At 57.9% G+C, this 112,290-nt stretch carries 111 protein-coding genes and 5 pseudogenes (2 of these 116 running past the window's edge); 57 read left to right on the plus strand and 59 right to left on the minus strand.

Annotated elements, in window-relative coordinates; genetic code table 11:
• Positions 1–259, plus strand: the 3' portion of a protein-coding gene (locus ACI3K0_RS20115) for a DUF2249 domain-containing protein (protein ID WP_404946080.1). The gene continues 251 nt to the left of window position 1, outside the view; 259 of the gene's 510 nt are visible here — the last part of the coding sequence; its start codon lies off the left edge, out of view; the stop codon is at positions 257–259.
• 93 nt (positions 260–352) lie between these two features.
• On the opposite strand, the gene ACI3K0_RS20120 is transcribed toward ACI3K0_RS20115, so the two are convergent.
• Genes ACI3K0_RS20120 through napE form a run of 6 tightly spaced genes read right to left on the minus strand, consistent with a single transcriptional unit; the run spans position 353 to position 4,989 of the window.
• On the minus strand, positions 353–1,057 hold the full coding sequence (locus tag ACI3K0_RS20120; protein ID WP_404946081.1) for a NapC/NirT family cytochrome c: 705 nt from the start codon (positions 1,055–1,057) through the stop codon (positions 353–355).
• Complete coding sequence (locus ACI3K0_RS20125; protein WP_148144233.1) at positions 1,054–1,545, minus strand: nitrate reductase cytochrome c-type subunit; 492 nt, start codon at positions 1,543–1,545, stop codon at positions 1,054–1,056. The genes ACI3K0_RS20120 and ACI3K0_RS20125 overlap by 4 nt, the downstream gene beginning before the upstream one ends.
• On the minus strand, positions 1,515–4,019 hold the full coding sequence (gene napA / locus ACI3K0_RS20130; RefSeq protein ID WP_404946082.1) for a periplasmic nitrate reductase subunit alpha: 2,505 nt from the start codon (positions 4,017–4,019) through the stop codon (positions 1,515–1,517). The genes ACI3K0_RS20125 and napA overlap by 31 nt, the downstream gene beginning before the upstream one ends.
• On the minus strand, positions 3,994–4,275 hold the full coding sequence (locus ACI3K0_RS20135) for a chaperone NapD (RefSeq protein ID WP_148144231.1): 282 nt from the start codon (positions 4,273–4,275) through the stop codon (positions 3,994–3,996). The genes napA and ACI3K0_RS20135 overlap by 26 nt, the downstream gene beginning before the upstream one ends.
• The gene (napF, locus tag ACI3K0_RS20140; protein WP_404946083.1) at positions 4,268–4,768 is read right to left on the minus strand and encodes a ferredoxin-type protein NapF; all 501 of its coding nucleotides are present in this window, start codon (positions 4,766–4,768) and stop codon (positions 4,268–4,270) included. Before napF ends, ACI3K0_RS20135 begins: the two co-directional genes overlap by 8 nt.
• 5 nt (positions 4,769–4,773) lie before the next feature.
• The gene (gene napE / locus ACI3K0_RS20145; RefSeq protein WP_404946084.1) at positions 4,774–4,989 is read right to left on the minus strand and encodes a periplasmic nitrate reductase, NapE protein; all 216 of its coding nucleotides are present in this window, start codon (positions 4,987–4,989) and stop codon (positions 4,774–4,776) included.
• Between the two features lie 459 nt (positions 4,990–5,448).
• Between napE and nirK the strand changes: the two genes are divergently transcribed.
• From nirK to ACI3K0_RS20175, 6 genes are all read left to right on the plus strand, one after another.
• On the plus strand, positions 5,449–6,588 hold the full coding sequence (nirK, locus tag ACI3K0_RS20150; RefSeq protein WP_206827654.1) for a copper-containing nitrite reductase: 1,140 nt from the start codon (positions 5,449–5,451) through the stop codon (positions 6,586–6,588).
• Between the two features lie 82 nt (positions 6,589–6,670).
• A complete protein-coding gene (locus ACI3K0_RS20155; RefSeq protein WP_404946085.1) occupies positions 6,671–7,567 on the plus strand; it encodes a formylglycine-generating enzyme family protein in 897 nt (298 codons plus the stop codon).
• 91 nt (positions 7,568–7,658) lie between these two features.
• Positions 7,659–8,363: a Crp/Fnr family transcriptional regulator gene (locus ACI3K0_RS20160; RefSeq protein WP_183686745.1), complete on the plus strand. Its 705-nt coding sequence runs from the start codon at positions 7,659–7,661 to the stop codon at positions 8,361–8,363.
• Between the two features lie 591 nt (positions 8,364–8,954).
• Positions 8,955–10,772, plus strand: coding sequence for a PAS domain S-box protein (locus tag ACI3K0_RS20165; RefSeq protein ID WP_404946086.1), 1,818 nt, complete (start codon positions 8,955–8,957; stop codon positions 10,770–10,772).
• Positions 10,773–10,833: 61 nt separating this feature from the next.
• On the plus strand, positions 10,834–11,961 hold the full coding sequence (locus ACI3K0_RS20170) for a PAS domain-containing protein (RefSeq protein WP_148144224.1): 1,128 nt from the start codon (positions 10,834–10,836) through the stop codon (positions 11,959–11,961).
• Positions 11,958–12,383, plus strand: a complete 426-nt coding sequence (locus ACI3K0_RS20175; RefSeq protein ID WP_206827651.1) for a response regulator — start codon at positions 11,958–11,960, stop codon at positions 12,381–12,383. Before ACI3K0_RS20170 ends, ACI3K0_RS20175 begins: the two co-directional genes overlap by 4 nt.
• 147 nt (positions 12,384–12,530) lie before the next feature.
• On the opposite strand, the gene ACI3K0_RS20180 is transcribed toward ACI3K0_RS20175, so the two are convergent.
• The 3 genes and pseudogenes from ACI3K0_RS20180 to ACI3K0_RS20190 form a co-directional block, all read right to left on the minus strand.
• Positions 12,531–12,941 (minus strand): TIGR02588 family protein, encoded by a 411-nt coding sequence (locus ACI3K0_RS20180; protein WP_404946087.1) that lies wholly within the window; start codon positions 12,939–12,941, stop codon positions 12,531–12,533.
• Between the two features lie 7 nt (positions 12,942–12,948).
• The gene (locus ACI3K0_RS20185) at positions 12,949–13,818 is read right to left on the minus strand and encodes a TIGR02587 family membrane protein (RefSeq protein WP_404946088.1); all 870 of its coding nucleotides are present in this window, start codon (positions 13,816–13,818) and stop codon (positions 12,949–12,951) included.
• A 117-nt stretch (positions 13,819–13,935) separates the two neighbouring features.
• Positions 13,936–14,046, minus strand: a pseudogene (locus ACI3K0_RS20190) (exodeoxyribonuclease III); the annotation flags it as partial.
• A 70-nt stretch (positions 14,047–14,116) separates the two neighbouring features.
• Here ACI3K0_RS20190 and ACI3K0_RS20195 point away from each other — a divergent pair.
• A pseudogene (locus tag ACI3K0_RS20195) lies at positions 14,117–15,633 on the plus strand (IS3 family transposase).
• A 41-nt stretch (positions 15,634–15,674) separates the two neighbouring features.
• Here ACI3K0_RS20195 and ACI3K0_RS20200 read toward each other — a convergent pair.
• The 5 genes and pseudogenes from ACI3K0_RS20200 to ACI3K0_RS20220 all read right to left on the minus strand — a co-directional run.
• Positions 15,675–16,039, minus strand: a pseudogene (locus tag ACI3K0_RS20200) (endonuclease/exonuclease/phosphatase family protein); the annotation flags it as partial.
• A gap of 16 nt (positions 16,040–16,055) precedes the next feature.
• Positions 16,056–16,322, minus strand: a complete 267-nt coding sequence (locus tag ACI3K0_RS20205) for a hypothetical protein (protein ID WP_148144220.1) — start codon at positions 16,320–16,322, stop codon at positions 16,056–16,058.
• 63 nt (positions 16,323–16,385) lie between these two features.
• Positions 16,386–16,838 (minus strand): pyridoxamine 5'-phosphate oxidase family protein, encoded by a 453-nt coding sequence (locus ACI3K0_RS20210; RefSeq protein ID WP_148144219.1) that lies wholly within the window; start codon positions 16,836–16,838, stop codon positions 16,386–16,388.
• 93 nt (positions 16,839–16,931) lie between these two features.
• The gene (locus tag ACI3K0_RS20215; RefSeq protein WP_404946089.1) at positions 16,932–17,393 is read right to left on the minus strand and encodes a TspO/MBR family protein; all 462 of its coding nucleotides are present in this window, start codon (positions 17,391–17,393) and stop codon (positions 16,932–16,934) included.
• 74 nt (positions 17,394–17,467) lie between these two features.
• Positions 17,468–17,725: a DUF982 domain-containing protein gene (locus ACI3K0_RS20220; protein ID WP_148144217.1), complete on the minus strand. Its 258-nt coding sequence runs from the start codon at positions 17,723–17,725 to the stop codon at positions 17,468–17,470.
• A 443-nt stretch (positions 17,726–18,168) separates the two neighbouring features.
• On the opposite strand from ACI3K0_RS20220, the gene ACI3K0_RS20225 reads away from it, so the two are divergent.
• Positions 18,169–18,555 (plus strand): DUF4174 domain-containing protein, encoded by a 387-nt coding sequence (locus ACI3K0_RS20225; protein ID WP_404946090.1) that lies wholly within the window; start codon positions 18,169–18,171, stop codon positions 18,553–18,555.
• A gap of 18 nt (positions 18,556–18,573) precedes the next feature.
• On the opposite strand, the gene ACI3K0_RS20230 is transcribed toward ACI3K0_RS20225, so the two are convergent.
• The 3 genes from ACI3K0_RS20230 to ACI3K0_RS20240 all read right to left on the minus strand — a co-directional run bounded on the left by ACI3K0_RS20230 (position 18,574) and on the right by ACI3K0_RS20240 (position 22,409).
• Positions 18,574–20,532 (minus strand): ABC transporter ATP-binding protein/permease, encoded by a 1,959-nt coding sequence (locus ACI3K0_RS20230; protein WP_148144215.1) that lies wholly within the window; start codon positions 20,530–20,532, stop codon positions 18,574–18,576.
• Positions 20,533–20,784: 252 nt separating this feature from the next.
• The gene (locus ACI3K0_RS20235; protein WP_404946091.1) at positions 20,785–21,684 is read right to left on the minus strand and encodes a hypothetical protein; all 900 of its coding nucleotides are present in this window, start codon (positions 21,682–21,684) and stop codon (positions 20,785–20,787) included.
• Between the two features lie 284 nt (positions 21,685–21,968).
• Positions 21,969–22,409 carry a hypothetical protein gene (locus ACI3K0_RS20240; protein WP_404946092.1) on the minus strand — a complete coding sequence of 147 codons (441 nt, stop codon included), beginning with the start codon at positions 22,407–22,409 and terminating at the stop codon, positions 21,969–21,971.
• 287 nt (positions 22,410–22,696) lie between these two features.
• Between ACI3K0_RS20240 and ACI3K0_RS20245 the strand changes: the two genes are divergently transcribed.
• Entirely contained in the window at positions 22,697–23,968 is a 1,272-nt protein-coding gene (locus ACI3K0_RS20245; RefSeq protein WP_404946093.1) for an NAD(P)/FAD-dependent oxidoreductase, read from the plus strand.
• 67 nt (positions 23,969–24,035) lie between these two features.
• Here ACI3K0_RS20245 and ACI3K0_RS20250 read toward each other — a convergent pair whose 3' ends face one another.
• Positions 24,036–24,272 carry a DUF6894 family protein gene (locus ACI3K0_RS20250; protein ID WP_404946094.1) on the minus strand — a complete coding sequence of 79 codons (237 nt, stop codon included), beginning with the start codon at positions 24,270–24,272 and terminating at the stop codon, positions 24,036–24,038.
• 487 nt (positions 24,273–24,759) lie between these two features.
• Between ACI3K0_RS20250 and ACI3K0_RS20255 the strand changes: the two genes are divergently transcribed.
• Positions 24,760–25,584, plus strand: a complete 825-nt coding sequence (locus tag ACI3K0_RS20255; RefSeq protein ID WP_404946095.1) for an ATP-binding cassette domain-containing protein — start codon at positions 24,760–24,762, stop codon at positions 25,582–25,584.
• A 248-nt stretch (positions 25,585–25,832) separates the two neighbouring features.
• Here ACI3K0_RS20255 and ACI3K0_RS20260 read toward each other — a convergent pair whose 3' ends face one another.
• Together ACI3K0_RS20260 and ACI3K0_RS20265 are read right to left on the minus strand one after the other, a co-directional pair.
• Positions 25,833–26,486 carry a GDSL-type esterase/lipase family protein gene (locus tag ACI3K0_RS20260; protein ID WP_404946096.1) on the minus strand — a complete coding sequence of 218 codons (654 nt, stop codon included), beginning with the start codon at positions 26,484–26,486 and terminating at the stop codon, positions 25,833–25,835.
• Positions 26,487–26,550: 64 nt separating this feature from the next.
• Positions 26,551–27,462 carry a 2-dehydro-3-deoxygalactonokinase gene (locus tag ACI3K0_RS20265; protein WP_404946097.1) on the minus strand — a complete coding sequence of 304 codons (912 nt, stop codon included), beginning with the start codon at positions 27,460–27,462 and terminating at the stop codon, positions 26,551–26,553.
• A 117-nt stretch (positions 27,463–27,579) separates the two neighbouring features.
• Between ACI3K0_RS20265 and ACI3K0_RS20270 the strand changes: the two genes are divergently transcribed.
• From ACI3K0_RS20270 to ACI3K0_RS20310, 9 genes are all read left to right on the plus strand, one after another.
• Positions 27,580–28,488, plus strand: coding sequence for a dihydrodipicolinate synthase family protein (locus tag ACI3K0_RS20270; RefSeq protein WP_404946098.1), 909 nt, complete (start codon positions 27,580–27,582; stop codon positions 28,486–28,488).
• Positions 28,485–29,651, plus strand: coding sequence for a mandelate racemase/muconate lactonizing enzyme family protein (locus ACI3K0_RS20275; protein WP_404946099.1), 1,167 nt, complete (start codon positions 28,485–28,487; stop codon positions 29,649–29,651). The genes ACI3K0_RS20270 and ACI3K0_RS20275 overlap by 4 nt, the downstream gene beginning before the upstream one ends.
• Positions 29,652–29,675: 24 nt before the next feature.
• Positions 29,676–30,947 carry an ABC transporter substrate-binding protein gene (locus tag ACI3K0_RS20280; RefSeq protein ID WP_404946100.1) on the plus strand — a complete coding sequence of 424 codons (1,272 nt, stop codon included), beginning with the start codon at positions 29,676–29,678 and terminating at the stop codon, positions 30,945–30,947.
• A 66-nt stretch (positions 30,948–31,013) separates the two neighbouring features.
• Positions 31,014–31,940, plus strand: a complete 927-nt coding sequence (locus ACI3K0_RS20285; protein ID WP_404946101.1) for a carbohydrate ABC transporter permease — start codon at positions 31,014–31,016, stop codon at positions 31,938–31,940.
• 10 nt (positions 31,941–31,950) lie between these two features.
• Positions 31,951–32,781 (plus strand): carbohydrate ABC transporter permease, encoded by an 831-nt coding sequence (locus ACI3K0_RS20290; RefSeq protein WP_148144203.1) that lies wholly within the window; start codon positions 31,951–31,953, stop codon positions 32,779–32,781.
• 2 nt (positions 32,782–32,783) lie between these two features.
• A complete protein-coding gene (locus ACI3K0_RS20295; RefSeq protein WP_404946102.1) occupies positions 32,784–33,866 on the plus strand; it encodes an ABC transporter ATP-binding protein in 1,083 nt (360 codons plus the stop codon).
• Positions 33,863–34,846 carry an NAD-dependent epimerase/dehydratase family protein gene (locus ACI3K0_RS20300; protein ID WP_404946103.1) on the plus strand — a complete coding sequence of 328 codons (984 nt, stop codon included), beginning with the start codon at positions 33,863–33,865 and terminating at the stop codon, positions 34,844–34,846. The genes ACI3K0_RS20295 and ACI3K0_RS20300 overlap by 4 nt, the downstream gene beginning before the upstream one ends.
• Positions 34,843–36,537, plus strand: coding sequence for an SMP-30/gluconolactonase/LRE family protein (locus tag ACI3K0_RS20305; RefSeq protein ID WP_148144200.1), 1,695 nt, complete (start codon positions 34,843–34,845; stop codon positions 36,535–36,537). Before ACI3K0_RS20300 ends, ACI3K0_RS20305 begins: the two co-directional genes overlap by 4 nt.
• On the plus strand, positions 36,527–37,288 hold the full coding sequence (locus tag ACI3K0_RS20310; protein ID WP_206827532.1) for an SDR family NAD(P)-dependent oxidoreductase: 762 nt from the start codon (positions 36,527–36,529) through the stop codon (positions 37,286–37,288). The genes ACI3K0_RS20305 and ACI3K0_RS20310 overlap by 11 nt, the downstream gene beginning before the upstream one ends.
• A gap of 147 nt (positions 37,289–37,435) precedes the next feature.
• Here the strand turns inward: ACI3K0_RS20310 and ACI3K0_RS20315 are convergent, their stop codons facing one another.
• From ACI3K0_RS20315 to ACI3K0_RS20330, 4 genes are read right to left on the minus strand one after another with little or no spacing between them, the layout of a single operon-like run.
• Positions 37,436–37,963 carry a lipocalin family protein gene (locus tag ACI3K0_RS20315; protein ID WP_206827531.1) on the minus strand — a complete coding sequence of 176 codons (528 nt, stop codon included), beginning with the start codon at positions 37,961–37,963 and terminating at the stop codon, positions 37,436–37,438.
• 21 nt (positions 37,964–37,984) lie between these two features.
• Positions 37,985–38,536 carry a hypothetical protein gene (locus ACI3K0_RS20320; protein WP_404946104.1) on the minus strand — a complete coding sequence of 184 codons (552 nt, stop codon included), beginning with the start codon at positions 38,534–38,536 and terminating at the stop codon, positions 37,985–37,987.
• Positions 38,533–39,564 carry a cyclopropane-fatty-acyl-phospholipid synthase family protein gene (locus ACI3K0_RS20325; protein ID WP_148144196.1) on the minus strand — a complete coding sequence of 344 codons (1,032 nt, stop codon included), beginning with the start codon at positions 39,562–39,564 and terminating at the stop codon, positions 38,533–38,535. The genes ACI3K0_RS20320 and ACI3K0_RS20325 overlap by 4 nt, the downstream gene beginning before the upstream one ends.
• On the minus strand, positions 39,561–40,361 hold the full coding sequence (locus ACI3K0_RS20330; RefSeq protein ID WP_206827716.1) for a DUF1295 domain-containing protein: 801 nt from the start codon (positions 40,359–40,361) through the stop codon (positions 39,561–39,563). The genes ACI3K0_RS20325 and ACI3K0_RS20330 overlap by 4 nt, the downstream gene beginning before the upstream one ends.
• A gap of 192 nt (positions 40,362–40,553) precedes the next feature.
• On the opposite strand from ACI3K0_RS20330, the gene ACI3K0_RS20335 reads away from it, so the two are divergent.
• Genes ACI3K0_RS20335 through ACI3K0_RS20345 form a run of 3 tightly spaced genes read left to right on the plus strand, consistent with a single transcriptional unit; the run spans position 40,554 to position 42,636 of the window.
• Positions 40,554–41,813 (plus strand): cyclopropane-fatty-acyl-phospholipid synthase family protein, encoded by a 1,260-nt coding sequence (locus tag ACI3K0_RS20335; protein WP_206827528.1) that lies wholly within the window; start codon positions 40,554–40,556, stop codon positions 41,811–41,813.
• A gap of 5 nt (positions 41,814–41,818) precedes the next feature.
• On the plus strand, positions 41,819–42,181 hold the full coding sequence (locus tag ACI3K0_RS20340; protein WP_206827715.1) for a DUF2147 domain-containing protein: 363 nt from the start codon (positions 41,819–41,821) through the stop codon (positions 42,179–42,181).
• A 23-nt stretch (positions 42,182–42,204) separates the two neighbouring features.
• Positions 42,205–42,636, plus strand: a complete 432-nt coding sequence (locus ACI3K0_RS20345; RefSeq protein WP_206827527.1) for a DUF2177 family protein — start codon at positions 42,205–42,207, stop codon at positions 42,634–42,636.
• A 415-nt stretch (positions 42,637–43,051) separates the two neighbouring features.
• On the opposite strand, the gene ACI3K0_RS20350 is transcribed toward ACI3K0_RS20345, so the two are convergent.
• Genes ACI3K0_RS20350 through ACI3K0_RS20360 form a run of 3 tightly spaced genes read right to left on the minus strand, consistent with a single transcriptional unit; the run spans position 43,052 to position 45,906 of the window.
• A complete protein-coding gene (locus tag ACI3K0_RS20350; RefSeq protein ID WP_404946105.1) occupies positions 43,052–44,164 on the minus strand; it encodes an alpha/beta hydrolase in 1,113 nt (370 codons plus the stop codon).
• Between the two features lie 60 nt (positions 44,165–44,224).
• On the minus strand, positions 44,225–44,665 hold the full coding sequence (locus ACI3K0_RS20355; protein ID WP_286194963.1) for a cyclophilin-like fold protein: 441 nt from the start codon (positions 44,663–44,665) through the stop codon (positions 44,225–44,227).
• A complete protein-coding gene (locus ACI3K0_RS20360) occupies positions 44,662–45,906 on the minus strand; it encodes an MFS transporter (RefSeq protein ID WP_404946106.1) in 1,245 nt (414 codons plus the stop codon). Before ACI3K0_RS20360 ends, ACI3K0_RS20355 begins: the two co-directional genes overlap by 4 nt.
• 98 nt (positions 45,907–46,004) lie before the next feature.
• Between ACI3K0_RS20360 and ACI3K0_RS20365 the strand changes: the two genes are divergently transcribed.
• The 3 genes from ACI3K0_RS20365 (at position 46,005) to ACI3K0_RS20375 (ending at position 50,862) form a co-directional block, all read left to right on the plus strand.
• The gene (locus tag ACI3K0_RS20365) at positions 46,005–46,892 is read left to right on the plus strand and encodes a LysR family transcriptional regulator (RefSeq protein ID WP_404946107.1); all 888 of its coding nucleotides are present in this window, start codon (positions 46,005–46,007) and stop codon (positions 46,890–46,892) included.
• Between the two features lie 423 nt (positions 46,893–47,315).
• Positions 47,316–48,824: an ATPase domain-containing protein gene (locus ACI3K0_RS20370; protein ID WP_206827523.1), complete on the plus strand. Its 1,509-nt coding sequence runs from the start codon at positions 47,316–47,318 to the stop codon at positions 48,822–48,824.
• Positions 48,799–50,862, plus strand: a complete 2,064-nt coding sequence (locus ACI3K0_RS20375; protein ID WP_404946130.1) for an ATP-binding protein — start codon at positions 48,799–48,801, stop codon at positions 50,860–50,862. The genes ACI3K0_RS20370 and ACI3K0_RS20375 overlap by 26 nt, the downstream gene beginning before the upstream one ends.
• Positions 50,863–51,205: 343 nt before the next feature.
• Here ACI3K0_RS20375 and ACI3K0_RS20380 read toward each other — a convergent pair whose 3' ends face one another.
• Genes ACI3K0_RS20380 through ACI3K0_RS20400 form a run of 5 tightly spaced genes read right to left on the minus strand, consistent with a single transcriptional unit; the run spans position 51,206 to position 56,580 of the window.
• Entirely contained in the window at positions 51,206–52,165 is a 960-nt protein-coding gene (locus ACI3K0_RS20380) for a glycoside hydrolase family 26 protein (protein WP_404946108.1), read from the minus strand.
• A 16-nt stretch (positions 52,166–52,181) separates the two neighbouring features.
• On the minus strand, positions 52,182–52,682 hold the full coding sequence (locus tag ACI3K0_RS20385; protein WP_404946109.1) for a DUF995 domain-containing protein: 501 nt from the start codon (positions 52,680–52,682) through the stop codon (positions 52,182–52,184).
• A 46-nt stretch (positions 52,683–52,728) separates the two neighbouring features.
• Entirely contained in the window at positions 52,729–54,573 is a 1,845-nt protein-coding gene (locus ACI3K0_RS20390; protein ID WP_404946110.1) for a glycosyltransferase, read from the minus strand.
• Positions 54,570–55,553, minus strand: a complete 984-nt coding sequence (galE, locus tag ACI3K0_RS20395; protein WP_183829946.1) for a UDP-glucose 4-epimerase GalE — start codon at positions 55,551–55,553, stop codon at positions 54,570–54,572. The genes ACI3K0_RS20390 and galE overlap by 4 nt, the downstream gene beginning before the upstream one ends.
• Position 55,554: 1 nt before the next feature.
• Positions 55,555–56,580, minus strand: a complete 1,026-nt coding sequence (locus tag ACI3K0_RS20400; protein ID WP_404946111.1) for a UDP-glucuronic acid decarboxylase family protein — start codon at positions 56,578–56,580, stop codon at positions 55,555–55,557.
• Between the two features lie 423 nt (positions 56,581–57,003).
• On the opposite strand from ACI3K0_RS20400, the gene ACI3K0_RS20405 reads away from it, so the two are divergent.
• The gene (locus tag ACI3K0_RS20405) at positions 57,004–57,237 is read left to right on the plus strand and encodes a hypothetical protein (protein ID WP_183829940.1); all 234 of its coding nucleotides are present in this window, start codon (positions 57,004–57,006) and stop codon (positions 57,235–57,237) included.
• A 13-nt stretch (positions 57,238–57,250) separates the two neighbouring features.
• On the opposite strand, the gene ACI3K0_RS20410 is transcribed toward ACI3K0_RS20405, so the two are convergent.
• A complete protein-coding gene (locus ACI3K0_RS20410; RefSeq protein WP_394353699.1) occupies positions 57,251–57,463 on the minus strand; it encodes a response regulator transcription factor in 213 nt (70 codons plus the stop codon).
• An 86-nt stretch (positions 57,464–57,549) separates the two neighbouring features.
• Positions 57,550–57,667 (minus strand): annotated as a pseudogene (locus ACI3K0_RS20415) (DNA-binding response regulator); the annotation flags it as partial.
• Positions 57,668–58,436: 769 nt separating this feature from the next.
• Between ACI3K0_RS20415 and ACI3K0_RS20420 the strand changes: the two are divergent.
• The 4 genes and pseudogenes from ACI3K0_RS20420 to ACI3K0_RS20435 form a co-directional block, all read left to right on the plus strand.
• Positions 58,437–58,520 (plus strand): annotated as a pseudogene (locus ACI3K0_RS20420) (arsenical resistance protein ArsH); the annotation flags it as partial.
• A 709-nt stretch (positions 58,521–59,229) separates the two neighbouring features.
• On the plus strand, positions 59,230–59,706 hold the full coding sequence (locus ACI3K0_RS20425; protein ID WP_353654272.1) for a universal stress protein: 477 nt from the start codon (positions 59,230–59,232) through the stop codon (positions 59,704–59,706).
• A 34-nt stretch (positions 59,707–59,740) separates the two neighbouring features.
• A complete protein-coding gene (locus ACI3K0_RS20430) occupies positions 59,741–61,363 on the plus strand; it encodes an MBL fold metallo-hydrolase (RefSeq protein WP_404946112.1) in 1,623 nt (540 codons plus the stop codon).
• 42 nt (positions 61,364–61,405) lie between these two features.
• Positions 61,406–63,262: a heavy metal translocating P-type ATPase gene (locus tag ACI3K0_RS20435; protein WP_206829015.1), complete on the plus strand. Its 1,857-nt coding sequence runs from the start codon at positions 61,406–61,408 to the stop codon at positions 63,260–63,262.
• A gap of 182 nt (positions 63,263–63,444) precedes the next feature.
• Here the strand turns inward: ACI3K0_RS20435 and cysG are convergent, their stop codons facing one another.
• The 9 genes from cysG to ACI3K0_RS20480 form a co-directional block, all read right to left on the minus strand.
• Entirely contained in the window at positions 63,445–64,929 is a 1,485-nt protein-coding gene (gene cysG / locus ACI3K0_RS20440; protein ID WP_404946113.1) for a siroheme synthase CysG, read from the minus strand.
• Positions 64,901–67,600 (minus strand): molybdopterin-dependent oxidoreductase, encoded by a 2,700-nt coding sequence (locus tag ACI3K0_RS20445; RefSeq protein ID WP_404946114.1) that lies wholly within the window; start codon positions 67,598–67,600, stop codon positions 64,901–64,903. Before ACI3K0_RS20445 ends, cysG begins: the two co-directional genes overlap by 29 nt.
• Before the next feature lie 6 nt (positions 67,601–67,606).
• Entirely contained in the window at positions 67,607–67,945 is a 339-nt protein-coding gene (gene nirD, locus ACI3K0_RS20450; RefSeq protein ID WP_206829018.1) for a nitrite reductase small subunit NirD, read from the minus strand.
• Positions 67,946–67,950: 5 nt separating this feature from the next.
• Positions 67,951–70,413, minus strand: a complete 2,463-nt coding sequence (gene nirB, locus ACI3K0_RS20455) for a nitrite reductase large subunit NirB (protein ID WP_206829019.1) — start codon at positions 70,411–70,413, stop codon at positions 67,951–67,953.
• Between the two features lie 4 nt (positions 70,414–70,417).
• The gene (locus ACI3K0_RS20460) at positions 70,418–71,215 is read right to left on the minus strand and encodes an ABC transporter ATP-binding protein (RefSeq protein ID WP_148144176.1); all 798 of its coding nucleotides are present in this window, start codon (positions 71,213–71,215) and stop codon (positions 70,418–70,420) included.
• Positions 71,216–71,225: 10 nt separating this feature from the next.
• Positions 71,226–72,143 (minus strand): nitrate ABC transporter permease, encoded by a 918-nt coding sequence (gene ntrB / locus ACI3K0_RS20465; protein WP_148144175.1) that lies wholly within the window; start codon positions 72,141–72,143, stop codon positions 71,226–71,228.
• A 77-nt stretch (positions 72,144–72,220) separates the two neighbouring features.
• Complete coding sequence (locus tag ACI3K0_RS20470; protein ID WP_206829020.1) at positions 72,221–73,519, minus strand: CmpA/NrtA family ABC transporter substrate-binding protein; 1,299 nt, start codon at positions 73,517–73,519, stop codon at positions 72,221–72,223.
• 373 nt (positions 73,520–73,892) lie between these two features.
• Entirely contained in the window at positions 73,893–75,137 is a 1,245-nt protein-coding gene (locus tag ACI3K0_RS20475; protein ID WP_404946115.1) for a CmpA/NrtA family ABC transporter substrate-binding protein, read from the minus strand.
• Between the two features lie 30 nt (positions 75,138–75,167).
• A complete protein-coding gene (locus ACI3K0_RS20480; RefSeq protein WP_404946131.1) occupies positions 75,168–75,725 on the minus strand; it encodes an ANTAR domain-containing response regulator in 558 nt (185 codons plus the stop codon).
• On the opposite strand from ACI3K0_RS20480, the gene ACI3K0_RS20485 reads away from it, so the two are divergent.
• Positions 75,609–75,992, plus strand: coding sequence for a hypothetical protein (locus tag ACI3K0_RS20485; protein ID WP_404946132.1), 384 nt, complete (start codon positions 75,609–75,611; stop codon positions 75,990–75,992). The genes ACI3K0_RS20480 and ACI3K0_RS20485 overlap by 117 nt on opposite strands.
• A 101-nt stretch (positions 75,993–76,093) precedes the next feature.
• Here the strand turns inward: ACI3K0_RS20485 and ACI3K0_RS20490 are convergent, their stop codons facing one another.
• The 3 genes from ACI3K0_RS20490 to ACI3K0_RS20500 all read right to left on the minus strand — a co-directional run bounded on the left by ACI3K0_RS20490 (position 76,094) and on the right by ACI3K0_RS20500 (position 79,459).
• A complete protein-coding gene (locus ACI3K0_RS20490) occupies positions 76,094–76,798 on the minus strand; it encodes a GntR family transcriptional regulator (RefSeq protein ID WP_404946116.1) in 705 nt (234 codons plus the stop codon).
• Positions 76,799–76,800: 2 nt separating this feature from the next.
• Positions 76,801–77,475, minus strand: a complete 675-nt coding sequence (locus ACI3K0_RS20495; protein ID WP_183829897.1) for a GntR family transcriptional regulator — start codon at positions 77,473–77,475, stop codon at positions 76,801–76,803.
• Between the two features lie 94 nt (positions 77,476–77,569).
• Positions 77,570–79,459, minus strand: a complete 1,890-nt coding sequence (locus tag ACI3K0_RS20500) for a bifunctional sugar phosphate isomerase/epimerase/4-hydroxyphenylpyruvate dioxygenase family protein (protein WP_404946117.1) — start codon at positions 79,457–79,459, stop codon at positions 77,570–77,572.
• A 201-nt stretch (positions 79,460–79,660) separates the two neighbouring features.
• On the opposite strand from ACI3K0_RS20500, the gene ACI3K0_RS20505 reads away from it, so the two are divergent.
• The 7 genes from ACI3K0_RS20505 (at position 79,661) to ACI3K0_RS20535 (ending at position 85,111) form a co-directional block, all read left to right on the plus strand.
• Positions 79,661–80,491 (plus strand): transporter substrate-binding domain-containing protein, encoded by an 831-nt coding sequence (locus tag ACI3K0_RS20505; protein ID WP_404946118.1) that lies wholly within the window; start codon positions 79,661–79,663, stop codon positions 80,489–80,491.
• Between the two features lie 106 nt (positions 80,492–80,597).
• Positions 80,598–81,041 (plus strand): type II 3-dehydroquinate dehydratase, encoded by a 444-nt coding sequence (locus tag ACI3K0_RS20510; protein WP_183686522.1) that lies wholly within the window; start codon positions 80,598–80,600, stop codon positions 81,039–81,041.
• A 21-nt stretch (positions 81,042–81,062) separates the two neighbouring features.
• Entirely contained in the window at positions 81,063–81,731 is a 669-nt protein-coding gene (locus ACI3K0_RS20515; RefSeq protein WP_112502128.1) for an amino acid ABC transporter permease, read from the plus strand.
• 12 nt (positions 81,732–81,743) lie between these two features.
• The gene (locus ACI3K0_RS20520; RefSeq protein ID WP_404946119.1) at positions 81,744–82,385 is read left to right on the plus strand and encodes an amino acid ABC transporter permease; all 642 of its coding nucleotides are present in this window, start codon (positions 81,744–81,746) and stop codon (positions 82,383–82,385) included.
• 72 nt (positions 82,386–82,457) lie between these two features.
• Complete coding sequence (locus ACI3K0_RS20525) at positions 82,458–83,189, plus strand: amino acid ABC transporter ATP-binding protein (RefSeq protein ID WP_148144279.1); 732 nt, start codon at positions 82,458–82,460, stop codon at positions 83,187–83,189.
• A 34-nt stretch (positions 83,190–83,223) separates the two neighbouring features.
• Entirely contained in the window at positions 83,224–84,051 is an 828-nt protein-coding gene (locus ACI3K0_RS20530) for a shikimate dehydrogenase (RefSeq protein ID WP_206829039.1), read from the plus strand.
• A gap of 10 nt (positions 84,052–84,061) precedes the next feature.
• Entirely contained in the window at positions 84,062–85,111 is a 1,050-nt protein-coding gene (locus ACI3K0_RS20535) for a Gfo/Idh/MocA family protein (protein ID WP_404946120.1), read from the plus strand.
• Between the two features lie 40 nt (positions 85,112–85,151).
• Here the strand turns inward: ACI3K0_RS20535 and ACI3K0_RS20540 are convergent, their stop codons facing one another.
• From ACI3K0_RS20540 to pcaD, 5 genes are read right to left on the minus strand one after another with little or no spacing between them, the layout of a single operon-like run.
• Positions 85,152–86,216 (minus strand): 3-carboxy-cis,cis-muconate cycloisomerase, encoded by a 1,065-nt coding sequence (locus ACI3K0_RS20540; RefSeq protein ID WP_404946121.1) that lies wholly within the window; start codon positions 86,214–86,216, stop codon positions 85,152–85,154.
• A 40-nt stretch (positions 86,217–86,256) separates the two neighbouring features.
• Positions 86,257–86,868, minus strand: a complete 612-nt coding sequence (pcaG, locus tag ACI3K0_RS20545; protein ID WP_206829040.1) for a protocatechuate 3,4-dioxygenase subunit alpha — start codon at positions 86,866–86,868, stop codon at positions 86,257–86,259.
• Between the two features lie 2 nt (positions 86,869–86,870).
• Positions 86,871–87,620 (minus strand): protocatechuate 3,4-dioxygenase subunit beta, encoded by a 750-nt coding sequence (gene pcaH / locus ACI3K0_RS20550; RefSeq protein ID WP_148144161.1) that lies wholly within the window; start codon positions 87,618–87,620, stop codon positions 86,871–86,873.
• 24 nt (positions 87,621–87,644) lie between these two features.
• Entirely contained in the window at positions 87,645–88,034 is a 390-nt protein-coding gene (pcaC, locus tag ACI3K0_RS20555; protein ID WP_148144160.1) for a 4-carboxymuconolactone decarboxylase, read from the minus strand.
• Positions 88,031–88,840: a 3-oxoadipate enol-lactonase gene (gene pcaD / locus ACI3K0_RS20560; RefSeq protein ID WP_206829028.1), complete on the minus strand. Its 810-nt coding sequence runs from the start codon at positions 88,838–88,840 to the stop codon at positions 88,031–88,033. The genes pcaC and pcaD overlap by 4 nt, the downstream gene beginning before the upstream one ends.
• 93 nt (positions 88,841–88,933) lie before the next feature.
• Between pcaD and pcaQ the strand changes: the two genes are divergently transcribed.
• Complete coding sequence (gene pcaQ / locus ACI3K0_RS20565) at positions 88,934–89,848, plus strand: pca operon transcription factor PcaQ (protein ID WP_404946122.1); 915 nt, start codon at positions 88,934–88,936, stop codon at positions 89,846–89,848.
• Between the two features lie 30 nt (positions 89,849–89,878).
• On the opposite strand, the gene ACI3K0_RS20570 is transcribed toward pcaQ, so the two are convergent.
• Complete coding sequence (locus ACI3K0_RS20570) at positions 89,879–90,640, minus strand: IclR family transcriptional regulator C-terminal domain-containing protein (protein WP_404946123.1); 762 nt, start codon at positions 90,638–90,640, stop codon at positions 89,879–89,881.
• A gap of 137 nt (positions 90,641–90,777) precedes the next feature.
• Between ACI3K0_RS20570 and ACI3K0_RS20575 the strand changes: the two genes are divergently transcribed.
• From ACI3K0_RS20575 to pcaF, 3 genes are read left to right on the plus strand one after another with little or no spacing between them, the layout of a single operon-like run.
• Complete coding sequence (locus ACI3K0_RS20575; protein ID WP_404946124.1) at positions 90,778–91,485, plus strand: 3-oxoacid CoA-transferase subunit A; 708 nt, start codon at positions 90,778–90,780, stop codon at positions 91,483–91,485.
• Positions 91,482–92,171 (plus strand): CoA transferase subunit B, encoded by a 690-nt coding sequence (locus tag ACI3K0_RS20580; protein WP_404946125.1) that lies wholly within the window; start codon positions 91,482–91,484, stop codon positions 92,169–92,171. Before ACI3K0_RS20575 ends, ACI3K0_RS20580 begins: the two co-directional genes overlap by 4 nt.
• A gap of 10 nt (positions 92,172–92,181) precedes the next feature.
• The gene (gene pcaF, locus ACI3K0_RS20585) at positions 92,182–93,387 is read left to right on the plus strand and encodes a 3-oxoadipyl-CoA thiolase (protein WP_206829031.1); all 1,206 of its coding nucleotides are present in this window, start codon (positions 92,182–92,184) and stop codon (positions 93,385–93,387) included.
• A 39-nt stretch (positions 93,388–93,426) separates the two neighbouring features.
• Here the strand turns inward: pcaF and ACI3K0_RS20590 are convergent, their stop codons facing one another.
• From ACI3K0_RS20590 to pobA, 6 genes are all read right to left on the minus strand, one after another.
• Positions 93,427–94,143, minus strand: coding sequence for an ABC transporter ATP-binding protein (locus ACI3K0_RS20590; RefSeq protein WP_148144153.1), 717 nt, complete (start codon positions 94,141–94,143; stop codon positions 93,427–93,429).
• Positions 94,124–94,888, minus strand: coding sequence for an ABC transporter ATP-binding protein (locus ACI3K0_RS20595; RefSeq protein ID WP_148144152.1), 765 nt, complete (start codon positions 94,886–94,888; stop codon positions 94,124–94,126). The genes ACI3K0_RS20590 and ACI3K0_RS20595 overlap by 20 nt, the downstream gene beginning before the upstream one ends.
• Positions 94,885–95,919, minus strand: coding sequence for a branched-chain amino acid ABC transporter permease (locus ACI3K0_RS20600; RefSeq protein ID WP_148144151.1), 1,035 nt, complete (start codon positions 95,917–95,919; stop codon positions 94,885–94,887). Before ACI3K0_RS20600 ends, ACI3K0_RS20595 begins: the two co-directional genes overlap by 4 nt.
• A complete protein-coding gene (locus ACI3K0_RS20605) occupies positions 95,916–96,779 on the minus strand; it encodes a branched-chain amino acid ABC transporter permease (RefSeq protein ID WP_148144150.1) in 864 nt (287 codons plus the stop codon). Before ACI3K0_RS20605 ends, ACI3K0_RS20600 begins: the two co-directional genes overlap by 4 nt.
• Positions 96,780–96,843: 64 nt before the next feature.
• Positions 96,844–98,016 (minus strand): ABC transporter substrate-binding protein, encoded by a 1,173-nt coding sequence (locus tag ACI3K0_RS20610; RefSeq protein ID WP_206829032.1) that lies wholly within the window; start codon positions 98,014–98,016, stop codon positions 96,844–96,846.
• A gap of 85 nt (positions 98,017–98,101) precedes the next feature.
• Positions 98,102–99,274 carry a 4-hydroxybenzoate 3-monooxygenase gene (gene pobA, locus ACI3K0_RS20615; RefSeq protein ID WP_206829033.1) on the minus strand — a complete coding sequence of 391 codons (1,173 nt, stop codon included), beginning with the start codon at positions 99,272–99,274 and terminating at the stop codon, positions 98,102–98,104.
• A 112-nt stretch (positions 99,275–99,386) separates the two neighbouring features.
• On the opposite strand from pobA, the gene ACI3K0_RS20620 reads away from it, so the two are divergent.
• From ACI3K0_RS20620 to ACI3K0_RS20655, 8 genes are all read left to right on the plus strand, one after another.
• A complete protein-coding gene (locus ACI3K0_RS20620; protein WP_206829034.1) occupies positions 99,387–100,265 on the plus strand; it encodes a helix-turn-helix domain-containing protein in 879 nt (292 codons plus the stop codon).
• Between the two features lie 369 nt (positions 100,266–100,634).
• A complete protein-coding gene (locus tag ACI3K0_RS20625; protein WP_148144146.1) occupies positions 100,635–101,069 on the plus strand; it encodes a biotin/lipoyl-containing protein in 435 nt (144 codons plus the stop codon).
• Complete coding sequence (accC, locus tag ACI3K0_RS20630; protein WP_404946126.1) at positions 101,069–102,436, plus strand: acetyl-CoA carboxylase biotin carboxylase subunit; 1,368 nt, start codon at positions 101,069–101,071, stop codon at positions 102,434–102,436. Before ACI3K0_RS20625 ends, accC begins: the two co-directional genes overlap by 1 nt.
• Positions 102,433–102,846 carry an acetyl-CoA carboxylase gene (locus ACI3K0_RS20635; RefSeq protein ID WP_206829036.1) on the plus strand — a complete coding sequence of 138 codons (414 nt, stop codon included), beginning with the start codon at positions 102,433–102,435 and terminating at the stop codon, positions 102,844–102,846. The genes accC and ACI3K0_RS20635 overlap by 4 nt, the downstream gene beginning before the upstream one ends.
• Positions 102,843–103,550 (plus strand): 5-oxoprolinase subunit PxpB, encoded by a 708-nt coding sequence (gene pxpB / locus ACI3K0_RS20640; RefSeq protein WP_148144143.1) that lies wholly within the window; start codon positions 102,843–102,845, stop codon positions 103,548–103,550. The genes ACI3K0_RS20635 and pxpB overlap by 4 nt, the downstream gene beginning before the upstream one ends.
• Positions 103,547–104,542 carry a biotin-dependent carboxyltransferase family protein gene (locus tag ACI3K0_RS20645; RefSeq protein ID WP_206829037.1) on the plus strand — a complete coding sequence of 332 codons (996 nt, stop codon included), beginning with the start codon at positions 103,547–103,549 and terminating at the stop codon, positions 104,540–104,542. Before pxpB ends, ACI3K0_RS20645 begins: the two co-directional genes overlap by 4 nt.
• A gap of 11 nt (positions 104,543–104,553) precedes the next feature.
• Complete coding sequence (locus ACI3K0_RS20650; RefSeq protein WP_148144141.1) at positions 104,554–105,321, plus strand: LamB/YcsF family protein; 768 nt, start codon at positions 104,554–104,556, stop codon at positions 105,319–105,321.
• Positions 105,322–105,376: 55 nt separating this feature from the next.
• Positions 105,377–106,579 (plus strand): pyridoxal phosphate-dependent aminotransferase, encoded by a 1,203-nt coding sequence (locus ACI3K0_RS20655; protein ID WP_148144140.1) that lies wholly within the window; start codon positions 105,377–105,379, stop codon positions 106,577–106,579.
• Between the two features lie 24 nt (positions 106,580–106,603).
• Here the strand turns inward: ACI3K0_RS20655 and nac are convergent, their stop codons facing one another.
• Positions 106,604–107,509 carry a nitrogen assimilation transcriptional regulator NAC gene (nac, locus tag ACI3K0_RS20660; RefSeq protein ID WP_148144139.1) on the minus strand — a complete coding sequence of 302 codons (906 nt, stop codon included), beginning with the start codon at positions 107,507–107,509 and terminating at the stop codon, positions 106,604–106,606.
• A 230-nt stretch (positions 107,510–107,739) separates the two neighbouring features.
• Here nac and ACI3K0_RS20665 point away from each other — a divergent pair, with 230 nt between their 5' ends.
• The 6 genes from ACI3K0_RS20665 to ACI3K0_RS20690 form a co-directional block, all read left to right on the plus strand.
• Entirely contained in the window at positions 107,740–108,513 is a 774-nt protein-coding gene (locus ACI3K0_RS20665; RefSeq protein ID WP_148144138.1) for an SDR family oxidoreductase, read from the plus strand.
• Positions 108,510–109,217, plus strand: coding sequence for an amino acid ABC transporter permease (locus ACI3K0_RS20670; protein WP_148144137.1), 708 nt, complete (start codon positions 108,510–108,512; stop codon positions 109,215–109,217). The genes ACI3K0_RS20665 and ACI3K0_RS20670 overlap by 4 nt, the downstream gene beginning before the upstream one ends.
• The gene (locus tag ACI3K0_RS20675) at positions 109,214–109,972 is read left to right on the plus strand and encodes an amino acid ABC transporter permease (protein WP_148144136.1); all 759 of its coding nucleotides are present in this window, start codon (positions 109,214–109,216) and stop codon (positions 109,970–109,972) included. The genes ACI3K0_RS20670 and ACI3K0_RS20675 overlap by 4 nt, the downstream gene beginning before the upstream one ends.
• Positions 109,969–110,736, plus strand: coding sequence for an amino acid ABC transporter ATP-binding protein (locus tag ACI3K0_RS20680; protein ID WP_206829038.1), 768 nt, complete (start codon positions 109,969–109,971; stop codon positions 110,734–110,736). Before ACI3K0_RS20675 ends, ACI3K0_RS20680 begins: the two co-directional genes overlap by 4 nt.
• A 36-nt stretch (positions 110,737–110,772) precedes the next feature.
• The gene (locus ACI3K0_RS20685; RefSeq protein ID WP_148144134.1) at positions 110,773–111,609 is read left to right on the plus strand and encodes an ABC transporter substrate-binding protein; all 837 of its coding nucleotides are present in this window, start codon (positions 110,773–110,775) and stop codon (positions 111,607–111,609) included.
• 107 nt (positions 111,610–111,716) lie between these two features.
• Positions 111,717–112,290, plus strand: partial view of a 4-carboxy-4-hydroxy-2-oxoadipate aldolase/oxaloacetate decarboxylase gene (locus tag ACI3K0_RS20690; RefSeq protein ID WP_404946127.1) — the 5' portion only. The gene runs 101 nt beyond the window's last position; the window shows 574 of its 675 coding nt (coding positions 1–574); it begins with the start codon at positions 111,717–111,719; its stop codon lies beyond the right edge, outside the window.

The following is a 112,290-nucleotide window of genomic DNA, read 5'->3' on the forward strand; positions in this document are numbered from 1 at the left end:
CGTATCGAGCGGCGCCGAGGACGCTTCGGATTGGCCGGAGCCCTTATGGCAGCTCGACCTCGTCGGTGCGCAACCACCAGTCCCGATGGAAAAAGTGCTGTCGCGACTTTCGTTGATGGAGCCGGGCGAAGTCTTGTTTGTGCTTTTTGACCGCGAGCCAGCATTCCTGGCGACCGAGCTCGAAAACAGGGGGCACCGCTGGGTCGGTGCTTCGGATGGTTCAGGCAACGTCTATCGAATGCTTATCCGGGTCGGATAGCGGACTGGACCTATTTCCATCCTGATCGTATCGCGTGTCATCGCCACTATATAGTATAATCAGCCCCGTTTCGGGGCTGATTACATCTAGCGATCAGTCGATGATGTTACCTTCCCGGGCGGCCAGATAGGCTGCCAGCTGATCGGTGTCCTGAAGACCGTGCGAGGCGGCTTTACCCATCAGCTCGGCCGGAACCTTCCAGCCGGGATCGACACCATCCATGTTGGGAAGTTCATGCGCAATTCCCTTGTGGCAGTCGATGCAGGTCGCCTTGCCCGAGAGGAGATAACGTGTGTGAATGTCGGCGGCGCGTTTCGTCTGCTTGGTCAAATCCATAGCAATCGACGAGTGGCAATTCCGGCATTCCAGGCTGTCATTGGCCTTCAGACGCGCCCATTCGTGCTGGGCAAGCTCAAGCCGCTTGTCGAGAAACTTCTCGCGCGTGTCGATCGTGCCGAAGATCTTGCCCCAGACTTCTTTCGAAGCCTGCATCTTGCGGGCGATCTTATCGGTCCATTGATGCGGGACGTGGCAATCCGGACAAGATGCCCGAACACCCGAACGGTTGGAGAAATGCACCGTTTGCGTCAATTCCTCGTAGACGTTTGTCTTCATTTCGTGACAACCGGTGCAGAATTTTTCAGTATTGGTCACTTCCAGTGCCGTGTTGAACGCGCCCCAGAAAATCACCCCTCCAACAAAACCGCCGAGCGTGAGGAAGCCCAGGCCCAAGGTTCCCGCGGGCGTGGCGAGAATACGCCAGGCCCAAAGGATCACTGCTTTGATCATGCCGATCATTGTCCAGATCCCGCCGGTTTGAAGCCGAGTTCGCTCATATCCTTGAACGTGTTGTCGACCAAGGGCCGCGTATCTGCCTGCGGGACGTGGCACGCAGTGCAGAAATAACGGCGCGGCGAAACGTCGGCCAGCATCTGGCCCTCACGGTTCATATAATGGGTAACGCTGATCATCGGCGCACCGGAACCTTCTGTCAGTTCACGTCGGTGACAGGACATGCAGCGGTTGGTGTTGACCGACAGCTGGTATCCCTCGATCGAATGCGGGATGACCGGCGGCTGATCGGGATAGTTGCGCATCTTCTGGATGTCGTCGACGATCCATCTCGGCAGGGGATCCGCTCCGGTGTTTTGCATCGGGCTTGAACGGCCCGATAGTTGCGGCACGGTCTGTGCGAGAGCGACCGTGCCGGTGACCAGACACAGAGCAAGCGCGAAAAGCGTCCAGAGACGCCGACTCAGGCGACGGGAAGGATCTTGACTGCGCATTTTTTGAAATCCGTCTGTTTGGAAATGGGGTCGGTGGCATCGAGCGTGACCTTGTTGATCAGCTGGCTGGCGTCGAACCAAGGCACGAAGATCACGCCATGCGGCATGCGGTTACGGCCGCGGATATCCACCCGGCTGATGATCTCGCCGCGGCGGGACTGGATTTTAACCTGTCCACCCTGGTTGATGCCGAGCCGGCGCGCGTCGTCGCCGTTCATGAAGCAGCGGGCACCTGGGAACGCTCTGTAGAGTTCGGGAACGCGCATGGTCATAGAGCCGGAATGCCAGTGTTCGAGAACACGGCCGGTGACCAGCCAGAAGCCGAACTCGTCATCCGGTGATTCCGCCGGCGGCTCGTAAGGGGCGGCGAGGATGACGGCGCGACCGTCCTTCTGACCGTAAAATTTGACGCCTTCGCCTGCTTTCACGTAGGGATCATAACCTTCACGGTAACGCCATTTGGTTTCCTTGCCGTCGACCACCGGCCAGCGCAGACCGCGAACTTCATGATAGAGGTCGTATGGACCCAAGTCGTGGCCATGGCCACGTCCGAAGCTCGCATATTCCTCGAATATGCCTTTCTGGATGTAAAAGCCAAAAGCCTTGGCCTCGCGGTTTTCGTAGTCTGGCGAGATTTCGGTGACCGGGAACCGGTCGACCTGACCATTCTGGAAAAGGACTTGATAGAGGGTCTTGCCTTTATAGTCCGGGTTCTGGTCGAGAATGTCCTGCGGCCAGACTTCCTCGGTGGTGAATCGCTTGGAGAACTCAACCAACTGCCAGAGGTCGGAGCGGGCTTCGCCCGGCGCGTTTACCAACTGATGCCATACATGGGTGCGGCGTTCGGCATTGCCGTAAGCACCTTCCTTCTCCACCCACATCGCAGCGGGCAGGATAAGATCGGCACTTAGGGCCGTTACCGTCGGGTAGGCATCCGAAACAACGATGAAATTGTCCGGGTTGCGATAGCCGAGATAGGCCTCGTTGCTGTTGTTGGCGGCGGCCTGCATGTTGTTGTTCACCTGAACCCAGTAGAAGTTCAGCTTACCATCATGCAGCATGCGATCCTGCTGGACGGCATGGTAGCCGGGCTTTTCCGGGATGATGCCGTGCGGGATCTTCCAGAGTTCCTCTGCGTGTTTGCGATGCTCCGGATTAGTCACAGTCATGTCGGCCGGCAGGCGGTGGGCAAACGTGCCGACCTCGCGGGCGGTGCCGCAGGCCGAAGGCTGGCCGGTCAGCGAGAAGGGGCTGTTGCCCGGCTCGGAGATTTTACCGGTCAAGAGATGGATGTTGTAGACCATCTGGTTGGCCCAAACGCCGCGGACGTGCTGGTTGAAGCCCATAGTCCAGAGCGACATGACCTTGACCTTGGGGTCGGCATAAAGCTCGGCCAGCTGTTCAAGAAAGGCTTTGTCGACACCTGCAAGCTCGGCAACGTTGTCGAGCGTGTATTCGGAGACGTGCTTCTTGAAGGCTTCGAAATCGATCGGCGTCATCTCGGCCGCCTTAGCCGCACCGGTTGCCTTGACTTCCAGCGGGTGTTCGGCGCGCAGGCCATAACCGATGTCGGTCGTCGCCTGCATGAACTTGGTGTTCTTGTCGATGAATTCCTGGTTGACGCGACCGGTCTGGATGATGTGGTTGGCGATGTAGTTAAGGATCGCCAGATCCGTGCCGGGTTTGAAGACCAGCGGAATGTCGGCAAGGTCCATGCTGCGATGGGTGAAGGTCGATAGAACAGAGACCTTTACATGCTCGTGGCCCAGGCGACGGTCGGCAAGACGCGTCCACAGGATGGGATGCATCTCAGCCATGTTCGAGCCCCACAGCACGAAGGCGTCGGCATGCTCGAAGTCGTCATAACAGCCCATCGGCTCGTCCATGCCGAAGGTGCGCATGAAGCCATAAGCTGCCGACGCCATGCAGTGGCGGGCGTTGGGGTCGAGGTTGTTCGATCGGAAGCCAGCGCGCATCAGTTTTGTCGCGGCATACCCTTCGAAAATCGTCCATTGGCCGGAGCCGAACATTCCGAGCGCTGTCGGGCCCTTTTCCTTCAGGGTCTTCTTGGCCTTCTCGGCCATGATGTCGAAGGCTTCTTCCCAGGTGACGGGTTCGAATTCGCCTTCCTTGTCAAAGACGCCGTTGCGTTTGCGTAGGAGCGGTGTCGTCAGCCGGTCCTTGCCGTACATGATTTTCGACAGGAAGTAGCCCTTGACGCAGTTGAGGCCGCGATTGACCTCGGCCTCCATGTCGCCATGGGTGGCAACCACATGGTTTTCCTTAACACCGACCATGACGCCGCAACCGGTGCCGCAGAAGCGACAGGGGGCCTTGGACCACTTGATTTCCAGTGCCGCAACGCCACCGGGGACGGATTGGGCGGCTGCCGGCATGGCGATACCGGCTGTCGATGCTGCGATGGCAGCAGCTTGCGCTTTCAGCACGTCACGCCGCGTGAGTTCTGCCGTCATCCGACATCTCCTTCTCTGTAATTGTCTGTTCGAAGACCATGTGTGCGGCGATGACGTCATCCATCGCCGAAATTCCGATCAATGTTTCACCGAGAAAGCCGGAACTCGGGCCTTCGATGACGATGACGATCTTGCCGCCGCCGGTGGCATGCACCTCGACGCCTTCGATATCGGTGAGGGCGGCAGTCATACGCTCGACCGCTTCCGGCCGCACGACGACCACGGCGCTCGATATATGGTGCTGTGGTTCACGCATGCGCCACCTCCATCCTGTTTGCCGTCATGGTGATGGACTGGGTGGGACAGACTGAAACGCATGCACCGCAACCGGTACAAGGATCAGTATCGAGCACCGGTACGAAAGGCCCGCCCAGCCGGGGTTTGAACCGGATTGCCGTCGTCGGACAGGCATCGCGACACGCCTGGCAATCAACGAAGTTCAACGCGAGACAGCTATCTGCGATGACGGCATGATGCGCGAATGATGTGGCGGGTTCAGGCGGGAAAACCCGCTCAGGACATCGCGCGGAACATTCACCGCAGAACGTACATTCGCCGACTTGAAAATCGACGGTGGGAATACGATCACGCAGGCTGATTATTTTTGTCGGACAGGCATCAACGCAGTTACTGCAGCCCGTACAGTTGCCTACGGATTCATCTGTAACGCCGGGCGGATAATAACTGCTGTTTTCGCGCAAAACGCTGCCGGTCAAGAATGCGCGACGCGTGCTGGCCATCTGCCCCATGTCACTCACTCCGCCGAATTTGGCCGTGCCGGGGTTATGTCGTGCGGGCCAGGGGGGCCATAGACGATCTGGTAGGTCCAAACTGCGAAGCCATAGGTGGCAACAGTGCCGACCGCGACTATGGGCCAGATACCAAACGCGAGAACAACAAAAGTCAGCAGCTCGCGACGCCGCTTTTGACGGAACGATGTCTGTTCGAGAGTTGCGGTCGGCTCAACCATATTCGCTTCCGGTTCTTGCAAGATCTGAAATGCAAATATGCACCAAATGCCTTAATTATAACCAAATCCGACAATCGTTCACCTTGATAAAAATCAAATAAGCCGCAGTTCGCCAAAAAAATATGCGTAAAGATTAAAAAGAAGACGAACGAAGGCTGTGCCGCGGGCGACGCACAACATTCAAGACGATATTGCCAATGTACTGAAACCAAGTCCCATCATGGTTCGGATCGGCCACTGCCCCAGGGCTCGATGAGCAAAACTTTCTTCGCCCGGTACTTCAGTGTTCCCTAAAAATCAGCATTGATCAAGTGGACGAGTGTCTCTTCGCGTAATCTACCTATACGCGATAACTCTCGTTTTTATTTGTGTTGGAACAATAACGCGCATTCAAGTCGATCTAACTTCGAAGCTGCGGAACAGACATTGGTCCGCTTCTTGAAAAAGGGAGAGACTTTCATGAGTGAACAGTTTCGGTTGACCCGCCGGAGCATGCTGGCCGGCGCAGCTGTCGCGGGAGCATTGGCGCCGGTCGTCACCTCTGTTGCACATGCCGAAGGTGGAGATATCAAGACAAATCCCGCTGCAACAGCAGCAAACATCGCGACGCTGAAGCGCGTCAAGGTTGACTTGGTCAGGCCGCCGTTCGTACATGCCCACACCCAGAAGGGTGAGGGCGCGCCAAAGGTTATCGAGTTCAAGATGACCATCCAGGAAAAGAAGATTATCGTCGACGACAAAGGGACGGAAGTCCATGCGATGACATTCGATGGATCTGTTCCGGGGCCGATGATGGTCGTTCACCAGGACGACTACGTCGAACTGACGCTCGTCAACCCCGATACCAATGAGCTGCAGCACAATATAGATTTCCATTCGGCGACGGGTGCGCTGGGTGGCGGGGCGCTGACGGTGGTCAATCCCGGTGAGACGGCGGTGCTGCGCTTCAAGGCCACCAAGGCGGGTGTCTTTGTCTACCACTGTGCCCCCGCCGGCATGGTGCCATGGCATGTCACTTCGGGCATGAATGGCGCGATCATGGTTTTGCCGCGTGACGGACTCAAGGACCACAAGGGCCACGACCTCGTTTACGACAAGGTGTACTATGTCGGCGAGCAGGACTTCTATGTCCCTAAGGATGAGAACGGTCAGTTCAAGAAGTACGAAAGTGCTGGTGAAGCCTATCCGGATGTCCTGGAAGCAATGAAGACACTAACCCCGACACATGTCGTGTTTAACGGGGCGGTCGGCGCTTTGACGGGTGAGAACGCCTTGCAGGCAAAGGTTGGCGACCGCGTCCTGATCCTGCATTCGCAAGCCAACAGAGATACGCGTCCGCATCTCATCGGGGGCCATGGCGACTATGTCTGGGCTACCGGCAAGTTCGCCAATCCGCCAGAACTCGATCAGGAAACATGGTTCATCCCTGGAGGCGCTGCAGGTGCGGCTTACTACACGTTCCAGCAGCCTGGTATCTATGCATATGTAAACCACAATCTGATCGAGGCGTTCGAACTTGGCGCGGCCGGCCACTTCAAGGTGACGGGCGACTGGAACGATGACCTTATGACAGCCGTGGTCTCGCCGACCTCGGGTTGACGATGTTTGGCTCGGCCTCGGATCGAGTGCCGAGCCGCATCTCCGTGCCGGTCAGAGGAGGCCGGAGGGATCGGAGGATCCTATGACGTTTGTCAATGCCGCTCTTCTTCGTAATGCCTTTTCGTCAATCGCTCTTCCGTTCGCACTTGTTGTCGGCTTGACGGGCGCAATTGGCTTTCAGTCTGGATTACTACCGACGCGTGGAAACGGCGGCCCAGTTCCTGAAACCATCAGCATCCCTGCGGGTCGCTCAGAGTATCGTGAAAGTGGGGAGTTCTTTCGCAATGGCCTCGCCGTCGACGCGCCGATGACCAAAACTCTCCGACAGCCGTTGGAAATCATGAAGTATCAGGTAAGTGCCGAGAGCTACGATCAATGTGTTCTCGAAGGGGGCTGTACTCGCCGCGATTTGCCGACATCGTCAGGCGCGGATTTGCCCGTGACCGGGGTAAGCTTTGACGATGCGGCCATGTATGCCCGCTGGCTTTCTCATAAAACCGGAGAGATCTGGCGATTGCCGGCCATTGAAGAACTGGCGTTTGCTGCAGGCTCGAAATATCCGGATGATGCACTCGGCATCGATCCGGACAGCAAGAATCCCGCATTGCGTTGGCTGGCGGACTATGAACGCGAAACCGCGCGCAAAGCCTCGCGTCTTCCTCATCCTCAACCCTATGGGAGTTTTGGCGAGAACGAACACGGCCTTGCCGATTTCGGAGGAAATATATGGGAATGGACATCAACCTGCCTGCGCAGGGTCATGCTGGACAGGTACTCGAAGCCGATATCGGAAGCCGAAAGTTGCGGTATCTATATTACGGCCGGCAAACACAGCGCCCCGTTGAGCTCGTTTATTCGTGAACCTAAAGGTGGCGGTTGTTCGGTCGGCGCACCACCCGACAACGTAGGCTTTCGCCTCGTGCGTGACAGACGGTGGTATGCGCCGCTGCTTTTTGCCATTTCGGGTCGTCCGATGTAGCGTTACTCATGCCGATTCCTCAGGGAGGGAAGTGGGCTGCGTTTCACTATGAACGCGACCTGACCGGCTTCGCACCGAGGAACAAGCCACCTTGAAAATCGACCGCTCGCTTATTCGATCTATTTCGCTTTTCGACCTTATGCCGGACGATGAGTTGGATCGGTTGCTGCAACATGCGTCTGCACGGCGCTTTGCCCAAGGGGAGGCAGTTTTCGAACAAGGCGGATCCGCCGACAGTTTCTTTCTTCTTCTGCACGGCCGGCTCAAGGTGACGCAGGTGACGGAAGACGGCCAGCAGATCATTGTCAGGGTCGTGCATCCAGGTGATTTGTTCGGCTTTGCCAGGGCACTGCAGCGTACGGACTACCCAGGCACGGCAACGGCCGTAGCCGAAAGTGTCACGCTGGCTTGGCCAACGGAGCTTTGGCCGAGCTTTGTAGAGCACAATCCGCGCCTTGCCGTGACGGCCATGCAGACTATTGGGGAGAGACTGGAAGAAGCACATGTTCGCATCCGCGAAATGTCGACCGAGGAAGTGGAACGACGGGTTGCTCACACCGTTCTGCGCCTTGCCAAGAAGGCGGGGAAACAGGAGGAGCGTGGCATCCGCATCGATTTCCTGATTTCCCGGCAGGACATTGCGGAAATGACCGGCACTACCCTTCACACAGTTTCGCGCATTTTAAGCGCGTGGGAACAAATGGGGTTTGTGCTGGGCGGGCGACAAAAGCTCTTTGTAACAGATATGTCGGGGCTTGAGAGTATTGCCGCGGGCGAATTTCGACGGAGAAAATAAGACTCCGCTTTATTTTCCTACGAGGTACGGAGACGAAAGAGTTCTCGTGCCTGCGAAGAAATCCTCGAATTTTGGAAGACAATTCTTCTTGGGAAGGACACCAGGCACTGCCTGACTTCGTCCGAACTATGGATGACCACAAGGCACTTGCAGACAGTGCTAGCCGATGATTGCATGCCTATAATGGCATCAATTGTCTCTATGATTTGTTCTTCTCGATAAGGTCGAGAAGAAAACTGTTTCGGCTGGAATTAGATCGCCTGGCGTCGTCGACATGGTCAGACACAATGATCTTGATCGGTGGCGAGCGGTCGCGAATAATCGCGGCGAGCGGCATGCCATCCTATGCCAGGTGGCATGTCAACGTCGGTCATGGGCCGTGACCAGAGTTCAGAAATGAAAGCTTGGCAGAGCAGGCTTTGATTTGAAGAGGGCCTGCATTGGATGCCTCTAACCTCAAAGGTCGGTTACCTTCGCTTTCCGAATTCATTGCGGAATGGCCTTGCAGCAGTCATCTGCCGCCATAAATCTGCCAACAACCAATCGGGAACACGATGTGCAATATCGCAGCGGCAAGTAGAGCGGGTACCAATGCGAAGCGAGACTGGAAAAACCTTCAAAGGGACGGACGAGATCTCGCGATTGATCGAGAGCGGAAGATGGGACGGTTCTTTCCTCGGTCCGCCACCAGCATGGCCTCGCTGTCTGCAATCCGCTGTCGATATCATGCTGCCGGCAAAGGCCCAGATCGTCATGTTCTGGGGACCAGATCTGGTCGCGCTCTACAATGAGTCTTACGCTCCGACCATCGGCCATCGGCATCCTATAGCTTTTGGCCGACCCGCGCGAGAGAATTGGCCCGAGCTTTGGGACGATCTCGAGCCACTCTTGTGCCGTGTGATGGACACCGGTGAGACAGTCGCCGCGAAGGATCGCCCCTTCTACATCGAGCGTCATGGCTACCCCGAAACCGTCTATTTCGACATCTCGTATTCCGCTATCCATGACGAGGACGGGGTCGTGCGAGGCGTCTTCTGCATCGTGAATGAAACGACGGACCGCGTTCGCGCCGATCAGGCCCTGCAGGAAAGCGAGGAGCGGCTAAGAGCTGTCGTGTCGCAGTCGGCAGCCGGCATCGGCCAAGGCAGCCTGAAAGGGGAGATCCTGCACGTCAATCGGCGGTTTTGCGAAATCGTTGGTTATGAAGAACGGGAGCTCATCGGAAAGAGTATCGCCGACATCACCTACCTCGATGACATGCCCGAGCAAAACCGGCTGTTCAGCCAGCTTGCAGCCACCGGCGAAAGCTTCGACATGGAGAAGCGATATGTGAGGAAAGATGGCAGTCTCGTGTGGGTTAACAATACCGTTTCTGCGCTGCGCGATGCACAAGGGCGTATCCATCAGGTTGCTGTCGTTTCGATCGACATCAGTGAAAGAAAAAAGACTCAAGAGGCAGAGCGCCGGTTAGCCTCGATCATCGCGTCCTCAAACGATGCGATCCTTGCGATAGACCTGGACATGACTATCGCATCATGGAACGGCGGTGCTGAACGGCTTTATGGCTACAAAGCCGATGAGATCCTTGGTCAGTCTGTTCTGGCTTTGGTGCCAGAAGACAGGGCCGAAGAGGAGCCGGCTCTGCTCGAGCAGATCAAAGCCGGCTCCGTAATCGAGGCCTATGAGACCAAGCGTCGCCGCAAGGACGGCCATCTGGTCGACGTTCTGCTGAGCGTCTCACCCATTCATGACACTGCCGGCAAGATTGTCGGGGCATCGAAAATCGCCCATGATATTTCCACAAAAATGGAGGCCGATCGGCTTCAGGCGGTTTTGATCGGCGAGTTGCATCACCGGGTGAAGAATGTCTTCGCGACAGTGATCGCTATCGCGCGTCAGACCTTTGCGAAGACGACTTATACAACAGATGCGGTAGCCGCATTCGAAGCGCGGCTGTCGGCAATGGCGCACGCTCACGATCTGCTCGCAGAAGGTGACTGGCAAAGCGCGGATCTCGCTGCTGTGGTCGAGCGGGTGGCTGCACCTTACCCGCCGGAGCGTTTCGAAATCTCCGGTCCATCAGTTCTGCTGCCCCAAAAGGCCGTTGCAACATTGTCGCTCGCCCTCCATGAACTTGGAACGAACGCGGCCAAGTACGGTGCCCTTTCCGTACCGACGGGCAAAGTATCGATTACCTGGCTCTATGCCCCCCAAACCACTTCTCTTCGTCTCCGCTGGCAGGAAAGGGACGGGCCGAGCGTAGGTGCCCCGACCAGGACGGGCTTCGGATCTCGACTGGTCGAGCGTTTGCTGGCGGCCGAGCTCAATGGAACATCGACGATCATATATGATTCTGCCGGGGTCATCTGCGAAATCGAAGCGTTAATGCCGCCACACGGCAGGGCATGACCAGCAGGAACTATTTTCCCCGCCATGACTTCTCTCGTGACGCAACTCAATCAGGGCTAATATGCAGGAAAAGGATCAACACCAACGCGAAGCACGCAGCGCCGGGGACCGTTTGGTCGCCGGGCACGTGAGTGAGGACCCATTCGCGGCGGCGTTCAAAGCCACGCGTATGCCAATGATCGTCACGGATCCAAACCAAGCTGACAACCCGATTATCTTCTGCAACGAGGCTTTTAGAAAGCTAACGGGCTATAGTGACGATGAGGTCATCGGCCGTAATTGTCGTTTTCTGCAGGGGCCTGAGACTGATCGGGATACCATCGCGCTCATGCGCGAACGGATCGGAGCCGGTCAGGACGTGGCCGTGGACATCCTCAATTATCGCAAGGATGGCTCCACGTTCTGGAATGCCGTATTCATTAGCCCTGTGCGCGATGAAGCAAATAGGATCATCTATTTCTTTGCTTCCCAGCTCGACTTCACGCCGGTCAAGAGTCGGGAAGCGGATCTGGCCGCCGCGCGGCATCAGGCCGAGGCGGAGGTTGCAAAACACACGGCGAACCTGCGCTCTGCGCTGGACGCCCGCACGCTCCTCGTCCACGAGGTCGACCATCGGGTAAAGAATAATCTTTTGACGATGGCCTCGATCGTCAAAATTCAGGCGCGTGTCACCAAGGATGATCGACAAAAACGCACTCTAATGTCGGTGCTGAACCGGATCGAAGCGCTCAGCACGGTTCAGCGCAAGTTGTTCACCCTGGACGATGTCTCGAAGTTCGACATGTCGGAGTTCACACGAGAGCTTGTCACCGACCTTGTCGATGCAACGGGCCGCAAGGACATTCGCCTTTCGCTGGATCTGTCACCTCTGCTCGTGCCAGCCGTCAAGGCCACACCACTCTCGCTGATCGTCAACGAGCTCGTCGGGGATGCCGTCCGGCGCGGGCTAAGCGATGGCGGCGGCGATATCCATGTTGTCGTAAAACGCCTCAATGGCCACTTTCTGATCCGTGTCGAAGACACCTCGGAGCCGGTCGAGCCTGACAGCGAAAGTGCTGAGCTTGGACGGATGTTGCTTGAGGCCTCCGCCCTGCAGCTCGGCGCTGAAATCGAACGGAAGCGGGACGGGCAGAAGACGATTGTCGACGTCGTCCTTCTCGTCGGCGACCATCAGGAGAATACGCATTGAAAGTTATGATCGTAGAAGATGAGATGCTGCTTGCCATGGAGCTCGAAAGCGAGGTGGAAATGGCAGGACATATCGTGACCGGGCTTGCCATGAGCAGCACTCAGGCACGCCATCAGATTGGCAGTTCCAAACCGGATTTTGCGTTTGTGGACATCCATCTCATGGATGGTCCCACGGGCATCGATGTCGGGCGAGAGCTTGCTGCTGCAGGTATTCCCTACGTGTTCGTCAGTGGCAACATCAAGAAAATTCCCGATGATTTCGCTGGTGCTCTTGGCGCAATAGAGAAGCCTTACACGATGAACGGGATGAAGAACGCACTCGCTTATGTGTCGGCAATCATCCAAGGAGACGATAGCGGCTCGCCGCCGGTGAGCCTGGTTCTTGCCGAAGATGCGAATGCGGGACGGCGATCTACGTGAACACCGACAGTGCAATTGATTTCGGCCCTCAAGGGAAGATACAGAGCTGCCTTAACTCAGTTCGGTGTCTTCGCTTGTCGCTGCCTTCCTTCTGATCGTAATTTTTGGCCCGGCAGTTTCCGACTGAACGTCGCGTCAGCTTGACAATTACGGCTCACTGAAAGCCGTTGCTCTGACCTCGAGCTCCCTCCCCGTCGGATTTTGCCGAAAAATCAGTCCGCCGGCAGCCTTGGAATGTCCGGGAACGTAATCCAAGATGGTTTCCTTACTTTCCAGCACCGAGCCTTGCTCTCTTATTTCTCCTAGAATTTTCACTTGGGATGCGGTTGCACTGGAAGCGTTTTCGATTGAGAATAAGACCTGAAACCCATCGCTGCGCTCTTCTATCTGCACTACCTTCCCATGAAGGTTCGGCGAGGTATCGCGGTCCAGGAACCCGTCCTTTCCTATCCAGACGATCACGCCAACTACGATGATCCCGGAGACAGCACCTGTGATCCATTCGATCCAGTGAGGGGCGCCGGCCTCGATATTTTTACCGTTCGAGATTTTGGTCATCGCGGCCTCACAGGATCAGGCGAGCGGCCGCGGCGCCGATCGCGCCGGGGAAGCTCAGGATGACAATAGTCATCAGGATTTGGGTGGATCCGATGTCATCGGTTCTGTGGAACGTCCAAAGGCAATAGGCACTGATCAAACAAGCGATCAGATATCCAGGTAATGTGAAACGGACAAAAGCATGCCAGCTTGGCGTTCCCTCGGCGAGATCATGGCTCCCCCTAAAAGACAGTGCGTAGACGAAACCATGCATCACCGCCAGCGAGGCGGCGATGATGACGAGGGCGTGCCACGGCGTCATCTTATAAGACAGCAGGATCATTTCTTCGGTGGGCGCAACGTTGAGATTGAGGAACAAGGCACCGACAGCCATGAGAAACAACTCCCCAGCGTAGCCTGTCTCCCTTTCGTGAACGGGGTCGTCATCGTTTCCGCCCGCTTCGTCGTTTCTATTATCCGACTGCCCACCGAGTTGGCTTCGGCCCAGCATCGCACCTATACTCGCGGGCACGGCCTGAAGCGCGATCATGCCAATAATCTCGTGCGCTGACTGGTCTTGCTTGATGACTCCCATCGCAACCAAGATCAATGCGCAGGAAACGATACCAAGAGCATAGGCAATGCTTGCATCACGGATCGCTTGCCGCCACGTGGATGTCTCTTCGAAGCCGACCCTGTCGGAGAGAATGATCAGCAGGGGGATATTGACGAGGAGAAGGAGCAGCAGACGGCTGCGGTCCATGTAAACGCCGAGCTGCCACATTTCCATTGTCATAAGCATCGGCAGCGCGAAGAGAAGGGCCCCTGCAATACCGCGTGCAATCCCTGCGAAAAATTTGCGGTTTTCAAAATCCTCGCGCGTCGTCGCGATACTCATGCCAAGTTTTCCTTAAGCAAAAAATTCCTACCAGCCGAAGATAGAGGCAGTTGCGTTGGGGACCAGGGCGCTTGTAGCCGAAGCCCGGTTGGCTGGAGAAGAGCGAGCGCTGGGTGGATATTTCCAGAATGTGTAGATCCGCTCGTCTGGATGCAGATGGCGGATCGCATCCGTCCAGCCTTGTTCGATAAAGTCCGAATTGGCTTGACGGACCTCGGGGCGATAAAGCTGTCAGGCGAAGTGAGAAACTGACCCCCCGGAGGTACGGACGAAAACTTGGACTAACAGGAGATAGTTCATGTATTCGTACGAAGACCGCATGAGGGCCGTGAAGCTCTATATCAAGCTTGGCAAGCGGGCGAATGCCACCATCCGCCAGTTGGGGTATCCGACGAAGAATGCTCTGAAGCATTGAAATCGCGAATTCGCATCTGGCAACGACTTGTCGGCAAGATATGTGCTTATGAAACAGCGTTATTCGGATGAGCGAAGGAGGATTGCTGTTGAGCACTATCTGGAGCATGGCCGTTGCCTGGCATGGACCATTAAAGCGCTTGGCTACCCTTGCTGTCAAAAGCTTTCGGATTGGATCGATGAATATCAGCCCGGCGACAGGCGGCGAGTTCATACCGGCAACTCAAGCGGTACCATCAGATCGGAGCAGCAGAAGCGAACGGCCGTGATCGATCTGTGCTCCAGGCGTGACAGTGCCCGCGTGGTGGCTCAGAAGGTAGGCGTAAGCCGGCAGACGTTGTACGACTGGAAGAACCAGAAACTTGGTCGTGAGGTCCCTGCATCCATGACACGCCGTCGCAAATTATCACCAACCGCCAGCCGAGACGAACTCGAGCGTGAACTTGAAGCCCTGCGCAGTGATGTGTAGCGCCTTAAACTCGAACATGATTTGCTTACGAAGGCGAACGAACTCGTAAAAAAAGATCTGGGCATCGATCTGCGGCTCCTGGGAAACCGGGAAAAGACACTGCTGGTTGATGCCCTGCGAGACACATATCCATTAGCAGAACTTCTCATCCGGCTTGAGTTCGCCCGCAGCTCCTATTTTTATCACCGGTCTCTGCTTTCTCTCGAGGACCGATACGCAGATCTTCGCCAGACCATCGTCGTGCTTTTCGAAACCAACCGTAACTGCTACGGCTACAGACGCATTCATGCGGCACTGGCCAAAGGCGGAGAACAGGTCTCCGAAAAGGTGGTCCGCCGCTTGATGAAGCAAGAGCAGTTGGTCGTGACCATTGGTAGGCGGTGTAGACACTGCGCCGGAACATTTGGTCAATCGTGATTTCCATGCTGCAAGGCTCAACGAGAAGTGGCTTACCGATATCACCGAATTCCACCTGCCAGCAGGCAAAGTGTATCTGTCGCCCATGATCGATTGTTTCGATGGCCTTGTGGTCAGTTGGTCTGTAAGCACACGTCCAGATGCCCCAGCTCGTGAACACGATGCTTGATGCCGCGATCGAAACAATCACCGGCAGTCCCGACCGACCTATTGTGCACTCCGACCGGGGTGCCCATTATCGCTGGCCCGGCTGGTTGTCCCGTGTGCAGCGAGCTCAACTGATCCGGTCTATGTCACGTAAAGGGTGCTCGCCGGACAACTCGGCCTGCGAGGGGTTCTTTGGGCGGCTGAAAAACGAGATGTTCTATAATCGTACCTGGATCAATACGACCCTGTTCGACTTCATGCAGCAGCTGCATTCCTACATCCAGTGGTACAATGAGCATCGCATAAAGCTCTCACTCGGCGGCTTTGGCCCCGCCGAATACCGCCGAAACCTCGGAACTGCAGCATAAGCAGTCCAAGAATTTGTCCGCACCTCCAAGAGGGGGCAAATCTTCACTTCGCTTGACAAAAGCATGTCAGCGATCCAACGCTCCGGCTTGTAAACGCCCAATGCAGTCGGCATGACATTGAAATCGCCAACCAGCAGGGCGAGAATGTCCGGCTCCAGAATTTTCATTAGATATTCCTGGAGCCGCCGGAACTAGCGCAGTTTGTAGTCGAACTTGGGGCCTGGGGCAGAGTTGCCGTTCGGCAGGTAGAGGCACCCTATCCGGAGCGGTAGATTTGCGTTTGGGGAAAGGAAGTGGACTTCAGTTGCTGCAGACAAACAACATCCGGCTTGTCTTCCTTTAGCCAACGCAGAAGGATTTCAAGACGACCGTCGATTCCATTGACGTTGTAGGTATCGATCGTCATCGAAGCGCTCGCATCATCAATGCGTAGTTTTGAGCGCTACGTTGTCATCTTCGAGATCACCATTACTCAACGCGTCGTATCGGTTTAAAGTCGGTTTGCCGCCTCGGGTCCCGAAGCCTGTCAGCTCGATCATGACACGCTTGGCTTGCTCCACGATGCGGTCTTCGTCCGACAATTCGTGGTCGGTTACCTTCACTGATACGGCCTCCCCGTCATCTCCGACGAAATCGACGACCCAGTGACCGGCGCCTTCATGCTGGACGCGTGTATGTTTGAGGCTCATCGTCATCCTCTCACTCGATAAAATTGAAGCTCGCCCGGGTCCTGCCAGTCCATCACGCAAAACTCAGCAAGCTTCGCGCTTTGCGAGAGGGATGCGGCCGTTCTCCTCGCCGTCCCAGTATTGTATCTCGGTGGCCGAGACCTTGATCAGCACGATTCCAGCGGTATCGATCCCTTCCGGAAACCACCGCTCAAGGTCTTTGACCCAGTGAGCCTCAAACTGCGCCTTGTCACGGATCAGGCTTGCGGTACCGTCGATCGCCAGGAATATGCCGGGCTCACCGAGTAAGCTGGGTGGCGCGGTAAACGTCAGGCCGACGCGAGCGTCTTGCTCGATGTCGCTGACCTTACGGGTCTGATCGTATGAGAAGAAATAGGAGTCGCCGTCATAATCGACGTCACCATTGTTGCTCATCGGGCGAACGCTGAACACGCTAGGTTCGTTCTTCGTTTGGAGCATGCAGAAATCGATTTTCTGCAGCTGTTTTGATAGTTCTTCCAAGGTGTGCGCCGCCATGTGGCTCTCCAGAAGTCGAGGACGTGCCACTGAAACTCGCTGCCACAGCGTTCGTTCCGTGGATGCCGGGCCGGGAGCCTGTGCCAACCTCTTCTAGTTCAGAAAGAAGAAGGCGGCATTGAGCGACGTCGCGTAGGCAAGCCAGAGCGCATAGGGCACGAAAGACCATCGGGCCACTCGGTCTTGGGCCTTGATCAGAAAAGCCATGACCACCAGAAGTAAGCAAACGATGACGGCAAGGCCTAAGCCGACTTGGCGAAAACCAAAGAAGACTGGTGTCCAGGCCCAGTTCAAAAGCATCTGCAAGGTCCACAGGCGGAATAGTGTGGAACTCAAACCATGACCGATTGTGACCCGCCAACCGGCGATGGCAATGAGGATGTAAACTAATGTCCACGCCGGCGCGAACAACCAGTTCGGGGGCGTAAACCACGGTTTCACCAACGTCTCGTACCAATCGCCAGGTCGGATGGTTATCCCAAGGGTGAAGCCCGTGATGAGTACGAGCGTCAGGAAAATACCGAGAGTTCCATAGTGTTTACGTGTTGTATTCAATGCAAACGACCTTGCAGATTGAAGCGTTCGTTACTGGTCAGGTGTAGAGTGAGGTCGGCATGTCTGGCGCACGCTCAATGCCGGCGGAGATCGAATTGTTTGCGAGCTTCGGCCGCCGCCGCTTCAAAAGCTACTCGTGCCTCATCGATCGTCTTGTATCCAGCAATCGCGCCGCGGCAGGCGCTTCGCGCGCGGACGAAATCCAGCCCCTGTGAAGCAGGCCAGTTTTCCATCATGTGTGCAAGCGCTTCGAACGGGCCGCTCACCTTATGTGAGCCGTTTGGCAAGGCGATCTCAACAGGCTCTTTCCATCGTGCGTTTGGACCAGACATAATGCTCTACTCCCTACATATCTGCGGCGTGAGAACGTCGAGTGGCGGGACAAGTTCCGATCTCAGCGATAATATTAGGCAATGGATACAAAGGAAGTCAGGCCTCGATCGCGAGCTTGCTCGCTTTAAGGACTGCTGCCATCTGGCATGCCTGAGACGGACATCGCATTAATCAATCAGCCTTTCGCGCGATATCTGTTGGTTCGACCTCTTCGAATTTGTCGCTTGCGATGGAACAGTGAACGCCGCGGGCCTGCTTGATCAAACACCTTGGAAACTCCGCGCGGCGGGCGACGGGTTCAGGGCTGCGCGCGCCGGTTGCGGTTCACATAAATGAGCACTTGCACGCCCGCCTTCGCAGGAACCTTCTCTTTTGCTACCGGTTTTACGGTATCCGCGGTGTGGCCGTACGGGCTGCAAATCTCGCTGTGAAGGGTCAGCATATGTCTGCTTTGTTTGAGGCCAATTGCAAACCGGAATGGATTTTACTGGTCGCGGGAGACGATACCGGCTTGCGACGTCAGCAGCTGGATGAACTCCAGCTACACGTGCAAGAGCTACAGGAACGGGCAATCGTTGTTTTCGAGGTTTCACGAACCGAAGTTACGGCCCTCGAGCAAGGCTGTCGCTGCGTGGCAGGTCCGGCCGATGTTGCCAAGACTTACAGATTCACCTTCGACCGCTTCACGGCCTCCCTCGTTGATGGAAACGATTCCGTGAAATGGGTGGCACCAATCCCAGTATGTTTTGCAGACATAGTCGCGACTATCGAAGAATTACCGCATCGTGAAGCAGAGAACGCAGCGAGGGGGCCATCGTTATCTGGTTAACCTCTGGCTGGACTGCAGTCAATGTCGATCCTTTCTCTTCCCCCACATCCGAGAGATTGACATGCGGTTCCCTTTCTTCGGAATGAGGTCCACGTCGCTGACAAGCCTTGCCCCGCCATCCCGTTTTTCAAGAGTGATCTTTCGGCTGTGAAATGCCTCAAGTTCTGCTCGGTGACCAACACTCAGTATCGTAACATCCGGCAACTCATTAATGACCGTCTCCATGATCTTGTCCTGGCTTTTGTCATCCAGCGCCGAAGTTGCCTCATCCAGTACAACAATGTCGGGGGCATTCAGCAGAAGCCGGGCAAACGCCAGCCGTTGTTTTTCGCCGCCGGACAAGGTGTGGTCCCAAGGGGCTTCATCGGCGATCTTGCCCTTGAGATGTCCCAAGCCAACTTTCTCCAGCGCTGAACCGATTTCTTCGGTGCCCCAGCTATCAGCTTCTTGCGGATAAGCGACCGCCCGGCGAAGTGATCCAGTCGGAATATAAGGCTTCTGCGGAAGCATGAACAATCGAGCGTTGGCACGGAAATTGACACTTCCTTCGCCCCAAGGCCATAGCCCTGCGATTGCCCGCACCAATGTGCTTTTGCCAGAGCCGGACTCTCCGGCTACCAGCACACGCTCGCCCGGTTCAATCTCTACTTGGGTTTCCTTCACGACGGCTCTACCGTCACCGAGGGACACGGACAGATCGCGAAGACTGAGCATGGTATTGTCAGCAGCTTCGCCTCTGGCGATGCGGCCGAGGCTGTCGCTGGTTTCGGCGCGTTCGAGGCCGTCTAGCGACATCATCAGCGACGCGACGCGGCGAGCACAGGCGTTCCAGTCTGCAAGACGGGGATAGTTATCGACCAACCACCCAAAGGCAGTCTGGACTATGGTAAACGCCGATGCTGCCTGCATGACTTCACCAAGTGACATGCTTCCATCTAGAAATTTTGGCGCGCATAGCAAGACCGGCACCACGGGAGCAATCAGCATCGATCCGTGCGAGACGAGCGTAGTGCGCATATATTGATGAGCAAGCTGGCGCCATTGCTCACGCACCTTCTGAAACGTTCTGTCGAGATCGTTTCGCTCCTCTTCTTCACCTCCGAGCAGAGCAATGCTTTCGCCATTCTCCCTAACCCGAGTGAGTGTATAGCGAAACTCGGCCTCGACCTGGTTCTTGACCTCGGAGACCTGCACAAAATTGCGGGCGATGTAAGCGATCGAGCCTGACGTTACGAATGCGTAGATCACCGCGGCGACAACGAGGAACCCCGGGATCGTAACAAGCGATCCACCGACCGGCAGTGTTAAGGCGCCGCCGATCGTCCAGAGTACGAAGATGAAGGTCGAGGCAGAGAGAAAGGCAGAGATGACACCTGACACAAAATCCACTGGAGACTCGGTTGCGATCCGCATGTCTTCGGAAATTCGCGCTTCCGGGTTTTGATGGTCTCCACCGATCAGGTTCAGTTGGTAATATCTACCATTGGCAAGCCAGCGCGCGATCAATGCCTTTGTCAGCCAGGAACGCCAACGTCGCTGGATCAGCATCCTCACGAATACCTGAATGGTAACCAAGGCTACGCTGCCTAGTACCAGCGGCGGGAACAGAGCTCCCAGATAATAGACCGACGAGGCATTGCGTTGCTCGATTGCGTCGAAAATTTCTCTGTTCCAGACGTTAATTCCATATTGGAAACCGACGTTCAGACCAATCAACGCGAGGAGCCCAATGGAGACTGGCCATGCCAGACGGTCACCACGACGGCTCCAATAGCCGCGCGCACTGATCCAGAAGCGCTTTAAAAGATAGGATTTGCGGGCCTGCTCGGCTTCCTCGGGTGACATTGCATGATCGGGCTCAATGGCCTCAGGTACCGGCTCAGCCTCTGAGTGTTCTTCATCCTTCGGTGGAGAGACTTCAGCACCCTGGAATGTTGCAAGTTTTTCAGTGGTGGGGTCGATTTTGCGATCACTCATGAGCCCCTTAACGGCGCTTGAGATAAAAGGTTTCACGCTTTGATGATGGAATTTCAATACGCTGATTAATGGGCGAGCCCGGGCTCATCCCTCTCGTCATTCAAGGAGGAAACCAACGTCTGGACATCTCGTCGCTCTTACTCCGGCGGGCCTGAAGGCACTGAAGCTTTTTCGCGAATGCATCCGGGACTACGTGATGAAGATTGGCGAAGTCGCGTCGGCTGGATTGTCATCGCCGACGCGTAGAACGTGTCAGAACCTAGCGATAAGTGCGGCTTCTTCGTCGTCTCGCTGTCGTCCCCCAAGTGCCGCTGCCGCAGAAGCGATGAAGGCACCTACCAAGAGCGAGAGTGCGCCAAGCATCGCCGTTGTGGAGGCTGACTTACGAGCCTTTTCTGCTGCTTCCTGCGTTTCAACTTTCGCCTGTGCGATCCGCTGCAGCACGGCATCGACGCGCGCTTTTGCTTCCTCGGGCGTGAGCCCAGTGCGAGACGCCACGACGGCCGACAAGTAGGTCTTGTCTTCGTCGGGCATCGAACCAGCCGTTGCGGAATTGAGGAGGATACGGGAAACCTCCGCAACTGCGGCCGCATCGTCAGTCTGCACGCGACTGCGCAGATCCTGGGGACGAAGCAAGGCATCAGTGAAATATCCGGCCGCCCCGTTAGGACCTGTGTTGTCAGTGCTGCCGGATGTAGCGCCGGCAATCGTCGCAGTCGAGGTGGCAGATGCCAATGCTTGAACCCCGCCGCCTACAAGGCTTGTGAAAGCAGATCCGGCCAATCCTGCAACGACCACTGTTGCAAGCGCCCAACTGAGAAAGCCGTGCGCGGTGTCCCGAAAAAACACCTCGTCGGTATGCACGCCGGCCCATTTCGTGCGCAGCCGCCCCGTCAGATAGCCGCCGAGCGCGGAAGCGAGCCACTGGACCACCACAAACCAGATTGCTGCCGTGATACTTACTGTGGTGAATGAAGCGCTTTCTCCCGACCATGGCGAAACCATCGTCAGGCCAACGCCGGCCCCCAGCAGAAGCAGGATGAGCGCAGTGGCCGCTGCAGCGACCGCGCCACCTATTACCGGAGCCCAACTGAGAGCCGAGGCCGAGGATTCAACTCCGACATCTGATACACCAGATTGATAGAGAGGCATGTCATTCTCCTAGCGCATAAATAGAACAAGAAGGATGACGATCGGCAACGGCACGCCGAGAAGCCAAAGAAGAATACCGCGACCCATAATAACCTCCGATAAACGACTTGTTGTTGGTATCGCCTGAACGCTTCTGAAACTTCCCGGTTCCTCGTCATGTTGCTTTGTACGGTCTTCGAGAATTTCTGCCCATGAGAGCCGCCGTCACCGCGGCGTAGGTCACGGAGTTCCTCAGGCCGTCCTCAATTGCCCGAACACCTTACCCGCCATCGAAGACCACCGCATTACATGCTAAGCGGCTTGATAATGTCCATCCTGATATCGCCCTCAACTACTCCGCGAACCAAGTCGCACCGCCCGTGCTCGATTTCGACAACCGTGTAGAGCTTTTCATCCCTAAAAGCGCTTGCGGTCCGGGTTGATACATCGTCGGCGGGAGCCGCGTCGATTTCCATAAAATCCAGCTCTCGTTCCGCGGCCACTATTCGTGCGTCTCCGGATGTACGTGCCGCGACGACCACCACACCGTGTCCCGGCTTGTTAGCCCACGCGGGATCATCTGCAGAAGCTATCGGCTCAAGCCGGTAAATATTGAGAGCCTCCCCAACGAACTTCGACGGTGCAGAGTCCGCGATCTGACTTTTACTCTCCACGGATCGACCGAACGTCGTGCTGCTTGTTGAACTTCCGGTAAGCTCTGGATGAATGTCTTTCAACTGGGGCATTGCCGTTCCTCCGATTGAGACGAGAACACTCTCGGCCTATCAGTGTTCCATTAATTGTCTGGAACAGGCCACTGTGTACGTTCACCGCTCTTCCAGCGGAACACGCTGCTCCTATCTTCAATTCAAAACATGGGAGGAATGCATTTGAACGTCAGGATCGACGAAGTTGAGCTGTTTGGTTCACCCGGGCTAAATCGTATCAGCCGAAAGGCCGGGTTGAAGCCCGCCAGTTACCGAGAACGTCATCGTGGAGCCATTTACGGTCGTAATGCGAAAGTTCGCCAATAATGGTGTCATCGCAGATCCGAGCGAAATCGGGGTCCGGCAAGCTCGACGCCGCCGGTTCACTCACCCATCAGCAGCCGCTCCGCCACGCGCAACCCCTGTGGCTCGCCAAACCGCGTGCATCTATCGTGACAAGAAAGGTCCCGTCATCCGATCGCTTCGATGTCATTGTGGTGGGTGCGGGAATCGGCGGCGCCCTCATGGCCCACTCACTCTGCGGCAAAGGATTGCGCATCCTGACGATCGACCGCCGCCATCCGGTTCGTGGTAGCAGCGGTGCGAGCACTGCCATGATCCAGCATGAGATCGATGTCCCGCTTCATCGTCTCGCTCGAACGATCGGTCACGAGAAGGCTTCACGCGTCTGGCGCAGGTCGGCAGGTGCAGTCGAGGAGCTGAAGAGTCTCATTCGGGATCTCGGCATCAACTGCGACTTCCAGTCGCGGCACACGCTTTTTCTCTCCGGGCAAGAGCTTGGCACGCGAGCGTTGAAAAGAGAGGCGCAGGCTCGCCAAGAGGTGGGAATCCTGGCCGAATATCTCGATCGGGCGGCGCTCCTGGAGCGTTATGGCATCAACCGAAGTGGAGCGATCAATAGCGCGATCTCCGCATCGTCAAATCCTGTGCAGATGACAACGGGCATTTTTCGCGTTGCCAGGCGACAGGGGGTGGAAGTCAAAGGCGGGCTGGAGGTCACCGATGTTCGCGAGGGCGGCGATAACGTCATCGTTGCGACAGATCAGGGGAAGATGATTGAGGCGGCCCACGTCATATTCTGCAGTGGATACGAGTTTCTCGAATGCCTGAGAAATCCACGCCACAAGCTCATGTCGACATGGGCCTTGGCTAGCAAGCCAAGGCTGAAACGACCTGACTGGCTGGATAAATACCTCGTATGGGAGGCCTCGGACCCTTACCTCTACTTTCGTTCCACATCCGATGGACGCGTCATCGTCGGTGGGGAGGACGAGAAAGGTGAGGCTGCCTATCTCGACCCGACAAAGATCGAACACAAGACAGCGGTCCTTGTCGAAAAGCTGGCTGATCTGACCGGGATTTCGCTCGGCAAACCTGATTTTTCCTGGTCGGCCGCGTTCGGCGTCACACCTGACGGGCTTCCGATGATAGGGACTGCGCCAGGGATGAGCCGGATCTTTGTATCAATGGGATTTGGAGGGAATGGCATTACGTTTGCAAAAATTGCGGCAGACCTGATATCCGCCGCGGTTCTCGGCCACCAGGACGTCGATTGGGATCTGTTTCCCCTTCGGTAGCCTGGAACGGTTGCTAGGTGTGGCGATGCGCTAGCAGCGCACCGCGTCGAATTCTTCGGCATTTTGACTAATTGAATTTGAGCGCGGACTTGAGCGGGACAGTCAGCGCTACCGATCCATCTGGTCTGACGACCTCAAGAGAGTCACCATCGATGATCTTCCCATTTTTGACCTTGTCTGCAAGAATCTCTCGGGCCGAACTAACGGCGTAATCATGGGCTTCATCTAACGTCGTGAATTCCGAGCCGTCCGGATCCTCGGTGAGAACGCCATCCTGCCTGATATGAAAGAAATATTTCTGCATGAAACCTCCTTCGCGGCTGTCTTAACCATGGAAAGTGGTGAACGTTCCAGTCTTGTTTCACCGTTCATCTGAGTGGTGCAGCGTTGCCGAACGCGCGATAAGTGTCACGACTTTGGGGTCACCACCTCCGATGCCGGGGCGGTTTCAGTCTCTCCGGGAGCCGAATACGTAGTAACCAGCGAGCAAGAGCCCGATAACGAAGATTATACTGACGAACACATACATCCTTGATCGAGCTTTACCACCTGTACTCATGTTCTTCCTCATCTTCCATCCATATTGGTAACATGCGGATGCGCCATGAGATGCGCTGAGATATAGCCGCTAGAGGCAGCTCCCACTCCAGTAGGGACGGCCGGCTGCGTGTTTGCACCACGTTGCGACCGGCGCGAAGCGCGATGTCTGGTCGAACCGCCAGCTCTTTTGCCAATTGACGGAGAACGCGGCGCGGCCTGTTTCGTGGTGCAGGACGAAACAAGGCTGTTGGATGACAGACTTGCAGGGAACGACCGAAGCTCTCGTTTCAGTGCGCAACCTGACCCGTACCTTTGACGTTAAGGGAGGGCAATTCGGGCAGTCGCGATCACAGGTGCATGCGCTGCAGGATGTAAGTTTCGACGTCTTTCCCGGCGAGACGCTATCGATCGTCGGCGAGTCCGGTTCGGGAAGATCGACGCTCGGCATGAGCCTCCTGCAATTAACGCGCCCGACCTCCGGCTCCGTCTGGTATCGCGGCAAGGATATCATCAAGAACACTGCAGCAGAGAACCGGGCCATGCGGCGTCACCTGCAGATCGTTTTCCAAGACCCGTTCTCGACGCTCAATCCGCGCGCAACGGTCGGCTCCGCCATCGCGCTTCCGCTGCTGCATCATGGCCTTGCGACACGGGAAACAGTTCGCGACCGCGTCCATGCAATCCTGTCGGACGTGGGATTAGGCCCGTTATTCGAAAACCGTTATCCGCACGAATTGTCGGGCGGCCAAGCCCAATGGGCGGCGATCGGCCGGCCGATTGCCTGCGAACCGGAATTCATTGTCTGCGACGAGGCGATCTCGGCGCTGGACGTTTCCGTGCAGGCGCAGATCATCAACCTGCTTGTTGACCTGCAGGAAAAGCGTGGCCTGACATACCTGTTCATCGCCCATGACCTCAGCGTCGTGCGCCATATCAGCGACAGGGGCGCAGTGATGAAAGCTGGCAGGATCGTTGAAATCGATGTCCCGCAACGACTGTTTACGAATCCGCAGGATGCATACACACGGGCACTGATTGCGGCCACGCCGGTTTTCGAAGATCGGCGAAGCCGATAACCGTCTCGTGAAAGGAGGCAGCGATAGTTACGCCAAGATAGTCAACGAGGGAACGCCGTGCCTCGTGTATGATATCGCCGTAATGATGACGGTCTTTCGCTTTTGCCACATAGCGCCGAGGATGCCCGGATCTCATCGTATGAAGGATGGTACGTATGAAAACGGCAGAGGCTGCGCAGGCTGCGAACACGACCACCGATTTTGCGGCGCATGTCGCCTCGAAACTGGTGACCGCCAATCTTGCTGAATCAGGGCGTGGTCGAAGCGGGCATGGACGGGGTTAAGAGCCGCAATACTTTCTTAAGCGATGCTGACCAAACCGCATAACCCGCCGCATTCATGTGGACCAGATCGGGCAGATAGTATCGGAACATCGGCAAGCCGTTCTCGCCGATCAGGCCGGTACCGAGCTCAATCCACGAGGTGTCATCCCGGCCGCCGCACCAGTCGCTTGCCAGCCGGTTGAACAAATCGAACTCGTGCCGATAAATCCAGCGTGCCGGGCTGTGCTTGATCGATAAAACAAAAACCTCCGACTGCGGAATGACGCGCGAAATCCGCTCTCTAAGATCCTTCAGATGGCCAAGCGTCGTATGGGCGGTGAGGCCATCACTGGCGATATCGTTTTCACCAAAATAGAGCGCTATCCTGCTTGGTCTCAGCGGCGTCAAAAGCTGATCCATGTAGTGGATGCCTGAAAGAAATGTACCTCCTCCGAAACCCAGGTTAACGACGTCCAGCGAGCCTAGATCTTCTGTGATGGAACTCCAGATACGGAAGGAAGACGAGCCATAAAAGGCGATCGGATTGGCAGGAAGGCCGACGCGCTCAAGTCGCGTCAGCACCGTGATGATATCGTTTTCGTGTCGACCTGTGCCGATACTGACTGGAAAATCGTACATATTTACCCTCGGACATTTGGTTAGAAGCTTTTCACCGGCGAGCTGCCGCCTTGCTGCATCGCGTCTATGAAAGCGAGCGACGCATTACATCGAGCGCGCCACGGTTCAGGACGTCGTCGGCACCCAGGGTAATCTTGAGATCGAATACAGTCGCGGCGATCAAATAAAGGTCGGTGAGACCGTCATTCCCAACAATGGTGGCCTCGTCACCTTCCGAATACCAGCCAGCCTCGCGCGCCTGCCTGAACTCTTGGCCAATTACCATGCCGTGGACATAGGACCGCAATTGATCCGCGGTAAGCCTTCCCACCAGTCCGCCGGTCCGCGCCGAAAACAGCAGGGAGAGCATCGCCGAGGAGCTCTTCGCCTCTTCAAGCCCCCGGAGATAGGCTTCCGGATCATCCACCGGTGGCTGCGTTGCACCGCGGGCGATGAAGGAATTGTTCAAGAGTAGCGCAAAGATTTCGCCGGTCACAAAGGTTTGAAAGCTGTCTATACGGCCGGCTTTTACCTTGGTCCACTTGCTGTGGGTCCCGGGGATGATGATTGTTGCGTCGTCAGCCAGCCCGTGTCCGGCAACCTGAATTTCCTCACCGCGCATGACGTCGGGGAAGGGCCTGCGTGAGGGATCCGTCAGGCCCGGCAGAAACACCAGATCAGATCCGTTCGGCAAGGATTTCCGCAAGCTGCCTGCAGCAAGCTCAGCCGGACCTGCAGGGCAGGGCACGTAGGGAACTTCGATCCAGCCGTTGCGGCTGGTGATCATCCCGAGTGCGGCAATGGGCAAGGCTCCGTGAGTGGACAGCCATGGAGCAAGCGCCGTCATCAGGACCGCTTCATGGTCGCCCTTGCTGAGCTTCGAGATACCTTGGGGCGTCTCGATGTTCTCCATTTCGTTGCCGTCGTCATCGATCAGCGTTGCTCGAAAGGAAGTGGTTCCCCACTCGACGACGATTGCCGCTGTTTCTGCTGCCATGTCGTGAGCCTCCTCCGCTCATTTCATCTGGGGGCTTGTCATAGGGCGCAAGCATATGTAGTGTCAATTAGTGAATTCATGGTGTCACATTATGATACTTCATTGGGAGGTGAAGAGATGGCAACTGGTCTGAAGGGCATCTTGCCTGTCCTGCCAACGCCCTTTTTGGCGAATGGCGATGTTGATGAGGCGGGGATGTCGCGGCTGGTGCAGTTCGCCCTCGATCAGGGTGTGGATGGTGTCGTATTTCCTGGTTTCGCCAGCGAGGTGGAAAATCTCACCACAGAAGAACGTGCGGGACTTTTGAAGATCGTCGTTGCCAGCGTGGCGGGCCGGGTACCCGTGGTTGCCGGCGCAAGCGCCGCTGATTGGCGCGACGTGGTGGAGCATGGCCGGATCGCGGCAGGCCTCGGTATTCGCCATCTGATGGTACAGCCACCGAAGTCGGTAGGAACCGATGCAGCGGCCCTTATCGAATTTCTTGGCAAGGTGGTCGAGGCGCTGCCGGACGTGGAGATCATCCTCCAGAATGCGCCGGCCCCTCGCGGTTCAGATCTGTCGCCGCAGGCGATCGTCGAGATCATCCATGCCTTGCCACATGTTTCCTATGTGAAAGAAGAGACGCTGCCGGCAGGGCCGGCGATCAGCCACATCATCGCCCATGCGCCGGAAAGCCTGAAAGGCGTCATCGGTGGCGGTGGCGCGCGTTATATTCTCGACGAATATGCGCGCGGCGCGACTGCGGCCATGCCGGCCTTGGAGATTGCCGGCGAACATGTGGCGATTGACCGGGCGCTTGCCGCCGGCAGGCGCGATGAGGCCCGCCAAATCTATGTTCGCACTCTGCCGCTTCTCGTCCTGCAGGCGGTTTATCGCATGCGGTTGACCAAGTATGTATTGGCGCGTCGAGCCGTGATCGAGGGCGTCGGTGTGCGCGCTCCTACACCGGAACTCGACGCCGCGGCCATTGCGGACATTGATGCAAACCTGGTTGAACTCGGCCTTCTGGCTCCGGAGGCTGCATGAACAGCCCCGTCGAAACCATTGAGGTTTTTACTCTCACCCAGCCGCGCAAGGTGCCCTATCTCGGCGCATTGCGGGAAGGTGAGGTAGTTAACCCGAACGGTTATATCGTCCGCAAGGGTAACCGCACGGTCTATCCCACCTTCGACCGCAGCGTTCTCGTCCGCATGACGACGCGGGCCGGTACGGTTGGATGGGGTGAAACCTACGGTATCGTCGCGCCCGGTGCCGTTGCCGCTCTGATCAACGATCTTCTTGCCGGCTTCGTTATCGGTCGTGACGCGTCGGACCCGTCCGCGATCTACGACGATCTCTACGACATGATGCGGGTCCGCGGTTATACCGGTGGCTTCTACGTTGATGCACTGGCAGCCCTCGATATCGCGCTGTGGGACATTGCGGGTCAGGAAGCGGGAAAATCGGTTCGTGATCTGCTCGGCGGGGGCGTCGAAAGCTTTCCTGCCTATGTCTCCGGTCTGCCGGAGAAGACGCTCCAGGCCCGCGGCGAGCTGGCAAGATACTGGCAGGATCGGGGGTTCGATGCCTTCAAATTCGCAACGCCTGTGGCCGATGACGGCCCGGCTGCGGAAATGGAGAACCTGCGCAAGGTTCTCGGACCCGCGGCGAAGATTGCCGCCGACATGCATTGGAACCAGACGCCGGAGCAGGCGCTTGAACTGATCGCCGAGATGGCGCCGTACGATCCGTGGTTTGCCGAGGCACCTGTCTGGACCGAGGATATTGCCGGTTTGGAAAAAGTCTCCAAGGGTACGGATATTCCAATCGCAGTCGGCGAAGAATGGCGCACCCATTGGGACATGCGTGCCCGTATCGAGCGTTGCCGCATTGCTATCGTACAGCCGGAAATGGGGCATAAGGGCATTACCAATTTCATCCGCATTGGTGAACTTGCCACTGATCACGGTATCGACGTAATCCCGCATGCCACGGTCGGCGCCGGTATATTTCTGGCCGCGAGCCTGCAGGCGTCATCGACACTGCCGACGCTCAAGGGGCACGAATTCCAGCATTCGATCTTCGAGCCAAACCGTCGTCTTCTCTCAGGTGACATGGATAGCCGCGAAGGTCTCTATCATCTGCCATCCGGGCCTGGACTTGGGGTGAAGCCATCGGAGGTGGCGCTCGGTCTGCTTGAACGTATCTGAATTGGTTCTTTGGAGGAGGAAGCCATGAACAAGAGAGTGAAAAGACTGGCGCTCGGCGCCGCGACTGCAGCTTTGATGACGATGGGCGGCTTTGCACCGGCCATGGCCGATACGGTATTGAAATTCATTTCCTGGCAGACCGACGACGCCGGAACCGGTGATTGGTGGCATTCGGCCATCGCCGAGTTCGAGAAGCAGCATCCGGGCGTGAAGATAGAGTTCACCAAGGCTGAGCGCAGCTCCTATGCCGATACGATGACCACGCTGTTTGCCGCGAACCAGCCGCCGCAGATCGTCCATCTCGCCTCGTTCGAATTCCAGATGTTCGCAGACAGCGGCTGGCTGGAGCCACTCGACCCCTGGCTGAAGAAAGACGGCATCGACATGACCGGCTGGGCCGGCCAGAAGACGTGCGAATGGAACGGCGAAACCGTCTGCATCATGACGAACTATTTCGGTTTCGTCATGGCCTATAACAAGAAAATCCTCGATGAAGCCGGCATTGCCGTGCCGAAGACCTATGACGAATTCCTGGCCGCGGCAAAGGCGACGACCAAGGATCTTAACGGCGACGGTATCATCGACCAGTTCGGCACGGGACATGAGACGAAAGGTGGTCCGGGCCAGTATCTGACCGAGATGCTGAACTACATCATCGACGCGGGCGCCTATTGGACCGACAAGGAAGGCAATATCACAATTGATACGCCTGAGATGGTCGAGGGGCTGACGCGCTGGAAGACTGTGATGAAGAGTGGCATCAGTCCGGTCGACATGAGCGCCAGTGATGTGCGCAAGCTGTTTGCCGATGGCAAGATGGCCATGCGCCTGGACGGACCGTGGCTTTACGGCACAACTGAAAAGGGTTCGGCCAAGAGCGATATAGTCTATGCCGCGCCGCCGCTGACGCCGCCTCTTGGTGGATCATCGAATGTGCTGGCCATGCCGTCCGATATTCCCGATGACCAGAAGCAACTCGTCTGGGATTTCATCAAGCTGACGATGACGCCGGAATTCCAGCGCAGCTATGCGACGATGGGCGGAAACACGCCGCCAAGCCCGAAGGCCGATGTCTCCGGCGTGGAGAAGACCATTCCGCATTTCCCGGTGCTGCTCGCGACAATGAAGGCGGCATCCGAGAAGGGGATAGACCGCGTGCCGATCGGCCTTGAGCTCTATTACAACGAGTTCAGCAAGATGATCATGGAGGAGAGCCAGCGGATGATTATCCAGGATCTCGATCCGGCGGCAGTAGCCAAGACCATGCAGGCAAAGGCCGAAAGCATCAAGGGCTGACCCGCTATCAGGGCATGGTTCGCCCAGCGGGCCATGGGCAACTCAAAGCATTCGTAGGAGACCATCATGACCGATACCGTTCAGGCGGGGCGGCGCAAGTTCTTTGACCTTGCGCGTCCCAGCCGGCAGCATCTTCTCGGCTATATCCTGATCGCCCCGGCGGTGCTGATGGTCGCTGCCATCATCGTCTGGCCGCTGATCCTGGCGATTGACCTGTCCTTTCAACAGGTCAAAATCCCGAGGCTCGGCGGCGCCAGCCGGCCGTTCTCAGTGAGCAACTATGTGTGGCTGTTTTCGTCGCAGGAATTCTGGCTGGCCTGCTGGGTGACGGTCAAGCTTGTGGTCGTCGTGACCGCCGGTAGCGTTGCGGTTGGCTTGAGCACGGCGCTTCTCGTCAACAACCGTTTCGAGGGCCGCACGGTTGCCCGGCTCGGCATGGCGCTGCCCTGGGCTGTGCCGGAAATCATCGCGGTCGTCATCTTTGCCTGGATGTTCGACACCTCGTTCGGTCTGTTCGGCTGGCTGGCGATAAAGCTTGGCTCCACCGACCAGATGATCCCTTGGGTCAGTAGTTCGACAGCGGCTTTCTGGGCTGTTGCGATCACCATGGTATGGAAGGGTTTTCCCTTCGTCTCGATCATGTGCCTTGCGGGCCTGCAGTCGATCCCGTCCGATTATTACGCCGCCGCCAAGGTGGATGGTGCAAATACCTTTCAGCGGTTCCGCTGGATCACCATGCCGCTTCTGATGCCAGTTCTGGGCGTCACGCTGGTGCTCACGCTGCTCTGGGTGTTCCGGGACTTTTCCATCATCAAGGTCCTGACCGGCGGCGGCCCTCTGCGTTCAACGCAGACACTGTCGATCATGACCTACGATCAGGCCTTCCAGTATCACAATTTTGGCCGTGCCGCCGCTGTCGGTGTGCTGACGCTGGTCATCTGCATCATCGCCAGCGTGCTGATGCTCGGTCGACGTTCGAAATCTATCTATTGAGGAGGCCTTGATGAGACGCACACTGGCACAAAGCCTCGCACTTTATGCAACCGTGATCTTCACGCTGGTGATGATCCTCTTCCCGGTCTACTGGCTGCTGGTCACGGCGCTGTCCACCACCGACGAACTTTACCGTCTTCCACCGACTTTCTGGCCGGATAATCCGCAATGGGATGTATTCGCCCGCGTCTGGGCGGCAAAGCCGATCCTGCTCTGGCTGTGGAATTCGATGCTGGCGGCGGTGGGTTCCGTGGCGCTTTCCATGCTGGTTTCGGTCAGTGCCGGTTATGCGTTGTCGCGTTATTCGATGCGCGGTGGTGCAACGATGGGGCTTTTCGTCCTCACCGCAAAGATGCTGCCCGCCACGCTGCTGGTCATCCCCCTGTTCTCGATCTTTTCAAGCTTCGGCCTGATCGGAAGCCTCTGGACGCTGGTGCTCGCACATTCAACCATGATCATTCCCTTCGCGACATGGATGCTGAAAGGGTATTTCGACACGATCCCGAAAGAGCTTGAACAGGCGGCCATGGTTGATGGATGCTCGCCGATCGGTGCCATGGTGCGTGTCGTCCTGCCGATCGCAACCCCGGGTCTGGCTGCCACAGCACTTTATGCCTTCGTGCTCAGCTGGGCCGATTACGCCTATGCGCGGACATTCCTGGTCAATTCCCCCGACAACTGGACGGCCAATCTCGGCATCACCACGATGCAGGGCGAATATGTCACCTACTGGAACGACATCGCCGCCGCATCGGTGTTCATCGCTCTGCCGATCATCGCAATCTACCTGTTCCTTGAACGTTATTTGGTCGGCGGCCTTACCGCTGGCGCGGAGAAATAAGCATGGCCAATATTTCAATTCGCAATGTCAGCAAGTCTTATGGCGCGCTGAACGTGCTCAGACCCTTTTCGCTGGAAATCGAAAATGGAGAGTTTGTTGTACTGGTCGGCCCCTCCGGCTGCGGCAAGTCTACCATGTTGAAGATCCTGGCAGGTCTGGAGCCTGCCACCGACGGTCAGATCTTCATCGGCGACCGCGAAGTGACCGATCTGGCGCCCGGCGATCGCGATATCGCCATGGTGTTTCAGAACTACGCGCTTTATCCCCATCTGACGGTGCGCCAGAATATTGGCTTTGGCCTTAAAATGCGGGGCACCGACAAAACCGAGATCGACCGGCGTGTCGATGATGCGGCGCGTATCCTGGAAGTAACTCCCTATCTCGACCGTAAACCCAAGGACTTGTCGGGTGGTCAACGCCAGCGTGTGGCACTGGGGCGTGCCATCGTACGCCAACCGCAGGCATTTTTGATGGATGAGCCGCTGTCTAATCTCGACGCCAAACTGCGTGTCCATATGCGCGCTGAAATCGGCGCTCTGCATAAGCGTATCGGCGTCACCACCGTCTACGTGACCCATGATCAGGTCGAAGCGATGACAATGGCTGATCGCGTTGTCATCATGCAGGGAGGGATAATCCAGCAGATTGCCGCACCTGACGAGTTGTTCAATAATCCTGCCAATCTGTTTGTTGCCGGCTTCATAGGCTCGCCGGGCATGAACTTCCTGAATGCGGAACTGCGCGACGGCAAGCTTACCGCTTTTGGCCAGCAGATTTCACTTCCGCGAGCCACCAGCGGTCAGGGGCCGGTGGTGGTGGGCCTTAGACCGGAACATCTCGTTCTGGGCGATGCCCCCGTCACCTTTGGTGTAAGGCCAACACTCGTCGAAAGCTTGGGATCCGAAAAGTACGTCTATTTCGACGCCGAAGGCGCCCGGATCGCTGATGGTGAAGAGGGCAAATCCAAGGGGCTGATTGCTCGCGTATCGCATACGGGCAGCCTGCCGCGGGACGAGGAGATCAGGCTTGGCTTTGATCCTGCTCAACTCTACCTTTTTGATCAAAAGACGGGTGAACGGCTATGATCCTTGTTACCGGATCGTCCGGGCGTGTCGGCCGCGCCGTAGTTGCAGCCTTGCGCGACAAGGGCCGGATGGTGCGGGGGTTTGATTTGCGTCCATCGGGAACAGGTGGAGACGAAATTATTGGCTCGCTTGAGGATGCAGACAGACTGGCGGAGGCTACTCACGGCATCACCGATATCCTGCATCTCGGCGCATTCATGTCCTGGGCTCCGACGGACCGTGATCTCATGTTTGCTGTGAATGTCGAAGGTACGCGCCGCCTGCTGGATGCCGCCTCGGCTACTGGCGTACGTCGTTTCGTGTTTGCCTCTTCCGGTGAGGTATATCCTGAAAACCGCCCGGAATTCCTGCCGGTAACCGAAGACCATCCGCTCAAGCCGAATTCACCCTATGGACTGAGCAAGCTGCTCGGCGAAGAACTGGTGCGCTTTCACCAGCGGGCCGGCTCGATGGAAACGGTGATCCTGCGTTTTTCGCATACGCAGGACGCTTCCGAATTGCTGGATGAAGACAGTTTTTTCTCCGGTCCACGCTTCTTCCTGCGCCCACGCATCCGCCAGCAAGAGAGTTTCGGGAACACGGCTGTCGCCGATCTTCTGAAGGCGAAGGATATCGGAGTGCCGGCCCATGTGTTGGCGCGCAACGAAAATGGCCGGCCGTTTCGAATGCACCTAACCGACACCCGTGACATGGTGACCGGCATTCTTCTTGCGCTTGATCATCCCAATGCGGCCGGCGGCACATTCAACCTGGGTGGAAATGAACCGGCGGATTTCGCCGAACTTCTGCCGCGTATCGCGACGTTGACCGGTCTGCCCATCGTGCCAGTCGATTTTCCCGGTGAGGGCGTTTATTACCACACCTCGAACAAGCGTATCAGAAACACGTTGGGGTTTGAGGCGGAATGGACGATCGACCGGATGCTGGAAGAGGCCGCCGCAGCAAGGCAGCGACGCCTCGCCGGGGAGAAGAGGCAATGAAACCTGAGACACCGGGTGGCACAGCAGCACTGGCGAAAGGCCTGACCCTTCTGGACATGGTTGCCGATGCGCCCGAGCCTTTGCGTTTTGCTGAACTCCTGCGCGCGTCCGGCCTGCCAAAACCCACATTTGCCCGTATCCTGCGCACTTTGATCGCCTATGGGCTGGTGCGCCAGGACGAAGCCCGCGGCACCTATGTCCTTGGCCAGCGGTTTCTCGAAATGTCCCACAAGGTCTGGGAGAGTTTTGATCTGGTCTCCGCTGCTACACCGGAGCTCGAACGGCTGGCGGTCGAACTCGGCGAGACAGTCGCATTGTGCCGGCTGGATGGCGTTATGGCGCAATATCTGGCCGAACGCTCGCCCAATGGACTGTCAGTGCGTGTTGAAGTTGGCCGCCGCGTGCCGCTGCATTGTACCGCTCCCGGCAAGGCCCTTCTCGCATTCCAGGACCCCGCGGTGGGACGGTCACTTACGGAACGCCTGACGCTGGACCGCCAGACGCCGCAGACGATCACTACTCTTGAAAGTTTGCAAGCTGATCTGACCCTGACGAGGGCACGCGGTTATTCGATTTCCTATGAGGAGCATCTGCTGAGTGTGAATTCAGTCGCTGCCCCCGTGATGGGACGCGACAACACGCCGATCGGTGTGCTGGTGGCACTCGGCCCTTCATCGCGTCTTGAGGCATCCAATATTCACCCGGTGGGGCGCGAACTGATCGCGGCCGCCCGTCGCATAACCGGTGCTGCAGGCGCCGTTGCCATCAGCTCGCGGCCCCGGCCACGCTCCACGACCGGGAAGCCTACGGCCGAGCTGAGCTGCATTCTGCCTTGGGGAGCTCAGCTGGGCGAAAGTCCGGTCTGGCATGAGGCCGAGAATGCGCTCTACTGGGTTGATATCCTTCACCCCGCCGTTCACCGTTTTGATCCTGCAACGGGTCGCAACGACACCTGTGAAACGGGCAAGCTTGTCAGCGCTGTCATTCCGGTCTCCAAGGGACGCCTGTTGGTTGCATCTCAGGACGGACTGGAATGGCTTGATTTTGCCTCCGGCCGCCTTGCGCCTTTTGTCAATACGGAGGCCGACCTTGCCGGCAACCGGCTGAACGACGCAAAATGTGGGCCGGATGGAGCGATCTGGGTTGGTTCGATGCGTATCGATGCCTCCAAGCAGACCGGTGCGCTCTATCGCATCGATGAAACTGGTGCGTTTGAACGCAAGGAAGGTGGCATCATCGTTTCCAATGGCCTTGGCTGGAGCCCGGATGGCCGAACTTTCTATTTCGTCGATACGGTGCCAGGTCTGATCCACGCCTACGATTTCAATCCCGCGACCGGCACGCTCTCGGCGCGTCGGGAATTTGCCCGCATTCCGGTCGCCGATGGTCGGCCCGATGGTCTTGCCGTTGATGCGGAAGGCGGCGTCTGGTGCGCAATCTGGGATGGATGGTGTGTGCGACGTTACCTGCCCAATGGCAAGCTGGATCAGGTAATCGACATGCCCGTGCCGCGGCCGTCGAGCATCGCATTTGGCGGACCGGACCTTTCCACGCTGTTCATCACCAGCGCACGCACACGCCTGCCTGCGTCGACACTGGCCGATGCGCCACTATCCGGCGGCTTGTTTTCCTGCCGTCCCGGTGTTGCCGGTGCGCACATTTCATTGTTTGGGGGAAATAATGAATCTTGAAACCCTCTTTGGTTTGAAGGGGCGCACGGCACTCGTCACCGGTTCCAGCCGCGGCATTGGCGCGGCCATCGCGGAAGGACTGTCGGCTGCAGGAGCACATGTCATTCTGCATGGCACCAAAGCCGGCGGAGCGGCTCTCGTGCACCAACGCATTGTCGAAAACGGTGGCACGGCACACGAACTGGTGAGCGACCTGTCGGCACCTGGTGCCGGCCGCGATCTGATCGAGCAGGCCGAAGACATCGCTCCCGTCGATATCCTGGTCATCAACGCCAGTGCTCAGATCAACGCAACTTTGCCGGATCTGAAGCCGGAGGATTTTGCTTTTCAAGTGGCGGTGAACTTCGGTTCGACCGTGGACATGTTGCAGACGGCACTGCCACTCATGGCTGCCCGCAAATGGGGAAGGGTGGTCTCCATCGGTTCGATTAACCAGCTTCGTCCAAAAGGTGTCGTAACCGCGTATGCGGCAACGAAAGCTGCACAACACAACCTCATCCAGAGCCAGGCGCGGGACTATGCGATGGACAATGTTTTGCTCAACACGCTTGCTCCCGGCCTGATCGATACCGACAGAAATGCCCATCGACGCGACGATGATCCGGAAGGATGGGCTGAATATGCCCGCACGCTGAACTGGATGGGACGGGCTGGTCGGTCTGAAGAAATGGTCGGCGCGGCAATCTTCCTTTCATCGCAGGCCTGCAGTTTCATGACTGGCGAGGCCGTTTTCCTGACCGGCGGTTATTGATGGATCTGCAGGCAAACTAATCGACCTGCGCCAGCGCGGACCGGCGGTTCATATCCCATCAAGACCTAAGTGCGCGGCTCGATTGGCAGGACATGAGACTGAGAACTGGCTTACGCCAGTTCCAGCAGGTGCATAATGGAGTATCCGCTATTGCTCGGGAAACTCCAGCCTGCGAACATCATAACCAAGCTGACTTGCTTTACGGACCATTGTCTTGAGTTTGGCCTTTGATGGAACTGTGCGCGCATAAATCCATAGATTGGTCATGTCGGGATCAGCGCTGATAAACCAGTTCTTGTCCGGTGATTTATAGAGGACCCAATAGTTGAAGGTGATCAGCAATGGATAGCGGACACGCATCTTGGCCTTGTCGCTGTCAAAATCGAGTATGCGCCCTGTTCCACGGACAGTCTTCAATCGACCCTGCGGATTACCGACGCGACATCCGTCTTCGACAATTACCTGATCTGGTGATTTGCCGCGGTGATATGAGGAATAGCCGGCGACGCAACCATCGGTCAGCCACATCGGCCGGCGACCGATCTCAAGCCATGTCCCGCGATAATGGTCAGCACCAACCTTGACCACTTCAGGCTCGGCTGCCGTAGCGGTGTGCGGCGCGAGTGTTCCGGCGAGCCAGAAGACGCCGACGAGGCATTTCCAAAAGTCCTGCATGTCATCCTCCAGTATATTTACCTAGCATTTCTCCCGGTTCGCGGGTTCCGCAACCGTCGACAAACCTGCGTATCGTATAGCGATGAGCGTCATCAGGCATGCGGCCGCGAAAATGTTGAGATCGAGAAGCACGGCAAGATCAGTATCACTCCAGCCGTGGAATGGCGGTCCACCGATATAGCGCGACAAAAGGAAGATGGCGAAAGTGACAGCTGTCACACTGCGTTGAATCCATTTTTCTTTCGTTCGGAAAGAGACTGCCGCGAGCATGATACAGGCCCCGAAGAACAATTCCGTCCCGGAGCTTTCGCCAAATAACTTTGTCTCGAACAAGGTGTCGAATGCCCCCACGATGGGAAGCGAAATCCGCGCAATGATGGGCCAACGACGGGCGATGAACGGAATTGCCAAAAAGACCGGAGCCGCGAGCAGCGAACCAAGTGACGCAACGACGCCATCGCCGACGAGATACCAGACATAGACCGGATAAAATGGCTTGTTGAGACATATGACCCAAGCGATCGTAACCGTCGCCTGGGTAAGAGGATCGAGAGGAACTCGTTGCGCGCTCATAGCCTTGCCGGTTTCAGCAGATAATGGCCTACACCCCAGATATCGCCGTCATCGTGACCGAACAGGCCGGCGGTCGCGAGGAAGAACAGCCGCCAGCGGCGTAGCCAGAGGGGTGCGTCCTTGCCGTAAACCTCTGCGAAAATAGGTTCGATCTGATCGGACTCCCGGTCGAAATTGGCGAGCCAGTCGAGCGCCGTACGACGATAATGAGTTCCGGACCACCGCCATTCCTCCTCGACCGCGAACAGATCCTCGAAACGATGAGGCAGGTCATGTGCCGGCATGATACCGCCGGTAAAGAAATGATGGGCGATCCAGTCTGCAGGATCGTCGTGGTCGAAGCGGTAGGAGCGGTCCTTGTGAGTGAAGACATGCAGGAAAAGCCGACCTTCCGGCTTCACCCAGTCGCGGGCACGCTCAAAGAGTTTCCGCCAGTTGGACATGTGTTCGAACATTTCGATCGAGACGACACGATCAAAACGCTGTTCGATCGAAAATTCGTTCATATCGGCGGTTATCACCGACAGGTTGGAAAGTCCGCGCTGATTGGCCGTCGCCAGGATGAAGGCGCGTTGCGAGGAGGAGTTGGAAACGGAGACGATACGCGAGTTCGGAAACTGCGCCGCCAGATAAAGCGAAAGCGAGCCCCAGCCGCAGCCGAGTTCCAGGATCGTCATGCCATCCTCGATCGCGACATGCCTCACCGTTTCGGCGAGGGCATGAACCTCCGCTTCCTTCAGTGTCGTATATTCGGTCGGATAAAGGCAGCAGGAGTATTTTCGGCTCGGGCCGAGAACCCGCGAAAAGAAAGCCGCGGGCACTTCATAATGCTGGCGATTGGCCTCGTCCGCATGGATCGCCACCGGGTATTGGTTCATGGCATCGACAAACAGAGTTTCCTGGCTGGCCGCCGTGGCGGCGAGACGACGCTTGGTACGACCACAAAGGAAGTCGATACCCGCGAGCGTCATACCATCGGTCAGAGGCGCGCGTTCGGCGGTGTTGATAGCGAAGGCCAGCATGTTCATTTCAACTCTCCTTCTGGGTGGATATCCTGCCTTCTGGGGCCGGGGAAAAAAGCATTCACACGCCGCTGCAGGGCGCGAAATTTCTGGCCGCGCGAGCGCAGCATATGGTCTTCGAGCGGTGGGATGCCTGAGACATGCACGAGCAGCCAGTACATGAGGAGCGGCGCCAACAAGGACAGCCAGCTCGCAATGGATGGAGACGCGGCAAACAGAAACCAGCAACACCAGAACATCCACTCGAAGAAGTAGTTCGGGTGGCGCGAATACCTCCAGAGGCCCGTCTCGCAGATCTCGGTCTTTGCCTGCGGCGTCTTTCGAAAGCGGCTTAGTTGCAGATCCGAGATTGCTTCGCCTGCGAGCGCCAAGACGGCGATGACGATGCCGACAAGGTCGAGGATGCGAGGGAAGGGCGCTTCGTTCGTGGCTGCCATGTAGACCGCCAGAACAAGAATGAAGGCGGCGAGAGCCTGGATTTGCAGAAAGACGAAGAGCCGCCAAGAGGCGTTTTCGCCCCATTCTTCGATGAATTTTGCATAACGGGGATCCTCGCCTGCTCCCCTGGTTCGGGACCCGATATGGCTACCCAACCTCAGTGCCCAGGCCGCTACCATCACCAGAATTGCAACGCGCCGCTCGGAATCTCCATCGGCGAAGAGCGCCGAGAGGATCCCACCTACACCGACAGCAAATGACCAAATCGTATCGATCCATCCACTCAAGCCGGTCGCGCGCTGGATAGCCCATGCGCCAGCCATGGCCAATGACAGCCAGAATGCGATGACGATCAGCAGAAGCATGTCCATGGGCTCCTCCCAAGGCAAGGTCTCATTGCCTTCACTGAGATCTACGGAGAAAAAGCCCATCCAGTTTCATGACAATCAGAAAAAATCGAAAAATTCTTCTCCTCCGGGAAACTAAAAGCCGGAAGCGCTCGTAACCTCTTGCAGATGCATCGAAGCAATCCTCGCAACTGATGGAGGGAGAACTGCATGAGTTGGTCAGACGAGGTCACCGGGACGCAACTTGATCTTTCGCAGGCGCCCGCAGAATTCGGCTGGGCGGGCACCATGCTTGAGAGGTTCTTGGCGGGTGTGAGCTACGGCCATATCAAGATCGTGCTTCCATCCGGTCAGGTCATCAACAAGCAAGGTGTTCAGCCCGGTCCCGAGGCGATCATACTGATCCGAAATTGGCGGATGTTGCGTCGGGTGATTGCGGCAGGCGATATCGGATTTGCGGAAGGCTTCATCGAAGGTGACTGGACAACGCCCGATCTGACGGCGGTCATCCGTTTTGCGGCCAGGAATGGAAAGGCACTGACGCCGGCCATCGAAGGCGGCTTGCTGATGCGTGCCGTCAACCGCATGAAGCATCTGTTTCGCGCCAACACGAAGCGTGGCAGTCGCAAGAATATCGAAGCGCATTATGACCTCGGCAATGACTTCTATGCGCTGTGGCTTGATCCCTCCATGCTCTATTCTTCAGCGATCTTCGAAGAGACGACGCGAACTCTGGAGGAGGCGCAGAGCAGAAAACTGGACCGTATCGTCGAGAAACTCACGCTTGCGGGCGGAGAAAGCGTTCTCGAGATCGGCTGCGGCTGGGGCGCACTTGCCACTCATCTGGCAAAGGTGAACCGCTCTAAGGTAACCGGGATCACCTTGTCGCCCTCTCAGCTTTCATGGGCGAACGGTGTTGTCAGACAATCCGGCTTATCAAGCGACGTCACGCTCCTTCTCAAGGATTATCGCGACACCGACGGGCAGTTTGACCGTATCGTTTCCATCGAAATGTTCGAGGCCGTTGGCGAGGCCTATTGGCCGAGCTATTTCGATAGTTTGAAACGTTGTCTGAAGCCCGGCGGTCGTGCCGTTCTGCAGATAATCTCGATAGAAGAAGAGCGGTTCAGGACATATCGGGGAAGCACCGATTTTATCCAGCAATACGTTTTCCCCGGCGGTTTCCTGCCATCGGACAGTGCCTTGTCGGCGTCTGTCGCTCGATCGGGTCTGGCTGTCTGCGAGATCGAGCATTTCGGGGCTTCCTATGCCCGGACGCTGGCGGAATGGCGAATTCGTTTCGAGGAGCACTGGCCACAGATCGCCGCACAGGGTTTCGACGAGCGATTTCGGCGTCTGTGGCTCTACTACCTTTGTTACTGCGAGGCAGGTTTCGAGGAAGGGACGATCAATGTCGGTCTCTACACGATCGAGCATGCATCGATGCCGGGAGAAGGAGGTCTGTCGTGAAAAAGATGAGCATAGTGATGATTGGTGCTTGCCTCACATGGGGAGCGGCCGCCCATGCCGCCGATATAGACGGCCAATGGGCCCGTGGCGATGGAAACGCAAAGGTGACGATCGCGCCATGCGGATCCGACATCTGCGCGGTCAATACCTGGATAAAGCCGGGCACGCCGAAAGAGAAGGAAGGCGACAAGCTGGTCATGAGCATCAAGCCTGATGGTGACGGCATCTATTCCGGCAGCGCTTTCGATCCGCAGCGGGACCTGACCTACCGGCTCACCGTGACGGTCAAGGGAGACAGGATGACGACGAAAGGCTGTATCGTTGCCGGCCTGTTGTGCAAAGGCATTAACTGGACCCGGATCGATTGAGTGCACCTCAAGAGGAAATGCCTATGAAAAGGTATCTTGTCGCCTACCTGGTAACGTTGATCGCGATGGTTTTGATTGATGCCGTGTGGTTGAGCATCATGGCGGACCGCCTCTACCGCCCTGTGATGGGCGACATGCTGGCGCCGGAATTCCGGCTTATCCCGGCGATAGTGTTTTATCTGATCTATCCGGCTGGACTGGTGTTTCTGGCAGTTCGGCCCGCATTCAGGCAAGGAGCGCTTTCTAACGCGGTCCTCTCTGGTGCCGTCCTGGGCTTTACTGCCTATGCAACCTATGACCTGACCAATCAGGCAACATTGATACGCTGGTCGACAGCATTGACGCTCGCTGATCTTTGCTGGGGTACGTTCCTGTCTGCAATTGCGAGTGGTGCCGGTTATTGGATAACCACGCGCCTTTTCGGCGGCTTCACTTCGGAAGGGCGCGGCTTGTAATGTGATTTCCTTATCACGATGCTTCTTTGGCAATGCCAGGCGGGATTGTTGCCGAAAAAAGTTCGCCGGGCACTCTTGAGCAAGCCGACGACAGTCAAGCGAAATAAAAGGCTTCAGGCCCACGAGGCTTTTTTCTAGTCGTCGCCGGTGTCTGGAGCGTTACAATGATGGTGCACTTCAGGTCGTGCCGGCCTCGGAACAGGTGTCCGAACCAGACCCTGTTTATCACCAGATTACCGTCCCAAATAGTTCGTGGGCGAAATTGTCGAGCTACCAATCGGCGAGGCTGAGAACGAGAAAGGCTGGCATTGCAACCGGCAAGAGGGGCGCCTACAGACGATTGATGCAGCCGCATGCGCCGGCCGATCCCGTCCTGGGCTACGGGAATGGCCGGCCGGCGCATTATGAGATGACGTCAGGCGGTGAGGTGCTGGTCGAAGAAGCTGTTGAGCTTGTCGAACGGGATCAGATCGACGCGGTCGTAGAGATCGACATGGCCCGCTCCCTTGACCCATACCAGTTCCTTCGGCTCGGACGCGCGCTTGTAAGCGTCTTCGCTAAATTCCTTCGAATGGGCCTGGTCGCCGGAGATGAACAGCATCGGGCGAGGGGAGATCGTCTCGATGTCGTTGAACGGATAGAAGTTCGCGAATTTGACGATACTGCTCATCGTCGGCTTCGTTGTCGTCTGGGGCGTGGCGCCGGTGGGGGTAAACTCGCCCCGCGGCGTGCGATAGAAATCGTAGAATTCGCGCTGCACCGGATCTGTGTCTGCCGTAAGGGCGAGCGTCGTTCCGCCGACATACTCGATTGCTCCACCGTCGGCTTCAGCCCAGCGCTGCTCGGCCGCTGCTGCGATGAACTGCTTGCGCTGCTCGACCGTCTGCGACTTGTTCAGGGCGTCACGGAAGGCAGCTCCCATATCGTACATGCTGACGGTGGCAATTGCCTTGATGCGCGGATCGATCTTGGCGGCGCTGATGACAAAGCTACCACTGCCGCATACCCCGATCGCGCCGATCCTTTGGCGATCCACGAAGACATGCGAACCGAGGAAATCTATGCCGGCACTGAATGCCTCAGCATAGACTTCAGGGGACACAAGATTGCGAGATTGTCCTTCGCTCTCGCCCCAGAAAGGCAGATCGATCGACATGGCGACAAAACCCTGCTCGGCAATCTTGGTCGCATAGAGGTTGGCGCTCTGCTCTTTGACAGCACCCATCGGGTGGCCGACGATGATGGCCGGGTTCTTTGCCGCCTGGTTGAGATCCTTGGGGAGATAGAGGTTGCCCGCGACATGCGTCTGGTACTGGGTTTTGAAGGTGACCTTCTGAAGGGTCACCCTGTCGCTGGTGTAGAAATTGGCGGCGCCGTTGGACATGTCTTGTGCCTCTGCAAAACTGGTGTTGAAAATGGACATCATGCCGAGAGCGGCCGCGGCGGCGCTCGACATCTTCAGGAGATTGCGTCTGTCGATACTGGAGTTCAGGGGCTGCGCGTCATTGAGTGCTTGCTTGTTAGTCATTTGCTGTCTCCTTCATATGTTGAGTTTGAAACTGGGCCACGGTGGCATCGGCGGGAGCGTTCAGATCGGAATGATCCGAAGTGGAAACTCCCCTCGGGTAAGAAGCGGCTCGAAACCGAGATCGAAGCGGCCGAGACGGATCAGCCCTCTCGAATGCCGGTAGTCGGCGTGGTAGAAGACGAGATTGCCCCAAGGCGCGAAATAGGCGATGTCGCCTGGACGCCCGTCGCCAAAAGGGACATCCTGATGTTTGGTCAGCTTGCGCGGCAGATAGGCGATCTTTTCGTTGGTCGAGTAGTCCTCGATCTTGAGATCGAGCGGCAGCAATCCGAAAAGCTCCAGCGACGCCGGGCTTTCGTCGAGGGTTGCTGCCATCTGGTGATCGCTGAATGTCATCTTGAACTTCATGGCGCGTCCCATTTTATTCGACTGTGCGTGTGACCACGCCGGAGCTGAAGCCATGGCGACCATCGCTACGATCGCGGAACGGCGGTCGATCATGGCCAGACCCTTCGTGCCATCGGCCCGGCTGCGAATGCGAGGGTCGATGAAGCGGCAAGGAGCAAAGCGGCGAGCAGAAATGTCGTCCCCCAGCCGGCGCTGTCGAACAGTATCCCTCCGAATGAAGCGCCCAGTGTAATGGCCAACTGGATTGTCGCGACCTGCAGACCGCCGCCCGCCTCAGCATCGTCGGGCATCGTCCGGGTCAGCCAGGTGCCCCAGCCGACAGGCGCGGCTGTGGCGAACAATCCCCAAGCTAACAGCAGGAGAGCTGTGGCCGTGACCGATGAGCCGAAAGCGATCAATCCGAGTGCAATCACGGCCATGATGAGAGGGATCGCACCGAGGATACTGAACAGCCGCTTCTGGAGAAGGTGGCTCACCCCATATGTCCCAGCGACACCCGCGAGCCCCATCAACAGGAGCAAAAGCGAGAGTGTGGAGATGGTCACGTTCGTCACGGTTTCCAAAAAGGGGCGCAGGTAGGTGAACAGTGCGAACTGGCCCATGAAGAGCAGCATGATGGACGCCATGCCAATAGCGACCTGAGAATGGGTGAGCAGCCTGAAGACGTTGCTCGGGCCTTCGCTGCGTTTCGGCGGTAACGAGGGAAGGCTGACCCACTGCCAGACGAGAGACAACAGCGCCAGCGGCACGACCGCGAAGAATGCTCCACGCCAACCGACATAGTTCCCGAGAAAACTGCCGAGCGGCGCAGATATCGTCGCCGCAATGGCATTGCCTGCATTGAGCATCGCCAGTCCCTTAGGAACAGATTGTTCGGGTACCAGCCGCATGACGACCGCCGCCGACATCGACCAGAAGCCGCCGATCGCCACGCCGAGCAGAGCGCGGCCTATCATCAGCACCAGATAGTTCGGGGCGAAGGTTACGATAGTTCCGGAGACGATCAGGAACAGCGAAAACGACGTCACCACCACACGCCGGTCGATCCGCTGCGTCAGCCCTGCAACGAAGAGACTTGTCACCACCGCGAAGACGCCGGAAATCGAGATCGCCTGGCCCGCATGTCCTTCGGTCACATCGAGATCTGTGGCGATCGGCGACAGAAGGGCGACAGGCATGAATTCCGATGCGATCAGGACGGCGACGCAAAGCGCCAGCGAGAAGACAGCGCCCCAGGCAGCAACCGTTACTTTGGTGTCTGGCGCATTTTTGAGTATCGCGTCTGGCCCGAATGGGCCGATGTCGTCTGTTCTTTGCTGAGCTTTATAGGTCATGGCCAAAATATAGTCTGACGCGACTTTCATGATTAGCCATTGCAATCCTCTTGGACTTATCGATTCATGACATGAATGACTAAGCTTGAGGGCTGCTGATGAAGCGCGAAGACCTGAATGACATGCTTTGGTTTCTGGCGGTTGCCGAGGAGCGCAGCTTCACGAAACCCGCGGCCAAGCTCGGAACGTCTCAATCGACGATCAGCCACACGATCAAGCGGCTTGAGGCTCGCATGGGGTTGCGACTTTTAACCCGCACGACACGTAACGTTTCCCCGACAGAAGCCGGCGAAAGGTTGATACGTTCGCTGGCACCGAGGATCGAGGAGCTCGAAACCGAGATCGACGAACTGATGGAGATCCGGGACAAGCCGTCCGGGACCGTTCGGATCACCCTGTCGGACTATGCGCAGGAAAGCGTGGTATGGCCGAAACTTCGGTCCGTTCTGCGCCATTATCCCGACGTCAGGGTTGAGCTCAATATGGACAACGGGTTTCGAAACATTGTCGAAGAGAAGTTCGACGCAGGTGTTCGTCTTGGCGAGAGCGTCGACAAGGACATGATCGCCGTCCGAATTGGTCCCGACTGGCGCCTGGTCGCAGTCGCCTCTCCAGAATATCTGGCGGCGCATGCTACTCCCAGGACACCCCAGGATCTGGTTGGCCACGACTGTATCAACCACCGGCAAGCGAGCGCTGGTGGGCTCTATGCCTGGGAGTTCGGAAAGGATGGCCGGGAAGTCCGTGTTCGAGTCGACGGGCAGCTGATTTTCAACACGTCCTATGCGATGATAGGCGCCGCGGTCAGCGGCTATGGCATCGCTTACGTGCCGGAAAGCCTCGTCGTGGACGAGATCGCTTCCGGGCGGCTTGTCCAAATCCTGGATGATTGGTCCCCGATGTTTCCGGGCTACTATCTCTATTATCCGAGCCGCCGGCAGAACTCGCCGGCATTCAAGGTGATTGTCGATGCCTTGAAGGTTTGATTTTACGCTTTGTCACGCCCGCACCTTCCCAGTGCCATCGGCTTGGCGAGCCAAAGGGACATGTCACCATCAGCATCGGAGTGACAACAGTGTGAGGTGAACTTTCTCAGTCGGCCCTTTTCACAGTCCGCCGACCAAGCGCTATACATTGCAAGAGCTGGCGGGCTTGATCGCGTCGCTGCGTCCACCGTCGATATGAGACAGCGGGTTGTTGATAGTGAATGCTCATCGGCTTGATCTGCAGATCCCCTTACTTGAGCGCAACGTCACAGTTGGCCAGCCAATGAAACAAACACGGATTATCGCTCGTTTATGTGTCGCGAGCGCACGTAAATTCGAGCGCCCCGACAGGTAAAGGTTTATGGGGCACTGCCTTGTTTGGTTGGAGTAGCACACTAATTCACATGGTCTCAAGGAGAGCACATGACAGACCTTAAGACGGAAAAAGCACGGACAGGCGTTGAAGGTCTGGATGATATTCTTGCCGGAGGCCTGACCCGTCGTCATGTATTCCTGCTTGAAGGATCTCCTGGTGCCGGAAAGACGACTATTGCGTTGCAGTTTCTCCTTGAGGGCGCCTCACTCAAGGAGCGGTGTCTTTATATCAGTCTGTCCGAGACGGAAGACGAGCTTAGGGATAGTGCACTCTCACATGGCATCGACTTTGGCGACACGATCGAAATTTTTGAGCTGGTTCCACCCGAAAGCCTCCTCGACGAGGATCAGCAGCAGAGCTTGCTCTATTCGTCTGATCTGGAGCTTGGTGAAACAACTAAGCTGATTTTCGAGGCATTTGAGCGGGTGAAGCCGCATCGTGTCGTTATCGACAGCCTGTCCGAAATCCGCCTCCTTGCACAAAGCTCGCTTCGCTATCGCCGACAGATTTTGGCGCTCAAGCATTACTTCTCGCGCTCAGAAGCAACGGTTCTGTTGCTCGATGATATGACATCCGATCAGTTCGACAAGACGGTCCACAGCGTCGTTCATGGTGTTGTTCATCTGGAGCAGCTTGCTCCGGACTATGGGGCGGAACGCCGGCGGCTGAGGGTCATCAAATATCGTGGCCAAGCCTTTCGCGGTGGCTATCATGACTTTATTATCAGGACAGGCGGCGTAGCCGTCTTCCCTCGCTTGAGGGCAGTTGAGCACAGGGTCAACTTCGAGCGCACAACATTGAAGAGTGGTATTGCCGAATTCGACGACCTGCTTGGCGGTGGCATCGAGCGAGGTTCCAGCACGCTGCTGATAGGCCCGGCCGGCACGGGCAAGAGCTTCTTTTCTATGCAGTTTGTCGAGGCCGCGGTCAAGCGCGGAGAAAAAGCGGGGGTGTTTCTCTTCGACGAGGAGCTTGGCCTGCTGTTCGCGCGGACCAAGGCTATGGGCCTCGATCTCGAACAGATGCGAGACGAAGGTCTCCTCCACATCGAACAGCTCGATGCCGCAGAGCTTTCGCCCGGTGAATTCGCACAGCGCGTCCGTGATCGGGTCGCGGGTTTCGATGCCAAGACCGTCGTCATCGACAGTATCAACGGATATCAGGCATCCATGCCCGGCGAAAATGCTCTGATCCTGCACATGCACGAGCTGTTGCAGTATCTTAATCGACAGGGCGCCAACACATTCCTGACCGTGGCACAGCATGGTCTTGTCGGGGACATGAAGTCGCCGGTTGATGTGACCTACCTTGCCGACACGGTCATCTTGCTCCGCTATTTCGAAGCCATGGGTAAGGTCAGGCGTGCTATTTCGGTGATCAAGAAACGTACTGGCAGACATGAGGACACGATACGCGAATTCAAGATCAGCAATGCTGGCCTTACCGTCGGCGAGGCGCTTTCCGGCTTTCAGGGCGTGCTACGCGGCGTGCCGACCTTTGTCGGTGAACGCGGCCCCCTGATGGCGCTTTCTGACGAGGACCGCAACAATTCCTAATCGCAACGCCATTGGCCTGATTCATGCCCCGCGCGGCCGCGATGCTCAGATCGCTGCCTCCCTCCTTGCAGCGGCAGGCATCGAAAGTCGCGTCATCCCAGACCTTGTCGGGTTTGTCGAGGCGCTTGGTGACGACGTGTCTTTTGCCGTCGTCACGGAAGAGGCGGTGCGATCAAGCGACTTGCGCGGGCTTTCGGCTTGGATCGAGAGGCAGCCAAGCTGGTCCGATCTTCCTTTCATTATCCTGACAAATCGCGGCGGAGGGCCGGAGCGCAATCCGGCTGCATCTCGCCTGTCGGAAGTGCTCGGCAATGTCAGCTTCATCGAGCGGCCGTTTCACGCCACAACATTCGTCAGTGTCGCCCGTTCAGCATTGCGGGGACGACGTCGCCAATTCGAGGCGCGCCTCAGGATCGAGGCGCTCGACGAAGGTGAACGGCGCCTGCAGACTGCACTGGAAGCTGGCCACCTTGGTGCCTGGGAGCTTGACCTCGCCACAATGGTACTGACGACGTCGCCGACATGTCGGAGCGTTTTTGGTCGTGGCTCAGAGGAGCATTTCACTTACGAGGACCTGATTGCCAGTATCCATCCCCACGACATCGAGCGAATGAGAGCGTCGGTTGATCTGACGATCACAACAGGCCGAGACTATTCGATCGATTACCGCACGATCTGGCCGGATGGCTCACAACACTGGGCAGAGATTCGTGCGCAGCTCTATCGGGACCGTGCCGGCCAAGCCATCAAACTGGTCGGCGTATCGGCAGACATTACAGACCGCATTCGCCAAGAGGAGCAGCAGCGTCGTCTGAACGAAGTGCTGGAGGAAAGGGTTCTTGAACGAACGAAGGAGCTCGAAGACGCCCACGCCATCGTCATGGCAGAGATCTCGCAGCGCCAGCACGCAGAGGAGCAATTGCGCCAGGCCCAGAAGATGGAGGCGATTGGCCAGCTGACCGGCGGTGTTGCGCACGATTTCAACAATCTGCTGATGGCGGTGCTTGGTAATCTCGAGCTCTTGCGAAAGCATGATGCCGGAGATGCCAAGGCAGAACGGCTGATCGACGGAGCCATGCAGGGCGCTAGGCGCGGCGCATCGCTTACCCAAAGACTGCTGGCCTTTGCCCGCCGGCAAGATCTCCAGATCGGTCCGGTAGATCTGCGTGGACTTGTGTTTGGCCTGGAGGATTTGCTGAAGCGCTCGGTCGGCACCACCATTCTAATCCAAATTATCGTTCCGGACCATCTGCCATCGGTATCCGCGGATTCGAACCAGGTCGAACTCGCCCTGCTCAATCTTGCCGTCAATGCCCGAGACGCCATGCCGGGAGGCGGCTCCCTGCGCATCGAGCTCAGGCAAGCGGAACAGGTCACTCCCCAAGGGACACTTTCGGCTGGCCGCTATGTTGTTGTGTCCGTCACCGACCAGGGGGTGGGCATGGACGCAGCAACTTTGAAAAAATCCGTCGAACCGTTCTTTTCGACCAAGGAACTTGGCAAGGGCACAGGTCTTGGCCTTTCGATGATCCATGGGCTGGCACTGCAGCTCAAAGGCGATCTGAAGCTGACCAGCAAAGTGGGTGTAGGCACCACCGCCGAATTGTGGATCCCCGTGTCGAATGACGACGAAATCCGGCCGGATGTCGCTAAGATGGCTGTTGAGAAGGCCGCTGCCGCAGCAAGGCCCCTGCGGATCCTGCTTGTCGATGATGACGCGCTTATCGCCATGAGCTCGGCGGACATGCTAACCGATTTGGGACATGATGTCGTCGAGGCGCATTCCGGCCGCGAGGCGCTCGAGTGTCTCGGTGATGGCAACGGCTTCGACCTGATGATCACCGATTTCTCTATGCCAGGAATGAACGGCGGTGAGCTTGCAATGGCGGCGAGAGCCGTGCTGCCGAGCCTGCCAATCCTGATCGCTTCCGGCTATGCGGAGTTGCCGCCGGGCGTGGGGCTCGATTTTGCGCGCCTTGGAAAGCCGTACACCCAAGACCAGCTTTCAGCCGAAATCGGGAAGTTGACCACCCATTGAACAATAAGCCCTGTTGCTTCATTACAAAACAGAGCGGGATAAATGCTGATCATCGAATAGTGATGCACAGTCAATAGCCGGTTATTGTCGGTTAAAGCAGCCGAACTGTTTCAAACCGCAACCTGTGCCTAACTCGTCTATTGCATTGAATACCTGGCATGCTCCATCGGCATCCATCTCCCAGTTACTTGTTGCACGGCTCACGGCTCGTTGAGATGTACCCATTCGCCTTAGGGTTCGACAGTGCCGCTTTAGCAGCTACTTCTGGCGGCAAAGTGGATTTCAGCCGAGAAGATGCCCAGATCACCAACGCACAATCGGTTTTCATCGCAGTGTCTATCCGCTACCCCAAGCTACCGGTTCGTACGACCCTCCAATCCGGTTTGCCTAGGTTATAGGGCCAAGGATGAACCTCGCGGTCATTGAAATAGACGACCTCTTCAAGAAGCGGAAATTCTTCGCGATCTCGTGTGACGTCGCCCATCCAAGCAGTCAGATAGCCGTCGCCGCCTTCATAGCCCAGTTCGGCCACCCAGACGGGTTTGGAGAATTCTTCGACAAGACCGTATCCCTGAAGAAGATTGTCGCTGAAGCTGCGCGGATTTCCGTGGGCAATCCTGTCGAATGCCTCGAGCCCGAAAACCGACAGGCCGACATAATCGACGTAATTGCTGCCGGGATAATAGTCCCGCAAGCCGGGAACGCCCTTGGGCGACCACATCAACTGCGCTTTCGGCGCTTCCTTTCTGACGATATCCATCATTCTGCGGTAGGCGGTTATATAGGCGTCAGGCCTCCAGCCTGCCCAGGAGAAGCGACTTTCACGATCTTCCATTTCCTGCGCCCAGCGAACGACGGCCGGGCTCTTCAGCTGTCCGATCAGATGTGCGATTTCGCGCATGTTCCGATCGTATGTGCCATTGAGGATACGTGTCTGGAGCTCGCCGGAAGTGAGACGGAAATTTTCGTCCCATGACCACGGCTCCACGGTGATCAGCAGGTTACGCTTGCGTTGCAGGGCATAAGCGTCGGCTGCGGGTAATGACGATAGGTCTACATCCTCCCAGGGCATGAACAACGCCTCGGTCGTTACATTCGCCTGTTCGGCAAAATCTCCGTGCGGATCATAGGCGCCGAACCTCAGTCCCGGCGTATGCACTGTCGGACGTTTGTCCCGGATACGGCTACCGGCGGTCGCCGATAACAGGTTTTCCCCCTGTGCGAGGGCAAAATGACAGGCGCCAGCCACTGCAATGGTCGCTATGCCTGCTCCGACGAATTGTCGTCTGTCGATCGATTTCATAACGGGCCTCCTTCCGTCAATTTCCAGATGTTGATGCCTGCCACTTGCGAATATGCGATGCGACCGTGTCGGCGCTGACAATCTTGGCAGATTCATCGCCCTTACGCTCCGGCGCATGGCGGAACACATACCAGTGACCGAAGGGATGGCGCCGCTGGAAGATGGTATCGCCGATCCTGACATGGCCGAAACAGGTCGCAGCGCGCGCGTTGCTGTTGCTGGCATACCATTTTGCCAGAATGCAGAGCTTTCCATTGTCATCAACGACCCAGCGTCCCTGGCCCACCGACGGCTTGCCGCCTTCACGTGTATAGGCGGAGAAACGATTGTCACCGGTATCGAACCGTCCTCCGCCCGCGCTCCAAAGCCAAGTCCTGTCGCCGTATATCGCCTTCAGTTCCGAGGCCGGAACGGGGGCGGTCGGCGGCGGTGTAAACGTCTTCTCGGCCAGGGCAGGCAAAGGCCCCAGGACGGTGACGAGGAAGACGCCAGCCAGCCATAGATGTTTCTGTTTCATTGTCTCCTCCTTGTTCTCAACGCAAACATCCGGGTGAGAAACCGGTCTAGATATCCTGTTGCGCACCAAAGCCGTTCCAGTGGAAACGGAACGTCGTGATCTTGGTCCGGCTGCGATGACCGGCGCCTGCCACGGTGAAGCGTGTTTCGCTGAAGCTGACGATGTTCTGGCCGTAGGAAAGTGCCTCGACGGAGCCTACGGCGTGTTGGCCCAGTTGCCCGCCGCCGACGAGAACGGCAGCGACAGCACAAAGGGATGCCATCGTGATGCCTTTGGCCCGCGCCACTGTGAGCATGCCGTTTTCCCGGCCATGCCTGAAGGCGATCAATGTCGCAACTGTCGCATAGGCAAGCGTGTTGATCGCTGCGAAGATATAGAAACCACGCGTCTCGTTCACCTCCGGTGCGCCGACCATGGCCGCCGCGCTGCAGGCGGCCAGGGCGAGATAGGGAAGAATGATCCTTGTCGGTAGCATTCGCGACTGCTCGCCCTTGGGCGTAATGCGAAAGTCGACAAAGCGGCTGCCGAGGGTGTCACGAACCGCCATCAGGGTACCGGCCAGCGACCATGGCCAGCGGACCAAAAGGAAGAGCATGCCCTCCCAGCCGAACAGTTTGGCACCGCATGGACGATAAAGCCCCGTTGAACGCCAGAAGAATGCCAGCCCGACGAGCACGATCGAGAGGGGCATGAAATGCTGCAGAAACTGCGCATAGCTTACCTCCGCGAATGCACGGCCGGTCGCCAGCGAAAGGAGCGGCATGGCAAACATGACCGCCATAAAGAGGGAAAACAGCGGATACCACAGTTGCGAAAAGACGAACTGAAACCTCAGCCTTGAAGGCAGCCTGCCGATCAGATGCGGCGAATATTGCAGCAGCAGGCTCGTCAGGCTGCGTGACCACTGAAATTCCTGGACGGCAAGGTCTGCGAAGGTGGCAGGGCCGTCGCCGTGAGCGATCGCATCGACGGCATGAACACCACGCCATCCGCCGGCATTCATCATCAAAGTGGTGGAATGATCTTCGGCAAGTTCCGGACCCAGTCCGCCGATCTGTTTCAGCGCCTTCGTACGCACGGCATAGTGGGAGCCAATGCATAGTGGCGCCCATCCATTATTGTATCCGACCTGCAAGGCGCCGTGCAGGCTCGCTTCGACGTAAAGCCGGCCGCGCGCTGCCCAACTTTCTTTCGCATTGGCATCACATATGCTCGGCGCAGAGACATAACCGACTGCCGGATCGGAAAAGGGCTTCATCACCTCTCTGAGATAAGTGAGTTCCGGCACGTGATCCGCATCGAACTGTGCAACGAAGTCATATCGGTCATAACCGTACTGATCGTAGAAATAGGCGAGATTGCCCTCCTTGCAGCGCGTGCGGCGCGGCCATTCGGACCTATGATATGCTTCCACGCCCTTGCGCGTGGAAATGAACACGCCGCGCTCATTGCAGAATTTTCGCGTCTCTTCGGATGGGTCCTCGTCGGCCAGCCAGACATCATAGTCCATTTCGACCTGGTCAAGCATAGCAAGCAGGGTTCGGCGCACGACGCTGAAGGGTTCTGACGGGGCCTTGGTGACCACCATGGCAATCCGTCCATTCGGAGGCGGGACGGAGGCCTTCATGCGTCGTGCGCCGAAGAAGATTGCGATGAAATAGAACGGGATGAGTGTGATCCAAGCGAGAATGACGCTCATCGATATGAACAGCGGCCAGTTGCCGACATGTTCCGGCTGCAGCCACCAGCGCCAGAAATGGATGACCGCAGCAAGCCATATGAACGCACCAATACCGTAGAAAAGCTTTTGCCGCCCGCAGAAGATGGGTTCAAGCATCGACTGATCGACGACGTTCTGATGCCGGGCCGGGATGTTGATCTTTCTCATCATCGGACAATCTCCAGACCAAATGTCGGGCCGGCCGTGCGGATGATTGTGGCAAGGTCGGAGCGCCAGGGCACAAAGCCCAGCGTTGAATGTGCCATGGCCGTATCGGCAAACAGGATCGGCGGATCCCCCGCACGCCTTGGGTGAAAGGCGACCGGAACCTGCAGCCCCGTGAGGTGGGATATGGACTGCAGGATCTCCCGGATTGACGTCCCACGCCCCGAGCCGAGATTGACGCGAAGCGTATCGCCTCCGGCGAGAAGATGACGTACTGCGGCGACATGGGCATCAGCGAGATCGGACACGTGGACATAATCCCTGACACAGGTGCCGTCGGGGGTGTCGTAGTCAGTGCCGAATACTTCGAGCAGGTTCAGCCGCCCTGCGGCGGCCTGCAACGCGCGGGGGATCAGGTGTGTCTCGGGCTCGTGCCGTTCGGAAAGATCTCCTGCAGGATCTGCTCCGGCGGCATTGAAGTAACGCAGGGCCACGTAGCTAAGTCCGTAAGCGCTGCCGTAATCCTCGAGCGCATGCTCGAAAACGAGCTTGGTACGGCCATAGGGGTTAATCGGCTTCTGCTCACAGTTTTCGCGGATCGGAAGCTGATGCGGCACCCCATAAGTCGCACAACTGCTGGAGAAGACCATGTGACCTACGCCGGCCGCCAGGCATGCATTCAGCAGTGAAAGACCGCCGATGACGTTGTTGCTGTAATATTTGCGCGGATCGTTGACGGATTCGCCGACATAGGCATTGGCGGCACAGTGGATCACACAGCGCACATGGGAACGCTCAAGGTTTTGCCGAAGTCTTTCAAAATCTGCGATATCGAGCCGGATCAGCGGCCCCCAGCGAACTGCGTCGGCGTGACCGGTGGAGAGATTGTCGAGGGCAATTACCTGGAAACCAGCTTCCGCAAGCGCCTTGCAGACATGGCTGCCGATGAAACCTGCTCCTCCGGTCACGACGACGGTATCGGTCATGTCAGGCGACCTCCACCGGCTGGGCTGGTGTCGCTGAGCGAAGGACGCCGTCAAAATAGCCGATCGTGCGGGAAAGGCCCTCACGAAGCGGCACGCGAGGTTCCCAGCCGAGCTTTTCGCGCGCAAGGCCAATATCCGGGCGGCGTTGTTTGGGGTCATCGATCACTGCGGGCATGTGGATGATCCGTGAGCGCGAATTCGTTAGTTCCAGTACGAGTTCGGCGAGCTCAATGACGGGTATTTCGACCGGATTGCCGAGATTGATCGGCCCGATGACGTCGGGGCCGGCATTGGAGAAACGAATGAAGGCCTCGATCAGGTCGTCGACATAGCAGAGCGAGCGTGTCTGCATGCCGTCTCCATAGATCGTGATATCTTGGTTGGTCAGGGCCTGGACGATGAAGTTCGAAACGACCCGGCCGTCATCGAGGCGCATGCGCGGCCCATAGGTGTTGAATATTCGGCCAACCTTGACGTCGGTCCGGTATTTGCGGTGGTAGTCGAAAAGCAGTGTTTCGGCGCAGCGTTTGCCTTCGTCATAGCAGCCGCGCGGGCCGATCTGGTTGACGTTGCCGCAATAAGCTTCCTGCTGTGGGTGCTGCAGCGGATCGCCATAAACCTCGGATGTGGACGATTGTACGATGGTTGCACCGTGCAGCCGGGCCAGTTCGAGGCCATGAAGTGCTCCGAGCACGCCAGTCAATAGCGTGCCGACAGGATCACGTTGATAGTCCGGTGGCGAGGCAGGGGAGGCGAAATTGAAGATCAGAGAGACATCGGCATCATAGGCATCGCGGACATCCTGTTCGATGACACTGAAATCCGGGTTGGACATCAGGTGGCTGACGTTACTACGGCGCCCGGTCGAGAAATTGTCGAAACAGATGACGCGATGGCGATCCTGAAGAAGTCTTTCACATAGGTGCGATCCCAGAAAGCCCGCGCCGCCCGTCACGAGCACGTATCGTGGCAGAGGCCTTGTTGCAATATCCGCCAGACCTGGAGCCGTAATCCCGATTTTACGCATAAACCTACCTCCTCCGGCAGACGCGGCCTGCCGGTCGATATTTCCAGAGTTGAAAGGAGCAAGCGGGTTCGCTTGGATGCTATCTGCGTGGTTCGTTTGAAGAAAACGCTGGAAAACTTTAACGCTCTCTTAACCGAATTAGCTGCCTAAATTTTAATCTCGTCAAACAAAAAACTTCATCATTACACGAATTTAGGAGGGGATTAAGGTTAATTGCCGAGGCGGATTAACCCGTATGGGCTAGGCTTTCCGCCAGGTGTTTCATGCGTGCATGATTTGCTAATGTAAACGGATTAGCCTAGGCGGCGATTACAGTTGAACACCCCGGAGCCCATCGTGAGCAGGAACAGCAATTCAATTCGTCCAATGTTTTTTGCCGGATTGTGCGCGGTCATCTCATCCTGCTCGGTCGTGGATGGCGACGTGGCAGACAACAAAGCGGGCGCCAAGAAAGTGCCGGCTGTCAGTGCGGTCGCGGCAGGCTCGTTCAAGGCGAATAGCTACGCCTTCTCTTCCGCAAAGCCTGTTGCCATTGCTATGAGGGATGATACGGGTGAAGACGCAGATCCGCAGGGATCATCGTCCTATCTCGGGAGCGCGCCCTATATCTGCACGCCGAGCGGCTTTGGACGCAAAGCGCACTGCTTCCTGCGGTAGCGCATCGCGCGGATCAGCGTAGCGATGGCTCGAATCCGGTTCGTCCCTCGTAATCGAAATATCGTGAAGCGGCTTCGGTACGGTTACGTACATGCATCTTCTTGTAGATGTTTCGGATATGCACCTTGACCGTGTTTTCCGACAGTTTCAGCAGGCCGGCGATTATCTTGTTCTGGGTTCCCTTGCACACTAGGTCGAGAATTTCCACTTCACGTGTGGTCAGCATAAACGGCTCGCAATTGGCGTGGCCCGGATGATGGGGTGGTTCGACGCGAAATTTTGAGGGGCTTCCATAACCCGCCCCGTTAACACTCAGGTGCTGCAGCAAAGCGGAAGGAAAATGTTCCCCGCCTTTTATCAGCAAATCGATGGCCGCAAGAAAAACGTCCAGGCGCAAATTCAGTGGAAGAACACCGTCAATCTGCTGGGCGGCTGCCAGTTTCTGCAGATTGCGATCGCTTTCTTCGTGATCGTTTATGACGATACCGATGGATAGACTGTGGTCGATTTGCTTGAGGTGACGAATTAACTCGCCCAGTTGGGCCTTGTCCTGATAGTGAAAGAGAATGAGGCGCGTATCTGTACCAACGTCGACCGGGAAATAAGCCAGATTTGCATACGTCGCCACCTGCATTTCTGGAAATCGGCGGCGTAGTGTCTCTGCAAGACATTCCATCAACAATCCTGGTTCTGCAACGAGAACCATTGTTCGACGTCCAGTATCACCACGAATGATTGAGAGAGATTCGGGAGAGTTCGTATCGGCTATAAACACCACTAACTCCTGACACTTTAACGTGATGCTTGTTATCCGGACCAAGAGGAGATGGCGGATTAATTAGCACTTTCGAATTTCAATGTAATTCCAATTTAGAATAGTTCAACACTTCGCACTTGCGGGGATAAAGGCGTTTCGGGATATGGTAAATCTCATCGGAGCGCGGGGGGAACAAAACAACCCCAGCAGGACTATTTGCAGAGTAATTGCGATGTTTATCGACACTTGGAACTGACTACGTAACCGGATGTCCAGAATTCCATCGATTGACGTGTGCACCATGTCCATTAATTTGGATTTACTGAAGGTTCCGCCGCAATAACGGCGCTTGCCGCTTTGGCTCAAAACAACTCGCACCGCACGACGACCATCTTCAGCCAATCGAGCCAAAATCCCTGCGGCCTGTGTTCTCAACCCGTCGGACGAAGCACCTGTTAGTCACCCCAAGGTGCATCAACTCCGAGAGCTTTCCCAATGGTTGGAAGGTCAGGTCTGGATCAGACCTATGCAGGCGATCTTTCGAACATCAGCGGGTTTAGCAGTTTGAAACAAAGCACTCGATCTTGAGCGCTCTGCTGGTGAGGTGCAGTAAAGCGAGGATGTCAGAAAAATTGCCGTCAATGCTCTCATCTCTCAGCCCGTCAAAAACTCGAGGTTGACGCGCAACCAATAGGCCCCAACTAGCCGCTGCTGCTGCAAACGAAGCGGGTAACAGCGTCAAGTGCTCTGGATGTCTGCATTCAAAATTCGGATCAGAACCCATGCATAAATGGGGCTCCGACAACGTGATCTGCGTCATTTCGCAATTCTAATTTAGTCCTACAATGTTCGTGGCATGGACAAAAGAAAGCACGGGAGGGCTTGAGATGTCGAACACATGCATATTGAGCGTTGTTGGCGTGGATCACGGCGACAAAGATCTGGCCGCGGCAGTAAGGATGACGTGTGACGCCGGAGGGGAACTTCAGGCTATTCTCGTATCCTGTGTCCCGTATCCTCTGATCGGAGGCCCCGGATACGGAGGCGATAGCCCGTTTGCCTTGATCTGGGAGGAGCATCGACGCCTCGAAACGCAGGCGAATGAACTGACATCTGTGCTCACGGCTGGCGGGTTACGCGGCATGGTGACCCCTGTCTTTTGTTCTTCGGGGCAGGTATCCAGCCATGTCGCCCGTCATGCCAATTCCGCGGACATCACCGTGATCGGAGGAACCATGGCAAATGACCTCCATCTCGCCAGGCGGGTGGTCGACGGCGTTTTGTTCCACTCTTCATGTCCCCTATTGATCCTTCCAAAGCGGAGGGTCGCAACTCTTCGACCAAAACAGATCGTGGTCGCCTGGAACGGCCGGCGCGAAGCTTGGATTGCGGTGCGGTCATCTATAACTCTCCTTCAGAACGCCAATCGCGTTCACGTTGCTCTCGTCGACGTCGATAGTGAGGCTTCAGGAGAGGCGAATGGTGCCGATCTTGCGGGCTTTCTGTTGCGTCATGGAGTTGAGGTGGTGATTGATCACCTTCACGGAAGTGACGATCCGGCCATTGTCCTGCAGCGGCATGCCGAAAGCCTTGATGCTGATCTCATCGTCATGGGTGCCTACGGTCATTCGCGGCTTGGCGAGCGTATTCTGGGCGGTACGACCGAAACGATGCTTCAGCATCCTGCGATCCCGGTTTTGATGGCGCGCTAAATGCGTATCGCCTTATGGTGAGGGAGCTTTGTATATGACATCAGCAAAAGCTGGACGAAAGGATCTGCGCGATCCGGTTCTTCGCTTTTTCGGCGCAGCGAGAGGCGTTACGGGGTCGTGTTTTGCGATCGAGACCTCAGATACATTTGTGCTGATCGATTGCGGGCTTTTCCAGGGTTCCAAAACGGAAAAGCAACTTAATTATCGGGAATTTCCCTTCGATGTTGCTTCAGTTGATGCGGTCATTCTCACTCATGCTCACATCGATCATTCAGGCTTGCTGCCAAAACTTACAAAACGCGGCTTTGCCGGCCCTATCTATGCCACGCCAGCCACGGTAGATCTCTGTAGTGTCATGCTTCCCGATGCTGGCCACATCCAGGAAGTCGAAGTCGATCAGAGGAACAGGCGCTATCGTCAGCGAGGCGAGGAGGAGGTCGAACCGATCTACACTGCCGATGACGCCTATCAGATGTTACACCGCTTTCACGCGGTCGAATGTGAGCGCTGGCAGTCAGTTGTACCGGGCGTTCGGTTTCGCTTCTGGAATGCCGGTCATCTGCTCGGATCGGCTTCAATCGAAATGGAAGTCGGCCCGGATAATCCTATCCGCATCCTGTTTTCCGGAGACATCGGACCGGACAACAAGCTTTTTCAGGCTGGGCCAGTCGCGCCAAAACATTGGGACTATGTGGTCTGCGAAAGCACCTATGCGGACAAGGATCGCGTTGATGCCACGATTGAAGGTCGGCGTCAGCTCCTCGGTCGGGAGGTTCGCGCCGCCTCGCGCCATGAGAATGGCGCACTGATCATTCCTTCCTTCGCGGTGGAGCGGACTCAGGAGTTGATGACTGACCTGATCCTGTTGATGCAGCAATCGGAGATCAAGACTGTCCCGATTTACATCGATTCTCCACTTGCGACACGGGCGAGCGAGATTTTCCAAAAGCATAGGCATGACTTCAATCTGGGTGTCGCCCTTGATCGCGCCATGCATGCCAAGAACGTCCACTTTACCGAAAGCGTCGAACAGTCAAAGGCTCTCGATCGGGTCCGCGGTTTTCACATCGTGATCGCCGCAAGCGGTATGTGCGAAGCTGGCCGTATCCGGCATCGCTTGAAGAACTGGCTATGGAGAGAAGAGGCAACCGTGCTGTTTGTCGGCTATCAGGCGGCCGGCACACTTGGAAGACTACTCGCCGGTGGAACGACGCCCGTAAAGATCCAGGGCGAGGAGATCACGGTCAGAGCGCAAATCCGCCAGATCGATGCCTATAGTGGTCATGCCGACGGTCCCGAACTGGAGCGCTGGTTGCGAAGCCGCTTGCCAATCTCGCACGGGATCTTCCTCGTGCATGGGGAGGAAGCCGCCTTGACCGCGATGAGGCACCGCGCTGCCGACTGCACACCCGCGACCCCGGTATTCGTGCCGTTCATCGATAGCGCATTCACCCTTAACGATGGTGGCCCAACCGATATCTCCGTGTCCATGCCATCGCCGAGAATCGATCCCCTGACCATCGGGCACAGAGACTGGAATAATGACTATCAGGTGCTCTTGCAGGACATCAACGAGACGGTTCGCGCCGCGGCCGACGATCGCTCCAGAGCCATCCTTTTGCGCAAATTCCGGCGAGTCTTGCAGGACGAACGGTAAGCGTTGGCCACGGCTGTTTTTGCGCGACGGAGGTCGGATCAAATGAGTGCACTGTCCAATGTCAAACTAGAAAGATACCGCGTCGCTATCCTGGTGACGGTGGCGGCTGTGGGCCTGATCACCGGGCTGCTGGCTCAGCACTATCAGCTTTATTATGTTGCGCAAATCGCATGGTCGTCGGCGAGCTGCGTGGTCATCGCCGTGCTTGCGATTCAAGTGGTTCAGGCGCTGCGCGGCGGCGATTTCGGCCTTGATATCGTTGCTCTGATCTCCATGTCCGCTGCTCTTGTCTTTGGCGAGCATCTGGCGGCAAACGTTGTTGCCCTAATGTATGCTGGCGGGCAGTGGTTGGAAGACCTTGCTCGCCAAAGGGCCGGACGCGAAATGAGCGCGTTGTTGGGACGGGTAACGCGGACCGCCATGCGATATCGTGGTAATGCACTGGAAGAGGTGGCGCTCGGTACAGTCCGGCCGGCGGACAGACTGCTGATCCGAGAGGGTGAGGTGCTACCGGTCGACGGCCGTGTCGCAAGTGAATACGCCACTCTTGATCTGTCCACCCTTACGGGCGAATCCTTGCCCAGGACTTTTAGCAGGGGTGAGGAAGTGTTTAGTGGTTCGAGTTGTGTCGGGCCAGTCTTCGATCTGAGCGTAAGCCGGCCGGCATCCGAGAGTGCTTATGCCAATATTCTGCGCCTGGTAAAGGCGGCACAGGACAGCAAGGCTCCTCTGTCGCGCATGGCCGATAGATATGCGGCCGGCTTCCTATTGCTTACGCTCGCAATGGCCCTGGCGACGTGGGGGTATAGCGAGGATACCATGCGGGTCGTTGCCGTGCTTGTGGTTGCGACACCGTGTCCCCTTATCCTCGCAGTCCCGATCGCATTGATCGCAGGCATGTCGCGCGCTTCGCGCATCGGTGTGCTGATTAAAGGAAGCGAAGCGCTGGAGACGTTAGCAAACATTCGCACGGCAGTGCTGGACAAGACCGGCACCATAACGTCTGGACAGGCGAAACTCGTGGAGACAAGGGTGCTGGCACCCTACACAGACCAGGATCTGCTCACATATGCGGCGAGCCTAGATCAGGCTTCGGCCCATGTGACCGCGACAGCGCTGATCCGCGAAGCGGCCGAACGGAGCCTGACGCTCATTCCTCCAACGAATATCGACGAGACACCCGGCTCTGGGCTGGAGGGTGTGGTCGCCGGCCGGAAAGTTATCGTTGGTGGCATCGCTTTTGTCCGTGAACGCTGTACCGCCTCGGAGCGTGACAGTGTGACCGAGATCGGCGCATCCGACGGTCTTCCAAATGCTATGACCGTGGGCGTTGGCCTGGACGGCCGATTTGCCGGCATCCTTACATTCGCGGATCAGATGCGGCCAGATGCAACCACTGTCATAGAGAATTTGCGAGATTCAGGGATAGACAGGATCATATTGGCATCCGGCGACCGAGCTGCAATTGCGGAAAGCATGGGCAGGGCGGTGGGAGTTGACCTCGCACTCGGTGATCTGTCGCCCGAAGCCAAGGTGCGGATCATTCAGGACGAGCGGCATCGCGGCCCGGTCATGATGGTGGGCGATGGCGTCAATGATGCCCCGGCACTCGCTGCCGCAGATGTCGGTGTGGCCATGGGAGCCAGAGGCAGCGCGTCTTCCTCCCAGGTGGCAAGCATCGTCCTCATGGTCGACGAACTCAAGGCACTTGCAGCGGCAATGACAATTGCTCACGGTAGCAAAAAAATCGCAATGGAGAGCGCAATTGTAGGGCTTGGCCTCTCCGTTTCGGCCATGATCGCGGCGGCGTTCGGATATCTTTCTCCTGTTGAGGGCGCGGTAATACAGGAAGGCATCGACCTTGTGGTCATCCTGAATGCACTGCGAGCACTGCGCTAAAGATTATCGCGCGGCCCCTTGAAATCTGTTCAATAGGCATTGCCGAATCCCTTCCTGATTGATCCAGTTGATGGTCACGACGTGCTTAAACTATGGGGTGATTCATCCAAGTATGCCATTCCGGTCACCGTGCCTTTTTGTTCTAACGGGCTGGGTGCTATCGATACATGTCTGCGGTAGGCTCACGCGCGCGCTGTTATCAAACTTCCATGGCGACCCCTAACGTGCAAGGGATCCTGAAATACGGTGCCGATCCCGACAAGCACAGGCTGCTCGTATCCGAAATGTTCCATTGCTGCCGGGAGTGAACTCAAGCTGCCAGACCATCGCTTCTCGTTCCGCCGTGTGATGGATTGCATGATAGTTGCGGGTGTATCCTGGGAAAGCCCCGCAGCGATCAGCCTGCCCGAGAGTTCGCTGGCCGTGCGGCCCGCCATATAGTAGATCGTCGTGGTGTGCGGATCCGTGAGGCTCGTCCAGTCCAAGTTGTCAGGCAATGCACCCTTGCGGGAATGTCCGGTGACAAAACGAACGGATTGCGCGCAGTCGCGATGAGTCAGCGATATGCCGAGTTGCGAGGCCATGGCGCTGGCAGCCGTGATGCCCGGCACGACATCGACGGAAATGCCGGCCTGCTGCAGGCAGGCGATCTCCTCGCCGGCCCGCCCAAAGATCATTGGATCTCCGGATTTGAGGCGCACCACCCGTTTGCCGGCATTCGCAAGTGCCAGCATCATATCGTTGATGTCTTCCTGACGGCAGCTTTCCCGACCGCCGCGCTTGCCGACAAGCATGCGCTTTGCCTCGCGGCGTGACAGTTCGAGCACTTCGTCGGAAACCAGGTCGTCGAAGAGTATGACATCCGCCGCCTGCAGCGCTCGGACAGCTTTCAACGTCAGAAGCGCCGCATCGCCCGGACCGGCGCCGACGAGGGTGACATGGCCTTTGCCGGGCGGCAGATCGCCTGCCAGCCGGTCGGCATCGCGGATAAACTGACTTTCGGCTTGCGGCGAGGGCTCGTTCCTGAAGGCACGGTCGACGAAACGCTCCCAGAAGAGGCGACGTTGTGCACCGGGTTGAAGCCTCTCGTTCACCCGATCCCTCAGCCTCTGTGCCATCTCGGCCCAAGCTTTGAGTGACGCGGGAAGGAGCGTTTCTATCCGCCGGCGAATGGCCTGCGCGAGAATGGGCGCCGCACCATCTGTCGATATCGATACGACGACTGGCGAGCGGTTGACGATCGAACCGAACTGGAATTGGCAAAATGCCGGCTTGTCGATCACGTTGACCGGCACGCCGGCCTGCCGTGCTGCCTCGAAGAATGCGCGGGCTTCGTAATCTTCGTCACAATCGCCAATCGCAAGTGCTGCGTCCTCGAAGGCGGCTGCATGCCAGGCATGGTCATGGTGCGCGAAGCTGCCCAGCGGATGGTGGGAGCCTCTGGCAATCAGGGTCTTGAATGTGTCCGAGAGCCGTTCAGCATAGACATGCACGTCTGCGCCGCAGGCGGCGAGAAGCTCGGCCTTCCATGCCGCGGCCTCGCTTCCTCCTGCGACAATCACCCGTTTGCCCTCCAGGGCCCAGAAGACCGGCAACTTGGCAAGCAGCGTCATACGGGCGCCGCGTTCCGTCTCTTTCTCATTCCGCTGCTGTTGCAAGACAACCATCGATGATCCCCCTGATTTCGGCGCGGCATGAACCGCAATTTGTCCCGGCATTGGTCATGTGGCTCACTGCCTCAACGCTTGAGGCACCGCCGCGAATGGCAGCAATGATGTGGTTGATCCCGACCGAAAGGCAGGTGCAGACGGTGGCGCCCGGATCTGGCTGGTCTGCTCCGGGCCGACCGGCGATCACCGCGAATCTTCGCCGCACGTCCGCATGCGATGCCGTCAGCTGAGCGACGGCCCAATCTCGGGCAACGCCCACCGGCCCGCGGGAAAGGAAGAAGGCTGCAAGCAGCCTCTCGCCGTCAAAAAAGGCGAGGCGGACGTCCTCGTCCTGCCTGTCGATATAACCCAGAGGTTCGATACCGACCGGGATGTCGAAGGCGATGCGGCACCATTCTGCCAAATCCTCGACTGGTTCCGAGAACGCGATTTCGCTGCGCCAGCCGCCCGGTGCCCTGGCGCGTGCCCAATACAACGCGCCTCGGAAGTCGGGCATGGCGCTGGTCACAGCGAAACCGTAAAACGCTCCGTCGAGGCCACTGGCTGCGACAGGCACGTTTTTTGAGGCGGGCTGGCCCGAGACAGGGTCTGTCACGGGCGGCACAAGGGCATCGATCCGGGCTCGCGAGGCAAACTGGTCATTCCAGTGCATCGGCACGAAGATATTGCCGCGTGCCTGCCGCGGCGTAATCAGTGCGCGCAGAATGACCTTGCCGTGGGAGCTGGCAAGCTCGACCAGCGCGGCGTCCTGAATGCCGAGTGCGGCTGCGTCGCTCGGGTGAATTTCCGCAAAGGGTTCGGCGATGTGGGCCGACAGCCTGTCGCTCTTGCCCGTGCGGGTCATCGTATGCCAGTGGTCGCGAACGCGGCCGGTATTGAGTGTCAGGGGGTAGGCCGAGCAGGTGTGATCCGTGACGGCAGGAGCTTTTATCGCCACAAAACGGGCCTTGCGATCCGGATGATAAAAGTCGCCCTTGGCGAAAAACCTTTTGCTGTCCTCTCTGTAATCCTCTGTCAAACTGGCGGGCCACTGGAAGGGCAGAAGAGCCTGATAGGTCCGCTCGTCGATATTTTGGCACGCACCTATATCGAAGTCTCGCCGTCCCTCGTTCTCAAAGGCTGACAAGGCCGCATGCTCGGCAAAGATCTCGGATGGGTGACGATAGTCGAAGCCGGAAAAGCCCATCCGCCGGGCCACCTCCGCCATTTGCCACCAGTCTGCCTTTGCATCGCCGGGATGGTCGAGGAAATCGCGCTGGCGCGAGATGCGGCGTTCCGAATTGGTAACGGTGCCCGCCTTTTCTCCCCACCCCAGCGATGGCAGAAGCACATGCGCATGACGCGTCGTATCCGTGTCCCGCAGCACATCGGAGACGACGACGAACGGGCAGGCCCTGATCGCGGCCTCCACCGCATCGGCATCGGGCATGGAGACGACGGGGTTCGTTGCCATGATCCATAGCGCCTTGATCCTGCCGTCCGCCACGGCGCGGAACATGTCGACGGCCTTGAGGCCGGGCCTTGCTGCGATCATGGGGGATTGCCAGAAGCGCTGCACCCTGTCGCGATCCTCGGCGCTTTCGATCGCCATATGCGCTGCCAGCATGTTGGAAAGCCCGCCGACCTCACGTCCACCCATGGCATTGGGCTGGCCTGTCAACGAAAACGGTCCCATCCCCGGCCGGCCGATGCGGCCGGTCGCCAGATGGCAGTTGAGGATGGCATTCACCTTGTCTGTGCCCGAGGACGATTGGTTGACCCCTTGGCTATAGCAAGTGACGACCTTCCGCGTCGTCTCGAAGAGGCGGTAGAAAGCAACCAACTCCGACTCACTGAGGCCCGTGCGCTCCGCGATGTCGGGGAGGGGAAGCTGCGCAGCAGCCTGCAAGGCTTCCTCGTAACCCGCAGTATGAACCGACACATAGGCATGGTCGATCGAATTGCTTGCGGCAAGATGGGCCAGAAGCCCCATGAACAGCGCGACATCACCATCTGGGCGGATCGCCAGATGAAGGTCGGCGATGTCGCATGTCATGGTACGGCGCGGATCGATGACCACCACCTTCATCTGCGGTCGGGCCGCCTTGGCGGCTGCTAGGCGCTGATAGATGACCGGGTGGCACCATGCGAGATTGGACCCCGTCAGAACGACAAGATCGGCAAGCTCGATATCTTCATAGCTGCCCGGCACCGTGTCAGAGCCGAAGGCGCGGCGGTGGCCGGCCACCGATGACGACATGCAGAGCCGGGAATTCGTGTCGATATTGGCGGAGCCGATAAAACCCTTCATCAGCTTGTTGGCGACATAGTAATCCTCGGTCAGCAATTGGCCGGATACGTAGAAAGCCACCGCATCCGGTCCATGCTCTGCAATCACCGCCGAGAATGTCTGCGCAACGAGATCGAGTGCCTCGTCCCATCCGGTTTTTTGCCCGGCGATCTGCGGAAAAAGCACCCGCCCGTCGAGATCGATCGTCTCGGCCAGCGCCGACCCTTTGGAACAGAGCCGGCCAAGATTGGCCGGATGTTCCGGGTCTCCCTTGATGGTCACCACGCCATTGTCGGATACGGTGGCGATCACGCCGCAACCGACACCGCAATAGGGACAGGTGGTTTTCGTTTCCTTCGGTCCTGTGGGCGACAGTGTCGTCGACACGATGGGTGCCATGGCGGTCTACTCCGCCGCGACCATCATCGCGCCCTCAAGCGCGATGAAGAGCCGGCCGTTCTCATTGCGGACAGGGATTGTCCGCACCTCGCCGTCATCGGCACCAAGCGCCTTGCCGCTCTCGAGCGAGATGACCCAGTTGTGCAGCGGGCAGGTGACGGACGTGCCATGCACGATGCCTTCGGAGAGCGGGCCTCCCTTGTGAGGGCAGCGGTTTTCGATCGCATGGACCTCGTGTTCGTCGGTGCGAAACACGGCAATGGTCATGGACGGAGTTTTAACGCAGCGCGCGCCAAGCAACGGGATTTCGGTGATGTCGCCGATCGGATGCCAGTTCATGTCCATTGTTCTCACTCCGCAGCCTGGCCGAAGCCGATCGATGCCATCGGCCGGAACTCGTGCTTGTCCTTGCCGGATACGCGCTCCGACCACGGGTCGACCTGGGCGAATGTCTGGGAAAAGACGAAACGGTCGTAGTAGCCGCGCCGTCTGTCGTGATCCTCGATGATCTGACGGCGGATCTCCTCAAGGCCGATGCGCTTGGCCCATTTGTAGATCCGTTCTAGATAGCGCGCCTGCTCTCGGTACATCTGGGTCAGGGCCACGATATGTTCGAGCGCCTCGTCCTCGCTCTTCACGAGGCCCAGAACTTCCGTGCCCTTGATGTCGAGACCCGCAGCACCGGCGAAATGGATCTCGAAGCCGCTGTCGACGCAGATGACCCCTATATCCTTGCAGGTTGCCTCGGCGCAATTTCGCGGACAGCCGGAAACCGCCATCTTCAGCTTGGCCGGCGTCCAGGAGCCCCACATGAATTTCTCGATGCGGATGCCAAGCCCGGTCGAATCCTGCGTGCCGAACCGGCACCAGTCGGAGCCGACGCAGGTTTTGACGGTACGAAGGCCCTTGGCATAGGCCTGGCCAGAGATGAAGCCGGCTTTGCCCAGATCGGCCCAGACGGCCGGCAGGTCATGTTTCTCTATGCCGAGAAGATCGATGCGCTGGCCGCCAGTCACCTTGACCATCGGTATCTCGAACTTGTCGACAACGTCGGCAATCGCCCGCAATTCCTGCGAATTGGTGACGCCGCCCCACATGCGCGGCACGACGGAATAGGTGCCATCCTTCTGGATGTTGGCGTGGATGCGCTCGTTGATGAAACGCGACTGATAATCGTCGGCATATTCATCCGGCCAGTCGCAGACGAGGTAGTAGTTGAGCGCCGGCCGGCACTTGGCGCAGCCGCAGGAGGTATTCCACTCCAGTTCCTGCATCACGGCGGGAATGGATTTCAGCCCCTTGGCCTTGATGAGACGGCGCACATCGTCATGGCCGAGATCGGTGCAGGCACAGATGGGCTGGACCGCTTTCGGATTGTAGGCGTCGCCGAGCGTCAGCGTCATCAGTTGCTCGACAAGGCCAGTGCAGGTGCCGCAGGAAGCCGACGCCTTGGTATGGGCGCGCACCTCGTCCAGCGTCGTCAGCCCCTTGGCCGTGATCGTCGATGTGATCTTGCCCTTGCATACGCCGTTGCAGCCGCAGATTTCTGCATCATCCGGCAAGGCTGCAACGGCCGCCATAGGGTCCAGCGGGGCTCCTCCCTGATAGGCCTGGCCAAAGATCAGGGTGTCGCGCATCTCGGAAATGTCGACGGCCTTCTTTTTCAGGTCGTTGAACCAGGCACCATCGGCGGTTTCGCCGTAAAGGACGGTGCCAATGATCCGGTTGTCCTTAAGGACGAGGCGCTTGTAGATGCCGGCCGTCGCATCGCGAAGGACGATCTCCTGGCGATCGTCGCCATCGGCGAAATCGCCGAGCGAATAGAGGTCGATACCGGTTACCTTGAGCTTGGTCGGCGTGTCAGTGTGAACGAAGGCAGGCGTCGGGTCGTCGGCAAGGTGGGAGGCTGCAACGCGCGCCATCTCGTATAGCGGCGCGACGAGGCCATAGACCATGCCGCCGACCTCGGCACATTCGCCGAGCGAATAAATGTCGCCATCGGATGTCCGCATGCCGGTATCGACGACGATGCCGCGATTGACGGCAAGGCCGGCATCCCTGGCGAGATTGATGTTCGGACGGATGCCGACCGCCATGACGACCAGATTGGCCGCAATGACGGTGCCGTTATCCAGCTCCACGCCCTCGACCTTTCCGTCGCCGATGATCGCCTTGGTATTGGCCTTGCAGATCACCTTGATGCCGCGCTCCTCGACGGCCTTCTGCAGCAGGTAGCCGGCAGCGGGATCGAGCTGGCGCTCCATCAGCGTCGGCATGACATGCAGCACGGTAACGTCCATGCCGCGCAGCGCGAGGCCGGCTGCCGCTTCGAGGCCGAGAAGCCCGCCACCGATGACGACGGCCTTGGCGCGCGACTGTGCGGCAAGCAGCATGGCATCGACATCGTCGAGATCGCGATACGAGACGACGCCCGGCAGATCCTTGCCAGGAACGGGAATAATGAAGGGCACCGAGCCGGTGGCAATCACCAGCTTGTCGTAGCTCTCCGTCACACCGTGATCGGAGGTCACGGTCTTGGCATCGCGATCGATGGCGACGATCTTATGGCCCTTGTAGAGCGTAATGCCATGGTCGATGTACCAGCCGTCGCCATGAATGACGATCTGCTCGTAGGTCTTTTCGCCTGATAGGACAGGCGAGAGCATGATGCGGTCGTAATTGACGCGCGGTTCGGCGTTGAAGATCGTTACCGAATAGCGGCCGGGAGCGTGTTCGAAGAGATGTTCCAGCATGCGGCCAGGCGCCATGCCGTTGCCGATGACGACGAGTTTCTCAATTGCGGTTTCGGACATGGGTTTACTCCGCAGCTTCAACGAAGCGGTGACGTTCGTAGAGGAATTTCAGCACGGCCTCGCGGCACTTGAGGTAGGTGCGGTCACCCGCAAGCTCGATGCGGTTGCGCGGCCTCGGTATGGCGACATCGAGCACCTCACCGATGTGGGCGGCCGGCCCGTTGGTCATCATCACAATGCGATCCGACAGGAGCACTGCCTCGTCGACGTCATGGGTTATCATCACCATCGTGTTGCCGAGGCGGGCGTGGATTTCCATGACCGCATCCTGAAGATGGGCGCGGGTGAGGGCGTCCAGCGCGCCGAAAGGTTCATCGAGCAACAGGATCTTCGGCTCCATGGCAAGCGCACGGGCAATGCCGACGCGCTGTTTCATGCCGCCCGAAATCTCTGACGGGCGCTTGTCCTTGGCATGCGCCATCTGCACGAGGTCGAGATTGGCCATGACCCAGTCGTGCTTTTCGCTCTTGGTCTTGGTGGCTCTGAAGACCTTGGAGACAGCTAGATTGACATTCTCGTAGACGGTCAGCCATGGCAGCAGGGAATGGTTCTGGAACACCACGGCACGTTCCGGTCCGGGCGCGTTGACCTCTCTGTTCTCCAGGAGCACGGCGCCATTCGAAACCGGTGTCAGACCGGCGATCAGGTTGAGCAGGGTGGATTTCCCGCAGCCCGAGTGACCGATTATCGAGACGAATTCGCCCTTGTCGATGGTGAGGTTGATGTCTTTCAGCACTTCTGCGCGCGAGGCACCGCGATCGAAATACTTGTCGATGTGGTCGAGCTTGAGATAAGCGTTCATGAAAATCCCCTCAATTGGCCGAGGTGCCGCGGGTGACGAGCTTGCCGATCGCGGCTACGAGCTTGTCGAGGATGAAGCCGACGACGCCGATATAGGCGAGGGCGACGATGATGTCGGGCAGGCGCGACGAGTTCCACGCATCCCAGATGAAAAAGCCGATTCCGACACCGCCGGTCAGCATTTCGGCCGCCACGATTGCAAGCCAGGACAGGCCGACACCGATGCGAAGCCCGGTGAAGATATAAGGGGCGGCCGATGGCAGCATGATCTTGAAGAAGAATTCCAGCTGGTTGAGGCGCAGTACCTTGGCGACGTTTCGATAATCCTGAGGAATATTGCGCACGCCGACAGCCGTGTTGATGATGATCGGCCATATGGAGGTGATGAAGATCACGAAAATGGCCGAGGGATTGGCGTTCTGGAAGGCGGCAAGCGAAAGCGGTAGCCATGCGAGCGGCGGCACTGTGCGCAGGACTTGGAAGATAGGGTCGAGGCCGCGCATAGCCCAAACCGACTGGCCGATGACGGCGCCGACGACAATGCCGACCACTGCTGCCATGCCGAACCCGTAAGCGACACGCTGGAGCGAGACGAGAACCCGCCAGCCGAGGCCGATATCCTGCGAGCCGTAGTTGAAGAACGGATAGGCGATCAGGTCATAGCTTTCGGCCCATACCCGGCTCGGCGAGGGCAGGGAGGCATTGGGTGACGAACAGAGCGCTTCCCATGCCAGAAGAATGAGTAGGATCACGACCAGCGGGGGGACGACATTGCGAAGCAAGGCGCCACCAAGTTTGGCCGCATCGAACTTAGGCATAGTTCTGCCGGTGAAGTGGACGACATTTGCCTGCGGCTTGGCGCCATCGATCGGGCCAGCGGTCGGCTCGATGCTTGCGGTTGGCGTTTCCTGTTTTGCCAGGGCTGACATTACGTGCTCCATGGAAAGGCTTGAGGGAGAAGGGGGGCGGCACGCGTCTCTGCGCGCCGGAGCGGTCTGCCGGTCGTTCAGGAGACGGTCTTGATCGTCAGGCTGTCGAGATAGGCCGTCGGGTTGTCGGGATCGAAGATCTTGCCGTCGAAGAACGTCTCTTTGCCACGCGAGGCGGAGGCTGGAATGTCGCTTGCGGCAACGCCCAGTTCCTTGGCTGCATCGCGCCACAGGTCTTCGCGATTGACCTGATCGACCAGCTTCTTGACGTCGGTGCCGGGCGCAAACGTGCCCCAGCGGATGTTTTCCGTGACAAACCAGGCATCATGGCTCTTGAAGGGGAAGGACGCCTGATCGCGCCAGAACTTCATGTAGAGGTCGGTACCCTTGATATTCCGGCCGTTGCCGTAGTTGATGTCGCCCTTCAGGCGGCCTACCACATCCTTCGGTGGCACGTTAAACCATTGGCGGCGGCCCAGAATGTCTGCCATCTCTTCCTTATTTTCCATCTTGTCTGCCCATTGCTGAGCCTCCATGACGGCCATAAGCAGGGCCCTCGCCGCATTCGGATTCGTCTCGACCCAATCGGCGCGCAGGCCGAGCGCCTTTTCCGGATGATGCTTCCAGAGTTCGCCGGTGGTACAGGCCGTAAAGCCGATACCCTGATTGACCAACTGTTCGTTCCATGGCTCTCCCACACAGAACGCGTCCATGTTGCCAACCTTCATGTTGGCGACCATCTGCGGCGGCGGAACGACGATCGTGGATACGTCCTTGTTCGGGTCGATGCCGCCGGCTGCAAGCCAGTAACGGACCCAGAGATCGTGTGTGCCGCCTGGGAAGGTCATTGCCACCTTCACCTCATTACCGGCCGCCTTCTTCTTGGCGAATGCTTCTTTGAGCTTTGAGGCATCGAGTTCGACGCCCGTTCCCGCATAGTCCGCGGCAACCGAAATGCCCTGGCTGTCGAGATTGAGGCGGGCGAGGATCGCCATCGGCACTGGCTTGTTGTTCTGGGTCACCTTGCCGGTATGCATGAGATACGGGAGCGGCGAGAGGATATGCGCGCCGTCAATGCCGTTGGCTGCGCCGCCGAGCACGAGATTGTCGCGGGTCGCTCCCCAAGAGGCCTGTTTAGTAACCTCGGCGTCCGGCAGCCCGTGTTTGTCGAAAAGGCCCTTTTCCTTCGCCACGATCAGCGCTGCGGCGTCCGTGAGCGCTATGTAGCCGAGCTTGATGCCCTTAACCTCCGGCCCCGGCGCTGCGGCAAAGGCGCCGGACGGGAAGGCTGCCTTAACTGCGCTGACGAGAGCGGCGGTGGTTGTGGTCTTCAAAATGGTGCGGCGGGTGATGCCGGTCTTCACAAATCGGGTCATAGGCAGGTTCCCTCTGCTGGTTTTTTGGAAAAAGGGCATAAAAAAACGCCGCTCGGAGATCGCGCCTCAAGGATTGGAAATCCCGGGCAGCAAAAACCTTGCGACGTCGATGTCGTTTGAGAACGCTTTCGCGCGTTCATGAGCCCAGATCACCGTTGACCGGAGCAAATCCATAAAAGCAAGTAGTGTGCCAGATTGACGGCGTCAGACTATCGCGATGAAATTACTTGGATATTCTTCGGGCTCGATTTGCGCCGAACCGTGGGGCCACAGATGCTCTGCGAATATTTTGTGCTGATGCTGCCAAATATGCGCGCAAAGGATAAGCAGTACATGACACGCATCATCGCATTTATATGAGGTGTCTTCAGCCCTAAGAGGCGGCACCCGTTCCGAGCGTCGCGATATAGTCGGGTATGGCAGCAGGATCGAATACGTGCCCGTCCATGAACCGGTCGCCTTCCAGATTGCCTTCGACCGTTATATCCTGGCCCGTGGGTGCGGAACCGAGCGCGGCCTTATACAGGTCTGGTCGGTATGCGCTTGCGGCGGCAAGCAACCCTTCCTCGTTATAGGTCGTCTGGCCCCAACGGATCATCTGACTGTAAATCCAGAGCGCATGCCCCGGTTTGGGATAGTTGGCAAAACGCCGGTTGAAGGTGAAATAGTCAGGGATCAGGCGCCCGTTACCCTTCGCGTCCAGACTGAACTCGCCGGCAAGGACCTGACGGATGATGCCGATGGGTGCGGCGATGTAACGGGAATCAGCTAGTGCCTCGGAAAGTCCGTCGTGGTTTTCCGGCGTGTCGCACCAGCGCGCTGCCGCGTCGAGCGCAACGATCAGACGCGAGACGGTGTCCGAATGGCTGGCGGCCCATTCCGGCCGCATGGCAACCACCTTTTCAGGCGCGGAAGGCCAGATGTCCTGTTTGGCGGCGACGATTCGTCCAACGCCGCGCTCCGATGCAACCATGTTCCAGGGTGCTCCGACGCAGAAACCGTCGATGGCGCCGGCTGCGAGGGCATCGGATGTCATCGACGGCGGCACGACGACGAGCTTCACATCCCGATCGGGATCAATGCCGCCTGCGGCAAGCCAGTAGCGGAACTCGTAATTATGCGACGAGAACGGGTAGGTGACCCCGAGGCGCGGCACGGCTTCACCCTGTTCGCGCATTACCTTCAGTAGACTAGCCAATGCGCGAGCGTTTTCCAGCGCGCTCGCCGTTTCGGCAAGGTGGCCGACCTCCAGCATCCGTTCGAATAGGCGGAGCGACAGTGTGATTGCGTTGCCGCCACGACCGAGCGAAAACGGGGTAATGGTTGGGGAGGGATTTGAGCCGAGGCCAAGCATGGAGGCAACCGGCATGGGTGAAAGCATATGGGCGATATCGAATTGACGAAAGGCAAGCCGATCTCGGATGTTGGCCCAGGAGACATCTTTCACCATCTCGAGTGCCAGCCCTTCTTTTCTTGCAAAGCCGAACTCTGCGGCCGCAACCAGGACGGATGCATCGACGAGCGGGATGAAGCCGGCACGCAGGATCTTTTGTTCCGGAGCGCCAATGGTGGCGGGCGCACCGAGATCATTTCCAGCCCGATCTGTTCTCTTCATCATCTTAACTCTGCATCCTCCTGCCCATATCCATCACATCAGAAGACCTGCGGCAGTCACTAGGCTTTGCGCAATTTCAGCCATTTTCTTTTTTTCGTTCATTGCTGTCTGACGCAACAATGCAAAGGCCTCCTCCTCCGAAAGCCCGCGCATTTTCATGAGTATGCCTTTAGCTCGCTCCACGACCTTACGCTCCTCAAGCGCGGATCGAGCTTCGGCTAGTTCTTGCTGCAGTCGACTAAAGGCGTTGAAGCGGCTGACGGCCATGTCGAGAATGGATTTGACGCGTTCCTTCTTAAGGCCGTCGACAACATAAGCGGAAACGCCTGCCTCCATGGCAGACTCGATCAAGGCGGTGTCGGATCGATCCACGAACATCGCAATCGGGCGACTGACGGTGCGAGTCAGCTGGAAAAGATGTTCCATCATATCCCGGTTGGGGTTTTCGATGTCGATGATGATGACGTCCGGCTGTTGCGTCTCGATGATGCGGGCAACGCCATTGACCTCATGAATGACCGTGACATTGCTGTGACCGGCCTCGTTCAGGCCTTCCTCGATGATCGAGGCGCGGATGGCGTTTTCATCTATAACCAAAATTGTCAGATCGGATTTTGCCATTGCCACCCTCAGTCAATGGCGCTGGGCGAACAGGCGGCGAAATTTCCGGTGGCGATCAATGTCGTCCACGGCAATGAAGTGGGCCGGCCTGGCGAAATGGTTGTGGTCATTCCGCAGGCAGCCGGGATAATGCGAATGAAAGGCGGATACGGCGCCAAGGATATCCCCTTTTTGACTTTGAGAGGGAGAAGCAATCCGCATGCCATGCCTTCCAGCGCGCAGGTCTCGACCGATTGAGTGCCTTGCGTTGGAAGGGATATGTGTCCTGCCTGTTTTATGAGCAATTCCTGTAAGTCGATTGACAAAACTTACGGCACGGCAGGAGACTCAAGCATCTGTCAAATGTTCAGAAGAAACCCCGGTTCTTTCAAAATATGCTCAACGCCCCTCTGTACGTGGCTGGTGATGATCTGCCTTGCGCCATCTGCGTCTCTCGCAAGCGCCCGTTCAAATAGCAGCTTGTGATCGTCGACGACCGCATTGCCTCGAAAACTGCCAGCGAGCATATGATATCGAAGGAAACGATCGAAGACCGAGGACAGGTTTTGCAGAAGCGTTGTCGACTTGCTTGCCGCTACGATCGCCCGGTGAAACTCCCAGTCACATCTGACCCAGTCGATCGTGCGGGCAATATCTCCAGCGAGAAGCCTGCGCTCCACCGCAGCCAATCGATGATGCGCGGCCACGATCGAGCCTTCCCACTCAAGATCTCCGGTGGCGAATGAAAGGCCGATAGCATGGCATTCCAACACGATGCGAAGGTCGGCCAGCTCTGTCAGTTCTCGCCTGGATACTGGACTGACCTCAAATCCACGCTGCCCTTCTGCAAGCACAAGATTCTCTGCCGACAATCTGCAAAGGATCTCACGTAGTGACGAAATGCTGATCGAGTATCGCTCGCGAGCCTTTTCAAGCTTGATCTTGGAGCCTGGCGGCAAGGTCCCGAGTATGATGTCCTGTCGCAACCGGCGAAAGACCGCATCGCTGACGCTTTCGCTGAGGTCGTTCACCCGTTCGTGCTCAAATGATCGTTCTTCACGCATGATCAATCCTGAAGCGGCGACTTTCTCGCCAAAGCATGTTCCACGCCTCCCTCAATGTGCAGGCCGAGGATCTTTTTCGCCGTCTTCTGGTCTCGCTCGAGGGCAGCGTCCAGAAGACGCTTGTGTTCGTCTGCAGCGATCTTGCCGCGATAGGAGAGGGCAACCATTTGGTAGCGGAGATATTTATCGAAAATGGCGGCATGGGTTTCCATCAGCAATCTCGACCCACAAGCGGAAATCAGAGCCTGGTGAAATTCCCAGTCATAACGCTTCCAGTCTTCCGTCTGACTGGTATCGCCGCTGGCCATGACGCTCTCCATGCGGGCAAGTTTGTAATGCGCAGATACGAGCCGTGCTTCCCAGTCGACGTCACCCCTCTCGAAGGATTGCTCCAGCGCGTGTGTCTCCAATAGCAGGCGCAGTGCGGCGATCTCTTTCAAATCGGTCGATGACATCGGCGCCACATGAAAGCCGCGTTGGCCCTCCGCCACGACAAGTCCTTCGGAGGCAAGACGGTTGAGGATCTCCCTCAGCGTGCTGACGCTGGTGTCATAAGTCTCCTTGAGCTTCTCGAGCTTAAGCTTCTGACCGGGAGCGAGGCGCCCGAATATGATATCGGCTCGAATTCGCTTGTAGCTGTTTTCGGCAACGGTTTCGGTGGCTAGATCGGAAAGCATGTGCGCATCTCGGAGATTTTCTCAATCCTCATACATATTTTGTCTGCTCGTTTAAACCCACCCGGTCACGCTCAACAGATTGGCCCACCATCGATCAAAGCCTCGGCAAGCCTTCCGGCCTGAGAGCCTTCTTCAATGCAGCAATGCGGAAGATGGCGTTGGCCGCGCCATATCCGCGATAGCCGCTACGTTGCACGATCTCGAAAAAGAAGCCTTCACCGAACGTCGTGCTGTAAATCTGGAAATATTCGCCGTGGTCGTCTCTGTCGTAGAGAATATTGTCGGCCTTCAATCGCTCCGTCAGGGCCGGGTCCAGGCCGAATCGAGCTTCTATATCGCCGTAATAGTTCGGAGATATGGGCAGGGGTTCGAAGCCGTTTTTGCGCAACGCGGCAACTGTCTCGAAGATGTCCTCGGTGTGAAAAGCGAGGTGCTGTATGCCCGAGCCGAACCGTTCCGCGATGAAATGGCCAGCCAATGTGCGGCGGTTCTCCGCTCCATTCAGTGTCAAGCGCAGGCTGCCTGACTTATTTTCGACCACCTGGCTGCGCACCACCCCGGACGGGTCGATGATGTCGACCATCGGCGTCTTATCGGCTTCGAATATGGAGGTGTAGAACAACAGCCAGGTCAGCATCTCATCGTAAGCGACGGTCTGGGCAACGTGATCGATATGGGCAAGATGCGCTGCGGCGATGTCCGCGTCTTCGGAAGCCGGCGTGAAGTCGATCTCCGCGAAACGGCCAAGGTTGCCTTTCTCGTCGAGGAAATAGATCAGTCCGCCGCCGACACCGCGGATCGCCGCGATCTGCACTTCGCCTTGGCTGACCAACTGCTCGAATGGTTCGGCGCCGAGCGCGATTGCGCGCGCATAGGCCGCGCCCGCATCATCGACAATCAGTGCGACCGCATAGGCAGACGTGCCGTGTACTGCAAAGGAGGCGTTTGCAAAGCCCTTTTCGTCTGTGTTGAGCAAAAGGCGGATTTTGCCCTGCTCGAAAATCGCGACTTTCTTGGAGCGATGAACCGCAGTCTTTCTGAAGCCTAGCGTCTTGAGAATGGCGGCAAGGTTTTCGCTGTCTTTTTCATCGGCAGAGAACTCGACGAACCCTATGCCCTTCACGTCGGCGCGATCCGGCATTTCCGGGACGGTTAGTGTTGAGGCATCCGGATTTCGACGAACCTGATCGCCGAGATAGACAAGCGAACGGTGACCGTCGGCCGCAATCGTCTTTGGAGAGCCGCCGCGGAACTGGTCATTGAAGATTTCCAGCGACAGATAACCATCATAGCCCGTCGCGGCGATGGCTTCGGTGAACTCCCTTACCGGCAGGTCGCCTTCGCCCGGCATGTTGCGGAAATGGCGTGACCAGTAGAGCAGATCCATCTCGATCAGCGGCGCGTCAGCCATCTGCACGATGAAAATCTTGTCCTTTGGTATGGAGCGGATCGATCCGACGTCGATCTTTCGTGACAGGGTGTGAAAACTGTCGAGTATGAGGCCGATATTGGGATGATCGGCGCGCCGCACGATTTCCCAGGCATCGCGGTGGTCATTGATATGCCGGCCCCATGCGAGAGCCTCATAACCTACGCGAAGCCCGCGCTTCGCCGCCCGGTCGCCCAATTCGTGGAAATCTGCTGCAGCCCGATCGATACCGCCAAGCGATGCAGGCGAAACATTGGAGCAGACGAGGACGAGGTCGGTGCCGAGTTGCTGCATGATGTCGAACTTGCGCTCGGCGCGATCGAAAGTCCGGCTGCGCAACGGTTCCGGCATGCCCTCAAAATCCCGGAACGGTTGGAAAAGCGTGATTTCCAGTCCGTGGTCGCGAACCATTCGTCCGACATCGGCTGGACTGCCGTCGAAGGCCAGGAAATCATTTTCGAAAATCTCCACCCCGTCGAACCCGGCTGCTGCAATGGCCGCCAGTTTCTCGGGAAACTCTCCGCTGATCGACACCGTGGCAATCGATGTTTTCATTGTTTCCTCCTCCTGAAACAATCCGCTTTTTGCACTGCAAAAAAATCGTAATGCAATTTTCCACACAAATGTCGAAATGCATTTTGTCTGAGATTATAGAAAAACTCTGTTGATTTGAAAATGGGCTTATGTCAATTTTGATGTGTTACCAGCTGGAGGAGAGCTGGCAGGCCTTTTGGGCCATCAGAGGAGGAGCACCTAATGTTTGGATTCAAATTGAAACGGCGCCGCGCCTTGTTGGGCGCCGCGGCAATTATCGCCGCAGCATCGCTTTCGCAGCCGGCTGCAGCTATCACGCCGGCCGAGATCAAGGCCAAGGGTAAGCTGGTCGTGGGCATCCAGGGCGACAACCCGCCTTGGGGTTTTGTCACGAGCGCAGGCAAGCAGGACGGCTTTGATGCCGAAATGGGCGCCCTGTTCGCCAAGGAACTCGGCGTCGAGGTGGAATTCGTTCCGCTCGAAGTCAACAACCGCATTCCCGCACTCACATCAGGCCGCGTCGACATTCTGTTCGCGACAATGGCGATGTTGCCGGATCGCGCCAAGGCCGTGCAGTTCAGCCAACCTTACAATGCGAACGCCATCGTCCTGATCGGGCCGAAGGACAAGTCGATCAAGACGAATGATGACATGGCCGGCTTGACGATCAGCGTCGCCAAGGGTGCAGCCCAGGATACTCAGGTCACTAAGAATGCCCCGCCTACCGCGACCATTCGCCGGTATGACGGCGACGCAGCAAGCGTTCAGGCGTTGGCTTCCGGCCAGGTCGACGCGCTCGGCGGCAACATCTTCTATCTCGATCGCGTCGAGAAGGCTGTTCCGGGCAAATTCGAAAACAAGCTCGAATTCCAGAAGCTCTACAACGGCGCCTGCACGCGCTTGGGCGAGAAAGAGATCAATGTCGCGGTAAACGAGTTCATCGACAAGATCAAAGGCAATGGTGAACTGAAGAAGATCTACGACAAGTGGATGAAGGTTCCGGTGCCGGAATTCCCGAAGAGCCTTGAAGGTATTCCGTTCACCGCGAAGTGAGCTTCAGCTCTTCGTAAACTCTGAATTTCGCGTGGTGGCACCCGAATGAGGTGCCAGCGTCGGCGCATGGCAAATCCTTGCGCCGACGCTTCCCGGAGTTTTCTTCATGAACAAGACGATCTTTGTCCTTAACGGACCCAACCTCAATCTTCTGGGTGAGCGGGAGCCGTCCATATACGGCACGACAACCCTTGGCGACATTCGCGAGCGATGCGAGGCGAAAGCCGCGTCTCTGGGTTTCTCGGTCGATTTTCGCCAGACGAATTTCGAGGGCGAACTGGTGGAATCCGTCCATCAGGCGCGAAAGGATGCTTGTGGCATCATCATCAATCCGGCCGGATACACTTTCACGTCCATCGCCCTGCTGGACGCACTGAAGACTTTCGACGGCGCGAAGATAGAGCTGCACATATCCAACGTGCATGCCCGCGAGAGCATCTATCACAACTCCCTAATTTCACGCACCGCGACCGGCATCATGATCGGCTTCGGAGCCCGCGGTTACGAACTGGCGATCGAAGCCATGGCCGACATGGTCGAGCCGTCCTGAGAACGCGCCGCAGGAGATTTCATGAACTATACCCTTGATTTCACTCCGGTCATCGACGGTCTGCCAAACCTTCTATGGGCCTGTCTCGGAACATTCACGCTGGCCATTTGCGGCATGCTTCTGGCGATCGTGATCGGCATCGGCGGCGTCATTTTGCGCCAGTCGCCATTCAAGCCTTTGCGCTGGCTCGTGATCGGCTTCGTCGAACTGATCCGCAACACGCCGTTTCTGGTGCAGATCTTCTTCATCTATTTTGCGCTGCCGCTGGCCGGCATCCGGCTCGATCCGACGCCGACCGCGATCATCGCGCTTGGCATCAATGGCGGCGCCTATGCCATCGAAATCATTCGTGGTGGCGTGCAGTCCATTTCGAAGGGGCAGATGGAGGCGGGACTGGCGCTCGGGCTGCACAAGGCTCAGGTCTTCCGCCTGATCATCCTCAAGCCGGCACTGAGGGCGATCTATCCCTCCCTGACGAGCCAGTTCATCCTGCTGACGCTGACGACCAGCATCGCATCCGCCATCTCGGCCTACGAACTGACCTCGGTATCGCAACGGATCGAGTCCGACAGCTTCCGCAGCTTCGAGGTCTATTTCACAGTGACGGCGTTCTACCTCGTCATCTCCTGGGTGATGATGCGCATCTTCGCGCTCTTCTCCTCCCGCTATTTCAGCTACCCGGTCAGATAAGGAGGAAATCGAATGGGACGCGAAGAATTCCTTTTCCTTCTGGCAGGCCTGAAATGGACAGTCGCGCTGTCCGTGGTCGCCTTCATATGTGGCAGTATTGCGGGGCTGATAGTCGCTTTGGCGCGCACCTCCAGCATCTTCATCGTCGAGCGCCTGACGGCCGGCTATATCGCGGTATTCCAGGGCACGCCGCTTTTGATGCAGCTTTTCGTCGTCTATTACGGACTAGCCCTGATCGGCATCCAGATGGATGCGTGGGCTGCGGTGTCGGTCGGCTTGACCCTCCATGCAAGTGCCTTTCTGGGGGAAATCTGGCGAGGATCGATTGAAGCGGTGCCGCGTGGGCAGACGGAGGCCGCCAAGGCGTTGAGCCTGGGTTACGTCTCGCGGATGAAGGATGTCGTCCTTCCCCAGGCGATACGGATCTCGCTTCCGGCCACGATTGGCTTCCTGGTGCAGCTCATCAAGGGAACATCGCTCGCTTCGATCGTCGGTTTCACCGAACTGACCCGCGCCGGCAACATCATCTCAAACCAGATCTTCCAGCCATTGACCGTCTTCGGCGTGGTTGGAGCCCTCTACTTCCTGATGTGCTGCCCGCTGACCATCTACGGCGCCCATCTCGAACGCAAATTCCTGACCGCCAGCCGCTAGGCCGTGCCGGTCGAGAAATCCGGAGTTTTATGGATGAACCAGACAATGAATAGCGCAACGACCACGGAGCCGATGATCTCCCTGTCGGGCGTGGAAAAATGGTACGGCGCCTTTAAGGCTCTCGACAATATCAACATGTCTGTCGCGAAGGGCGAGAAGATCGTGCTTTGCGGCCCCTCGGGAAGCGGCAAGTCCACGCTTATCCGCTGCATCAATCACCTGGAGGCCTATCAGAAGGGTGACATCCATGTCGGCGGCATCATGCTCGGACATGGATCGAAGACGATCGATGCGGTTCGCCGCGAGGTCGGCATGGTCTTCCAGCAGTTCAATCTCTTCCCGCATTTGACCGTGTTGCAGAACTGCATGCTGGCACCGATGAGATCGCTCGGTATCGACAAGGCGCAAGCCGAGGATCGTGCCCGCACCTTGCTGGAGCGCGTCAAGATCTCCGAGCAGGCCGAAAAATACCCCGCTCAGCTTTCCGGCGGTCAACAGCAGCGCGTCGCCATTGCGCGTGCCCTCTGCATGCGGCCCAAGGCGATGCTGTTCGACGAGCCGACATCCGCACTTGACCCGGAAATGGTCAAGGAAGTGCTCGATACGATGATCGCATTGGCCGAAGAGGGAATGACGATGATCTGCGTGACCCATGAAATGGGTTTCGCACGTCAGGTTGCCGATCGCGTCATCTTCATGGCAAGCGGCGCGATCGTCGAGGAGGCGCCTCCGGCCGAATTCTTCTCCAATCCGAAACATGAACGCACCCGGAAGTTCCTTGGCGAAATCCTCGGGCGGCATTGATGCGATACAGTTTCATAGCCGGAAGGTAAAGCCGATGATAAGCGGCAACACAAAACTCATCGCACATCTCGGTTTCCCGACGCATTCCTTCAAGGCGCCGTTGATCTACAATCCCTATTTCGAGAAAAACGGTATCGATGCGGTCGTGGTGCCGATGGGATGCCGGCCGGATGACTACAAGGCATTTCTGAAACTGGTCTTCCGCCTTTCCAATATCCATGGCGCGCTGATCACCATGCCGCACAAGATCACCACCATGGGATTGCTGGACGAAATTTCCACCAATGCGCAGGTTGCTGGAGCCTGCAACGCAGTGAAAATCGGATCGGACGGCGGCCTTGTCGGCGATATGTTCGACGGGGAAGGTTTCGTCCGCGGGATGCTGCGCAGAGGGCGGGAGATCGAGGGCAAGAGAGCGATCATGGCCGGTGCCGGAGGTGTCGGCTCGGCGATCGCCGCGTCGCTTGCCAAAGCGGGATTGGCAGAACTGGCGCTTTCCGATGCCTCCATCCCCATGATGCAGGGCCTCGTGGACCGGTTGCGTCGTCATTATCCGGGGTTGCGTGTGGAAGCCGGCAAGACCGATCCAAACGGCTACGATATCGTCATCAACGCCACGCCCCTCGGTATGAATGACAATGATCCGCTGCCTTTCGATGTATCCCGGATCGCGCCTTCAGCCTTCGTTGGAGAGGTGGTGCTGAGCCGTGAGATAACGCCGTTCCTGGCTGCGGCGCGCGCTCGCGGCTGCGAATATCAGGTCGGAACAGACATGCTGTTCGAGCAGATACCGGCCTATCTCGAATTCTTCGATCTTCCCATCACGACAGCGGAGGAACTTCGCGCCGTTGCCAGATTGTGAGGGAACTGGGATGCCAGATGATGCAATCAGATTTGCGATCATGGGAGGTGGCCTGATCGGGCGTGAACATGCCGCGCTAATTGCAGCAACGCCCGGTGCAGAGCTTGTCGCAATCTCAGACCCAGCGCCTGCCGCGGAACTGGTTACAAGTGAGTTCGGGGCCAGACACTATCTCGATTATCGGACCATGCTGGACGAGATGCGGCCAGATGGCGTGATCATTGCTCTGCCAAATGCTCTTCATGCTCAAGCGGCAATCGCCTGTGTTGAACGCGACATCCCGTGTCTGGTGGAAAAGCCTGTGGCGGATACGCTCGAAGCTGCAAGGGATCTGGTGGCGGCGGCAGAACGAGCCGATGTGCCAATTCTAGTGGGACACCAGCGCCGTCATAGCCCCGACATCGCCAAGGCCAAGCAATTGATCGAAGAGGGGCATCTCGGTCGCCTTGTCGGGGTCCACGCCATGTGGCTGGCCGACAAGCCGGAGGCTTATTTCGATGCCGCCTGGCGCCGGCAAGCCGGTGGCGGGCCATTGCTCATCAACCTTATTCACGACATCGATTGCCTGCGGTTTGTCTGTGGTGATATCGCAGAAGTCATGGCCTTCACCTCAAATTTGGTGCGAGGCTTCGAGGTGGAGGATAGCGCCAGCGTCAGCCTGCGCTTTTCATCTGGTGCGGTTGGCACGGTCCTCATGAGCGACACGGCCGTTTCGCCCTACAATTGGGATACGGCCGCCGGGCAGGCGCTGTATTTCCCGCATCAGCCGGAAAACGCCTATTTCTTCTCCGGCACCAGAGCTGCATTGGCATTGCCGTCAATGGATCTTTGGAAGCATGAGGCGGAAGAGGGGCATTGGCAGGATCCGCTGGTCAAGCGGCACGTCACGCTGGATGGCAGCCGGGCCTATGTCAATCAGCTTGCCCATTTCATGAAAGTGGTAACGGGTGACGCCAAACCCCTGGTCTCTGCCCATGATGGAATGATGACCCTGGCGACGATACTGGCGATTGCGCGGTCGGGCCGGGAGAGGCGACCGGTCAGTCCTGCCGATCTATGACACGCGTCGCTGGGGCTTCCTGGTCGATGGGGCCATAGGATCAATTGGACGAGTCGGAGTCCAACATTCCGATTCGTTCGATTTTGCTGAGCGTTTCTCTCGCCAGCCGCAGTGAGGCAGCAGTCGCCATGGCCATCTGTGGCATGATCAGCCATTCGAGTGTCCAGGCTGCTCCTGAACGCTCCTGCTCATGCACCATGGCCTGATGCAATCCTGAAAGCTGGACGGCGTTGAAGCGAGCAAGCGCCACCAGTGTTTCTGCCCCGACCGGATTCTGTTTATGCGCCATGGCGGAGGATTTTCCGCCACCGCTCATGGAAATTTCGCGGCCCGACTGGGCCATCAGCGCGAGATCCTGCCCAATCTTGCCGAGTGCGCCCGTAACCGATGACAGGTGATGGCCGATATCCGCAATTCCGTCTCGCTGGCTCTGCCATTGCCGTATGTCCGCCAACCCCAGTTCTTCAGCAAGCGCGGCACGCACCGCGGCCCCATCTAGTCCCAGCTTGTCGAGAGAACCGGCCGCACCGCCGAGCTGGACCGGAAACACTAGGTTGTTCAGCGCTGTGAGTTGTCGCGCGAGCGGGCCACGCCAGCTTTCCACTCGATCAGAAACGCGGATCGGAATGGCCGCCTGCATACGGGTAAAGCCCATCAGCGGGTTTGATCCGAAGCGTTCATCGAGACCATCCAGAAGCGCAACTATCTGCCTTATTCGCTCAGTGAAGATCGCATGGATCGCCTTCATCCGAAGCATCAGGCTCGTGTCGATGGCATCCTGGCTGGTTGCGCCGAAATGGACATGGTTGGCCGCATCGCCGCCGACCGCCTGCCTAAGCTGTTTGACGAGTTCGGGGATGACGACGGAATCCGTCCCGACGGCTGCCTTCAGCCGTGCGAGATCGGGTTCGAATGTACCGCATGCCGCCGCAATCTGTTCCGCAGCAGCTGCGGGGATAAGTCCCAGCCCCGCCTGTGCCCGCGCCAAAGCGGCTTCGAAACGAAGCATGGTCTTGATGTCCGCATCGGCTGAAAGGTGGCGAGCGATTTCCTCATCGCCGAGGAGACCCGACAGGAAGGGATGCTCGAAGGGAGAGAAGGCCATCATGTCTCCATGTCGGGTAGGCAGCCGGTTGGGCGCAGCGTCAGATATCGAGGAATACGGTTTCTTTCGGTCCCTGGAGATGGATATCGAGCGTATAGATGCTGCCGTCCTTCTGTGCGACCATTGTCTCGACCCGCTGGCGATGTTCGATGCGTAACAGCAGCGGATCGATGGCGTTCGCTTCCGCCTCGTCGGAAAAGTAGATGCGTGTATGCAGACCGATATTGATGCCGCGAGCAACGATCCAGAGCGTGATATGCGGCGCCATGGGGCGTCCGTCCTTGAACGGAACCTTGCCGGGTTTGATCGTCTCGAACTGGAAATAACCATTCTCGGCATTCGTCGGACAACGGCCCCAGCCGGTGAAGTTCGGATCAGCGGTGCCGCGCATTTCCGACGGGCTGTTGTAGAGACCGGCGCTGTCCGCCTGCCAAATTTCGGCAATAGCATCCCGCACAAGCGTATCGGCGCCGTCAAAGATGCGGCCACGCACGGTGATGCGTTCGCCCAGCGTCTGATCGTTGACCATCGTGGTTCCGAGATCGCCGTCATAGACGCCGCGAATGTCGCAGTAATTCGGCGTCAGTCCGATATGGACATAGGGGCCGGCGGTCTGCGACGGTGTTTCCTTCAACCTGTGAAGCTCCTGCACCATCAGTTGCCCTCCAGCCGGTTTTCAAAAAGGGTCGAGCGGCGTCCGCGCAGCACGATATCGAATTTGTAGGCGCGCGCATCCATCGGGATCGTCTGACCCCAGTCCAGCGGTGCGATCAGTTGTTCGATCGCTTTGCGATCCGGGATCGTGTTGACGATCGGACATTTCCAGATCATCGGGTCGCCCTCGAAATACATCTGGGTAATCAGGCGCTGGGCGAAGCCATGTCCGAAGACCGAGAAATGGATATGGGCAGGACGCCAGTCGTTGACGCCGTTCGGCCATGGATAGGGGCCGGGCTTGACGGTGCGAAACGCGTAACGCCCGTCGTCGTCGGTGATCGCACGGCCGCAACCGCCGAAATTGGGGTCGATCGCGGCAAGATAGGTTTCTTTCTTGTGGCGATAACGGCCGCCGGCATTGGCCTGCCAGAATTCCAGCAAGGCACCGCGAACAGGTTGGCCTCGCTCGTCCAGCACGCGGCCATGAACGATTATCCGCTCGCCGATGGCACTTTCTCCCGGCCGGGCGTAGTTGTGGATCAGGTCATTGTCCAACTCGCCGATCATTGAATGGCCGAAAACCGGGCCGGTGATTTCCGAGATCGTGCCGTCGAGAGACAGCAAGGCGCGCTGCGGCGAACGCAGGATCGAGGTCTTGTATTCCGGTGTCAGGGCGGGCGCGTGCCAGGCGCGGTCGCGCGCGAAAAATCCACCGGTCTCCGGCTGTTTGTTCGAATTAGCGGACATCCCTAAGGTCTCCTCCCCCGATGTCTATTCGGCGTCCATCTGTTCGTAGACGCGCTTGGCGATCTTTATGGCATGGTTTGCGGCAGGTACGCCTGCATAGATAGCGACATGCAGCAGGGCCTCGCGAACATCTTCCCGCGAAGCGCCAGTATTGGCGGTGGCCCGCACATGCATGGCAACTTCCTCGTCCTGGCCGAGTGCTGCCAGAAGCGCGATCGTGATGATCGATCGTTCCCGCTTGGTGAAGTTGGGACGTGACCAGACATGTCCCCAGGCGGCTTCCGTGATCAGCGCCTGGAACGGCTCGTCGAATTCAGTGGCGTTGGCGATCGCTCGATCGACATGGGCATCTCCCAACACGGAACGTCGTGTCTCCATGCCCAGGCGGTGTCGGTATGTCTCAACCTCAGTCATTGAGCCTCCCCTGCGGTATTGGTGGTGTTGATGAAGTCTTGGATCAGATCGGTCAAAGCTTCGGGCTGTTCGACGCAGGGAATGTGACCTGCATCCTTGACGATCTCGAAACGCGCGCCGGGGATAAGTTCTGCCGTATTCCTGACGAGGTCTGGCGGCGTTGAGCCATCCTGGTCGCCGACGATGCAGAGGGTCGGCACGACAATGCGTGCAGCGGCCTCGGTGTAATCGGCATCACGAATTGAAGCGCAGGTTGCCGCATAACCTTCGATCGGTTGGCGAGCCAGCATGTTGCGATAACCGTGAAAGGCGATGTTGTCCGGGCTGCGGAAAGCGGGGGTGAACCACTTTTCCATGACCGCATCGACGATGCTTGCGATGCCGTGCTCTTCGACGGCCGCAATACGCGCGTTCCACATATCGGCAGAGCCGATCTTGCTGGCAGTATCGCAGAGTATCAGCGCCTTCACCAACTCGGGCCGTGTCTGGTAGATCGCCTGCGCAATAAGCCCTCCAACGGAAAGGCCGCAGATCACGGCGTTGCGCACGTTGAGCAGATCCAGGAGGCCGGCAAGATCCGCTGCATGATCCTCGATCGAATAAGGGGGCTTGCCGATATCGGACAGGCCATGGCCACGCTTGTCGTAAAGGATGATCGGGAAGTCGCCGGCGAGGCGCACGATGACATCCCGCCAGATGCGAAAATCCGTGCCGAGCGAATTGGCGAATACGATGACCGGTTTATCCGCCGGTCCTCCAATAACCTGATAGTGGATCGTGACGTCATTGACGCGCGCAAACTGCATTGAAAATCTCTCCCTGAATTATCTTGGTATATTGGCTCGGTTAGGTAAAATGACTTTTTAGGTGTTTTTTATATCCGAATGGTTATGTATTCGATGAGCGAGCCAAACGTTAAGTTTCGTCATCTCCAAGCCTTTATCGAGGTTGCTCGTCACAAGAGCGTCGTCAAGGCGGCCGGTTTTCTGAATGTCAGCCAGCCGGCGGTTACCAAGACCATTCGGGAGCTCGAAGAGGCGCTCGGTGTCGCGCTTGTGGAGCGCGAGGGCAGGGGCATCCGGCTATCGCGTTATGGCGAGGTATTCCTGAAACATGCCGGTGCGGCGATCGCCGCTCTTCGACAGGGTGTCGATTCAGTTTCGCAGGAACGTGTTGGAGAAGCGCCGTTGATACGGATCGGTGCGCTACCGACAGTTTCCAGCCACATCATGCCGCGGGCCGTGGAACTTTTTCTGAAGGAAAAGACCGGGAGCCGCATCAAGATCGTCACCGGCGAAAACTCGGTGCTGCTGGAACAACTGCGCTTCGGCGACCTCGATCTTGTCATCGGCCGACTGGCGGGGGCTGACAGGATGGCGGGATTTATCTTCGAGCACCTCTATTCCGAACGGGTGGTGTTTACCGTCCGTGCCGGCCATCCGATCCTGACGTCGGGGCATTCATCGTTTTCCGAACTCGGCGACTATCCGATCCTGATGCCGACCACGTCGTCGATCATTCGGCCCTTTGTCGATCGGCTACTCATCGCCAACGGCATTTCAAGTCTGCCGAACCAGATCGAGACCGTTTCAGACTCTTTCGGTCGAGCATTCGTGCTGTCGAGCGACGCGGTGTGGATCATATCGTCCGGGGTTGTGTCCCGCGATATCGGGACGGGGCTAATGCAGGCATTGCCGATCGATACAAGCGATACCCAAGGGCCCGTGGGGCTGACAATGCGGACTGACGCAATCCCCTCCATCGCGATGTCGCTTTTGATACAGACCATACGAGAAGCTGCAGGCTCCCGTTAGCTCACTTGCCTGCCTCAATCTCCCGAGGCGCTACGAGAGCACTCCGCGAAGCTCGCGACTTACCTGCTGAAGTGACGGGAGGTAGGTTTCGATGACAGAAGCCATAGGGGCGCTCGAGACGGCCAGTCCCGTGTTTAATGCCGCGACCACGACGCCGCGCGCGTTTTTCACCGGCACTGCGACGGATCTCAATCCCTGCTCGACCTCCTGGTCGACTGCGGCATAACCGTGCGTTCGAACCAGCGCGAGTTCCTTCAAGACGTCATCGATAGTGTGGAGCGTATGGGCGGTTCTTGCCTGAAGCGGATGGGAGTTCAGAAGTTCAATCGCTTGAGTTTCGGGAAGGGCTGCAAGCATGACACGTCCGAGAGACGTGCAATAAGCGGGAAGACGCGACCCTGGCATGAGCGCAATCGACATCACCTTCCGCTGCGCAGCACGCGCGACGTAGACGATCTCTGCACCATCCAGGATGGCGACGGACGTGCTCTGGCCAATCTGTTCGGATAACTGATCGAGCCATGGCTGAACGATGCGCGGCAGCGGCATGGATGCCAGGCAGCCGGTACCGAGACGCAGGACGCGCGGAGTGACCGTAAAGAACTTGCCGTCATAAGCACAATATCCGTGTTCAGCGAGCGTCAGCAGACAACGGCGGGTGGTTGCTCGATCCAGGCCGGAGATTTCTGCCGCTTCCGAAATGCTCAATCGAGGCGTTTCGGCGGTAAAAGCTTCGATCACGCGAAGCCCCTTCGCCAATCCGCCCATCATGTCACTCTGCTTCACATTCAATATCATAACTCCGAGGTTGTGCGATAATGCAACAAATGCATCATATCGCACAAAAACGTTGAGGTCGAGAAAGTCGAGGGGTAGGTTTTCGAGAGGCTTCGACAGAGGACGAGGCCCATCATCAAGGGAGGTGGCGGATGAACAAGACTAGCCAGAGCCTGGCGGCGGCTGTGTCCGAAATAGGCGACGGAGCGACAGTGATGATCGGCGGCTTCGGTGGCTCCGGCGCTCCGATCGAACTCATCCACGCGCTAATCGACAACGGTCCAAAGGACCTGACGGTCATCAACAACAATGCCGGCAATGGCCGTATCGGGATTGCGGCGATGATCGACGCGGGCATGGTCCGAAAGATGATCTGCTCGTTCCCGAAATCGTCCGATCCGCGCGCCTTTACCGATAAGTACCTGGCCGGAGAAATCGAACTCGAACTTGTGCCGCAAGGCACGCTTGCGGAACGCATCCGTGCCGGAGGCGCCGGCATACCGGCATTCTACACCCCGACCGCTTACGGCACGGAGCTCGCGGAAGGCAAGCCGATCGGCGAATTCGACGGTCGGCGTTACGTCCAGGAACGGTGGCTGAAGGCTGACTTCGCCATCATCAAGGCTCATCTCGGCGACCGTCATGGCAATCTCACCTACAACAAGGCGGCTCGTAACTTCAATCCGCTGATGTGCATGGCGGCCGCCAGCACGATCGTTCAGGTTTCGAGGATCGTCGAGGCGGGCGAAATCGACCCCGAACATGTGGTCACGCCCGGAATTTTCGTCGATCGCGTCGTCGAGGTTTCGCAGCCTCGCCAGGAAGAGGAACTCATTCGCGCCGGAGTGACCTACGCATGACCAGCATCGCTCAAGAAGAGATCAAGCTGACCAACGCCCAGATCGCCTGGCGCGCGGCGCAGGACATTGTCGACGGCGCCTATGTCAATCTGGGTATCGGCTTTCCCGAAATGGTCGCCCGTTACCAGCCGCCCGGCCGGGAGGCGATCTTCCACACGGAAAACGGCATCCTCGATTTCGGCGAGGCGCCGAAGCCAGGCGAAGAGGAATGGGACCTCATCAATGCCGGCAAAAAGGCAGTGACGCTGAAGCAGGGCGCTTCGTTCTTCCATCATGCGGACAGCTTCGCGATGGTGCGCGGCGGCCATCTCGATGTTGCGATCCTTGGGGCATTGCAGGTTGCGCAAAGCGGGGATCTGGCAAACTGGCGTGTCGGCTCGAAGGGCGTTCCGGCAGTCGGTGGCGCCATGGATCTCGTGCATGGCGCCAAACAGGTCTTTGTCATCACCGAGCATGTGACAAAGAACGGCGAACCCAAGCTCGTGGAAAAATGCACGTTTCCGCTGACCGGCTTGGCCTGTGTCACCCGGGTTTACACCAGTCATGCCGTCATCGAGATCGTTGAAGGACGCTTCGTGCTGCGAGAAAAACTTGCCGCATTGAGCATAGAAGAACTGCAGTCGATGACGGACGCTCCGTTGCATATCACGGGTTCGGTCGCGGATCTCATCGTGCCCGAAGTCTGAGGAGAATACAGTGGCCGAGGCTTTTATCTGCGACTACATCCGCACCCCGATTGGTCGTTTCGGCGGCACGCTTTCCTCAGTGAGGGCTGACGACCTCGGCGCCATACCGCTGAAGGCGCTCATCGAGCGAAATGCCGGCATCGACTGGGAGGCGGTTGGCGACGTGATCTTTGGATGCGCCAACCAGGCGGGCGAGGACAACCGCAATGTCGCGCGCATGTCTCTGCTTCTGGCCGGGCTTCCTGTGTCCGTCACGGGCACGACCATCAACCGTCTGTGCGGTTCGGGAATGGATGCCGTCATCACTGCGGCGCGCGCCATCAAGTCGGGTGAGGCGGAGTTGATGATTGCGGGCGGCGTCGAAAGCATGAGCCGGGCACCGTTCGTCATGCCGAAGGCCGACGCCGCGTTTTCGCGCAACGCGGAGATCTACGACACGACAATCGGCTGGCGCTTCGTAAATCCGCTGATGAAGAAGCTTTACGGCGTCGATTCCATGCCCGAAACCGGCGAAAATGTTGCGGAAGATTATCGGATCTCTCGCGAAGATCAGGATGCTTTTGCTCTGCGCAGTCAGAACAAGGCCGCTGCCGCCCAGGAAACCGGCCGGCTTGCCCGCGAAATCACGCCGGTCGCCATCCCCCAGCGCAAGGGTGAGGCACTGGTCATCTCGAAAGACGAGCATCCGCGCGCGACCACGATCGAAGCGCTCGCCAAACTTGGTACTCCCTTCAAGAAGGAAGGCGGAACAGTGACGGCCGGCAACGCCTCCGGCGTCAACGATGGTGCCGCGGCGCTGATTATCGCTTCGGAAACAGCTGTCAGAAAATACGGGCTGACGCCGATTGCGCGGGTTCTGGCCGGAGCGACAGCGGGCGTTCCTCCACGTGTCATGGGTATCGGCCCGGCGCCTGCTTCCAAAAAGCTGATGGCATTGCTCGGCCTGACGCAGGATCAGTTCGATGTCATCGAACTGAACGAGGCCTTTGCCTCCCAGGGCCTTGCAACCTTGCGCGAACTCGGCATTGCCGATGACGATCCGCGCGTCAACCCGAATGGCGGGGCCATCGCGCTTGGACATCCGCTGGGCATGACGGGTGCGAGAATTGCCGGCACGGCCGCTCTGGAACTTTCGTCCGGCAGGGGTAACCACGCGCTCGCAACCATGTGCATAGGTGTGGGGCAGGGTATCGCGCTCGCTCTCGGGCGCGCCTGACCGCTTTTTCGGCAGGAAAACAGCAAGGCAGGCGGCAGGCTAATGCAGGCCGCCCACGCCGAGCAAACGTTCCACCGCCTCGTGATCCTGCGACAGCGCGGAAGGGGTACCGTTCCAGGCGATACGGCCACGCTCTAGCACGATGACCTCGTCGGCAAAGTCGAGAGCGCTTTGAATCCGCTGCTCGACGAGCAGGATCGTCATGTCTCCGGAAGCCGCAAGTTCCGAAAACACCACCATGAGCTCCTCGCAGATCACGGGAGCCAGGCCTTCAAGCGGTTCATCGAGCAGCAGCACCGCGGGTCGGCCGAGGATCGTGCGCGCCGTGGTCAGCATCTGTTGTTCGCCACCGGACAGCTGGCTGCCGAGGTTCCTGCGACGCTCTTTCAGCCGGGGAAACAAAGCATAGCCTTCCTCGATCGCGTCCTTCTTCCGTTTCTTCAAGCCGACAGTCAGGTTTTCCTCGACGCTAAGGCTCGGGAATATGTCCCGCGTCTGCGGCACATATCCGAGGCCCGCGTGAGCCCGCGCGGCACTTGACATCGAGCTGAGATCGATGTCCCCTATCGTTATCCTCCCGCCATAACGGCGGGTCTGGCCCGCAAGCGTCGCGAAGAGCGTCGTCTTCCCCATCCCGTTGCGACCGAGAACGGCGAGCCGACGACCAGCAGCCACAGAAAACGAAATCGATTCCAGAATTCGGGTCGGGCCATAACCGGCGGAAAGGTTTTCGACTTTAAGCATTGAGGCCGGCATTGGCGTAGCTCCCGAGATAGGCCTCGCGGACGCGGGCATCCTTTGTCACGTCGGCGGGAAGGCCGTCGAATATAATGGTCCCTGCGGCAAGCACGACCACCCGTTTGGCAAATCGGAACACCAGGTCCATGTCGTGTTCGATCATCACCACGGCGAGATCGGCGGGCAGGTTTGCGAGCGCTTCCTCGATACGTCCCGTGTCACTTTGCGGAACGCCGGCAGCTGGTTCGTCGAGCAGGAGGACGCTGGGCTTTAAGGCAAGCGCGATGGCCAGTTCCAGAAGCCGCTGCTGCCCGTAGGCGATCTCCCGCACCTTTCTATGTGCGAGCGAATAAAGGCCCAGTCTTTCAAGCAGGTCATAGACTTCTTCCATCACCGCCGGACGGGTGAGAAAATTGCCATGTAGTTCAGCCGATTTTCCTGTCCGTTGGAGAACCGCGAGCCCCACATGTTCGGCCGGTGTCATGTCCTGGAAAAGCCGGGTCACCTGGAATGAGCGAACGAGGCCACGCTGAACCCGGCCGGTTGGTCCGATCCGGGTGACCGGCTCGTTTCGAAGTCGCACCTCACCGGAACTCGGTTTCAGGGCGCCGGTGACGAGATTGACGAAGGTCGTCTTGCCGGCTCCGTTTGGGCCAATGAGCGCCACCCGGTCGCCTGCCACCATGGAGAGCGAGACGTCGTTTGTGACAACGAGTCCGCCGAACGCCTTCTTCAGGTTGATGACTTCAAATACCGCGCTCATGGCCGCGTCTCCCCGGTCGTGTTCTTTCTTACAGAGAGGAGATCCTGCACCGTTCCGAAAATGCCCTTAGGGGCGAAAAGGACGACGACGATGAGAAGCGCGCCAACCATCGTCAGCCAGTGAAACGGGTTGGCGGCCGATACGAAGTCCTCAAACAGCATGAAGATCACGGTCCCGACCAGAGCGCCGAACAGGGAACCTGTTCCGCCAAGGACAAGCATGACGAGCGCTTCTGCCGATTGTGTGAACGACAGGGCGTCGAGTGCGACAACCTGGGTTGAGATGGCACTGAGCGCACCCCCGGTTCCGGCCACCGCGCCTGAAATGATGTACATCTTTATCACAGCTTTATGGGGAGAGGCGCCGAGTGCCCTTATCCGCACGGGATCCTCCTTGATGCCACGGCAGAGCATGCCGAAGGGCGAGCGAACGACGATGCGCAGCAACGTGAATACGATGAGAAGCAGGACCACACCGAAGAAATAGGCCGTATGGCCGAAGAGATCGAACTCGTAGAGGCCAAAGAGCGGGTCGAGTACGATGCCCGACAATCCGTCGCTTCCGCCGGTCCAGGAAGACGCCTTGTTGGCGAATTCATGAAACAGGTAGACAAGAGCGATCGATAGCACGAGCTGCGGGAGACCGTGTGCCCGCAGCATCACGATGCCACAGATAAGTCCTGCGACCGCACCCGCAAATATCCCGCCCAGTGTCATCAGCAGCGGATCATTTATCCCATAATGCGCGGAGAGTATGCCTGCCGCATAGGCGCCCGATCCGAACAACGCCGCCTGGCCAAGGGTCGCAACACCGCAATAGCCGGTCACGAGATCAAGCGACAATACGAGAAGGGCAATCGCGATGATACGCGTGAGCAACGCGAGGTTGTCGGGAAAGAGGACATAGCCAGCCGCGGCGACAATGACGATGGCAGCAAAGCCGTAAAGGTCTCGCTTGATGAAGCCGGCCCGCAGGCGGCTTCTGGTCGTTGCAGCGCCGGCGGCTAACGTGGAGTTGGTCTTCTCTGTCATTTTGCGCGTCCCGCCAGGCCACTCGGAAAGACACAGATGATTGCGATGACGGCAAGATAGAAGAAGAATTCGCCGAATTCCGGCATGAGATACCTGCCGGTCGTATCGATCGCCCCAAGTAGAAGACAAGCTGCCAGTGCGCCAGGGATGGAGCCGGCTCCGCCGACCGATACCACGACCAGAAACGTCACCATGTAGCGGAGTGCATAATAGGGTTCCACCGGCAGGAATTCCGATCCGACCACTCCGCCGAAAGCCGCAAGACCCACAGCCGCCGCGAAGCTAACCGCGTAGACGATTTCCGTTCTCACGCCCAGCGCCGCAGCCATTGCGGCATTGTCGACAGACGCACGAAGCTTGATGCCGAAATTTGTCTTCTCGATCGCGTACCAGAGGCCGAGCGCCACGGCCAGGCCGCAGGCGATCGCAAAAAGGCGATGGATGGGTATGGTGCGGAAGCCGAGGTCGGCAGACCCTTGTAGTGAAGGTGCAAGCGGAATGGTCTTCAGCGTTGGCCCCATGACGAAATTGGCAATTCCGATGATGCAGAAGGTTATCCCGATCGTCATCAGCACCTGTGTCAGTTCCGGCTGACCGTAGATCCGCCGATAAAGAAGACGTTCGATCGGAATGGCGATCAGGATCGTGAAGACGACCGCCGCGATCAATGCAAGTCCGTATCCGAGGGCCAAGTCCCGCGCGACATAGGAGGCTATGTAACCGCCGATCATGGCAAAGCCGCCATGGGCGAGGTTCACGACACGCATCAGGCCCATGGTCACCGAAAGGCCGATGGATATGACGAACAGCACCATGCCATAGGCAAGTGCGTCGACAGCAATGCTGAAGACTGTCTGCATCAGAAATCCTGTTCATGAGTGGCAGGCCAACTCTGGCCTGCCGATCTGTGAAACCGTCGGCCGCTTACTTCGCGGCGGCCAGACCCGGATCGCCCTGCTTCTCGAAGGTCTGATCCTCCTTGTTGAAGTATTTGCCATCCGAACCCCTTGCCACTTCCCGAAGATAGATGTTCTGGGTGATGTGACGGCTTTCCGGATCGATGGAGACAGGGCCGCGAGGGCTTGTCCAGGCCAGTCCCTTGACGGCATCGACGGCTTTCTGGGCATCCTGCTTGCCGCCCGTCGCCTCGATCATCTTGTAGATGACATGCATGCCATCGAACGCGCCGACGGAAGGAAAGGACAGTTCCGCTTCGTTGCCGATCGCCTTGGTCGCTGCCTCGACGAAGGTCTTGTTTTCGGGGGAATCGTGAGAAACGGCATAATGGAACGTCGTCTGTATTCCCAATGCAGCGTCGCCCAGTGCCGGCAGATCCGACTCCTGGGTCAGGTCACCCGGCGCATAGAACTTGGTGCCGGCCGCTTTCAGACCATTGTCGTTGAACGCCTTGACGAAGCCGAGCGTGGTCGGGCCGGAAGGCAGGAAGGCGAACACACCTTCTGCGCCCGAATCCTTGATACGCTGCATGATCGGGCTGAAATCGTTTGTGGAAAGCGGCATTCGTATTGCCTCCACGATCTTCCCGCCGGCTTCTTCGAAGGCCTTTCTGAACGCATTTTCGGCATCGACACCCGGTCCATAGTCACTGACGACCGAAATGATCTTCTTGACGCCTGCATCGGAAGCAACCTTTGCGATGGGCGTGGAGGTCTGCCAGGTGGTGAACGAGGTTCTGACGACCAGAGGGCTGGTCTTCATGATGGCCGATGTTGCAGCGTTCATGATGACCATGGGCACGTTGCCCTGCTTGAGGATCGGCGTGACCGCCATTGCATCCGGAGTAAAGTAGAAGCCTGCAAGATATTGAACTTTTTCCTTGACGATCAGTTCCTGGCCGAGAGCCTTGGACTGGGCAGGGTCCGCTGTCGGAATATCGCGGTAGACAATTTCGACCGTATCGTCGCCAATTTTGTTACCGTGAAGTGCGATATAGGCGTCTATTCCCGCCTTGAAGTTCTTGCCCTGCAGGGCGAAGGGCCCAGAGAAGGGACCAACCACGCCGACCTTGATGACGTCGGCGGAAGCGGTTCCGCACAAAGTCATGACCGCGAAAGCGGTAATTGCAGCCTTTTTCATGTTCATTCCTCCCGGTTAAACAGGGCCCGCCTCCAACATCGTGCCCTTTGAATTGCAACAATGCTACCCGTTGCTGTCGTCCACGCTAAAACGGTAATCCCACGTAGTTTTCTGCCAGAGCGGTGGACGCGGCCCGGGAATGGGTTAGATAATCGAGCTCCGCTTCCTGAATTTTCTGATCAAATTCACTCGTCTCCGGAAAGCGATGCAGCATGGTCGTCATCCACCACGAAAAGCGTACAGCTTTCCATACCCGTGCAAGAGCTTTTTTCGAATAGGAATTCAGTCCTGCCTCGGACCCTTCCAGATAATATTCGCGCAAAGAATTGAAGAGATAATGCACGTCGCTTGCGGCAAGGTTCAAGCCCTTGGCACCGGTGGGCGGAACGATGTGAGCGGAATCGCCAACAAGGAACAGACGGCCAAAGCGCATGGGCTCTGCCACAAAGGAACGCAGCGGAGCAATCGACTTCTCGAATGACGGAGCGGTTACAAGAGCTTCGGCATGGGACGGCGGTAGCCTGCGCCGCAGTTCGTCCCAAAACCGGTCGTCGCTCCAGTCTTCCGCTTTCTGATCGAGAGGACATTGTATGTAATAACGGCTGCGGCTTGCTGAGCGCATCGAACACAGTGCGAAGCCGCGCGGATGATTTGCATATATCAGTTCGTGGCTGACCGGAGCGACATCCGCGAGGATGCCGAGCCATCCGAACGGATAAACTTTCTCGAAGAGGTTTAATGCGGCCTCGGGAACCGACCTGCGGCTCGTTCCATGGAATCCGTCGCAGCCCGCGATGAAATCGCAATCGATACGATGTGTTATGCCGTCTTTTCGATAAGTTACATAGGGGTCTGTTCCGGAAAAATCATGCGGCTGCACGTCGTCAGCCTCATAGACGGCATGCGCACCGCTTCGTTCACGTGCATCCATCAGGTCGCGCGTGACTTCTGTCTGACCGTAAACCATCACCCGCTTGCCGCCGGTCAATTCGTTGAGATCGATCCGATGATCGCGACCGTCGAAAGCAAGATCGAAACCATCATGCGGCAGCCCTTCGGCGGCCATCCGTGCACCGGCGCCCGCCTGGTTCAGAAGCTTGACGGTCCCTTCCTCAAGTACCCCGGCTCGAACGCGGCCGAGGATATACTCCTTGCTCACCCGATCGAGGATGAGATTGTCGATCCCCGCTTCGGTCAGAAGCTGGCCAAGCAGCAGGCCCGACGGTCCTGCGCCTATGATGACGACTTGATGCCTCAATCACGCCTCCCAACGAAACTGATAATTGCAAATTCCATGATTGGGAGTTGCGGCGAAAGAGACGCTCTGTTCTTTTAATTGTACTTTTCGAACATCGGGAGGAGCGGTCGCAATGCCACGGGTTCCCACCTATGCCCTATATGGTGAAACGGATACCGGAGATCCGGGCTTCTGGCTGCATCATGAAACGATCCATGCCAGAAGCAGCCAGCACGACTGGGAAATCCAGCCTCACCGGCACACTGCTTACTTTCAGATCCTGCATATTGCCGCCGGAGGCGGTGACGTCCTCTTCAACGAAGAGACCCTTAGTTTGAAGCCCGGAACGGTAATAACCATTCCTCCGGGAACAAGTCATGGGTTCCGATTCTCAAAAACCGTTGTCGGCTCGGTTATCACGATCCTTTCGTCACATCTCGACCATGCACCCGGTGAGAGAAGCTTGTTTGGCCAGTGGCTGGCTCACCCCCAAAAGATTGCTCCCGAACCTCAGGTGCCGGATGCGGAAGAGGCCGCGCGCATCTTGGGGCGGATAACTGCCGAGTTTGAAAGTCGAAATCGCGGACGCAATGAAATCCTGAGAGCCTATGTCTCCGTGCTGTTGCACCTGTTGTTCCGAATTGGCTGCGATCAACGCACTTGGGACGGCTCGTCCGAAGACACCCGGGTGGATGCCCTGATGAACCTGATCGACCAGCATTTCCGAACCCATCGAGCGTTGTCGTTCTATGCTGGGAGAATCGGGGTTTCGCCGACACATCTCAATCGCCTCGTTCATGCCTGGCATGGATGTTCGGCACATGAACTGATCGAGCGCAAGATTATCGAGGAAGCGAAGAGACAGCTCATCTTCTCTATGACCTCTATACAGCAAATATCGTATCGGCTGGGTTTCCAAGATGCCGCTTATTTTTCCCGCTTTTTCGCTCGATGCACGGGCAAGGCACCGAAAGATTGGCGTTCATTGGAACGTGCCCGTATTGACTATTGATAGCCTCGGCGAGCAAGGCAAGAATGAACTGGACGCGTGATGGCGGAGTAGGAGCCAAGCACAAGCCAGCTTTTTCATGGCGAGATTCAAATCTTCCGGTCGACGACCTAAGCGGTGCGCATGATGGCGATCGCTCTGTTAACTGGGATATTTTCTTCGTGGTCATTGGAGATGAGAAACTGTTCGTTGAAACTAGGCGGCAACGGTTCGGTACACATCAAGAGCAGGAGCCATGTCCTGTATCATCGTTGCTCCATTGAAAGTTCGTCTGACCCCATTAGACCTTTGCCTATGTTACGACATTGGCTGTGATCCGCTGTGTCTCGATCTTTGCGGCGGCATCGATGCAGCCCAATTGTGGACCGGGGAATGGACCTTTCAAAGATAGAAAAACTCATCGCGTTTGTGGGGCGGTCCAACGTCACCGAACTGGAGGTCACGGAAAAAGGCACGACAGTCCGGATATTCCGAGATGGAGGCCGAGATACACCCGTAACGAACCCCGAGAGTTCGAGCGTGACCGCCGATATAGGACAGGTCGAAGGCGCTGCGGTTGAAGTCAACGAAAAGGCCGGCATGGTCACCGCACCTGTCTTTGGCGTGCTGCATGCCTCCCCGGCACCAGGAGATCCTCCGTTCGTGGCCGTCGGAGATGATGTTATCGAGGGGCAGACACTTTTCATCATCGAAGCGATGAAAGTGTTCAACAAGATAGCTGCACCGCATGCCGGCAAGATCACGCGCCTGACGGATGTGAATGGCTCGGAGGTCGAGGTTGGCGACATGCTGGCGGAGATCGCGTGATGCCGTCACACCAGCGTTTCGACAAGGTTCTTATTGCCAATCGCGGTGAAGTTGCCTTGCGCGTAGTTCGCGCCTGCTGCGAAATGGGCCTGAAGACCGTCGTGGTCTGCTCGGAAGCGGATCGGGACTCCGCCTATGTGAAAAGCGCGGATCAATCGATCTGCATCGGCCCGTCGAGCGCGTCCAAAAGCTACCTGAACCAGAATGCCATCCTGCTGGCGGCGCGCCTCAGCGGTGCCGGCGCCGTTCATCCAGGTTATGGATTTCTTTCGGAAAACACCAGCTTCTCGGCGGCAGTAGAGAAGGCGGGGCTGACCTTCATCGGCCCGGATGCCAGCGCCATTGCCACGATGGGAGACAAGATTGCCGCCAAGAGCGCCATGATGGCGGCTGGCGTGCCTTGTGTGCCGGGTCCAGATACAGAGCTTCCATCGGAACCCGAAGCGATCCGGGCAATTGCAGCCGAGATCGGGTATCCTGTGATCGTCAAGGCTGCCGGCGGTGGCGGCGGACGCGGCATGCGCGTTGTGTCAGGCGAGGCAGAGCTGCTGGAAGCCGTGGCCCTGACCCGTGAAGAAGCACGCAAGGCCTTTGGAACGCCGGCGCTCTACATGGAGAAATTCCTTCAGCATCCGCGCCATATCGAAATTCAGGTCCTGTGTGATACGCATGGAAATGCCGTCTGGCTTGGCCATCGTGATTGCTCCATGCAGCGCCGTCACCAGAAAGTGGTCGAGGAAGCGCCGGCTCCCGGTATTTCTGAAACACTGATTGGCCCTGTCGGCGAAGCCTGTGTCAAGGCGTGTCAGCAAATCGGCTATCGCGGTGTCGGAACGTTCGAATTCCTCTACGAAGACGGCGCTTTCTATTTCATCGAGATGAATACCCGCCTGCAGGTCGAACATCCGGTGACCGAGGAAACCAGCGGCGTCGATATCGTCCAGCAGCAATTGCGTGTGGCGCAGGGTGAGGCATTGTCGATGGCGCAGGTGGACGTGATCTGCGCCGGTCACGCTATCGAATGCCGCATCAATGCCGAAGACCCGATGACTTTCATGCCCTCAGCAGGTGTGATCACGGCTCTTGAACTGCCAAAGGGCGAGGGCATTCGTGTCGATACCCATGTCGAGGCCGGCTACAAGGTCTCGCCTTATTACGACTCGCTGATCGCCAAGCTGATCGTGCATGGCCAAGACCGGGCCGATGCCATGCAGCGCACGCGGTCCGCCCTGGCATCCTTCAAGCTGGAGGGCATCGCCACCAATCTGCCGCTGTTGCGCGAACTGTTTGACGATGCAGCCTTCGCCGAGGGTGAAACGGATATCCATTATCTTGAAAAATGGTTGAAGACGCGGGGGGCAGCATGACCAAGCCGGATTTCAGCGACCCCGCAATCATCGAACGGTTGGCCGCAGCCCTTGAAACCGCTGGCGTCGATGGGATTGAAATCACCCGACCCGACCAGAGCCTGCTGATCCGCCTTTCGAGTTCTGCCAAGGGGCCTGCGCGTCAAGTGCGTTCCGGCAAGACTGATTCAGTAGGTGCTGTGGCGATCGTGAAGGCGCCTATGGCCGGTGAGTTCTGGTCGTTAGACCTGTCACGTACCGCCACGCCGGCTGCATCGACCGCGCGCGACGCGATCGGCTTCCTGCGGGTTGGCCCTACCCTGCTGCCGGTCTCCGCTGGACCGTCAAAACGCTTGGGCCGTCACTTAGTTGAACCCGGAACGATCGTCGGTTTTGGCGATCCGATTGCTGAAGTCGAGACAGAAGCATGAGCGCCTCAGTCGCCAAAATCACCCAGCCTGTCGAAGCGCTTGCGCTCGGTCGCAATGGCGCCCGTGTTTCCCCGATCGGTTCGCGCGCATTTCTTCTCGAAGCGACCGGTGAATTCGACCTTGCCTCGCAGCGACGGATCTGGGCCCTGTCCCGCGCCGTCGAACTGTGGAGCGAAACGCTCGAGATCGTACCCGGCATGACCAATCTTCTCGTCGTTCTGAAGATGACGCCCGAAGATCCGGAACTTCTGGCGTTGCGCCTGTTGGACGCCTGGGAACAGGCCGAAAGCATCGATCTGGCAGGAAGGACAATCGAGATCACCGTAACATACGGAGGCGAGCACGCGACCGATCTTGCCGCTCTCTGCGACAGGTCGGGCCTTTCCGACCGCGAGGTTGTTCGCATTCACTACGAAGGCACCTATAGGGTGTTTGCACTCGGTAGTGCGCCCGGTTTTGGTTACCTTCACGGGCTTGATCCGCGCATCTACATGCCGCGCAAGACCGTGCCGTCGCTCAACATGGCGCGCGGCTGCGTCACCATTGGCGGCATGCAGACGGGTGTCGCCGTCCTTACCGGCCCTAATGGCTGGAATTCGATCGGTTTTGCCGAATTGCAGATGTTCGACCCGATGTCGGCCACACCTGCCGTGATGGCGCCGGGTGATACGGTGCGTTTCGTGCCAGCGAGCATAGAGCTATGATAGAGATCATCCAGACAGGACCGTTCAACACGGTACAAGACCTTGGCCGTACCGGCTTCCGCAATATTGGCGTGACCACCAGCGGCGCCATGGATCCGCTGGCACTCAAGGCTGGCAACAGCCTGCTCGGCAACGAAACCGGCGCGGCAGTTCTCGAAGTTCAGACCTATCCGTTCAAACTGCGTTTTGCGAAGCAGACGGCTTTTGCCGTAACGGGTGCCGATTGTGGCGCATCGCTTGACGGTCGTATGGTTCAGCCGTGGTGCGCTCTGCCGATTGAAGCCGGGCAGGTGCTGGAGCTAGGGCAGCCGCGGGTTGGAACACGCGCCTATATCTGCATTGCCGGCGGGATCGATGTCGCGTCGGTCATGGGGTCGCGCAGCACGTCGCTGCGTGGCGCTTTCGGCGGCAGTGAGGGACGTTTTCTGAGCACGGGCGATGTTCTTAAACTGGGTGAGGTTTCCACCGCGCTGAACTTTCCGGCAACTGGCCTTGCGGTTATCGATCCAGCCTTTGCGCTTACCGATTTTTATCCTGCCAATGAGGATGGGGCCCTTGTTGTTCGCGCCATTCCGGCCGGAGAGCATGCCCTGTTTGGCGCGGATGCCGAGCGTTTCTGGATGCAGACTTGGAAGATTTCCACACAAAGCGACCGTACCGGATATCGCTTGATGGGTGAACCGATCAAGCCGACGACGCCGGTTGAAATGCGCTCGCACGGTGTCGTGTCCGGTGTCGTTCAGGTTCCACCAAGCGGTGAGCCGATCATCCAAATGGCCGATGCCAATACGGCTGGCGGTTATCCCAAGATTGCCGGCGTAATCGAGGCCGATCTCTGGCGGCTCGGGCAGGCGCGTATCGGCAGCCGTCTGCGTTTTGTCCGTGCAACGCATGCTCAGGCGGCGGCCGTCGAAAAGGCAGTGGCGACTTTCATCGATGATGTTCGCAGCACGTCTCGAATGGTTTGCGATGCATTGCAGGCCATGAAGTGAGGGAAGAAGAGATGAAGATCGATCTTAATTCCGACATGGGCGAAGGCTTTGGTCCCTACAGCCTGTGCGACGACGAGGCGATGATGAAGGTGGTCTCCTCGGCCAACATCGCTTGTGGTTTCCATGGCGGCGATCCCGATACGATGGCGCGCATGGTGCGCCTTGCCAAGGAAAACGGCGTCGGCATCGGTGCCCATCCTGGTCTGCCGGATCGCGCCGGTTTCGGCCGCCGCGAAATTCCCTATTCCGCCGATGAACTGCGCCAGCAGATGCTTTACCAGCTGGGTGCGTTGAAGGCGATTGCGGCGTGCGAAGGTCAGCGCGTTGCACATTTCAGTTTTCACGCGGCCATGGGCAACATGGTCAATCGTGATCCGAAGCTGGCCGACCTGATGATGGATGCGATCCGCGCCGTCGATCCCGAACTGATCATTTTTGCCATGCCCGGCAGCGAGATCGAAGCGGCTGCCAAGCGCGCCTCGCTGAAGACGCTGCTGCTGTTCCTCGCCGACCGCGCCTATGACGCGCAGGGGCGTCTTGTTGCCCGCGGATTGCCGGGTGCTCTGGTCAAGGATGAGGGGGCCGTGCGCGCCCGCGTGCGCCAGTTCCTAGTCGACCGCACGGTCACCACAATCGACGGCGCGACCATCGACATGCCGGCGAAATCGGTTCTCGTTCACAGCGACACGCCGGGTTCGCTCGAGCTGGCGCGGATCGTGCGCAGCGAAATCGAGGCCGCCGGCGGCACGCTTGCACCTGCATCAGAGGTTGTCGGCTGAAGCCACGGCCTTTCCCTTTTTCCATCCAGAATTAGACAAACCGGAAGACCAAATCATGCCCGCCACAGCCGACCGTTTGAAAAATGTCTCCATCTCCGCCTCCGCAGCCATGACGCAACGCGCCCGTGAACTGGCCGCCCAGGGGATCAAGGTTGTCAGCCTCTCCTCCGGCGAGCCGGATTTCCCGACACCGCCGCATGCGATCGAGGCCGCTTACGCCGCAGCACTCGCGGGCGACACCAAATACCCGACAATGGACGGCACGCCGGCCATGAAGGCGGCGATCATCCGCAAGTTCAAGCGCGAGAACAACTTGACCTATGAGCCGAACCAGATCGTCGTTTCGGGCGGTGGCAAGCAGGTCATCTTCAATGCGGTGTTGGCCACCTGCAATCCGGGTGATGAAGTTGTCATCCCGGCGCCGTCATGGGTCAGCTATGCGGATATCGTCAAATTCGCCGGTGGCGTTCCGGTCTCGGTGCCGTGCCCGGAAAATGCAGGTTTCAAGCTGCGCGCAGAAGACCTCGAAGCAGCGATCACGCCACGTACCAAGTGGCTGTTCCTGAACTTTCCGAACAACCCGACGGGCGCTGCCTGCTCGCGCGCGGAAATGGCGGCAATCGCTGAGGTCATGCTGCGCCACCCGCATGTCTGGATTCTGACCGACGATATCTACGAGCATCTCGTCTACGACGATTTCGAGTTCTGCACGATCGCCGAAGTCGAGCCGCGTCTTTATGATCGGGTTCTGACCATGAACGGCGTGTCCAAGGCCTATGCAATGACCGGCTGGCGTCTGGGCTATTGCGGCGGCCCGAAGGATCTCATTGCCGCGATCAGCAATGTCAACGGCCAGAACAGCGGCGGCACCTCGACCCTGACACAGGCGGCAGCCGTTGCGGCACTCGATGGTCCGCAGGATCTGCTGAAGGAACGCTCTTCCATCTACAAGACCCGTCGAGATTATGTGCTCGGCCGTCTGGCCGAAATCGAGGGTCTGCGTGCCCATAAGCCCGAAGGTGCGTTCTATATTTTCCCGAACATGTCCGAGCTGATCGGCAAGACCACCAAGGGTGGCCGCAAGATCGAGACCGATGTCGATTTTGTCATGGGTCTTGTCGAGGAGCACCATGTCGCGACCGTGCAGGGTGCGGCCTACGGCATGAGCCCGTATTTCCGCATTTCCTACGCCACAAGCATGGAAATGTTGGAAGAGGGCTGCAACCGGATCGCACAGTACTGCAAGGACATGAAGTAAATCGGTTTCAGCTGGTTATGACGGTCAGGCCTTCAGCCTGGCCGTCAGTTCGACAAGAATATTCTTGACCGCGACCGCCGGTTGCGAAAGCGGCGTTTGATCGGATACACACAGAGACAAAGTCTCCTCGATGCGCGGCGACACAAGGCGACAAATCAGTTTTTCGCTGGATTCGGCAATCAGCCGGTCGGCGATCGCCTTGGGCATGATCGTGGCGCCAAGCCCCCGATCGACAGAACGGCTGAGCGTTCTCACGATTTCCACTTCCGCCACCACTTTCAGCTCGACCTTGCTGCGCGAGAACGCGGTATCGACCGCACGGCGCACGAAGTTATAGGCGGGCGGCATTAGGAACGGCAGGCCGTCGAGTGCCGTGACCGGAACGGGCGCGTCGCTGGCCTCGATTTCGAAATCCGGATGCGCGACGACAAAAAACTCTTCTTTCAGCAGCGGTTCGAAACGAACGCCCTTGATCGGGCCGACACCATGAATAAGCGCCATTTCCAGACGGCCGTTCATGATCATCTGGCTATAGGTCTGGCCGACGCTTTCCGTCAGGTGCAGGAGGATGCCGGGATGGCGTTTTCGCGTTTCCGACAGAAGCTCGACCGAAAGCGTCGCCGCGCTGCTGAACGGGACAAGCCCGACAGAGACACGACCGGCCAGTGACTTGCCGGCTGTGGTGACGTCGGATTGCGCCTGTTCCATCTGCCGCAGGATGATTTGCGCGTGGCGATAAACTGCCTGACCGGCGGCGGTCATCGTGACGCCCTGCTGGCTGCGGATCAGCAGCTTCTGCCCGAAATGATCCTCGAGCGCTGCAAGCTGTTGGCTGAGCGCCGGCTGGGCAAGATGCAGGATATCGGCGGCGCGTGTGATGCTGCCGCTATCGACGATGACGATGAAGGATTTGAGGCGCCGGATATCCATTATGGTCGATGCTGCCTGTGTTGTTATCACCGCAAATGAGGTCGTGAGCGGTTTGCGACCTGCTGCTTCGCGGTTGAAGAGAAAACCTAGCCGCTTGATTTATAAAGCGCAAATGCAGCCTTCCGCAACACGTGCGGACATCCATAACGCTTCCTTATTAGCCCAAAACTAATCGGTCTTAGGCAAGTGAAAAAAGCTTCGCTAGTCTCATCTTAACAAAGGGGATCGACATGCCATTTTCCGACTACAAGACTGCTCTGGTAACCGGCGCTTCGTCGGGAATCGGTGCCGCCGTCGTTGAACGACTGTGCCGCGAGGGGCTTGAAGTCCACGCCGTTGCGCGTAGCGCCGAGCCGCTGCACGAACTGTCCGAGCGTACCGGCTGCATCGCCCACGCGGTTGACGTAACCAACCGGGAAGCTCTCGCAGAGCTGACTGGCCGCGTGGCATTCGACGTCCTCATCAACAACGCCGGCGTCGACCGGCCGAAGAAGTTTCTTGAAGCGGAAGATGGCGATATCGACCTCTTGATCGACGTCAACCTGCGCGCCGTCCTGCATCTCTGCCGCATGGTGGTGCCCGGCATGGCAAAGCGGGATCGCGGCCATGTCATCAACATTTCCTCGATTGCCGGCAATTACAATTTCGGCGGCAACTCGACCTATCATGCCGTAAAAGCAGGTGTCGCCATGCTGTCGAACCAGCTGCGCATCGACACGTTTGGCAAGCGGGTGAGGGTGACGGAAATCTGCCCGGGCCGAGTTGCGACCGACATCTTCAACCACGTCCACGGCAATGACCCATCGATCCGCGAGCGCTTCATCGACGGTTTCGAACTACCACAGGCTTCCGATATCGCAGATGCGATCGCCTTCGCGATTGCTGCACCTGTTGCGGTCAATATCGGCCATATGGAAATCACCCCGACGCTTCAGGTGATGGGCGGCCTGCAGACGGCCAAGCCGCAGACCCCTGCCGCCCGTTCCGAAGGGACCACGCGGTGAACGGGTTCGATCTTTCGGCAATCCTCAACAACCCGGAATACATCTCGATGCTGCTGCACGGCATCGAGATGACCTTCATCATTTATATCGGTTCGTGGACGCTGGCGATGACGCTGGCCATCCTTCTGCTTGCGCTGCGCGTGTCGCCACTGCGCATCGGTGAACCGATCGTTGCTGCCTATGTGTCCTACCATCGTAATGTGCCGACACTTGTGCAGTTGATGCTCTGGTATTTTGGCATTTTCACACTGATGCCGCAGGGCCTGTCGGACTGGCTGGCGAACAACAATGCCGAAGCCATCTTTGCGGTGATCGGCCTCGGCTTGTGTCAGGCTGCCTATTTCAGCGAAGACCTTCGCTCCGGCCTGCGCTCGGTCAGTCCCGGCCAGATGGAGGCCGCCCAGGCACTCGGTCACGGGTACGCCTCTGCCATGCGCTTCGTGATCATGCCACAGGGCGTGCGCAACGCGCTGCCGCCGCTGATCAATCACAGTGTTTCGCTTTTCAAGAACAGCAGCCTTGCCATCGTCATCGGTGCTCCTGAACTGACCCATGCAGTCAAGGAAATCGAAAACATCAGTTTCCGCACCTTCGAAGTCTACATGATCGGTACGGTGACCTACCTGTTCTTCTCGCTCATCATCATGGGGATCGGCGCCTATATCGCGATGCGAGCCGATCCGGCGCGGAGGGCACGCGCATGATCCAGGATTTCATCACCATCATCCAGGATTATTGGCTGCTTCTCCTGATCGGCCAGTATCCCAACGGCCCGCTCGGCGGTCTCGCCAACACGCTGATCCTGTCGGCCCTGGCCATCGCATTCGCCTTCCCGGTCAGCATTCTCATGGCGCTCGCGCGCCTGTCGAAATGGTGGTTCCTGCGCTGGCCGATGACCGCGCTGGTCTATGTCACCCGCGGCGTGCCGCTTTTGATGCTCATCCTGTGGTGCTATTTTGTCATCCCGCTCTGGACGGGTGCCGATGTGCCGAGCTTCCTGATCATGCTGGTGACGCTAGTCATCTATCAGGGTGCGTTCCTCAGCGAAGTCGTTCGCGCCGGCATTGTTTCGCTGGGGCAGGGGCAGATGGATGCGGCGCGGGCTCTCGGCCATGGCTATATGGGTGCCATGCGCTTCGTCATCTTGCCGCAGGCGCTCTACAACATGATCCCGAGCATGATCTCCACCTTCGTCTCGACGATCAAGGATACGACGCTCGGTTACGTCATCAATGTGCCGGATCTGACATTCGCCGCGAGCCAGGTGAACAACCAGCTTCTGACCCAGCCCTTCCAAGTCTTCCTCATTCTCGCAGTGGTCTATTACATCCTCTGCTGGAGCCTGACCTATGTCGCCAACAGCGTCGAGCGGCGTATCGCCCGCCGTCGTGCCGGGCCGCGCAATGCCCGCCTTCCGGCCGAGGCCGCGCCCCTCAAAACCATTACGGAGCAGCTATGAGCACCTCAGTGTCCGAACCGCAGGCCGCCCAGGCGATCCGTATCGCCGATGTCTGCAAGAACTACGGCGACTATCAGGTCCTGAAGAACATCAATGCCGAAGTGGCGCGGGGCGAAGTGGTGGTGATCTGCGGCCCGTCCGGCTCCGGAAAGTCGACGCTTATCCGCACCGTCAACCGGCTGGAAGAAATCAACAGCGGCGGCATCAGCTTTGAGGGGCAGGATATCCACGCGCCGATGCGGGCAAGTGAACTCAACAAGCTGCGCAGCCGTATCGGCTTCGTCTTCCAGAGTTTTAACCTCTTTCCGCACCTTTCGGTCGTCGAGAATGTCTCGATGTCGCCGATCCGGGTGAAAGGTGTGCCGCCTGCCGCTGCCCATGACAAGGCTCTCAGACTGCTTGACCGCGTTGGTCTCGCCGACAAGGCGAATTCCTATCCAGGTCAGCTTTCCGGTGGTCAGCAGCAGCGCGTGGCGATTGCCCGTGCACTTGCCATGGAGCCGCCCGTCATGCTGTTCGACGAACCGACCAGCGCGCTCGACCCGGAAATGGTCGGCGAAGTGCTGAGCGTCATGAAGAGCCTGGCCGCCGAAGGCATGACCATGCTCTGCGTCACTCACGAAATGGGTTTTGCCCGCGATGTCGCTGACCGCATATGGTTCATCGACGCAGGCGAAATCCTCGAAACCGCTCCTCCCGAAGACTTTTTCAAGAATCCACGACATCCGCGTGCCCAGCGCTTCCTCGCTGATCTGCGGCACTGACTGCCTTCCACATAAAATAACAATGGAGAACAGCAAATGAACTGGAAATTCGCAACTCTCGCAGCACTCGTCGCCAGCACCGCTGCCGTCGCGCCTGCAAAAGCAGACCAGCTTGCCGACATCCTGTCGGCCAAGAAGCTGCGCTGCGCAACCTTTGCCGACGTGCCGCCATTCTCGGCGCCGGATCCGAAGACCCGTGAAATGGCCGGCTTCGACGTCGATCTCTGCAATGCCATCGCCAAAGAACTGGGCGTGACGGCGGAAGTGAAGCCGGTTTCGGTCGAAGCCCGCGTGCCGGAAGTCAAGCTCGGCCGCGTCGACATCACCGTAGCGAACCTCGCCTATACCCAGAGCCGCGCCGAGCAGATTCAGTTCAGCGATCCCTATTATCTCGCCAAGGAAATGCTCATCGTTCCGGCGACGGACGAAGGCAAGGCCAAGGCCGACTATGTCGGCCAGCGTATCGCCTCGGCCAAGGGTTCGACCTCGGAAATGTCGATCAAGCTCAACAAGTCCGAACCGTTGACCTTCCAGGACACGGCTTCCGCCTATCTCGCCGTGCAACAGGGCAAGGCGCGCGGCATGGTCGCCAACACGATGACGACGACCAAATTCGTCAACGAGTCGAAGACCCGCGGCAAGGAAATGCGCATGATCGAAGAGCCGATGCTGTACCAGCCGATCGGTATCGGCATGCAGAAGGATCAGCCGGCGCTGACCGCCAAGGTCAACGAAATCCTGCGCAAGCTGGATGCCGATGGCGAGATCAACAAGATCTGGGACAAGTGGCTCGGTCAGGGCACCGAATACAAGATGACCCGTACCGACAAGGTTGTTCCACTCTCCGAACTGAAGTTCGATCCGATCCCCTAATCTGAGGGCGCATAGCGCCTTCTGATCCCAAACCAAAATCCGACAATTGCCAACGGCGGCAGCCTTGCCGCCGTGCGGTTTATCTATTGCCACGAGGAGGGCCTGCAATGGTACATATCAAAGACATTCCCGAGCGTCCCTCCAAGGAGGATCTGGCTGCGATCGCAAAATTTTCGCCCGCCACCATTCACGAAGCACAGGGCCGTCGGGGCGCCTTGTCGTCGCGGCTGAAGCCGGTCGATTACCGCATGAAACTCTGTGGACCGGCCTTCACGGTCAAATCCTCGCCGCGCGACAACATCATGCTGCAACTAGCGATCAACTATGCCAAGCCCGGCGACATCATCGTCGTTTCGGCGGGTGAATACGAAGAAGCAGGTTCGTTCGGTGACGTTCTGGCCAATGCCTGCCTTGCCAAGGGCATCGGCGGCCTGGTTACGGATACCGGCGTGCGCGATACGCTGCAGCTTCGCGAACTCGGCTTCCCGGTCTTCTCGCTCAGCACCTGCATCAAGGGTACGGTCAAGGAAACGATTGGCACGACGAATGACAGCATCATCGTCGGCGGCGAGATCATCAATCCGGGTGACGTGATCGTCGGTGATGCGGATGGTCTGGTCGTCGTTCGCCGCAGCGAAGTTGCCGAAGCGGCAAAGCTGTCTCAGGCACGCGAAGACGCCG

Source organism: Rhizobium sp. ZW T2_16 (genome assembly GCF_044987325.1).
Taxonomy (GTDB): Bacteria; Pseudomonadota; Alphaproteobacteria; order Rhizobiales; family Rhizobiaceae; genus Neorhizobium; species Neorhizobium cellulosilyticum.

Coding starts and splice junctions, on each gene's coding strand:
- ACI3K0_RS20250 (WP_404946094.1), bottom strand. CDS start 24,272: ATGCAGAAATATTTCTTTCATATCAGGCAGGATGGCGTTCTCACCGAG.
- ACI3K0_RS20675 (WP_148144136.1), top strand. CDS start 109,214: ATGATCCAGGATTTCATCACCATCATCCAGGATTATTGGCTGCTTCTC.
- napA (WP_404946082.1), bottom strand. CDS start 4,019: ATGACGGCAGAACTCACGCGGCGTGACGTGCTGAAAGCGCAAGCTGCT.
- ACI3K0_RS20315 (WP_206827531.1), bottom strand. CDS start 37,963: ATGCAGGACTTTTGGAAATGCCTCGTCGGCGTCTTCTGGCTCGCCGGA.
- ACI3K0_RS20425 (WP_353654272.1), top strand. CDS start 59,230: ATGGCAAATGACCTCCATCTCGCCAGGCGGGTGGTCGACGGCGTTTTG.
- ACI3K0_RS20300 (WP_404946103.1), top strand. CDS start 33,863: ATGATCCTTGTTACCGGATCGTCCGGGCGTGTCGGCCGCGCCGTAGTT.
- ACI3K0_RS20205 (WP_148144220.1), bottom strand. CDS start 16,322: ATGAGCCTCAAACATACACGCGTCCAGCATGAAGGCGCCGGTCACTGG.
- galE (WP_183829946.1), bottom strand. CDS start 55,553: ATGACCGATACCGTCGTCGTGACCGGAGGAGCAGGTTTCATCGGCAGC.
- ACI3K0_RS20275 (WP_404946099.1), top strand. CDS start 28,485: ATGAACAGCCCCGTCGAAACCATTGAGGTTTTTACTCTCACCCAGCCG.
- ACI3K0_RS20430 (WP_404946112.1), top strand. CDS start 59,741: ATGACATCAGCAAAAGCTGGACGAAAGGATCTGCGCGATCCGGTTCTT.
- ACI3K0_RS20605 (WP_148144150.1), bottom strand. CDS start 96,779: ATGCAGACAGTCTTCAGCATTGCTGTCGACGCACTTGCCTATGGCATG.
- ACI3K0_RS20470 (WP_206829020.1), bottom strand. CDS start 73,519: ATGACCCGATTTGTGAAGACCGGCATCACCCGCCGCACCATTTTGAAG.
- ACI3K0_RS20510 (WP_183686522.1), top strand. CDS start 80,598: ATGAACAAGACGATCTTTGTCCTTAACGGACCCAACCTCAATCTTCTG.
- ACI3K0_RS20645 (WP_206829037.1), top strand. CDS start 103,547: ATGATAGAGATCATCCAGACAGGACCGTTCAACACGGTACAAGACCTT.
- ACI3K0_RS20225 (WP_404946090.1), top strand. CDS start 18,169: ATGTCTGCTTTGTTTGAGGCCAATTGCAAACCGGAATGGATTTTACTG.
- ACI3K0_RS20295 (WP_404946102.1), top strand. CDS start 32,784: ATGGCCAATATTTCAATTCGCAATGTCAGCAAGTCTTATGGCGCGCTG.
- ACI3K0_RS20285 (WP_404946101.1), top strand. CDS start 31,014: ATGACCGATACCGTTCAGGCGGGGCGGCGCAAGTTCTTTGACCTTGCG.
- ACI3K0_RS20245 (WP_404946093.1), top strand. CDS start 22,697: ATGGTGTCATCGCAGATCCGAGCGAAATCGGGGTCCGGCAAGCTCGAC.
- ACI3K0_RS20655 (WP_148144140.1), top strand. CDS start 105,377: ATGCCCGCCACAGCCGACCGTTTGAAAAATGTCTCCATCTCCGCCTCC.
- ACI3K0_RS20680 (WP_206829038.1), top strand. CDS start 109,969: ATGAGCACCTCAGTGTCCGAACCGCAGGCCGCCCAGGCGATCCGTATC.
- napF (WP_404946083.1), bottom strand. CDS start 4,768: ATGGGGCAGATGGCCAGCACGCGTCGCGCATTCTTGACCGGCAGCGTT.
- nac (WP_148144139.1), bottom strand. CDS start 107,509: ATGGATATCCGGCGCCTCAAATCCTTCATCGTCATCGTCGATAGCGGC.
- ACI3K0_RS20170 (WP_148144224.1), top strand. CDS start 10,834: ATGCAGGAAAAGGATCAACACCAACGCGAAGCACGCAGCGCCGGGGAC.
- ACI3K0_RS20475 (WP_404946115.1), bottom strand. CDS start 75,137: ATGATGAAGAGAACAGATCGGGCTGGAAATGATCTCGGTGCGCCCGCC.
- ACI3K0_RS20270 (WP_404946098.1), top strand. CDS start 27,580: ATGGCAACTGGTCTGAAGGGCATCTTGCCTGTCCTGCCAACGCCCTTT.
- ACI3K0_RS20685 (WP_148144134.1), top strand. CDS start 110,773: ATGAACTGGAAATTCGCAACTCTCGCAGCACTCGTCGCCAGCACCGCT.
- ACI3K0_RS20370 (WP_206827523.1), top strand. CDS start 47,316: ATGACAGACCTTAAGACGGAAAAAGCACGGACAGGCGTTGAAGGTCTG.
- ACI3K0_RS20435 (WP_206829015.1), top strand. CDS start 61,406: ATGAGTGCACTGTCCAATGTCAAACTAGAAAGATACCGCGTCGCTATC.
- accC (WP_404946126.1), top strand. CDS start 101,069: ATGCCGTCACACCAGCGTTTCGACAAGGTTCTTATTGCCAATCGCGGT.
- ACI3K0_RS20495 (WP_183829897.1), bottom strand. CDS start 77,475: ATGCTTTCCGATCTAGCCACCGAAACCGTTGCCGAAAACAGCTACAAG.
- ACI3K0_RS20650 (WP_148144141.1), top strand. CDS start 104,554: ATGAAGATCGATCTTAATTCCGACATGGGCGAAGGCTTTGGTCCCTAC.
- ACI3K0_RS20120 (WP_404946081.1), bottom strand. CDS start 1,057: ATGATCGGCATGATCAAAGCAGTGATCCTTTGGGCCTGGCGTATTCTC.
- ACI3K0_RS20320 (WP_404946104.1), bottom strand. CDS start 38,536: ATGAGCGCGCAACGAGTTCCTCTCGATCCTCTTACCCAGGCGACGGTT.
- ACI3K0_RS20505 (WP_404946118.1), top strand. CDS start 79,661: ATGTTTGGATTCAAATTGAAACGGCGCCGCGCCTTGTTGGGCGCCGCG.
- ACI3K0_RS20325 (WP_148144196.1), bottom strand. CDS start 39,564: ATGAACATGCTGGCCTTCGCTATCAACACCGCCGAACGCGCGCCTCTG.
- nirD (WP_206829018.1), bottom strand. CDS start 67,945: ATGGACATGAACTGGCATCCGATCGGCGACATCACCGAAATCCCGTTG.
- pcaC (WP_148144160.1), bottom strand. CDS start 88,034: ATGACTGAGGTTGAGACATACCGACACCGCCTGGGCATGGAGACACGA.
- pcaD (WP_206829028.1), bottom strand. CDS start 88,840: ATGCAGTTTGCGCGCGTCAATGACGTCACGATCCACTATCAGGTTATT.
- ACI3K0_RS20330 (WP_206827716.1), bottom strand. CDS start 40,361: ATGCTTCTGCTGATCGTCATCGCATTCTGGCTGTCATTGGCCATGGCT.
- ACI3K0_RS20255 (WP_404946095.1), top strand. CDS start 24,760: ATGACAGACTTGCAGGGAACGACCGAAGCTCTCGTTTCAGTGCGCAAC.
- ACI3K0_RS20240 (WP_404946092.1), bottom strand. CDS start 22,409: ATGCCCCAGTTGAAAGACATTCATCCAGAGCTTACCGGAAGTTCAACA.
- ACI3K0_RS20515 (WP_112502128.1), top strand. CDS start 81,063: ATGAACTATACCCTTGATTTCACTCCGGTCATCGACGGTCTGCCAAAC.
- ACI3K0_RS20525 (WP_148144279.1), top strand. CDS start 82,458: ATGATCTCCCTGTCGGGCGTGGAAAAATGGTACGGCGCCTTTAAGGCT.
- ACI3K0_RS20345 (WP_206827527.1), top strand. CDS start 42,205: ATGAAAAGGTATCTTGTCGCCTACCTGGTAACGTTGATCGCGATGGTT.
- ACI3K0_RS20310 (WP_206827532.1), top strand. CDS start 36,527: ATGAATCTTGAAACCCTCTTTGGTTTGAAGGGGCGCACGGCACTCGTC.
- nirK (WP_206827654.1), top strand. CDS start 5,449: ATGAGTGAACAGTTTCGGTTGACCCGCCGGAGCATGCTGGCCGGCGCA.
- ACI3K0_RS20360 (WP_404946106.1), bottom strand. CDS start 45,906: ATGACCTATAAAGCTCAGCAAAGAACAGACGACATCGGCCCATTCGGG.
- ACI3K0_RS20665 (WP_148144138.1), top strand. CDS start 107,740: ATGCCATTTTCCGACTACAAGACTGCTCTGGTAACCGGCGCTTCGTCG.
- ACI3K0_RS20155 (WP_404946085.1), top strand. CDS start 6,671: ATGACGTTTGTCAATGCCGCTCTTCTTCGTAATGCCTTTTCGTCAATC.
- ACI3K0_RS20305 (WP_148144200.1), top strand. CDS start 34,843: ATGAAACCTGAGACACCGGGTGGCACAGCAGCACTGGCGAAAGGCCTG.
- ACI3K0_RS20230 (WP_148144215.1), bottom strand. CDS start 20,532: ATGAGTGATCGCAAAATCGACCCCACCACTGAAAAACTTGCAACATTC.
- ACI3K0_RS20595 (WP_148144152.1), bottom strand. CDS start 94,888: ATGAGCGCGGTATTTGAAGTCATCAACCTGAAGAAGGCGTTCGGCGGA.
- ntrB (WP_148144175.1), bottom strand. CDS start 72,143: ATGTCAGCCCTGGCAAAACAGGAAACGCCAACCGCAAGCATCGAGCCG.
- ACI3K0_RS20165 (WP_404946086.1), top strand. CDS start 8,955: ATGCGAAGCGAGACTGGAAAAACCTTCAAAGGGACGGACGAGATCTCG.
- ACI3K0_RS20210 (WP_148144219.1), bottom strand. CDS start 16,838: ATGGCGGCGCACACCTTGGAAGAACTATCAAAACAGCTGCAGAAAATC.
- cysG (WP_404946113.1), bottom strand. CDS start 64,929: ATGGTTGTCTTGCAACAGCAGCGGAATGAGAAAGAGACGGAACGCGGC.
- napE (WP_404946084.1), bottom strand. CDS start 4,989: ATGGTTGAGCCGACCGCAACTCTCGAACAGACATCGTTCCGTCAAAAG.
- pcaH (WP_148144161.1), bottom strand. CDS start 87,620: ATGTCCGCTAATTCGAACAAACAGCCGGAGACCGGTGGATTTTTCGCG.
- ACI3K0_RS20125 (WP_148144233.1), bottom strand. CDS start 1,545: ATGCGCAGTCAAGATCCTTCCCGTCGCCTGAGTCGGCGTCTCTGGACG.
- ACI3K0_RS20380 (WP_404946108.1), bottom strand. CDS start 52,165: ATGAAATCGATCGACAGACGACAATTCGTCGGAGCAGGCATAGCGACC.
- ACI3K0_RS20400 (WP_404946111.1), bottom strand. CDS start 56,580: ATGCGTAAAATCGGGATTACGGCTCCAGGTCTGGCGGATATTGCAACA.
- ACI3K0_RS20535 (WP_404946120.1), top strand. CDS start 84,062: ATGCCAGATGATGCAATCAGATTTGCGATCATGGGAGGTGGCCTGATC.
- ACI3K0_RS20280 (WP_404946100.1), top strand. CDS start 29,676: ATGAACAAGAGAGTGAAAAGACTGGCGCTCGGCGCCGCGACTGCAGCT.
- ACI3K0_RS20520 (WP_404946119.1), top strand. CDS start 81,744: ATGGGACGCGAAGAATTCCTTTTCCTTCTGGCAGGCCTGAAATGGACA.
- ACI3K0_RS20500 (WP_404946117.1), bottom strand. CDS start 79,459: ATGAAAACATCGATTGCCACGGTGTCGATCAGCGGAGAGTTTCCCGAG.
- ACI3K0_RS20260 (WP_404946096.1), bottom strand. CDS start 26,486: ATGTACGATTTTCCAGTCAGTATCGGCACAGGTCGACACGAAAACGAT.
- ACI3K0_RS20355 (WP_286194963.1), bottom strand. CDS start 44,665: ATGATCGACCGCCGTTCCGCGATCGTAGCGATGGTCGCCATGGCTTCA.
- ACI3K0_RS20575 (WP_404946124.1), top strand. CDS start 90,778: ATGAACAAGACTAGCCAGAGCCTGGCGGCGGCTGTGTCCGAAATAGGC.
- ACI3K0_RS20365 (WP_404946107.1), top strand. CDS start 46,005: ATGAAGCGCGAAGACCTGAATGACATGCTTTGGTTTCTGGCGGTTGCC.
- ACI3K0_RS20580 (WP_404946125.1), top strand. CDS start 91,482: ATGACCAGCATCGCTCAAGAAGAGATCAAGCTGACCAACGCCCAGATC.
- ACI3K0_RS20460 (WP_148144176.1), bottom strand. CDS start 71,215: ATGAACGCTTATCTCAAGCTCGACCACATCGACAAGTATTTCGATCGC.
- ACI3K0_RS20385 (WP_404946109.1), bottom strand. CDS start 52,682: ATGAAACAGAAACATCTATGGCTGGCTGGCGTCTTCCTCGTCACCGTC.
- ACI3K0_RS20490 (WP_404946116.1), bottom strand. CDS start 76,798: ATGCGTGAAGAACGATCATTTGAGCACGAACGGGTGAACGACCTCAGC.
- ACI3K0_RS20335 (WP_206827528.1), top strand. CDS start 40,554: ATGAGTTGGTCAGACGAGGTCACCGGGACGCAACTTGATCTTTCGCAG.
- ACI3K0_RS20235 (WP_404946091.1), bottom strand. CDS start 21,684: ATGCCTCTCTATCAATCTGGTGTATCAGATGTCGGAGTTGAATCCTCG.
- ACI3K0_RS20265 (WP_404946097.1), bottom strand. CDS start 27,462: ATGGCAGCAGAAACAGCGGCAATCGTCGTCGAGTGGGGAACCACTTCC.
- pxpB (WP_148144143.1), top strand. CDS start 102,843: ATGAGCGCCTCAGTCGCCAAAATCACCCAGCCTGTCGAAGCGCTTGCG.
- nirB (WP_206829019.1), bottom strand. CDS start 70,413: ATGTCCGAAACCGCAATTGAGAAACTCGTCGTCATCGGCAACGGCATG.
- ACI3K0_RS20135 (WP_148144231.1), bottom strand. CDS start 4,275: ATGCGTGAACCACAGCACCATATATCGAGCGCCGTGGTCGTCGTGCGG.
- ACI3K0_RS20635 (WP_206829036.1), top strand. CDS start 102,433: ATGACCAAGCCGGATTTCAGCGACCCCGCAATCATCGAACGGTTGGCC.
- ACI3K0_RS20590 (WP_148144153.1), bottom strand. CDS start 94,143: ATGCCGGCCTCAATGCTTAAAGTCGAAAACCTTTCCGCCGGTTATGGC.
- ACI3K0_RS20185 (WP_404946088.1), bottom strand. CDS start 13,818: ATGAGTATCGCGACGACGCGCGAGGATTTTGAAAACCGCAAATTTTTC.
- ACI3K0_RS20350 (WP_404946105.1), bottom strand. CDS start 44,164: ATGACTAACAAGCAAGCACTCAATGACGCGCAGCCCCTGAACTCCAGT.
- ACI3K0_RS20625 (WP_148144146.1), top strand. CDS start 100,635: ATGGACCTTTCAAAGATAGAAAAACTCATCGCGTTTGTGGGGCGGTCC.
- ACI3K0_RS20390 (WP_404946110.1), bottom strand. CDS start 54,573: ATGATGAGAAAGATCAACATCCCGGCCCGGCATCAGAACGTCGTCGAT.
- ACI3K0_RS20600 (WP_148144151.1), bottom strand. CDS start 95,919: ATGACAGAGAAGACCAACTCCACGTTAGCCGCCGGCGCTGCAACGACC.
- pcaQ (WP_404946122.1), top strand. CDS start 88,934: ATGAGCGAGCCAAACGTTAAGTTTCGTCATCTCCAAGCCTTTATCGAG.
- ACI3K0_RS20530 (WP_206829039.1), top strand. CDS start 83,224: ATGATAAGCGGCAACACAAAACTCATCGCACATCTCGGTTTCCCGACG.
- ACI3K0_RS20410 (WP_394353699.1), bottom strand. CDS start 57,463: ATGCTGACCACACGTGAAGTGGAAATTCTCGACCTAGTGTGCAAGGGA.
- ACI3K0_RS20620 (WP_206829034.1), top strand. CDS start 99,387: ATGCCACGGGTTCCCACCTATGCCCTATATGGTGAAACGGATACCGGA.
- ACI3K0_RS20180 (WP_404946087.1), bottom strand. CDS start 12,941: ATGACCAAAATCTCGAACGGTAAAAATATCGAGGCCGGCGCCCCTCAC.
- ACI3K0_RS20340 (WP_206827715.1), top strand. CDS start 41,819: ATGAGCATAGTGATGATTGGTGCTTGCCTCACATGGGGAGCGGCCGCC.
- ACI3K0_RS20610 (WP_206829032.1), bottom strand. CDS start 98,016: ATGAAAAAGGCTGCAATTACCGCTTTCGCGGTCATGACTTTGTGCGGA.
- ACI3K0_RS20445 (WP_404946114.1), bottom strand. CDS start 67,600: ATGGCACCCATCGTGTCGACGACACTGTCGCCCACAGGACCGAAGGAA.
- ACI3K0_RS20290 (WP_148144203.1), top strand. CDS start 31,951: ATGAGACGCACACTGGCACAAAGCCTCGCACTTTATGCAACCGTGATC.
- ACI3K0_RS20220 (WP_148144217.1), bottom strand. CDS start 17,725: ATGTCTGGTCCAAACGCACGATGGAAAGAGCCTGTTGAGATCGCCTTG.
- ACI3K0_RS20540 (WP_404946121.1), bottom strand. CDS start 86,216: ATGGCCTTCTCTCCCTTCGAGCATCCCTTCCTGTCGGGTCTCCTCGGC.